The sequence below is a fragment of the Kitasatospora sp. NPDC018619 genome (genome assembly GCF_044391605.1).
GTDB lineage: Bacteria > Actinomycetota > Actinomycetes > Streptomycetales > Streptomycetaceae > Kitasatospora.
The window spans coordinates 112,612-196,635 of record NZ_JBISAI010000016.1 but is presented as its reverse complement, the minus strand read 5'-3'; the positions used below and the strand labels follow the sequence as shown (position 1 = coordinate 196,635).

The following is an 84,024-nucleotide window of genomic DNA, read 5'->3' as shown; positions in this document are numbered from 1 at the left end:
GGGGACCCTGTGGGAGAGTAGGACGCCGCCGAACAATTCTTCAGAAGAGCCCCTGATCCCTTCGGATCAGGGGCTCTTCGCGTTTCCGGGCCGGTCGGCGAATAGCCAGGCGGACGGGGGCCGCCGGCCGGTGCGGTGACGACGGGTGTCGAGGCCTTCCCCTTTTGGTCAAGGGTTCGCTCCCGGGTGGATCCCGTTCGGCAAGGCCACTGGAGCGCCGGGCCGTCCCGCCCTACGGTGGCGGCGTGAGCAATGATGCGGAAGTGCCGGTTGTGCCCGTCAAGGCCTTCGAACCCCCCTACTACGCGGTGGTCTTCACCGCGCTGCGGACGCCGGACCAGAGCGGCTACAGCGAGACCAGCGACCGGATGGAAGAGCTGGTGAAGGACATCCCGGGCTACCTGGGGCTGGACCACGCGCAGACCCCCGGCGGGCTGGGCATCACCGTCGGCTACTTCCGTGATGCCGAGGCCCTCACCGCGTGGCGGACCAACCCCGAGCACGGCGTTGCGCAGCGGCGCGGGCGGGCCGAGTGGTACGAGCGCTACACGCTGCACGTGGCGAAGGTGGAGCGCAGCCACGGGTTCGCGCGGGAGTAGCTCGCGCGGGGCCGGGTGAGGCGGAAGGGCGCCGGACGGAACCGGGTGGGTCCCCGGTGGCGCGGCGGGCACGGAGCAGGAAGCCGGCCCGGCCGACTTCCTGCTCCGCCGCCCCTCACTCCTTCGGCGTGAGGGGCGTCAGGGGCAGGGCAGCCCGGCTCTCCCAGGCCTGCTCCAGCGCGCGGGTGAACGTCTCCGCGGGCTGGGCGCCGGAGACGCCGAGCCGCCGGTCCAGGACGAAGAACGGCACGCCCGTCGCCCCCATCGCGCTCGCGGTGGTCTCGTCCTCGCGGACGGCCTGCGCGTAGGCGTCCGGGTCGGCCAGGACGGCCGCGGCGGTCTCGCCGTCCAGGCCCGCCGCGACGGCCAGCTCGACCAGCCGGCCGGGCTCGAAGGCGGACCGCTCCTCGGCGAAGTGCAGCAGCCGGTGCATGTCGAAGGAGTTGGCCGCGTCGCGCCCCTCGCGCAGGTACGGCAGGCCCTCGGCTCGCGCGTTCTCGGCGATCCGGGCCTCGGCCGCCTCGGCCTGCTCAAGGCTCATCCCGTACTTGGCGGCGAGCAGCGGCAGCACCGGACGGGCCTCCCGCGGGGCCCGCGGGTCCAGCTCGAAGGAGCGGTGGACGACCTCCACCTCCTCGCGGTGCGGGAACGCCGCCAGGGCCTGCTCGAAGCGGGCCTTGCCGATGTAGCACCACGGACAGTTGATGTCGCTCCAGATCTCCACGCGCACGGCGCCGCGCTCCTTCCCTCCGGGCGCGGACCTCCCGCGCCGACCAGTGGAGGGAACCCCTTCGACATCCTGGATATTTCAGGACAAGAAACATCCCGCCTGCGCGGCGGTGCCGGCGGTGGAACGGGCGGTGAGGCCCCGCGCTGGGGTGTCCCGTCCTAGGAAGAGGGCGAGGACGGCTGACCGGACGCGGCCGACGAGCCGGCCGTCGGGTCCCAGAGCCCGGCGGCCTCGCCGCGTGCCAGGTGGTCGGCGTAGACGGCGGCCTTCCAGGCGATCAGCGAGCGGCACTCCTCCAGCTCCCGGATCCGCTCGTCGACGCGCCGCTGGTGGGCGTCGAGCAGCCGCAGCCGTTCGGCCTCGTTGCCCGGGCCCTGCCGGACCAGTTCGGCGAAGCGGCGCAGGTCCGCGAGCGGCATGCCGGACTCGCGCAGCCTGACGCAGATCTCCAGCCACTGCACGTCCGGTGCGGCGTAGCGCCGGCGCCCGCCCGCCGTGCGCCGCACCGGGCCGACCAGCAGTTCCTCCCGCTCGTAGAAGCGCAGGGCGTGCACGCTGAGCCCGGTGCGCTCGGCCACCTCGCCGATGGTGAGTTCCGTCATGGGGCCAGAGCATAGGAGGGGCCCGCGGGGCTTGATCTAGACCGTGCTCCACTTCCTACCGTCGTCGCCATGACCAGCACCGACCAGCAGTACTCGCCGAACCAGCAGCCGACCGGCTCGCCCTTCTCCGCCGCCAGCACCGCCGGGGACGTCCTGGCGGGCCTCGACCTCTCCGGCCGCACCGCCGTCGTGACCGGCGGCTACTCCGGCCTCGGCCTGGAGACCACCCGGGCGCTGACCGCCGCCGGAGCCCGGGTGATCGTGCCGGCCCGGCGTCCGGAGGTGGCCCTCGCCGCGCTCGACGGGACCGGCAGCCTGGTCCTGCCGGCGGACCTCGCCGACCCGGTGAGCGTCCGCGCCGCCGCCGGGCTGATCCGCGAAGCGGTGGCCCGCCTCGACCTGCTGATGCTCGTCGCCGGCGTGATGGCCACCCCGGAGCGGCGCGTCGGGCCGGGCTGGGAGGGGCAGTTCGCCGCCAACCACCTCGGGCACTTCCTGCTCGCCTGCGAGCTCTACCCGCTGCTGGCCGCCGCCCCCGACGGCGCGCGCGTGGTCGTCAACAGCTCCGCCGGGCACGCCCTGAGCGACATCCGCCGGGACGACCCGCACTTCCGCACCGGCTACGACAGGTGGCTGGCGTACGGCCAGTCGAAGACCGCCAACGCGCTGTTCGCCGTCCACCTGGACGCGCTCGGGCGGGCCGACGGCGTCCGGGCGTTCTCGCTCCACCCCGGCAGGATCATCACCGGGCTCCAGCGCGAGATGACCCGGCAGGAGCAGATCGACCGGGGCTGGGTGGACGCCGGGGGCCGGGTGGTCGGCGCGGGCTTCAAGTCCCCCGCGCAGGGGGCCGCCACCGGGCTGTGGGCGGCCACCTCGCCGCTGCTCGACGGCCGTGGCGGCCTCTACCTGGAGGACTGCGAGGTGGCCCGGGTCTGCGGCCCGGACACCCCGATGGACGACGGCGGCGTCCGCCCGTACGCCGTGGACCCGGACGGGGCCGCCCGCCTCTGGGAGCTCTCGCTGGCCGCGACCGGGGCCACCCCGGTGCGCGGCTGACCCGGCCCGCCCAGCGGGAGCGGGAAGCCGGCCCGGCCGACTTCCCGCTCCGGGCCGCGGCGCCGTCAGCAGGAGATGTTGCCGCCGCCGACGTTGGTGCCCAGGACGCCGACGAAGTTCCTGAACAGGTTGATCCGGTCGTCGCGCTGGCCCGGGTTCTTGCCGTCGCACTCCAGCGCGCCGTTGATGGTGCGGATGGTCTCGCCGAAGCCCTTGTTGTTGACGATGGCGTCGTGCGCGGTCATCCGCCCGGCGCCGTTCTGGGTGTTCCAGAACCAGAGCGCCGTCTTCCAGGAGGTGGCCGGGTTCTTCTCGACCTGGTACGGGTCGTGCAGCAGGTCGATGTGCAGGGCGTCGCCGGCCGCCTTGTAGTTGAAGTTCCAGCTCAGCTGGAGCGGCCCGCGGCCGTAGTACGCGGACTTCCCGGCCGGACAGCCGTACGGCTGCGAAGTGTCGCAGTAGTGCGGGTAGTTGGCGGTGTTCTGCTCGACCACGTACCGCAGGCCGCCGGTCTCGTGGCTCACGTTGGCCAGGAAGGCGGCCGCCTCCCGCTTGCGGGTGGCGTCGTCACCGGTGGCGGCGAACTTCGGGTAGGCGCCCAGCGCGTCGGTCAGGCCCTTGTACGTGTAGAAGCCGTTCCGGTTCGGGAACATCTTGTTGAACTGGGACTCGCTGACCACGAAGGAGCCGGCGGCGGAGGCCGGGGCGGTCTGCCCGGCGACGGCGAGGGTGCTCAGGAGGGCGGCGGAGGCCGCCAGGGACAGGGCGCGCGAGAGCTTCATGGGTGTCCTCGATTCCGTTGGCAGGATTGGCACTTCGCCCGCGAAGAACCTCGGCCATCGTGTCGGCGCCCGGGTGACGGCAGAAGCCTTCGGAGGTCTAAACCACCCGTACGGGTCGTATCCGATCCGGGAACTGGACGGAGAAGGCCACGGGGTGACCGGCGGCGCTGTCGGCGGCACCGGATAGCCTCGTGCGCGGCGGAACGGGACAGGGCGAGGCCACCGGGGGAGCAGGGCGCATGAGCGGTCACAGCGGCGACGAGGACGACGGGCGCCTGACGGCCGAGGGGGAGGTCGCGGTCGCCCGGCTGGCGATCGGCTCCGGCGACCTCGCGCACGCCGCCGAGCACCTCGGCGACGCGGCCCTCGCCGACCCGCAGCTGCCCGAACTGCACGAGGCGCTCGCCGAGTTGTGCGCCGCGGCGGGCGGTCCGGCGGCCGCCCGCGAGCTGTTCCCGCTGGACGGCCAGGTGTACCTCGGCACGGCGGTCTGCCGGGCCCACGTGGAGGCGGCCGCCGGTGACTGGGACGCCGCCGTCGGCCTGCTCGCCTCGGCCATCCGCCATGAGCCCGGCCGCCCCTGGGCGCACACCGCCTGGCTCGCCCGCGAGGACCTGCCCGCCCTGGTCGACCCGGACGCCCTCGCCCAGGCGGTGGCCCGCGCGACCGGCTCGCTGCCCGACCCGCTCCCGGCCGGACCGGCCGACGCCGTACGCCCGTTCCACGACTTCGTGCGGGCCGTGCTGGCCCGCCACGACGACCACGTGCTCCTGTCGGCGATGGCCTCCGGGCTGGCCCGCCGGCTCGGCGACACCGCCCTCGCCGTCGAACTCGCCGCGCGGGCCCACCGGTCGGCCCCCGGCTACCTGCCCGCCGTGATGCTGGGCAACGCCCTGCGCTCGGCCGGCCGGCCGGAGGAGGCGCTCGTCGTCTGGGAGGCCGAGCTGGCGCGCTCCGCGCCGGAGCGCGACGACTCCAGCAGTTACCTCGCCGTCGACGTCGCGGAGTTGTACGGCGCCCTCGGCCGCCCCGCCGAGGGCCTGCCCTGGCTGGAGCGGGTGCTCGCCGCCGAGCCCGACCACCCCAAGGCCGGCCCGGCCCGCTACGGGCTGCGCCACGCCCTCGACGGCGACCCGGTCCACCTGCTCGGCCTGGCCGACCACCACCGCGCCCACCCCGAGCACGAGTACGCCCGGGAGCTGCTGGAGCGGCTGTGCCACCGGGAGCCCTGGCTCGGCCTGGTCTCCGGCGCCACCGAGGCCACCGTCAACGTGCTGCACCAGGTGCTGGCCGCGCCCGGCACCGACCGGGACACCGAGATCGACTGCACGGCCTCCACCGTCGAGCCGCCCAGCTCGGTGCTGGCCGTCCGGCTCGCGCTGCCGCGCTCCACCGTGGGGTACCAGGCCGTCGGCGACCCCGACCCCAGGCTGCCGCTGACCGAGCCCACTACCCGGATCTGGGCCTGGGACGGCACCGACCCGCGCCCGGCCGTCGCCCCGCCCGCGCCGCGCAGCGCCGAACTCGTCCGCGCCACCGCCGAGATCTTCTGGCCGACCGTCCCCGCCGCCTACGACCACGCCGTCCGGCTGGCCGGGCTGCCGCTGGACGACCTGCTCGGCGTCCTGGTCCACCCGCCGGCGCCGCGCGAGGACGAGCTCGGCCGCGCCCTGCTCGCCCACCAGCCCGAGCTCTGGGTGCGGGCCGTCCAGGTCTTCGCCTGCCTCGGCATCGCCCACCACCGCACCGACCAGCCCTGGCAGGGCTCCGAGCGCCGCCGGGTGCTGCGCGACCTGCTGCTCGGGCCGGAGGACTGGGTGGTCGAGGCGGCCGGCTTCGCGCTGGTCGCGATCGGCTGGACGGAGCCGGACACCCGGGCCGACGTCGCCGAGCTGCTCCGGCAGCGGCTGCACCACGGCGCCCGGGCCCGCCGCACCCGGGCGGTGACGATCCTGCGCTCGCTGTCCGCGCTGGTGCTCGCCGCGCCCTGGACGTCCGAGGAGGACCGCATGCTCGCCCGGCACCTGACGGCCCGGGAGGACGCCGCCGAGGCGGAGCCGGAGCCCCGGCCGGACACGCGGCAGCGACAGCCGCAGTCGCAGCCGCAGCAGCCGACCGCCCCGGCGCGGGAGCCCCGCACCGCCGGCCGGCTGCGCCGCCTCTTCGGCCGGGGCTGAGCCGCGGGCCGGGGCCGGGGCCGAGGCCAGGGCCCCCGGCGGGTCGGCCCGGGACGGGCCCTACCCCACCCCGGGCAGCGGCTCCTGGTCGACGTCGAACCGTGCCACCCGCTCCGCCGGGTCCCGGCACTCCGGCCCCAGCCGCAGCATCCGCGACTCCGGGTCGTGCAGCGGCCGGTGGCAGCGGCGGCAGGTCACCCGGGGGCGGAGGGTCTGCGCGGTGTCCGTCCCGGGGAGGGGTTCGTGGCCTGGCGGGGTGGTCATGGTGAGACGGTAGCCGCCCGCACCGTCGGGGCCGCCGCCGGTGCGTGAAACGATGGCCCCATGGCCACCGACCGCAGCAGCGCAGGAGACCCGGCACGCACGCTCGCCCTGCTCTGGGGGCTCACCGCCGAGGAGAAGCCCGGCCGCCGCGGGCCCCGGCAGGCGCGTTCGACCGGCGAGATCGCCGCCGCGGCCGTCGCCCTCGCCGACGCCGAGGGCGTGGAGGCCGTCACCATGCGCCGGGTCGCCCAGGAGCTGGGGCTCTCCCCGATGGCGCTCTACACCTACGTCCCGGGCAAGGCCGAGCTGCTCGACCTGATGCTGGACACCGTCTACGCCACGATGCCCCGCAGCACCCCGGCCGACGGGGGCTGGCGCGCCCGGGCCACCGCCGTCGCCGACGACAACCAGGCGCTGCACCGCGCCCACCCGTGGGTCGCCGCCGTCTCCACCAGCCGCCCGCCGCTCGGGCCGGGCCTGATGGCCAAGTACGAGTACGAGCTGCGCGCCCTCGAAGGCACCGGGCTGTCCGACGTCGACTTGGACGCCGCGCTGACCCACCTGCTCGGCTTCGTCCAGACCTGCGCCCGGATGGCCGCCGACGAGCGCGCCGCCCGGCAGGACAGCGCGATGACCGACGAGCAGTGGTGGGCCGCCAACGCCGACCTCCTCGCCCGGGTGTTCGACCCCGAGCGCTACCCGGTGGCCGCCCGGGTCGGGGCCGCGGCCGGGGCGGCGCACGGCGGCGCGTACAGCCCCGACCACGCCTACGCCTTCGGCCTGGCCAGGGTCCTGGACGGGCTCGACGCGCTCATCGCGGGGCGGTAGCCGGCCCTCGGCGGGGTGGCCCGCCGTCAGCGCGGTCCCCGCTCGGCGCGGTGGCCCGCCGCCAACGCCCTCAGCGCGCCGAGCCGGCCCGCCCGTCGTACTCCCGGCGCGCCGACTCGACCTCCGGCACCCGCCGCTCCGACCAGTGCGCCAGCGCCGCGACCAGCTCCGCCGCCTCCCGCCCCAGCGGGGTGAGGCTGTAGTCGACCCGCGGCGGGATCACCGGGTGCGCCTCGCGCCGCACGAAGCCGTCCCGCTCCAGCGTCTGGAGGGTCTGGGCGAGCATCTTCTCGCTGACCCCGGCGACCTTGCGGCGCAGCTCGCTGAAGCGGTAACCGCGCTCCTCCAGCGCGCCCAGCACCAGCACGCCCCAGCGGCTGGTGACGTGCTCCAGCACGCCCCGGGAGGGGCACAACCGGTCGAAGACGTTGGCGGGGGGAAGGTCGGCCACCTGTTCGCTTACCTGCATGTCAGTACCCTACTTCGAAGTGCGTACTTTCGAAAGGTTAGTGCAGTCCCTAGGGTGAGTTCCGAGACCAGGACGGATTCGAAGGAGCATTCCCATGTACGTCGTCACCGGTGCCACCGGCCGGCTCGGCCGGCTCGTCGTCGAGGGCCTGCTGGCCGAGGTCCCCGCGGGCGAGGTGGCCGTGGCCGTCCGTTCCGCCGAGAAGGCCGCCGACCTGGCCGCGCGCGGCGTGGCCGTCCGGGTGGTCGACTACGACCGGCCGCAGACCCTGGCGGGCGCCTTCGCCGAGGGCGACCGGGTGCTGCTGATCTCGGGCAGCGAGGTCGGCCGCCGGATCCCGCAGCACCGCGCCGTGGTGGAGGCGGCCGGGGCCGCCGGGGTCGCGCTGCTCGCCTACACCAGTGCGCCGGGCGCGGCGACCTTCCGGCTGGCCGACGAGCACAAGGCGACGGAGGAGCTGATCCTCGCCTCCGGCCTGCCGTACGCCCTGCTGCGCAACGGCTGGTACACCGAGAACTACCTGGGCGACGCGGCCGGCACGGTGGCGCGCGGCGTGGTGCTCGGCAGCGCCGGGCAGGGGCGGATCGCCACCGCCCCGCGCGGCGACTACGCGGCCGCGGCCGTCGCCGTCCTGCTCGGAGAGGGCCACGCGGGCGCGGTGTACGAGCTGAGCGGCGACACCGCCTGGAGCCTGCCCGAGCTGGCCGCCGAACTGGCGGAGGCCTCCGGCAAGCCGGTCGAGTACCAGGACGTCAGCCCGGCCGAGCACCTGGCGGCGCTGGTCGGCGCGGGCCTGCCGCAGGGCTTCGCCGAGGTCCTGGTGGACGTGGACGCGGGCATCGCGCGCGGCGAGCTGGCCGGCACCCCGGGCGACCTGGCCCGGCTGATCGGCCGCCCGACCGTCCCGCTGGCCGAGTCCGTCCGGGCGGCCCTGGACGCCTGAGGCGCCCGGAGGCCCGACCGGCCCCGGCCCCCGGCGGCCGGTCCGGTCCGGCATCAGCCGATGTCATGACCAAAGTATGGAAACGGATATGACAGCCACCCCTCCCGCCCGCTACCGTCGCCTCGACACAGGCGCGCGGGAGGACGGTCGGCCATGGCGGGAACAGAGCAGCAGGACAACGGCCGGGGCCTCTGGTACGGCGTCGCCGCGTACGGCATCTGGGGCCTGTTCCCCCTGTTCTGGCCGCTGCTCGAACCGGGAGCCGCCGACGACATCCTGGCCAACCGGATGGTCTGGTCCCTGGTCGCGGTCGTCCTGCTGCTGATAGCCCAGCGGCACTGGGCCTGGATACGCCCGCTGCTGCGCCAGCCCCGCCGGCTCGCCATGCTGGCCGGCGCGGCCTCCGTGATCTCGGTCAACTGGGGCGTCTACATCTGGGCCGTCAACGCCGGCCACGTGGTCGAGACCAGCCTCGGCTACTTCATCAACCCGCTGGTCACCATCGCCTTCGGCGTGCTGGTGCTCAAGGAGCGGCTGCGCAGGGCCCAGTGGACGGCCGTGGGCGTCGGCGCCGCCGCCGTCGCCGTGCTGACCGCCGCGTACGGGCGGCTGCCCTGGATCGCGCTCGTCCTGGCGCTCTCCTTCGCCACCTACGGCCTGCTGAAGAAGCAGGTCGGGCTGAGCGGGCTGGAGAGCCTGGCGGCCGAGAGCGCCTTCATGTTCCCGTTCGCCCTCGGCTACCTGGTCTACCTGGAGGTCAGCGGGCGCGGCACCTTCGGCCACACGGTGGCCGGCTCGTACGGCTGGGGCCACTCCGGGCTGCTGATGCTCAGCGGGGTGATCACCGCGATCCCGCTGCTGTTCTTCGGCGCGGCCGCCGTCCGGGTGCCGCTGACCGTCCTCGGCCTGCTCCAGTACCTGGCGCCGGTGTTCCAGTTCCTGATCGGCGTCGCGGTGTTCCACGAGTCCATGCCGCCCGCCCGCTGGGCCGGCTTCGGCCTGGTCTGGGCCGCGCTCGCGCTGCTCACCTGGGACGCGCTGCGCCAGGTGCGGGCCGACCGCGCGGTGCGGGCCGCGGCCGTGCCGCAGCCCGCACCCGCCGAGGCGGCCGTCACGCGCTGATGTCCCGGCTGGTGAAGCGGGACCACGCCGCCGAGCCGAACACGGCCACGTAGGCGGCCTGGAGGCCGAGGTCCTTCAGCACGCCGTCCCAGTACATCGGCGCCCGCAGCAGGTCCGCGAAGCTCAGCCAGTAGTGCGAGAACAGGAACGGGCTGACGGCGTGCAGCTGGGGGAAGGCGTCCAGGATCTGGACGGTGACCACCAGCCCGACGGTGGCGGCCATCGCCGCGATGCCGCTGCCCGTCAGGGTGGAGACGAACAGCCCGATCGCCACCAGCCCGGCCAGCGAGGCCGCGACCACCAGGGCCACCAGCAGCGCGCGCAGCAGCGCGTCGCCGAGGCCGATGGTGTCCCCGGAGATCAGCGTGACCGGGCCGAGCGGGAAGAGCGCGGCGCCCGCGGCCAGGGCCGTCACCGCGACCGCCGCCGTGGCGGCCGCGCAGAACACCAGCCCGGCGGTGAACTTGGCGGCCAGCAGCCTGGTCCGCCCGGCCGGGGCGACCAGCAGGTAGCGCAGCGTCCCGGTGGCGGACTCGCCGGCCACCGAGTCCCCGGCGACCACCCCGACCGTCATCGGCAGGAAGACCGGCAGGGCGACCGCGAGGGCGGTGAAGACCAGGAACAGCCCGTTCTGGGTGGTCTGGGCGATGAAGCTCGGGCCGCCGCCCTCGCGCGGACCGTCCGTGTTGAGCTTGACCACCACCCCGATCAGGACCGGCAGCACCGCCAGGATGCCCAGCAGCACCCTGGTGCGCAGCCGGCGGAAGGTCAGGTGCAGCTCGCTGCGGAACAGGGCCAGGAACCCGGCGGCCGTCCGCGACCGCCGGCCCGCCGCCGGCGCGACCGCCTCAGCCCGCGACATCGAAGCCCTCCCCGGTCAGCGCCACGAAGGCGTCCTCCAACGTGCCGCGCTCCAGCCCGAAGCCGTGCACCCGCACCCCGGCCGCGACCAGCGCCGCGCACAGCGGGGGCAGCGCCTCCTCGTCCAGCACGCCCGGCTCGCCGTCCACCCGGTCCTCGCCCGGCACCAGGGCGGTGACCCGGTGGGCCGCGAGCACCTCCGCGGCCCGTGCCACGTCCGGGGTGCGCACCACCAGCCGGCCCTGAGCCCGGGCGGCCAGCTCGGCGACGGTGCCCTGCACCACCAGCCGGCCCCGGGACATCACCGCGGCGTGGGTGCAGACCTGCTCGATCTCGTCCAGCAGGTGCGAGGAGAGGAACACCGTGGTGCCCTCCGCCGCGACCTCCCGGACCAGCGTCCGGATCTCCCGCATGCCCTGCGGGTCCAGTCCGTTGGTCGGCTCGTCCAGCACCAGCAGCTCGCGCGGCTGGAGCAGGGCCGAGGCCAGGCCCAGGCGCTGCTTCATGCCGAGCGAGTAGGCGCGGGCCTTCTTGCCCGCCGCGGCGCTCAGGCCGACCCGCTCCAGGGCGGCGTCCACGCGCCGGCGGCGGGTGCGCGGGTCGGCGGTCGGGTCGGCGGCGTCGAAGCGCACCAGGTTGTCCCGGCCGGAGAGGAAGCCGTACAGGGCGGGGCCCTCGATCAGCGCGCCCACCCGGGGCAGCACGGTGGCGACGGACTGCGGCATCGGCTCGCCGAGGACGGCGGCCGCGCCCGAGGTGGGCGCGATCAGGCCCATCAGCATCCGGATGGTGGTGGTCTTGCCGGAGCCGTTGGGGCCCAGGAAGCCGAAGACGGAGCCGCGCGGCACGGCGAGGTCCAGGCCGTCCACGGCGAGCTGGCCGCCGCGGAAGCGCTTGGTCAGGCCGCGGGTCCGGATGACGTCGTCGGTGCGCGGGGCGGCCGGGGCGCCGGCCACGGGAGCGGTGGGGGAAGCGGGTGGAACGGGAACGGGGGCCGGGCGCGGCGCGGCGCCCGGACCCCCGGCCGACTCCGTAACGTCCCCCGTTACGGGAGCCTCGGTCATCCGTCAGTTCACCCCGGCGGCGTGCTGGAGGACCGGCAGGGTCACCGCGCCGGCCAGGACCCGGCCGTCGTCGGTGAGCAGGACGTTGAGCACCTTGGTGCTCACCAGGGTGCCGCCGGCCACCGGCTTGCCGAGCGACTTCACCAGCGCCTGCGGGTTCAGCGGCGAGGCCTTCTCCCCGCGGCCGCCGTGCTTGCCGCCCTTGGCGTCGCCCTTCGGGGCGCCGTCCACCGCGGTGGGCAGCGCGGTGGAGACGACCGTCGTCCAGCCCTCGCCGACCACGTTCAGGCCCCCGGGCAGCTCGGTGCCGTGGTGCCCGGCGGCGCCGCCCGGCGCGCCCTGGGCCGCGTCCTGCGCCTTCTGCTCCGTCACCTTGGCCCCCTTCGGGGCGGTGAACTCGAAGGTCCTGGCGTCCGGTGCGGCGAAGGACACCTGGGTGAAGCGGACGTTCAGCACGGTGCTGCCGTCGATCGACTTCACCGCCACCGACAGCGGCACCCCGTTGTCGGCGGCCACGGCGATCCGGACCTCGGCGATCGTCGAGCCGGACTGGGAGGGCTTGACGCTCAGCTGGTAGGCGTTCTGCCCGGCCACCTTGGCCGTCCCGTCGACGGTCACCGAGGTGGTGCCGGCGCTGCCGGCCAGGAACTGCCTGGCGGCCTCCTGCGGGGTGGTCGGCAGCTCGGACAGCGGCGCCCTGGCGTGCTGCTCGCCGGCGGGCCGTCCGGTCAGGTGGACCGCCGAGTTGGACGAGCTGTCCCAGGCCCAGGACTGGTCGCCGTTGCGGACCAGGGTGTAGCCGGCCATGTTCTCCAGCACGTCCACCCGCTGGCGGTCCGGGCCGTCCACCGCGATCCGCAGCGTCTGGTCCCCGCCGAGCAGGCCGAGCAGCTTGGCCTGCGGGTCCGCGGAGGAGCCCTGGGCCCCGCCGCCGTGCCCGCCGACCGCCCCGCCGAGGCCGCCGGCCGCGCCCAGCAGCTGGCCGGGCAGGCCGAGGTCGGTGGAGACGGCGACCGTCCCGGACAGCGCCTGGGTCTCGGAGCCGAGCACCTTGGCGACCAGTTGCTCGGCGCTCAGCGCCGGCAGGTCGGGGGCGCTGTCCGCGGCCAGCGCCGGGACCAGCCCCACCCCCGCGGCGATCGCCGCGACGACCGCCACCGGCACCCCGGCGCGCATCAGGACACGCCGGCGTGAGCGGTACGGCGCACCGCCGTCCAGGTCGTCCCCCGCCGCCTTCTCGTTGGTCATGGCGTCCTCAACTCCTCCGCGAACACGTGTGATTGGCCTTGCCCTCCTATTAGAGGGTGCAGCGCCGCGGCCGTCATCGCCCTGTGGGGCCAGATCAAGGTGACCTTCGTGGGTACGCCGACCCTGAGACGGCATCAGGGTTGCATCCACCCGGGGTACCACGACTGGCGTAGGGTCGCGCCATGGACGGAACCGCCACGGACTCCAGCACCCCGCCGACCGCCAACGCGATGCGCCGCGCCCTGCGCCGCGCCCGGGACGGCGTCGCCCTCGACGTGACCGAGGCGGCCGTCCTGCTCCAGGCCAGAGGCGAGGACCTGCGGGACCTGTGTACGAGCGCCGCGAGGGTCCGCGACGCGGGCCTCGAAGCGGCCGGCCGGCCCGGTGTCATCACCTACTCCAAGAGCGTGTTCATACCGCTGACCCGGCTCTGCCGCGACAAGTGCCACTACTGCACCTTCGCCACCGTCCCCGGCCGGCTGCGCCGGGACGGGCACGGGATGTTCATGTCCCCGGACGAGGTGCTGGAGGTGGCCCGCCGCGGCGCCGAACTCGGCTGCAAGGAAGCCCTGATCACGCTCGGCGACAAGCCCGAGGACCGCTGGCCCGAGGCCCGCGAGTGGCTGGACGCGCACGGCTACGACGACACCATCGCCTACGTGCGGGCGATGTCGATCCGCATCCTGGAGGAGACCGGCCTGCTGCCGCACCTCAACCCCGGGGTCATGGGCTGGACGGACTTCCAGCGGCTCAAGCCGGTCTCCGCCTCGATGGGCATGATGCTGGAGACCACCGCCACCCGGCTGTGGAGCGAGCCCGGCGGCCCGCACTTCGGCTCCCCGGACAAGGAGCCGGCCGTGCGGCTGCGGGTGCTGGAGGACGCCGGACGCAGCTCCGTGCCCTTCACCAGCGGCCTGCTGATCGGCATCGGCGAGACGTACCAGGAGCGCGCCGAGTCGCTGTTCGCGCTGCGGAAGGTCTCCCGGGCCTACCACGGCGTCCAGGAGCTGATCCTGCAGAACTTCCGGGCCAAGCCGGACACCGCGATGCGCGGCATGCCGGACGCCGAACTGGACGAGCTGGTGGCCACGGTGGCCGTCGCCCGGCACCTGATGGGCCCGGCGGCCTGCCTCCAGGCCCCGCCGAACCTGGTGGACGGCGAGTTCGAGCGGCTGATCGCGGCCGGCGTCGACGACTGGGGCGGGGTCTCCCCGCTGACCCCGGACCACGTCAACCCCGAGCGCCCCTGGCCGCAGATCGAGCGGCTGGCCGAACGCTCGGCGGCGGCCGGCTTCGAGCTGCGCGAGCGCCTCGCCGTCTACCCCGAGTACGTGCTGCGCGGCGAGCCCTGGCTGGACCCGCGGGTGCTGCCGCACGTGCGCGCCCTGGCCGACCCGGCGACCGGCCTGGCGAACCCGGACGCGGTGGTCCGCGGCCTGCCCTGGCAGGAGCCCGAGGACCTGCCGGAGTCGTACGGGCGCACCGACCTGCACACCGCCATCGACACCGAGGGCCGCACCGGCGACCGCCGGGCCGACTTCGAGGACGTGTACGGCGACTGGGAGGTGCTGCGCGAGCAGGTGATCGCCCAGGGCGCGCCCGAGCGCCTCGCGGGGGACCTGCGGGAGGCCCTGGCGGTGGCCGCGGACGACCCGACAAGGCTGACCGACGACCAGGCGCTGGCCCTGTTCCACGCGGACGGCCCGGCCCTGGACGCGCTGTGCCGGATCGCCGACGACGTCCGGCGGGAGGCCGTCGGGGACGACGTCACCTACTGCGTCACCCGGAACATCAACTTCACCAACGTCTGCTACACCGGCTGCCGCTTCTGCGCGTTCGCCCAGCGGCGCACCGACGCGGACGCCTACACCCTCTCCCTGGAGCAGGTCGCCGACCGGGCCGCGCAGGCCTGGGAGGTGGGCGCCACCGAGGTCTGCATGCAGGGCGGCATCCACCCGGACCTGCCCGGCACCGCCTACTTCGACATCGCCCGCGCGGTGAAGGAGCGGGTGCCCGGCATCCACGTGCACGCCTTCTCGCCGATGGAGGTGGTCAACGGGGCTACCCGCACCGGGATGTCGGTCCGGGACTGGCTGCAGCGGGCCAGGGAGTCGGGCCTGGACACCATCCCGGGCACGGCCGCCGAGATCCTGGACGACGAGGTCCGCTGGGTGCTCACCAAGGGCAAGCTGCCGGCCGCCACCTGGGTCGAGGTGGTCACCACCGCGCACGAGCTGGGCATCCGCTCCTCGTCCACGATGATGTACGGGCACGTCGACACCCCCGCGCACTGGCTGGGCCACCTGCGGCTGCTCGCGCAGATCCAGCAGCGCACCGGCGGCTTCACCGAGTTCGTCACCCTGCCGTTCGTCCACACCAACGCCCCGGTCTACCTGGCCGGCATCGCGCGGCCCGGCCCGACCGCCCGGGACAACCGCGCGGTGGTCGCGATGGCCCGGCTGCTGCTGCACCCGCACATCCCCAACATCCAGACCAGCTGGGTCAAGCTGGGCGCCGAGGGCGCGGCCGAGATGCTCCGCTCGGGCGCCAACGACCTCGGCGGCACGCTGATGGAGGAGACCATCTCGCGGATGGCCGGCTCGGCCTACGGGAGCTACAAGTCGGTGCGCGACCTCCAGGCGATCGCCGAGGCGGCGGGCCGTCCGCACCGCCAGCGCACCACCACCTACGGCGAGGTCCCGGCCGAGCGCCGGGCCGCGGCGCTGGCCTCGGACGGGCACCTGCCGGCGCTGCTGCCGGTGCTGGACTGAGCCCCGCGCAGCCCCGGCCGCCGGACGGGCGGCGGCCGGGGCAGGGCCGGTGGACCCCGGGGCGGCGAACCCCCGGGGGACGGGAACCGCTTCGATCGGGTCTTCGAATACAGTGCGAGGGCGCGCGCCCGGCCGAGTGTCGCGCGGCCCCCACCCCCCGAGGAAAGGCGCCCCGTCGTGATGCCACTGTGGTCACGCGCCCAGCAGCAGGACTACCGCAGCCGGGTGCGGGGCTGTCTGCTCGGCGGTGCCATCGGCGACGCGCTCGGCGCCGGCGTCGAGTTCGAGTCGCTGGAGAAGATCCGGGACCGGTACGGCCCGCAGGGCGTCACCGGCTACGTCCCCGCGTACGGGCGCACCGGCGCCGTCACCGACGACACCCAGCTCAGCCTGTTCACCGTCGACGGACTGATCCGCGCCCACGTCCGGCGGGACACCGGCAGCTGGCACCCGCCCACCGACCTGCACCTGGCCTACCTGCGCTGGGCCGCCACCCAGCGCGACTGGGGCCCGGACGAGCGCCGCCCCGACCTCGGCTGGCTCGGCCGGGAGGAGTGGCTGTACGCCCAACGCGCCCCCGGCCAGGGCTGCCTGTCCGGTCTCAGCGGCGCCGACGCCGAGCGGCTCGGCACCCTGGAGCACCCCAAGAACCCGCACTCCAAGGCCTGCGGCACGGTGGTGCGGGCGGCGCCCTTCGGGCTGCTCACCACCTGGGAGCCGGGCCTGGTGTTCCAGCTCGCGGTGGAGTGCTCGGTGCTGACCCACGGCCACCCCACCGGCTACCTCGCGGCGGGCGCGCTCGCGGTGATCGTCCAGTCCGTCGCCCGTGGCGGCACCCTGGAGGAGGGCGTCCACCTCGCGCTCGCCCTGCTCTCCGAGCGGCCGGCGCACGAGGAGACCACGGCGGCGCTGCGGGCCGCCCTGGACGCGGTGCGGGCCGGGGAGCCGTCCGCCGAGCGGGTCGAGGCGCTGGGGGAGGGCTGGGTGGCCGAGGAGGCGCTGGCGATCGGGGTCTACTGCGCATTGGTCGCGCACGACGTGCGCTCGGGCCTGCTGCTCGCGGTCAACCACTCCGGGGACAGCGACTCCACCGGCGCGGTCTGCGGCAACCTGCTCGGGGTGCTGCACGGCGACACCGCGCTGCCGCCGGGCCTGCTCGCCGGGCTGGAAGGGCGCGGGGCGATCCTCGAACTCGCCGACGACTTCGTGCTGGAGCTGGTGCACGGCGCCGAACTGCACGACCGGCGGACCCGGGAGGGCGCCGACTGGGCCGAGCGCTACCCGGTGGCGGGCTGACCCGGGGCGGTCCGACCCCGGGCCGCCGTGCCCCGGGTGCCGGTCCGGTCCCCGGGCCGCCGCCGTGGCAGGCGGGCGCCCGCAGCGGGAGCCGCCCGTGGCGCAGGCCGTCGCCGGGGGCGACGACCACTGCCACGGGCGACCGGTCCGAGTGCGGAACCGGGGAGGATCAGCCGGGGAGCCCGCCGAAGGCGCCGTCCGCCGCCGCCGAGGCGAAGGCGTTCCAGGCCTCGGCCGAGAAGCGCAGCTGGGGGCCCCGGGGGTCCTTGGAGTCCCGGACTGCCACCTCCCCGGCACCTGGGACGGCGATCTCCACGCAGGCGCCCTGGCCTCCGCTGTGACTGCTCTTGCGCCAGTGGGTTCCGTACTCGGACGGGGTGATCATTCGTCGAATTCCTTCTCGATGTCGGCTATCAGCGACCGGCTCTCCGCGACACCGAGGGCGGCCGCTCTCAGGTAGTCGTACAGACCGGTATAGCGGCGCACGTCCGCCTCCTTCTCCAGGTAGAGATCGCTCGTCACACCTTCGAAGTAGACAACCGTGGAATCGGCTGACTCGGGGAACTCCAGCAGAGAGAATGTCCCGGTCATGCCGGGATGGGCCCCGTGCGAGAACGGGATCACCTGGATGGTGATGTTCGGGCGCTGGCTGAGCTCCAGCATCTGCCGCAGCTGCCGGGCCATCACCGCCCTGCTGCCGACCTCGCGGCGCAGCACCGCCTCGTCTATGACGGTCCACAGGCTGCCCAGCTGGTTCTCGCCGTGGATGCGCTCCTGGCGCTTCATCCGGACCTGCACCCGGCGCTGCACCGCGACCGCGTCGGTGTCCGGCTGGGTGCCCTCGACCACGGCCTGGGCGTAGTGCTCGGTCTGGAGCAGGCCGGGGACGAAGGAGGACTCGTACGCGCGGATCGAGGAGGCCTCGGCCTCCAGCCCGATGTAGACGCTGTACGGCGTCGGCATGTCGTTGAAGTCGTGCCACCAGCCGCGCTGGCGGGACTCCCTGGCCATCTCCATCAGGCTGGCGCGCAGCTGGTCGTCGGGCACCTTGTAGACGTCGCAGAGGTCGCGCACGTCGCGCTGGCTGATGCTGCGGCGGCCGTTCTCCAGCCGACTGATCTTCGACTGGGAGACCATCAGGCGGCCGGCGACCTCCTCCGCCGTCATGCCCAGGCTCTCGCGGAGCTTGCGCAGCTCCGAACCGAGGCGCCGGCGGCGCACGGTGGGATTGACGTTGGCGGACACTTCGACCTCCGGCCGGACCTCTGGTGCTCGTTGGAACGGCAGTCCTCGGAACACTTCGGACATTGGGACCAACCCCCCTGACGTGGAGCAGCATGTCACCTTGGGCCAGGTCGGCGCCGGGGAATCCTGGCAGCGCGGTAGAACAGATCATCGGAAAAGCCCTTCCGCCGGACAGCGAAAGCCCCCAGGTGGTAATGCGGCTCGGGTGACTCGGACGGGTGCTGCGAGGGCCCTCCCCGGACCGGCCCGCACCTGCCCCCGGCAGGTGCGGGAGCGGGCGGTAGCCGGGCGTCCGGGGACGGCGAAGGGGCGGTCGCCGGGCGACTCGCGTCGCGGGGCGACCGCCCCTCGGTGCTGGTGGTGCTGCCGGCGGTGCGTGCCGGTCGTGCGGGCCGGCGGTGCGGGCCGGTCGTGCGTACGGTGCATCCGGTGCTCGTCGTGCTCCTGGCGCCGGGGGCACCGGTCGTGCGACGGGTCGCTCAGCGCCCCCGTGCGGTGCGGGCCGTGCGGTGCGCGCCGCCGGGTGCGCGGCCGGTGGTGTCGGGCGCCGGGACGGCTGCCCGCCGGGCCGTGCGGACCGCCGTGCTCAGCGCGCGCCGACCCGGGAGGCGGGAACCCGCCCGCCCGAACCCCGGCCCGCGGTGCGGGCGCCGGGGCGGCCGGCAGCGGCCCCGGAGCCCTGGGAAGAACGGTTCTGCTGTGTCGGTAGGCCGTTCTGCACGTCCATCACGGCGTGCGCGACCATCCCGCCCAGCGGGTCGTACCGGATCAGGTCGCGCAGCCGCGAGCGCGAGGAGCGGCCCTCGTTGCCCGGGTACAGGTGCTTGCCCAGTCCGACCGAGTGGGCCAGCGCGGCGAGCGCGGCCGTCCTCGGGTCCGGCGGCACACCGGTGCGGATGGCGGTGTCCAGCCGCTGCTTGATCGCGGCGTTGGTGCAGTCGTCGGACGCCTGGTACCGGGTCGTCGGCAGCACCCCGCACACCTGGCCCGGCACGGCCGTGACCATGCCGCAGCGCTCCAGGTGCGCCAGGTACGTCTGCCGCAGCCCCAGCCGGGGCCCGCCGATCCAGTGCGCCGCGCGGACCGGACTGCCGCGTCGGCGCAGCAGTTCCAGTGCGTGGTCAAGGGTCGGGTCGCCGGTCGGTCGTGCGAGCACGACGGCGATCCGGTCTCCCTCCGGTACGATCCGTCCGGCCAGGGACAGCTCGACGAGCTGCGCCCCGGCGAGTCCGAGGTCGAGGGTCTGCGGCTGCGCCGTGGTACCCGTGGTCGGGTCCAAAGCGAGCAGCAAGAGTTCCTCGGGAACAGTTCTGCGGCTCTTGCCCATCCAAGCCTCCCCGCGTGGATGAGAGACAGGGTGACGCCTCTCACACGGGCTTGTCGAGTACGCCTCCGAATCGTGACCTTGCGGTGAAGGCGCGGAACCGGCGGCGGCCGGGCCTGCGTCTGACCGGTGAACAGACCGCGGTGCGGCCGGGCGAGGACGATAAGCGCCGGTCGGGCGGGGTGTGCGCGGCCGGAACGGCCGCCGGTGGCGGAGACTGTACAGGTACACGGAGCGGGGCGTCGGCTTCCCGAAATCGGGTTCGCCGGTGCCCCGCCGGGCGTTGAGGAGGCTGGGATACGTGGGCGAGTCCCCCGACAGGGTGCTGAGGGACGGCGACGAGCGGCAGCGGGACCGCGAGCGCGAACGGACCGGTACGCCGGCCGGCGCCGCCGAGCCGGCCGAGGGCGGCTCCGCCCCCGCGGCCGACGGGGCGTCGGACGCGGCTGCCGGGAGCTCCTCCGACACCACCGCGGACGGCCCCGCGGAGACCTCCGGCGGGACGGCCCCGGAGGCGTCCGGCGACGCCCCGGTGACGGTGCCCCAGGGGGGCTCCACCGTGCAGCTGCGTGTCCGGGATGTGGACAGCAGGACGACGATGCTGCGGCTGCCGGTGGACAACAGGACCACCGCGCTGCGGCTGCCCGAGGAGCTGGTGAAGGCTGCCGGCAAGGAGAGTTCCGAAGGTCCGGGCGCGAAGGGGGCGCCCGCGCCGGAGGCCGCGGAGCCGGCCGGGGCCGCCGGGCGTCCGGTGGCCGCCGACCCGCGTCTCGCCATGCGGACGGGCGGTGCGGTGGCGGGGCGGTCGGCACAGGGCGCCTCGGAGCGGCCCTCCGGGAGTGCCCCGGAGGGTGCCTCCGAGGGTGGTCCCGAGGGTGGTCCCGAGGGTGGCGGAGGGGCGGTCCGGACGGACGCCGCGAAGGCCGCCGGGAAGGCCGCCGGGAAGACGGCGTCGGCGGAGGAGTCCGCGGCGGTACCGGCCGAGGAGCCGAGCGGGAAGACCGCCGGATCGGACGCCGGGAAGGAGGCTGACGGAGCGGACGCGGATGCCGACGAAGCGGCCGCCGAGGCCGCCGGGGCCCAGCTGGCCGAGGAGAACGGCTCCGAGGACGCTCCCGCCAAGGGCGACATGACCCTCGCGCTGACCAAGACCGGGCAGCCTGGTCAGCGCTCGGGCCGGGCCGAGAAGCCGGAGAAGCCGGTGCCGCTGCGCGCCGCCGCGGCCGCCGCCGTCCCCTCGACCGGCACCGTGCCGGAGCCGAAGCCCGAGCCGAAGCCGAAGCCGGAGCCGCGACCGAAGCCCGAGCCGCGACCGGAGCCCGAGCCGACCCCCGGTCCGGCCCCGCTGCCGAAGCCGACCCCCGAGCCCGCCCCCGTACCGGCCCCGAAGCCGCTGCCGCAGCCGGACCCGCGGCCGGTGCCGCCTGTCCCGCCGCTGCCCAAGCCCGAGCCGCTGCCCTCGCCGGAGCCGCTGCCCTCGCCGGAGAACACCGCCGAGGCGATGCAGGTGCTGGCCTCCCTCAACGCCCGCCCGGTGTCGCCGCTGCGGCGTGCCCTCAAGCGGGTCACCATCTGGACGGTCTTCTTCGCCGTGGTGCTCGGGGCGCTCGCGGTGGCCCAGCTGCTGCGCCCGCTGCCGGACCCCAAGCCGAAGATGACCGCCGCCGGGAGCTACAGCTTCTCCGGCGACGCGCTCGACCTCGCCTGGCCGGCCAAGGGCCAGTCCGCCGCCGAGGTGGTCGGCGTCGGCAGCCTCGGCAGCTCTGGCCAGGAGACGCCGTCCCCGATCGCCAGCGTCACCAAGGTGATGAACGCCTACCTGATCCTCCAGAAGTTCCCCCTGAAGAAGGGGGAGAGCGGCCCGAAGATCACCGTCGACAAGCAGGCCGCCCAGGAGTCCGGCAACGTCGACGAGTCCCGGGTGACGCTCACCGAGGGGCAGGTCATCACCGAGTACCAGGCGCTGGAACTGCTGATGCTGCCTTCGGCCAACAACGTGGCCCGGCTGCTCGCCCGCTTCCACTCCGGCTCCGAGGACGCGTTCGTCAAGCTGATGAACGACACCGCGACCAAGTTCGGCATGGCCAACACCGTCTACGCCGACCCGGCGGGCTTCAGCTCCGACACCAAGTCCACCGCCAAGGACCAGCTGAAGCTGGCCGAGCAGGTCATGCAGGACGAGATCTTCCGACAGATCGTCTCCACCCCGGAGACCAACTTCAACAACGTGAAGATCTCCAACACCAACAACCTGATCAACCCGAAGACCGGCGTCATCGGCGTCAAGACCGGCTCCAGCACCCCGGCCGGCGGCTGCCTGATGTGGGCCGCGTACAAGGAGATCGGCGGCGTGCAGCGGCTGATCCTCGGCGTCACGCTCGGCCAGCAGGCCACCTCGCCCAACCCGGGCGACGGCATCCTGCCGACCGTGCTGAAGGTCAGCGGCAAGCAGATCCAGGCCGCGCAGAACGGCGTGACCGGTCAGACCGTGGTGAAGAAGGGCGACGTCGTCGGCTCGGTCGAGGACGGGCTCGGCGGCAAGGTCCCGCTCGTCGCCACCAGGGACCTGGTGGTGGCGGGCTTCCCCGGCATCTCCGGCACCGTCACCCTGGACACCTCGAAGATCGGCCACAGCGAGCCGGCCGGCAAGGAGGTCGGCATGCTGCGGGTGGGCGCGGGCAGCGACAAGGTGGAGGTCCCGGTGGCCCTCCAGGCGGACCTGAACCCGCCGTCGATCCAGTCCCGGCTGCTGCGCACGCTGTGAGCCGCTGAGGCCTCGGGCGCACGGAGGAGGGAGGGGAGCCGGTCCGCACCGGCTCCCCTCCCTCCTCCGCTTCCGGCCCGCCCGGTCGCCAGGCGTCCGCGGCCGCTAGCGGCCGCTAGGCGTCCCGGTCGAGCAGTGCGAGGGTGAGGCCGCCGAGCGGCGTCACCCGGTCCGGGTCGCCGTAGCGGGCGCGGAGCACCTGCGCCTGGTCCGCGGGCACCGCGCCCAGCGGGTCCTGGGTGTCGCCGAGCACCAGCAGCCATATCCGGGAGGCGCCGCCCAGGCAGTCCGCCGGCTGCGAGCAGGGCGTCGGCGAGAGCTCCTCGGCGTCGTCGGCGCTCTGCGCGACGAAGACCGGGTAGGGCGCGACGTGCGGGGCCAGGTAGTAGCTGACACCCGGCCAGGCCATCGCCCAGGACTGGTCGCCCAGCGGGGCCGCCAGCCCGTCCCCGGAGCGGTAGCCGGCCGATATCTCCCGGGCCGCCGCCTTGAACGGCTCATGGGAGCCGCTGTGCGCGTCGGTGTACCGCACCGCGGACTGCTCCGGCAGCGCCGCCACCGCGGGGACCGCCAGCACGGCGGCGGTCAGCAGCCCGGCCGCCGCGGCCGACCCCCGGGGCGCCCACGCCCGCCGACGGGCCAGGGCCCGCACCGCGCCGTACAGCGCCCCGGCGCCGCCGCCGGCCAGCACAGCCCAGGCGGGCACCGTGAACAGCAGGTACCGCCCGAGGAAGTACGAGGTGTCGCCCAGCCGGGACACCAGCCAGACGCCCACCACCGGGAGTTCCGCGAGCAGCAGCACCTGCCAGGCCCGGCTCCGGCGGCCGGGCAGCACCAGCGCCGGCAGCGCCAGCAGGAGGAAGGAGTAGAACACGAGGTCCGAGCCGAACAGGCGCTCGCCGAAGTAGGCGAGGCCGCGCATCGAGGGGGCCGGGATCCAGCCCAGCTGCCGGTCCGACTGCCGACTGCCCAGCAGGACCACCGGCAGCACCGGCAGTGCCGCCACCGCGACCGCGAGCGGGTACTGCCACAGCAGCCGCCGGTCCGCCGCCGGGCGGGTGCGCCACAGGTGCAGCGCCAGCAGCGCCGCCTGGCCGGCGACCGTGCTGAAGGAGACCAGGTGCCCGGCGCCGGCCAGCGCCATGGCCGCGCAGTACGGCGCCCAGCACCGGAGGGTCGGCCGCTCCAGCGCCCGCAGCAGGAAGTACGAGGCCGCCGCGACGGCGCAGGTCACCAGGGCGTAGGAGCGCGCCTCCTGGGCGTACCGGGAGACCTCCGGGACCACCGCGAGCAGCAGCCCGGCGCTGACCGCCGCGACCCTGCTGCCGAACAGCCGCCGGGCGGTGAGCGCCACCAGCGCCGCCGCCCCGGCCATCGCCAGCACGGAGGGTATTCGCAGCGAGACCGCCGAGTCGCCGAACACCGCCGTCCAGCCGTGCATCAGCAGGTAGTACGCGCCGTTGCTGGCGTCCACGTGCTGGAGCAGTCGCAGCAGGTCGTCCAACGAGCGGGTGGCCACCGTCCAGGTCGCCACCTCGTCCCGCCACAGGTCCGGCGCCCCCAGCCGGTACCCGCCCACCGCCAGCATGACCACCGCGGGCCACAGCCACACCTGCCCCACCAGCCGGCCCACCGGGTGCACAGCAGGTCTCATCGGGTCCTTCGTCTCCTTAACGCGACGGGCCGGGGCGGATCCCGCCCTGCCCGGCAGGCTACTTGACCGGCTCTGACACCCCGTCGGCCGCCCGTACCCCCTCCGTCACCCCGCGCCCCAGCCCCGATCCGGTACGCTGTGAACGGCCTGGTAGCACCCGGGCCGCGCCTCAGTAGCTCAGGGGATAGAGCACGGCTCTCCTAAAGCCGGTGTCGCAGGTTCGATTCCTGTCTGGGGCACAGCGAATGCGCAGGTCACAGGCCCTTCGTCCATACCGGGCGGGGGCCTGTGCCATGTCCCGGCACGGCTCGGCGCCCCGCCCCGGGCCGTGTCAGCGGCTCGTCCGGTCCGTTCTCCGGGGTGTCCCGCGGTGGGGCCGGGAGGTGGCCGGATATTCCGCCGGGTCCGAACCTTCGGTCCGGTAGGCTGCGGCCCAGACGTTTTTGAACTAGTTCAATCGCTGGGGGGCCGGTGTACCGTCACCGTTTCATGATGTCCGCTGCCGTCGTCGCGGCAGTGGTCGGGCTGGTGCCCGTCGCGGCGCAGGCGGCGACGCCGTCGGCTGCGGGTGGGGGCCGGGCCGCGAACGCCACCGCGCCGAGCGCCGGGAACGGGGCCGGGGCCGTGAAGGGGGCCGCGGAGCAGAAGGCGGCCGTCGAGGCCGCGGCCGAGCAGTCCGCGAAGGAGGCCCTGGCGGCGGACACCGCCGCCAAGGCCGAGGCCAGGGCGGAGCCGAGGGCCTCCGCCGCCGACCCGTACTTCAAGGTGTCGAAGGGCGCGGGGCCCACCTCCAACGCGCACGCCATGGCGATGGCGCTCGGTGTGGTCACCGACCTTCCGGACGGCGTCATCGGCTACCGGGTCGACTGGGGCGACGGCGCGGTCGAGACTCCGCACGGCCTGACCAAGGAGGACCTGTTCCTCAAGCACACCTTCAGGAAGGCGGGCTCGCACACGATCACCGTCACGGCGACGGACCTGTTCACGAAGGTGACCGACACCACCACCTTCGACGTGGTGCTGAGCGGCTCCGAGTTCACCCCGGTCGTGCCGACCCGGCTGCTCGACACCCGGGACGGCACCGGGGCTCCGGCCGCGGGCGCGGTCGCCGCGCTCGGCACCACCCGGGTGAAGGTGGGCGGCAACGGCGGGATCCCGGAGGGGGTGTCGGCGGTGGCGTTGAACATCACGGCGACGAACGCGGTGGCGGACGGCCATGTGATCGCGTTCGCGTCCGGTACGGCGCAGCCGTCGACGTCGAACGTGAACTTCGCGGCCGGGCAGACGGTGCCGACGCTGGCGATCGTGCCGGTGGGTGCGGACGGGTACGTGGAGTTGGTCAACCGCAGTGCGGGGACGCTGGATCTGGTCGCCGATGTGACGGGGTACTTCAGCCGGACCGCGGCGAACGGGTACACCTCGGTGAAGCCGGCCCGGATCGCGGACACCCGTGAGGGGCGGGGCACGGTGGCGGGGCAGGTGGCGGGGCAGAGCGGTTTCGAGCTCCAGGTCGCCGGTCAGGGCGGGCTGCCGGCCCAGGGGGTGGCGGCGGTGGCGCTCAATGTGACGGTGACCGACCCGCAGGGCTCCGGGCACCTGACGGTGTCCCCGAGCGGGCAGGTGTCGGCCACGTCGAACCTGAACTTCGTGCCGGGGCAGACGGTGGCCAACGCGGTGATCGTGCCGGTCGGCCCGGACGGCAAGGTGACCGTTCGCAACGGCTCGTGGTCCGGCGCGGACGTGATCGTGGACGTCACCGGCTACTACAGCGCGGACGGCCGGGCCGCCTACATGCCGACGGAGCCCACTCGGAGGTACGACGACCGCGCCTGGGGCGGGAGCCTCGCCGGACAGGACTACTACCGGCACTACGTGCCACTGTTCTTCGAGTCGCTCGACTCCGTCGTCATGAACGTGACGGTGACCAACACCCAGGGCAGCGGGCACCTGTCGGTCGCGCCGGACCCGAACCGGTCGGCCGACTACTCGTCCGGCAAGGCCGTCCGGCCGACGCCGCCGGACTCCTCCGTCCTGAACTGGGAGAAGGGCGCCACGGTGTCCAACCTCGTGCAGGCGAGCCTGAAGGACACCGACACGATCGACGTGTGGAACCGGAGCTGGTCGCCGACCAATCTGATCATCGACGTGTTCGGCACGTACGAGACGAGCTGACGCCGCACCGGACCCGTCGGCCGGCCGTCCGTCCCTCCGGGGGCGGGCGGCCGCGGCGTTCGGGGGCGGGGAGTTCCGGGGCCTGCGGCGTTCCGGGGGCGGGGAGTTCCGGTGCCGGGCCGGTTGCGCGGCCGAGGCCCTCAGGGGCGGCGTACCCCTGCGGGAGGAGGCGGCCGGGGAGACCGTCCGTCCACGGTGTGATCATGAAGCAGACCTCGTGCCGACGGCACGCGGCCGCCCCGCTCCTAGGCTCGTCGAGACCCCTGCCGGAGCACCGATCCGGGCCGGGGCGGACGAGCCGGGGAACCATGACGACGTACCGATACACCGTGGCCGAGCTGCGCGGACAGCTGCGCCAACTGCTCCTGAGCGGCGCCGCGATCGCGCTGGGAGTGGCCTTCCTGATCGCCTCCGTCAGCGGCAGCGGAGCACTGGTCGACTCCTACCGCCAGACCGCGGCCGCCGAGGTCGGACCGGCCGACATCCAGATCACCGGCAAGGCCGCGGCCGGCGGCCTGGACCCGGCCGCCACGGAGCGGGCCCGGCGGACCGCCGGGGTGGCGGCGGTCGCCCCGCGGCTGACCGGCAAGGGCGGGGTGCTGACGGCCGACGGGCGGCCGCTCGACCGCACCGCCGCCGTCAGCGCGGTCGCCGAGGACCCGGCGCTGCGCTGGCAGTTGCTCAGGGACGGCCGCTGGCCCGCCTGCCCCGGCGAGGTGCTGCTCGACACCGGGACCGCGCAGCGGCTGGACGCCGCCGTCGGGGCGGAGGTCCACCTGACGCGGGCCGACGGCAGTGCCGCCACCGCCCGCCTGGTGGGCACCCTGGACGGACGGGGCGCCCCGAGCCTCGCCGGCGCCCCGATCATCGGCGTCCCGGCGGGCGCGGTCGCCGCGTACGCGACCGGTGTCGGCACCGAGCGGCTCGACGTCAGGGCCGCCCCGGACGCCTCCCGGACCGCGACCGTCGAGGCCCTGCGCGCCGCCCTCGGCCCCGACGTCCGGGTGCACACCCGGGAGGCCTCCGTCACCGAGGCGGCCCGGCCGAGCAGCACCCTGTACGGGGTGGTGCTGGTCGCCGCGCTCTCCTTCGTCCTGATCGCCCTCGCGGTGGCCCGGATGGTGGTCGGCAACACCTTCACGGTGGTGCTCGCCCAGCGGACCCGCCAGCTCGCCCTGCTGCGCTGCGTGGGCGCCGACAAGCAGCAGCTGCGCCGGCTGATCCGCCGCCAGGGGCTGCTCCTCGGGCTGGGGGCCTCGGCGACGGGCGTGCTGCTGGGTGTCGCCCTCGGCGCGCTCGGCACGGCCGTGGTCGGCGGGCTCGACCTCGGACCGGTGCACCTGTCGCTGATGCCCTCCCCGCTGACCTGCCTGCCGGCCGGGCTGTTCGGCGTCCTGCTGACCCTGCTGGCCGTCCGCGGCCCGGCGAAGGCCGCCGCGGCCGTACCGGCGGTCGCCGCGCTCGGCGGCACCCCGGCGCCGGCCGGCGGAGCGGCCCGGACGCGGGCCGCGGTGTGGACCTCGGTGCTGCTGGTCGCCGGTACCGCGCTGCTGGCGGCCGGGGTGCTGACCCCACCGCCGCTGTCGCTGCTCGCCGTCACCGTCGGCGCCATCGCCGGCTTCTTCGGGGTGCTGCGGCTCTCCCACCGGGTGCTGCCCGCGGTCGTCGCGGTGCTCGGCCGGCCCGCCCGGCGGCTCGGCGGCACGGCCGGGCGGCTCGCCACCCAGCAGCTGCGGCTCAACCCGGGCCGCACCGGGGCGACCGGCTCGGCGCTGCTGCTCGGCGTGACGGTGATGGTCGGCGCGGTCACCGCGCTGGACATGACCTCGCGGTCGCTGGTGCCCGTGGTGTCCGCGCGTCAGCCCGGGGTCTTCTCGGCGACCGCCACCGGCGGCGGCGCCCTGCCCGCCGGGGCGCTCGACGCAGTGGGCGCACTCGGCGCACTCGGAGCCGGGCAGGGGCTGACCGTGGCCGCCGTCCGGTCCGCCACCGTCGAGGTCGACGGCCGGCCCACCGTGGTCGCCGCCGTCGACCCCGCCCGGCTCAACTCCTCGACGGACGACGTGGACCGGGCCCGCGCGCTCCCCGAGGGCGGCGCACTGAGCGGCCGTGGCGAGAGCGGGGTGCGCCGGGTCGGCGGCGTCGAGCTGCACCTCCAACCCGGGCGCAGCAGCCTGCCGTTCGCCCTCCAGGGCGGCGCCACCCTGCTGGTGACGCCCGCCACCCTGGACCGCCTCGCCCCCGGTGCCCCCGTCACCACGGTCTGGATCAGCCCGGCGGCGGGCGCCGACCGGCCGACCGCCCGTCGCGCCCTGGACCGCGCCCTCGCCGAGCACCCGCAGGTCACCGTCACCGACACGGCTGCCCAGGCGGACACCCTGGGTTCGTTGCTGGACCGGCTGAAGACCGTCAGCATGGTCCTGCTGTCCTTCTCCGTCGCCATCGCCGGCCTCGGCGTCGCCGCCACCCTGATGCTCAGCATCAGCGAACGCTCCCGCGAGATCGGCATGCTGCGCGCGATCGGGATGTCCCGCGAACAGCTGCGCCGGATGCTCACCCTGGAGGCGCTGCTGCTCTCCCTGGCCGGAGCCCTGGTCGGTACCGCCCTCGGCACCGTCTACGGCTGGGCGGCCGCCCGCTCGATCACCTCCACGGTGGGGACGGTCGGCACCCCGCCGGTCCTCCCGGTCCTGGCCGCCCTGGCCCTGACCGTCCTGGTCGGTCTGGCCGCCGCGGTGCTCCCGGCCCGCAGGGTCGGGCGGATGAGCGCGGTGGCGGCGATGCGGTCCGCCTGACCGGCGCCGCCGGGCCCGCCGGTGGGGGCGGGGCTCGCGCTCGGGGGTGCTCCGCAGAACGGCGGGGTCGAGGTCGGCGACGAGGAGTTCGGGTCCGTCCCCGCCCGCCTCGGCGATCAGCCGGCCGTCCGGGCCCCGGAGCGCGCTGCGGCCGCAGACGTGCGGCCGCCGGTGGGGCCGGTGTGGTGGGGGAGCACCGCGCAGAGGGTGCTGTCGAGCGTGGCGGCCGGGGCGTGCCCGGGGAGTCCGGAGTGGCAGCAGAGGCCGAGGCCGAGCCGCCAGCCGTCCCGTTCTGCGGTGCTGCCCCGCCGCTCGGGGCGGTGGTGGCCCCGCCCTCGGCTCCGGCCGGGGCTGCCCGTCGCAGCGGGTGACGAGGGCGCCGTCCGGCCCGAGGGCGACGGCGGAGAGGCGCAGCTGCCCGCCGTCCCGCACGGCGGCGTCGACGGCGGCGGCCGGGCCGGCCCCGCGGCAGGCCTCGGCCACCGGCGCGAGGCACGGATCGCCGGTGGCCGGGCCGGACCGCGTACCTGACGGGGACGGAGCTGATCGGCTCGGGCCCGTAGCCGGAGGGGGACTTCTCCGCGGACGGCACCAGCCGGGAGGTCCCCGGACACGGCCGGGCCCGGACAGGGCCCGGACAGGGCCCGGACGGTGGCGATCCGCAGCGGGCGCGCGGGGCAACCGGTGGGAGCGGCGGGAGCGGCGGGAGCGAGGCCGGCGGTGGGCCGGGACGTGGCCGCCGACCCGGAGCCCGGCGCCGCGGCCCGGCGCCTGCGGCCCGCGGCGGGCTTCAGCGGACGGTCTCGTCCGGGCGTTCCGCAGCGTGGCCCGGGGCTTGCGCCCGGGCGTGGAACGGTTCCTCGCCGTACGGCGGGGCGGCGGCGGTGCGCTGGGGGCGTCCGCCCGACACGAGGACCCGCTGGACCCGGGGCCGGGTACGCCAGTTGACCCTCCGTACGTCCCGGGCCAGCGCGCCGGGGCGCCAGAGCTGGATCACCGCGGTCACGGTGCCCAGCACGGCCCCCGCGGCCAGCCAGCCGGCCAGCACGTCGCTGGGCCAGTGCACGCCGAGTGCAACCCGGGTCCAGCCGACCGTCAGCACCGCCGCCGCGGCCACCGTGCAGGCGGCGGTCCGGCCGCGCCGGCGGACCCGGTACCAGAGCAGGCCGACCAGGACGGCGCAGGTGATCGCCGAGGCCATGGCGTGCCCGGACGGGAAGGGCGCTCCGACGGCGTGCGAGAGCGGATCGGGGAAGGAGGGGCGGTGGCGGCCGAAGGCCAGCTTCAGCGCCCACTGGGCGCCCCAGCCGACCAGGGCCTGGGCGGCCACCCAGCCGGCCAGCACCCGGGCGCCGATCAGCCAGAGCCACCCGGCGGCGATGCCGAGCAGTGTGCGCATCGTGACGGGGCCGCCGATGTCCGAGAGGGTCTGTACCGCGGCCGTCCAGATCCGGTGCTCCCGGCCGGCGGCGTGCAGATCGCCGATCCACTCCTGGTCGAAGTGGACCAACGGGCGCCACTGGCCGGTGACCAGGGCCGCCAGCAGGCCGAACAGCGCGGCACAGCCCAGCGCGAGCACGGCGTCCCGGAGGAGACTGCGGTTACGCGCCGTGAGGGCGGTCGTGCTGTTGGTCAGGTGCATGGCTGACACCTTCCCAGTGTGCTGTGCCGAGCAAGGGCCGGAGTGATAGCGATTCGGCATCGGTTCTGCGGAGGACCTGCGTGCGCCGGGGTGCGGCCCCGCCCGCCGGAGGGCGCGCGCGGGAACGCCGGCGGCCGCTCGCGGGTTCAACGGGGGGACGGCGTCCGCGTGAGGGTCGGGTGAAGAAAACGATCCCGGAACGGTCGCCCGGCGGTACGGGATGTGCCCAACTGGTCACCCACTGTCCAGAACCGGGGTGAAAACCGGCAGGATACTGCATCGCTGGGAAGAATCTGAGCGACTTGGGAATGTTGTCCGGAATCTGTTCGTTGGATCGTTACGTGTGAGCCCGCAGGGGCCCGCACTTCTTGCCCTCACGAGGCAGGCAGGCAGACCTCGGCAACACCAGCAAAGGGAGCAAGCATGGCCACCCGTGCCGTCGTTCGCGACAGGGCCGACCGGAGTCGCGCGGCCCGCCCGACCAACCTGGAGGCCGACCGCGACCTGGTCGGCATGTACCTCGACGAGATCGCCAGGACGCCCCTGCTCGATGCCGCCGAGGAGGTCGAGCTCTCGCTGCGGATCGAGGCCGGCGTGTACGCCCAGCACCTGCTGGACGAGGCCGAACTCCCCGAGGGCGTCACGCGCGAGGAGTTGGAGGCGATAGCCGCCGACGCCGAGCGCGCCAAGGACGTCTTCATCCGCTCCAACCTCCGGCTCGTGGTCGCCGTCGCCCGCCGCTACCCGCGCAGCGGCCTGCCGCTGCTGGACCTCATCCAGGAGGGCAACGCCGGCCTGGTGCGCGCCGTCGAGAAGTTCGACTACGCCAAGGGCTTCAAGTTCTCCACCTACGCGACGTGGTGGATCCGGCAGGCGATCACCCGCTCCATCGCCGACCAGTCCCGCACCATCCGGCTGCCCGTGCACCTGGTGGAGGAGCTGGGGCGGATCCGGCGGGTGCAGCGGGAGAAGTCCAAGGAGCTGGGCCGCGAGGCCGAGCCGGCCGAGATCGCGGCCGAGCTGGACACCACCGAGGCCCGGATCAAGGACGTACTGGACTGGGCGCGCGACCCGGTCAGCCTCAACATGGCGGTGGACGACGAGGGCGAGACCCAGTTCGGCGACCTCGTCGAGGACACCGGGGCCACGTCCCCCGAGGACGCCGTGATGGTCATGCTCCGCCGTGAGGAACTGGACGGCCTGATCGGGCGGTTGGACGACCGCACCGCCTCGATCATCCGCTCCCGCTACGGCATGGAGGACGGCCGCGAGCGCACCCTCACCGAGGTGGGCAAGCAGCACGGCCTCACCCGTGAGCGGATCCGCCAGATCGAGAAGCACGCGCTGGCCGAGCTGAAGAAGATCGCCGACCACGCGGGCTTCGAAGCAGCCTGAGCAGCCGCCTGGCACCGCCTCGTCCGGGCCCTGGTACGGAGCGCTCCGCACCAGGGCCCGAGGCGTGCCCCGGGGCTCTTAGGCTGGAAGGACGGAAGGCGGAACGAGTGGACGGGGTGGACGGAGTGGACGGCGTGAGCGAGCAGGGACGGGAAGAGGGCCGGGAGCAGGGCTCGGCGCAGGAGCCGCGGAAGGACGGGGCCGCCAGGGCCCGGCTGGTCTTCCGGGACCCGCTGGACCAGCAGTCCCGCGACGACACCGACGCCGGTTGGGGCGGGCGCCCCGGCGCGGGGGAGAGCGGTGCACGGGGGCTGGACTGGTACCTGAGCCAGCGCCCGCCGCACCACGGGGACTGAGGGGCGGGACCGGGGGCGGGCGGTGCCCGCCGGTCAGCGCAGCGGCGCGACCAGCGCGTCGCGGATCTGGGTCAGCAGTTCGACCTCCTTGGCCTCGGCCTCGGCCGCCTTCTCGGTGGCGCTCTTGCGGTGCGCGGCCAGCCGGTTCATCGGGACGATCAGGAAGAAGTAGACGACCGCCGCGGTGATCAGGAAACTGAGCGCGGCGCTGAGCACCGATCCCCACAGGATGAGGATCCCGGACGTGACCTCACCGGTCGGGCTGACCTCGCAGGGCCCCTTGAGGCAGGAACTGTAGGACGCGAGGTCCTTGGTCCCGAACACCCCAACGATCGGATTGATCACGCCTTTGACGAAGGCGTTGACGATGTTGGTGAAGGCCGCGCCGATGACGACGGCCACGGCGAGTTCGACGACGTTTCCACGCAGCAGGAATTCCTTGAAGCCCTTCATGCCGCCTCGAACGACGCCGCCGTCCACCGGTTACGGGTGATCTTCCGGAGCCCCGGACTGACAACCCGTCCGGCCCAGCGCGCCGCCCGGGGGCGGCGGCAGCCCGGCCCGCGCGGGCCCCAGTGCGAGCGCCGCCGCCACCGCGAGCAGCACCAGGCCGGGGACGCCGGCCCGCCGCCCCGCGCTGCGCCAGCGGTGCCACCCGCCGCAGCCGCGCCGGATCGGCGGGAAGCTCGGCAGCTCCTGCCGGGGCGGTACGGCGGGAGCGGGCAGCGGCAGGGGGAGGGGGAGGGAGAAGCTCGCGGTCGTCATCGACGGACCTCCGGGTGTCGGCGGACCGGCCCCTCGCGGACCGGATGCCCACACGATGGGCGTTTCCGGCGAACTCGGAAAGCACTTTCCCCAGGCCTGTGGACAACCCGGGCCCTGTGGACAACTTCGTTCGCCCGTCCGGGTGAGGCGGCCCCTCCCGAGCTGACCGAAGGCGCCCCCGCGCGTCCTCCGGGCCGCCCCCGGGGCCGGTTGAGCCCGTCGGGCCGGAAGCGCGGAAAGGCCCGCCGTCCCCGCGTTCGAGCGGGGCCGACGGGCCTTTCCCTGGTCTGCGCGCCGCCGGGCCGGGGCCCGGCGCCGAGGTCAGCTCGCGGCCGGAGCCGGGCTGGACGCTGCCGAGGAGCCGGAGCTCGACGACGAAGACGACGACGACGAAGAAGCGGACGACGAGGAGCCCGTGGACGAGGCGGACGCCGTCGAGGAGGCCGACGCCCCGGCGCCCACCGTGCTGCTGGAGGACGAGCGGCTGTCGGTCCGGTAGAAGCCGGAGCCCTTGAACACGACGCCCACGGCCGAGAAGACCTTGCGGAGCCGTCCCTGGCAGTCGGGGCACGTGGTCAGCGCCTCGTCGGTGAACTTCTGCACCGCCTCCAGGCCGTTGCCGCACTCGGTGCACTGGTACTGGTACGTGGGCACTTGTCTTCCTCCTGGCACTCTCGCCTGATGAGTGCTAACGATGGTCAATGATGCGGCATTCCGCGGGATCAGTCCAGCGACCCCGGTGTGAGATCGGCCCCGCGGCGCCCGTCGACCTCCGTCGGCACAGGCCCGACCCGGCCCCGACCGGCCCCGGCTCAGCGCTCGGCGACGCCGGCCAGCCGCATCGGGCGGTCGCCCTCGGCGGCCCCGGCGCCGGCCCCGGCCCCGGCCCGGGGCGCGACCAGCAGGTGCCGCAGCGAGACCAGCACGACCAGCCCCAGCCCGGCCCCGACCAGCGGCACCAGGAACCCGGTCGAGGGCCCGTGCCCGTCGATCAGCCGCCCGGCCGCCATCGAGCCGACCGCCAGCCCGAGCCCGATGGCGCCGGTCAGCCAGGTGAAGGCCTCCGTCTTGGCGCCGTCCGCGACCAGCGTCTCGACCAGGGTGTAGCCGCTGATCAGGGTCGGCGCGATGGCCAGGCCGCAGACCAGCCCGGCCGCGGTCAGCGCGACGAGGTTGGGCATCGCCCACAGCACCGAGCAGCCCAGCACCAGCAGCGCGTAGCTGATCAGCATCCGCTGCTGCACCGGCCGCCGCCAGGCGATCACGCCGTACAGCACGCCGGCCAGCATCGAGCCGCCCGCGAAGATCCCGTACACCGTGCCGCCGGCGTCGTGCTGCCCGACCGAGTCGGCGAAGGCGTTCACCGAGACCTGCATGCCGCCGAACACCGCGCCGACCCCGAGGATGGTCCCGGCGAGCAGCCGGACGCCGGGGGAGGCGAGCGCCGAGGCGCGCCGGACGCCGGGCTGCGGCACGATCCGGGCGGGGGCGGTGCGCCGCTGGGCGGCGAAGGCCAGCCCGCCGACGAGGGTCAGCGAGGCCTCGGCGACCAGGGCGGTGGCCGGGTTGGCGAGGGCGGCGATGCCGGAGGCCAGGATCGGGCCGATCACGAAGGTGAACTCGTCCGTCACGGACTCGAAGGCGAAGGCGGTGCTCACCCGCGCCGCGGACGCGTCGGTGGCGCCGCCCGCGGTGAAGGTGGAGACCCAGCGGGCCCGGACCATCGCGCCGACCTGTGGCACGCTCGCGCCGGCCGGCACGGCGGCCAGGAACAGGCACCACGCGGGGGCGTGGCCGAGCGCGAGGGCGATCAGCACGCCGACCGAGGCCGCGTGCACGACGACGGTCGGGACGAGCACCGCGGCCTGGCCGTAGCGGTCCGCGAGCCGCCCGGTCTGCGGCCCGATCAGGGCCTGGGCGACGGCGGCGACCGCGGTGACCGTACCGGCGGTGCCGTACGAGCCGTGGGTCTGCGTGACGAGCAGCAGGACGCCCATGCTGAGCATCGCGTACGGCAGTCGGGCCACGAGGGCGGGGGCCAGGAACGTCCAGGCCCCGGGGGTGCGCAGCAGCTCGCCGTACCCGACACGGGCGGGGGCCGGAGCCGCGGGGGCGGCCGCGGGGTGCGCGGCGGTGTCGACCGTTCGGCGCGCCGTCACGGTCGGTCCTTCCTGCTGCCTGGTAGCGCGGCAGGGCATGGTGGGGCCCCGACGGCGCCGAGAGTCGTCCTCTCGCGCGTCGACCGGGGTAGATACCGGGTCGGTCCGGCGTGGTGGCCGGGGGCCGGACCGCGGCCGCCGAGCGGTCGCGCCAACTCTGCGTCAGGCAGATGCTGGGGGTGGTCTAGCGGTGGTCATACGACGTGGTCGAACCAGCATACAGTTACGCGCGTAGACGCCGCCAGCCCGGCCCGGACGCACCCGCCCTGCGCTGACCGCCCGGGCCGGGGCCCCGCGCACCGACCGTCCCGGCCGAGGCCCCCGCAGACCGACCGCCCCGGCCGGGGCCCCGGCGCACCGACGGCCCCGGCCGCAGGCCTCACCGTCCGTTCAGCCACCCCGCGAGCTTGCCGCCCCGGTCCACGGCCCGCAGCCGCCGCTCCGCCGCCTCGCCGACCTCGTCCGTGGTGACCACCAGCAGCTCGTCGCCGCCGCGCAGCACCGTCGCCTTGTCCGGCACGAAGGAGTTCCCCTCGCGCACGACCAGGGTGACGGCCGCCCCCTTGGGCAGCCGCAGCTCGCTGATCTCCACGCCCGACATCCGCGACTGGGGGGAGAGCGCGACCGACAGCAGGTGCCCGTGCAGCTTCTCCAGCGGTGCGGACTCGATGCCGAGGTCCTGGCCCATGGCGCCCTCGTCGATCCGCAGCCGCTTGGCCACCCAGGGCAGGGTCGGCCCCTGGAGCAGGGTGAAGACGACGACCAGGATGAAGACGATGTTGAAGACGTCCTCGGCCCGGTGCGCGCCGGACACCACCGGGATGGTGGCCAGCACGATGGGCACCGCCCCGCGCAGCCCGGCCCAGCTCAGCAGCGCCTGCTCGCGGGCCGGCACCTTGAAGGGGGTCAGCGAGGCGATCACCGACAGCGGCCGGGCGACGAACACCAGCACCCCGCCGATCACCAGCGCCGGTACCACCGCGTCGCCCATGGTCTCGGGCGTGACGAGCAGCCCGAGCAGCACGAACATGCCGATCTGCCCGATCCAGGCCAGCCCGTCGGCGAAGCCGCGGACGGCCGGGCCGTGCGGCAGCTTGGAGTTCCCGAGGATCACCGCGCTGATGTAGACGGCGAGGAAGCCGGAGCCGTGCAGCAGCGCGCCGCCGGCGTACGCGAGCACGGTGAGCGCCATCACGGCGATCGGGTAGAGGCCGGAGGAGGGCAGGGCGACGTGCTTGAGGCCGTAGGCGCCGATCTTGCCGACGGCCAGGCCTATCACCGCGCCGATCGCCAGCTCGGCGGCGATCGTGCCGATCAGGACGTACCACGAGTCCAGCTCGCCGGTGGTGGCGAAGGCGACGACCAGGATGACCACGGGGGCGTCGTTGAAGCCGGACTCCGCCTCCAGCAGGCCGGTGAGCCGGTGCGGCAGCGGGACCATCCTCAGCACCGAGAAGACGGCGGCGGCGTCCGTCGAGGAGACGATGGCGCCCAGCAGCAGCGAGGTGCGCCAGTCCAGGCCGACCAGCCAGTGCGCGCCGGCCGCGGTGGCGAACACGCTGACGCCCACGCCCAGGGTGGCGAGCACGGTGGCGGCCGGCATCACCGGCTTGATCTCGCGCCAGCTGGTCTTGAGGCCGCCCTCGGCGAGGATCACCACGAGGGCCGCGTACCCGAGCACCTGGGTGAGCTCGGCGTTGTTGAACGTGACGCCGATCCCGTTCTGGCCCAGCGCCACGCCGATCCCCAGATAGACCAGCAGGCTGGGCAGCCCTGATCGGGTGGAGAGGCGGACGGCGCCCACCGCGAACAGCAGGATCACGGAGGACTCAAGCAGGAGCTGGTTCAGGTGGGAGACGTTCACGCAGGGGCACCTCGGGCAGGCAGGGGCGGACGGGGTGTCTGGCGGTGCTGTGGGGTTCGACGCGTTAAGAAGTCGTCAATACTCCCCTTGTGGATCGTTACGCAGTCTAACATTTTGCCATATCTTTAGCTTGGTCCCCCGTTCACGGTGCCCGGCCGACTCGGCCTAATGTGGTGCCCTGTCACGGCCGCAGGCCCTGGACACGCCCGCCCGCCCCGAAGTCAGGACCGCAAGGACCCAGATGCCCCGCTCGAAGAAGTTCCGGCGCGCCCGTCTGATCGTGATCGTGCTGGTCGTGCTGCTGGTGGCCGGTGCCGGCTACGGCGGCTACCGCGGGGTCTCCGCGGTCCGCGCCTCCTTCCCGGAGGTCGACGGCAGTGTCAAGGTGGCCGGCCTGAGCGCGCCCGTCGACGTCAAGCGGGACGCCAACGGCATTCCGCAGCTGTACGCCGACACGGACGAGGACCTGTTCCGCGCCCAGGGCTACGTCCAGGCGCAGGACCGTTTCTGGGAGATGGACGTCCGCCGGCACATCACCGCGGGCCGGCTCTCGGAGATGTTCGGCGACAGCCAGGTCGACACCGACGCCTTCATCCGCACCATGGGCTGGCGGCAGGTCGCGCAGAAGGAGTTCGACACCAAGCTGTCGCCGGAGACCAAGAAGTACCTCCAGGCCTACGCGGACGGCGTGAACGCCTGGCTCGCCGAGCACCCCGGCGGCAGCAGGGCCTCGCTGGAGTACGGCCTGCTCGGCGTCGTCAACGGCGACTACCGGCCCGAGCAGTGGTCCCCGGTCGACTCGGTGGCCTGGCTCAAGGCGATGGCCTGGAACCTCTCCGGGAACCTCCAGGAGGAGATCGACCGCTCGCTGCTGGCCCAGGACTTCGGCCCGGACAAGATCGCCGAGCTGTACCCGGACTACCCCTACGCGCGCAACGGCACGATCGTGAAGACCGGCACCGTGGCCGGCGAGGCCTACCGCCCCGCCGACGGCTCGCCGCAGTCCGGCGCGCCCGCCGGCACGGCCGCCACCGCGCAGGGCGCGGCCACCACCAAGGCGATGCTGCAGGGCCTGACCGACCGCATCGACGCGATGCCGCAGCTGCTCGGCCGCCCCGGCCAGGGCATCGGCTCCAACTCCTGGGTGGTCGCGGGCTCGCACACCACCACCGGCAAGCCGCTGCTGGCCAACGACCCGCACCTCGGCCCCGGCCTGCCGTCGGTCTGGTACCAGACGGGCCTGCACTGCCGGACCACCTCCCCGGCCTGCCAGTTCGACGTCTCCGGCTTCACCTTCGCGGGCATGCCCGGAGTGGTCATCGGTCACAACAATGACATCGCCTGGGGCTTCACCAACCTCGGCGCCGACGTCACCGACCTCTTCCTGGAGAAGGTCACCGGCCCGGACACCTACCAGGTCGACGGCAAGGACGTGAAGTTCGACCTCCGCAAGGAGACCATCAAGGTCGCCGGCGGGGAGGACCGCACCATCACCGTCCGCACCACCCAGAGCGGTGCCCCGCTGATCTCCGACCAGAGCAGCGAGCAGCAGAACGTCGGCAAGTACGCCCCCAACGGCACCTCCGCCCCCGACCGCGGCACCGGCGGCTACGGCGTCGCCCTGCAGTGGACGGCGCTCAGCCCCGGCAAGACCATGGACGCCGTCTTCGAGCTGGACAAGGCGAAGAACTGGGACGAGTTCCGTGCCGCCGCGAAGGACTTCACCGTCCCCGCGCAGAACCTGATCTACGCCGACGCCAGGAACATCGGCTACCAGGCGCCCGGCACCATCCCGGTCCGCGGCAAGGGCGACGGCAGCTACCCCGCCCTGGGCTGGGACTCCGCGTACCAGTGGAAGGACCCGATCCCCTTCACCGCGCTGCCCTGGAGCCTCAACCCCTCGGCCGGCTACATCGTCACCGCCAACCAGGCCGTGGTGGACCCGAGCTACAAGTACAACCTGACCAGGGACTGGGAGTACGGCACCCGCGCCAAGGAGATCACCGACCAGATCGAGGGCCTGCTCAGGAACAACGGCAAGATCTCGCCGGACGACATGCAGACCCTCCAGCTGGACAACACCAGCGTGATGGCCAAGACGCTGGTCCCGCTGCTGCTCAAGCAGCCGGTCAGCGACCCGTACGTGCGCGAGGCCCAGGACCTGCTGAAGGACTGGAACTTCCACCAGGACGCCGACTCGGCCGCCGCCGCCTACTACAACGGCGTCTGGCGCCAGCTGCTGATCCTGGCCTTCGGCCAGAAGTTCCCGGCCGACCTGCGGGCCAAGGACAACTGCCTGCTGGTGCGCCAGCAGGACGACCCCACCAAGCCGGACAGCGCCACCAAGATCGTCACCGAGTGCGGCACCCGCGAGCCGGGCAAGGCCCAGCCGGACGGCGGCGACCGCTGGACCGAGGTCGTGCGCCAGCAGCTGGAGAAGCCCGACAGCTCGTGGTGGACGTACATCGACGACCAGCACAAGGAGCAGAAGGGCCTGGACAACCTGCTCCAGGAGGCGATGAAGAACGCCCGCCAGGAGCTGACCTCGCTGCTCAGCAAGGACGTCTCCACCTGGAGCTGGGGCCGTCTGCACAAGCTGGAGCTGCGCGAGCAGACCCTCGGCAAGGACGACTCCTCGATCGCCTCCGGCGCGGTGCACAAGCTGCTCAACCGCGGCCCGTACCGGCTCTCGGGCGGCTCGGCGGCGGTCGACGCGGCGGGTTGGAACGCGGCGGCCGGCTACCAGGTGGACTGGATCCCGTCGATGCGCATGGTCGTCGACCTGAACGACCTCGACTCCTCGCGCTGGATCAACGTCGGCGGCGCCTCCGGCCACGCCTTCCACGACAACTACAACGACCAGACCGACCTCTGGCTCAAGGGCAAGCTGCTGCCCTGGGCCTACACACCGGACGCGGTCGAGAAGGCCACCATGCACAAGCTGGTGCTCACCACCGGCTGACGCCCAGACGGCCCGGCCACCCGCGGCCCCGCTCCCCCGAGGGAGCGGGGCCGCGGCCGTCCCGCCGTCGTCCGCTCACCCCAGCCGGCGCACCCCCGAGGGCAGCACCGCCAGGTCCACCGGCCGGTCGTGCGGCTCGGCGGGCACCCGCTCCAGCAGCTCGTGCTCGTACAGCAGCACCGCCAGCACCGGCCGCGCCCCCGCCCGCGCCAGCCGCTCCAGCACCCGGTCGTAGCTGCCCCCGCCGCGGCCCAGCCGCAGCCCGGAGCGGTCCACCGCCAGGCCCGGCAGCAGCACCAGCGCGGCCCGCGTCACCGCCTGCGGGCCGAGCCGCGGGCCGACCGGCTCCAGCAGCCCGCGCCCGGCCGGGGCCAGCGCGTCGGGCCCCGCGTACACCGCCCAGTCCAGGTCGTTGTCCGGCAGCAGCACCGGCAGCAGCACCCGCACCCCGCGCGCCCGCAGCGCGTTCAGCAGCGGCCGCGTCCCGGGCTCCGCGCCCACCGAGACGTACGCGGCCACCGTGGCGCCCGCGGCGGCCAGCTCCCCGGCGTGCGCGGCCAGCGCGTCGGCCACCGCCGCGCGCTCCCCGACGGCGAGTTCCCGCCGTCGTGCCAGCAGCCGTGTCCTCAGGCCGCTCTTCTCGTTGGGCATCCGATCCTCGTTCATCCCATCCTCCTGGCCTCCGCACCGCCGACGCGCAGAGCCTGACACGCGAAGGGGCACCCCCCATTGACCACCCCGCTGCTGGTCCAGGCCCTGGCCGCACTCAGCCTCCCCGCACTGGCCGGCGCCACCGCCCTCGCACTGCGCGGCCGGCGGGAGCGGGCCGGGGCCGCCGCCGGGGCGCAGCGGCAGCGCGCGCGGATCGCCGAACTGGAGGCGCGCTGCGCCGAACTGGAGCGCACCGCCTCCTGCGACCCGCTCACCGGCGTCTGGAACTACCGCCACCTCCAGCTCACCCTGGACCGGGAGATCGAACGCGCCCGCCGGGCCGAGCACACCGGGCAGTCCGACGGGCCCCGGCCGCTCGCCGTGCTGATGCTGGCCATCAGCGGCTTCGACGCGGTCGTCGCGGAGCACGGCCGGGCCCGGGCCGGCGCGGTGCTGCGCGACCTCGCCCAGCGGCTCGCGATGGAGATCCGCCGGGCCGACACCCTCGGCCGGTACGGCGGCGAGGACTTCCTGGTGGTGCTGCCGGACACCGGCGCCGAGGGCGCCGGGCAGGTCGCCGAACGGCTGGTCTGGTCGGTCCGCCGGCACCTGCTGCTGGACTGGTCCTCCGGCCCGCGCGAGTCCCGCCCCGCGACCGGCAACGGGCTGACCGCCGCCGCCGGCATCGCCGTGCTGCCCGAGGACGGCACCCACGCGGCCGTGCTGCTGCGCGCCGCCGACGCGGCGCTGGCCGAGGCCCGGGCGGCCGGCGGCGACTGCTGGCGGCTCTCGGCCGGGCGCTCCGGCGAGCCCGGCCGGCCCGACGGCGACCGCTCCGTCGAGCCCGGCCGGCCCGGTGGCGACCGCTCCGAGCAGGCCGCGCGCCCGCCCGGGCCCGGCCCGGACGCCGAGGGCGGCCGTCGGGCGGAGGCGGGTGGCGTGGCGGCCCGGGCCGGCCGGGACCCGTCGGTCCAGCCGGTCGCGATCCATCCGCCGGCCACCCTGGCCGCCCCCCGCGACGTGCTGTCCCCGTCGGCGCCCCGGCTGTCCGCCCGCGCCCGGCCGGGCGGAAACGTGCCTGAGTAAGGTAAGCGCATGACGACGAGCAACTCCCGAGTTCCGGTGACCAAGGCCGTGGTACCCGCGGCCGGACTGGGCACCCGCTTCCTCCCGGCGACCAAGGCCACCCCGAAGGAGATGCTCCCGGTCGTCGACAAGCCGGCGATCCAGTACGTCGTCGAGGAGGCCTCCGCCGCGGGGCTGTCGGACATCCTGATGGTCACCGGCCGCAACAAGCGCGCCCTGGAGGACCACTTCGACCGCGCCTACGAGCTGGAGGAGCTGCTGGTCCGCAAGGGCGACGAGCAGCGCCTGGCCCGGGTCCGGGAGTCCGTCGAGCTGGCCAACATGCACTACGTCCGCCAGGGCGACCCGAAGGGCCTCGGCCACGCCGTCTCGGTCGCCGAGCAGCACGTCGCCGGCCAGCCCTTCGCCGTCCTGCTCGGTGACGACCTGATCGACCCGCGGGACCCGCTGCTCTCCCGGATGATCGAGGTGCAGCAGCGGCTCGGCGGCTCCGTCGTCGCCCTGATGGAGGTCGACCCCTCCCAGATCCACCTCTACGGCTGTGCCGCCGTCAAGGCGAACGGCTTCGGCGAGGACGTCTTCCAGGTGACCGACCTGGTCGAGAAGCCCGAGCCCGGCGAGGCCCCGTCGAACTACGCCGTGATCGGCCGCTACGTCCTCGACCCGCTGGTCTTCGAGGTGCTGCGGGAGACCCCGCCCGGCCGCGGCGGCGAGATCCAGCTGACCGACGCCCTGCGCGAGCTGACCGACCGTGAGGCGGCGGACGGCGGCCAGGTGCACGGCGTGCTCTTCAAGGGCCGCCGCTACGACACCGGCGACCGCGCCGACTACCTGCGCGCTATCGTCCGTCTGGCCGCCGAACGCGAGGACCTGGGCCCGGAGTTCCGCTCCTGGCTGCGGGAGTTCGTCGGCTCCGAGATGCAGGCCTGACGCAGGACCGACACGACAGAGAGCGAGCCGCCGATGACCGGGTCCACCGAGCACAGCACCACGCCCAGCGCCTGCTGCGACGCCGGAGCGGACCGGGCCCCGGCGGCCCCCCGCCTCTGGACGGTGGACGAGCACCTCGCCGACGTGCTGGCCGCCGTCGGCCCGCTGCCCGCGATCGAGCTCCAGCTGCTCGACGCCCAGGGCTGCCGGCTCGACGAGGACGTGACCGCGGACGGCGACCTCCCGCCCTTCGACAACAGCTCGATGGACGGCTACGCCGTCCGCACCGCGGACACCGAGGGCGCCACCGACACCTACCCGTCGGTGCTCTCGGTGGTCGGCGACATCGCCGCGGGCGCCGACGAACTGCCGAAGGTCGGCCCCGGTCAGGCGGCCCGGATCATGACCGGTGCCCCGCTGCCGCCCGGCGCCCGGGCCGTCGCCCCGGTCGAGTGGACCGACGGCGGCACCGGCACCGGGGTGGCCGCCGCCGCGATGACGGCGCCCGTCCCGGACGAGGAGGTCCGGGTCCTGCGGCCCGTCCCCGACGGCGCGCACATCCGCCGCCGCGGCAGCGACGTCGCGGCCGGCTCCCGGGTGCTGGAGGCCGGCACCCGGCTCGGCCCCGCGCAGCTCGGCCTGCTCGCCGCCGTCGGCCGGCCCACCGTGAAGGTCCGCCCGCGCCCCCGGGTGGTGGTGCTGTCCACCGGCAGCGAGCTGGTCCAGCCCGGCGAGCCGGTCGGCCCGGGGCAGATCGCCGACTCCAACAGCTTCACCCTCACCGCGGCCGCCCAGGACGCCGGTGCCATCGCCTACCGGGTCGGCGCCGTCCCGGACGACGCCGACCGGCTGCGCGCGGTCCTGGAGGACCAGCTCGGCCGGGCCGACCTGATCGTCACCAGCGGCGGGGTCAGCGTCGGCGCGTACGACGTGGTCAAGGAGGTCTTCGAGTCCTACGGCGGGGTCGACTTCCGGCGGCTGCGGATGCAGCCCGGCAAGCCGCAGGGCTTCGGCCGGATCGGCGGCGCGGCCGGGGTGCCGCTGCTCGCCCTGCCCGGCAACCCGGTGAGCGCCTACATCTCCTTCGAGCTCTTCGTCCGCCCGGTCATCCGCACCATGCTCGGCGCCTCCGAGGTGCACCGCCCGGTCGTCCGCGCGGTCTGCCCGGCGGCGCTGCGCTCCCCGGCCGGGCGCCGGCAGTTCCTGCGCGGCCGCTACTCGGCCTTCGACGGCACGGTCGAGCCGGTGGGCGGCGCCGGATCGCACCTGGTCGGCGCGCTGGCCCGGGCGAACTGCCTGATCACCGTCCCCGAGGAGACCACCGCACTGCCGGCCGGCAGCGAGGTGGACGTGGTGTTGCTGGACTCCTGATCGGCCGCCGGGTCCGGGGAACGGTACGGTAGCGCGGTATTCGACCTGCGCGCCTCTGGAGTTCCCCGTGACGACACCTCCCCCCGGCGACCGCCTCACCCACGTCGACGACCAGGGCGCGGCCCGGATGGTCGACGTCTCCGAGAAGGCCGCCACCGCGCGCACCGCCGTGGCGGCCGGCCGGGTGCGGGTCTCCCCGCGGGTGGTCGAGCTGCTCCGCGGCGAGGGGGTGCCCAAGGGCGACGCCCTCGCGGTGGCCCGGATCGCCGGGATCATGGGTGCCAAGAAGACCCCTGACCTCGTCCCGCTCTGCCACCCGATCGCCGTCTCCGGCGTCGAGGTCGACCTCGCCGTCGCGGACGACGCGGTCGAGATCACCGCCACGGTGCGGACCGCCGACCGCACCGGCGTCGAGATGGAGGCGCTGACCGCCGTCGCGGTGGCCGGGCTGACCGTCGTCGACATGGTCAAGGCGGTGGACAAGGGTGCCACGATCGAGTCGGTCCGGGTGCTGAGCAAGACCGGCGGCAAGAGCGGCGACTGGTTCGCCCCGGAGGTGGCGCGGTGAGGGCCCTGGCGGTGACCGTCTCCAACCGGGCCTCGGCCGGGGTCTACGAGGACCGGGGCGGCCCGCTGCTGGTGGCCGGGCTGACGGCGATGGGCTTCACCGCCGACGGCCCCCGGGTCGTGCCGGACGGCGAGCCGGTGGAGGCGGTGCTGCGCGAGGCCGTCGCGGCCGGCTACGACGTGGTGCTGACCACCGGCGGCACCGGCATCTCGCCGATGGACCTCACCCCCGAGATGACCGCCCGGGTGATCGACCGGGAGGTCCCCGGCATCGCCGAGGCCGTCCGTGCGTACGGCCGGGAGAAGGTGCCCACCTCGGCGCTCTCCCGCGGGCTCGCCGGGCTCGCCGGACGTACCCTGATCGTCAACCTGCCGGGCTCGACCGGCGGCGTCAGGGACGGCCTGGCCGTCCTGGAGCCGCTGCTCGCCCACGCCGTCGACCAGCTCGGCGGCGGGGACCACCCCCGGACCGACGCCCCAGCACCCGGGAGAACGCACTGAACGCCGGCTGGCCGGTAGAACTCCACGAGGGGGAGGTCGTGCTGCGCCCGATCCGGGTCCGCGACCAGCGCGAGTGGCAGGAGGTGAGCCGCCGCAACCGGGACTGGCTGCGCCGCTGGGAGGCCACCGTGCCGCCCGGTCCGGCGGGCCAGGCGGCCGGCGCCCGGCCGACGTACCGGCAGATGGTCCGCTTCCTGCGCGCCGAGGCCTCGGCCGGCCGGATGCTGCCCTTCGTGGTGGTCCACAAGGGCCGGCTGGTCGGCCAGTTGACCGTCGGCGGGATCACCTGGGGGTCGATGTGCTCGGCGAACATCGGGTACTGGGTGGACGAGGCGGTGGCCGGCCGGGGCATCATCCCGACGGCCGTCGCGCTGGCGGTGAACCACTGCTTCCGCACCCTCGGACTGCACCGGATCGAGGTCTGCATCCGCCCGGAGAACGGCCCGAGCCGACGGGTGGTGGAAAAGCTCGGCTTCCGTTCGGAGGGAATCCGCCCGCGCTATCTCCACATCGACGGCGACTGGCGCGACCACCTCGTCTACGCGCTGACCGACGAGGAGGTCCCGGAGGGGATGCTGGAGCGCTGGCGCGCCCTCAGTTCCAGGCGCGAGCCGAGTAATTGAATACATGTTCGAAAGAAATATCGATATGGCATCGGCGGGGCACCGGACCCCCACAAATGACGGCAAAATAGTCGGAGAATCAGCTTGATCACACGACACGCCGTGCCAAATTGCTGCCAGGCCTTCCCCGGCGCCCGTACGGTGTGAATCGTGAGCAGTAGCGGCCTTATCTACGCCGTCATCGTAGGGGCCTGGGCCGCCTATCTGGTGCCGATGTGGCTCCGCAGGCAGGACGAACTCAACGAGGCGCGCCCGACGGAACGCTTCAGCACCGCCATCCGCCTGCTGGCCGGGCGTTCGGGGCTGGAGCGGCGGGCGGCCCGGGCCCTGGGCGACGAACCGCGTGACGACGAGCAGAGCAACGACGGTCCTCCCGAACGGGACGGGACCGCCTCCGACGACCCCGTGCGGGAGCCCGAGCCCCCGGCGCAGCGCCCGGCCGAGCGGCCGGTCCCCGAGCCGAGGGCGGGCACCGAGCGCCGGGCGAGGCTGCTGGCCCGCCGGCGCCGGATGGTCACGGCCCTCTTCCTCTCCTTCGCGCTCGGCGCGGTGGTCGCGGCGGTGGCCGGGCTCGCCTTCCTGTGGGTGCCCGCCGTCCCGGCGGTCCTCCTCACGCTGTACATCGGCCACCTGCGCAAGCTGGAGCGCCAGCGGTACGAGGTGAAGCTCGACCGGGCCCGGGCCGCCCAGGCCGCCGAGCGGCTGCGCAAGCGCGAGCGGCAGCGGGCCGAGGCGCCGGAGTCCGAGGGTGCCCCGGAGGGGGCGCCCGCCGCCGCGGAGCCGGCCCCGGCCGCGCCCGCGGGGGGCCGGGCCGCGCGCCGCCAGCACCTGCGGCTGGCCGCCGACCCCGAGCAGCCGACCGTCTCGGTGCCCTCCGCCTCCGCGGTGGCCGAGGCGACCGAGCACGAGGAGTGGGTCGACGGCATGCGCGAGCGCGGCGCGGCCGGCCCGGACTCCTGGGAGCCGGTGCCCGTCCCGCTGCCGACCTACGTGACCGCCCCGGTGGCCCCCAGGGTCTCCCGCGGGCTCGACCTGTCGGCCCCCGGCACCTGGACCGCCGGCCGCCCCGCGGAGTCCCGCAAGACCCCGCTGTTCGACCAGTACGCCGAGCCCCAGGCGCCCGAGTCGCGCCCCCGCGCGGCCAACGAGTGACGCCCGTGGCCACCCCCGACCAGGGGGTGGTCACGGACCACCTCCGAAAGGTGCTAGAGTTTCTTCTCGTTGGGGCTGTGGCGCAGTCCGGTAGCGCACCTCGTTCGCATCGAGGGGGTCAGGGGTTCGAATCCCCTCAGCTCCACCCAACGGACCGGCTCAGGCCGGCCGACGAAATCCCGCCGGGAGGCAACTCCCGGCGGGATTTCGCGTTTTGGCCTCCGTGGCCGGCTGTCCGGGCGATCCGACGGCCGTTGTGAGTGAGGTCACATCACCCTTCCGGCGCCGTTTCTGACGCGGTTTGGGGCTCAGGGGGGTCGGTTATGGTGGGTTGGCCCAGACGCTGACGACAGAACGATCTGGTCTATCTCAACGGGGTGCCATCGCGGTGCGCGAGTTCGGTCTGAAACGGTGGATGCGGCAGTCCGCTCCGGAGCGGACCGGCGGCGCGGAGGAAACCGGAAGCCCGAATTCCTGGACCCTCCCGGCGGCCTGCGTGGCGGCGGTGTCACTGGCGGTGTTCGCCTGGTTCCGGCACACCCACGGGGCCACCATGGTCGACATGCTGGTCTACCGGGCGGAGGGCCAGGCCGTCGTGAACGGCGAGGACCTCTACGCGATGCGGCTGCCCGGCTGGGACCTGCCGGCCACCTACCCTCCGTTCGCCGCGATGCTCTTCGTACCGAGCACCTGGTTCGACGTGAGCACCCTGCGCGTCCTGGTGATGCTCCTCAACTACGCGCTGCTCGCCGCGGCCGTGCACCTGTCGCTCAGGCTGGCCGGCTGGCCGAGGCAGCACCGCGCGGCCGTGGTGGTCCTGGCGACCGGCCTGGGCGTCTGGCTGGAGCCGGTCTTCACCACCTTCCAGTACGGCCAGGTCAACCTCGGAATCCTCTGCCTGGTCTTGTGGGACCTGACCCGCCCGGACGGCCACCGCCTCAAGGGCGTGGGCATCGGCCTGGCCACCGCCATCAAGATCACCCCGGGGCTGTTCGCCGTCTACCTGCTCCTGACCGGGCGGGTCCGGGCCGCCCTCGTCTCGGCCGGCACCTTCCTGGCGGCGGGCCTGATCGGCTGGGCCGCCCTGCCCGACGCCTCGTACGGGTTCTGGACCACCTACCTCTGGGACCCGAGCCGGGTCGGCGTGACCGTCCTGGTGGACAACCAGTCGCTGCGCGGCGCCGTCTGCCGGCTGCTCGACGTCAACGACCCGGGCCTGGTCGGGCTCGTCGCCTCGGCGGTGGTCGCGGTGGGCGGGCTCGGGGTGGCGGTGCTGGCCGGCCGCTCGGCGCGGGTGCTGCGCCGGGCCGACGCCTGGGGCGCGGTCTGCGCCGCGCTCACCGCGCTGCTGGTCTCGCCGATCAGCTGGACCCACCACTGGGTCTGGTGCGTCCCGCTGCTCGCCCTGCTGGCCGTGGAGGCCCGGACCAGGGCCCGGCAGGTGCTGTTCGGCGCGGCCCTGGTCGTCTTCCTCTCGCACGTGATGTGGCTGGTGCCGCACCGGTGGGGGCGCGGGGTCGCCTGGTACTGGCAGCTGCCCGGGGCGATCTACCCGCCGATCGCGATCGCCGTCCTGGCCGCCCTGGGCGTGCGGCTGTACCGCGCCCGGCAACAGGCGGTGGCGGCGGCCGGCGGTGGGGCGCTGAGCCTGCTGACCGCCCGGCTGGACCGCGACCCCGCGCTGACCCGCCGGACCTGACGGCCCCGGACCCACGGACCCAGACCGGACGGACCAGACCTGACGTGACCACCCAGACCGCACCCCCGCGGCCGGCCGCCGTACCCGCCGCCCGCCGGCTGGCCGCCGCCGCCCTGCTCGGGCCGGCCCGGCGCACCGCGCTGTCGGCCCTCCTCTGCTTCGCGGTGACCTGCGCGATCGGCCTCCAGGGCTGGACGTCCGTCTCGCTCGGCGGCTTCGACCTCGGCATCTTCGACCAGGGCGTGCGCGGCTACGCCCACTTCGGGCTGCCCGTCTCGACGCTGAAGAGCTTCCACCACGAGTTCCCGCCCGGCTTCTCACTGCTCGGCGACCACTTCTCGCCGGTGCTGGCGCTGCTCGCGCCGCTCTACTGGATCTGGGACGACCCGCGCTCGCTGATCATCGGGCAGTCGCTGCTGTTCGCGGCCGGGGTGCCGCTGGTCCGGCGGATCGCCGGGCACGCCTTCGCCGGCGCCGAGCCGCGCACCGCCCGTCGGGCCGCCGACCTGGCCGGGCTGGTGTACGCGCTCGGCTGGCCGCTGCTGGTCGCCGCCCGGGTGGGCTTCCACGAGGTGGCGTTCGCCGTCCCGCTCACCCTGCTGATGCTGGAGCGAGGGCTGGCCCGCCGGTACGGCACGGTGCTGCTCGCCGCCGTGCTGCTGTGCTGCACCAAGGAGGACCTCGGCCTGATGGTCGGGGCGTACGGCCTGGTGCTGCTGCTGCGCACCCGCTGCACCGGGGACCGGGCGGGCCGCCGCACCGGCCTGGGGCTGCTGCTGGGCGGGCCCGCCGCCTCGGCGGCCGCCATCGTGTGGCTGATCCCCGCGATGGGCGGCGAGCCGGGCTACTACTGGAACTACGGCTCGCTGGGCGCGGACGGCGGCGACGCGCTGCGCAACCTGCTGCACGACCCGTTCCTGCTGGTGCAGGCCGCCTTCGACCAGCCGCTCAAGCCGCTGCTGCTGCTCTGGCTGTTCGGCACCACGCTGCTGCTGCCGCTGCGCTCGGCCACCGTGCTGTGCGCGCTGCCGCTGCTGGCCGAGCGGATCCTGTCCAGCAACCCCAACCACTGGTCGATCGCCCGGCACTACGACTCGCTGCTGTGGCCGGTCCTGCTCACCGCCGCCGTCGAGGTGCTGGGGCGGCTGAGCGCCACCGGACGGCCGGAGTGCGCCGTGCGCCGGGCGCGACGGCTGGGCCTCGGCGCGGCGGGCATCGCGCTGGTGGCGGCGGTGCCGATCGGGCTGGTGCCGCTGGTGCTGCCGTCCTCCTGGGCGCCCAAGCCGAGCGAGGCGGCGCTGGTGCGGGCGGCCGCGCTGGTCCCGGACGGGGCGTCCGTCGAGGCGGACAACCAGATCGCGCCGCGGCTGACCGCCCGCGCGGACGTGGTGCTGGTCGACGGCACGCCGCGCGGGCGCGAGTACGTGCTCGTCCGGGGCGACAAGCGGTCCTTCCCGTTCAGGACGGACCGGGAGCAGGCCGAGCGGATCCGGCTGCTGCTGGCGCACGGCTACCGGCAGCTGTGGGCCGAGGACGGGGTCGTGCTGCTGCACCGGGAGGGCACCGAGCCCGTCCCGGGCGAGCACGTGCCGGGGCCGGGCAGCAAGCCCGTCCAGGACGAGGTCCCGAGCGACGTGGGCCACAACCTGTTCCGCGGCTGAGCCGGGCCCCGACGCGCCGGAGGGCCGGCCGGGACGAGGCGTCCGGCCGGCCCTCCGGGGCGGTCAGGGGCGGTCCGCGTAGCTGCCGCTCTGGTGGGCGCCCTGGGGCGGTACGGCGCCGTAGCGGCCCGGCCGGTGGCCGCGCGGGTGGCGGGTCAGCCGGTAGCCGAGGATGCCGGCCAGCGCGGCCAGGAAGCCGCCGCCGATCGTCCAGTACCAGCGGCTGTTCCAGCCGGAGAACCAGCCGGTGTACCAGTGCTCCTCCTGGGCCACCGGGGCGGCCGCCTTGGCGGTACTGGCCCCGCCGCCGGCCGGCGGGACCAGCGGGGCCTTCAGCTCGCCGCCCTCCGGCTGGGCGTTGTCGGCGTCGCCCTTGGCGGCGACGTGCAGCCGGACGGAGGAGGCCAGGCCGAGGTCGGGCTGCGGGACGTCGCTGACCGACAGCCGCACGTAGTACGTGCCGGGCAGCGGGTCGCCGGACCACGGCTCGGCCCAGGTGCGGACCTCGCGCAGGGTGCAGTCCAGCGCCAGGGTGGCGGCGCCCTGCTCGGCGGTGGCGTTCTGGGTGCCGGCCGTGCACGCCTGGCGGCGGCGCAGCCCGTCGAAGACCTCGACGGACCAGGTCTGCGGACCGTGCCGGTCGGCCGTGGGGGCCAGGGTGACGTTCACGCCGACCGTCGGGGTCTGGCCCTCGGAGGCGCCGAACGCCCAGTAGAGGTAGTCGCCGGTGGAGACGGAGACGTCGGCGTCCTGGCCGGGGGAGAGGTTGACCGCGGTCAGGAAGGAGGTGCCGGCCTTGGTGGCCGGGGCCGGGGTGCCGTGGGCGCCGGCCGAGGGGGACGGCGAGGCGGCCGAGGCGGCCGGGGTGCCCAGCGCCAGGGCGGGCAGCAGGGCGAGGGCGGCGAGGGCGCCGCGGATCGTCGTACGCATGGTCAGTTCTCCCGCCAGACGGCGATCCGCCAGCGCGCGATCCAGCCGGAGACCAGCCCGAAGGCAAGACCGGCCAGGGTGAGGGTGAGCAGCAGGATCCAGCCGCGGCCCAGGCCCATCGCGGCGCCCTCCGGGGCGGGCGAGGCGGAGGCCAGGTCGACGGTCAGCTCCAGCGGCATGCCGGGGTCGGCCTGGACGCCGGCCTGCGGGGCCAGGGAGTTGCTGACGACCAGGCAGACGGTGGTCTCGGGCTTCTCCTTGGCGCCCTTGGCGGCGGTGGGGCTCGCGGTCACGTAGCCCTCGGAGTCGTCGGTGGACCAGCGCAGGCCGGTGGAGACCACGTCGGTGCGGCTGCTGCCGGCGTCGGTGCCGCGGACCAGCTCCTGGCCGGTCGCGCTGGTGGCCTGGAGCAGCACCCCGTAGTCCCGGGCCACCGGGCGGTCCAGGGCGACGCTGACCGAGGCGCGCAGCTCCTGGCCGGACTTGACCGGGACCTTGTAGACGCGGTGCTCGGAGAACTTCTCGCGGTCGGTGTAGACGCCCGGGGCGAGCACCGGGGCGTTCTCGCACCGGTCGGTGCCGGTGGTCTTGACCGGGGTCACCGTGTAGGTGTCGTTGGAGCGGTCGACCAGCTGCTTCACCTTGTCGGTGAGCTGCTCCTGGGTGCGGACGTCGGTGTAGGTGCCGCCGGTCGCGTTGGCGATGCAGAGCAGCTGCTGGCGGGTCTTGTCGTCGTGGGCCAGGCCCAGGGTGTCGACGACCAGGTGGATGCCCTGGGAGGCGAGCTCGCGGGCGACGTCGCAGGGGTCGGGCGGGGTGCAGGTGTCCTCGCCGTCGGTGATGAGCACCACGCGGCGGGTGGTCTCGCCCTTGCCGAGGTCCTGGGCGGCGCCGCGCAGGGCCAGCCCGATCGGGGTGAACCCGGTGGGCCGCAGGGTGGCGACGGCGGTCTTGGCCTCGACCTTGTTGGTCTTGCCGACCGGGTAGAGCTGCTTCGTGTCCTGGCAGCCCTGGGCCTTGTCGTTGCCGGGGTAGGTCGCGCCCAGGGTGCGGATGCCGAACTCGGTCTCCGCGGGCAGGGCGTCGATCACCTCGTTCAGCGACTGCTGGGCCACCGCGATGCGGCTCTTGCCCTGGATGTCGGCTTCCCGCATGGAGCCGCTGACGTCCAGGACCAGGTCGACCCGGGGGGCCTCCCTGGTCGCGGGAGCGGCCCCGGCTGATGGTTCGTCGGCGTGGGCGGGCAGGCCGAGGAGCAGCGAGGCGCCCGTTATCGCCACTGCCGCCAGCAGGCTGCCGAGCCTGGTCTGTGGTCGTCGTCCGGTAGTCACCCGGCCGATCCTAGGGATCATCAGTTCGCCGTGGCGAAACGAGTCCGGATCGTGCCTCGACCAGCTCCGGCGCGAACTCCGGCGCGCGGTCGGGGAGTCCGGGCCCTGACGGCGGCCTTACGCGCTCCGGGTAGCCTTCCGTCCACGACGGAGGGGAGCCGGGCGGGATGGAGCTGACGGCGGTCGGCAAGCGGTACGGGCGGCGGGAGCGGTGGGTCCTGCGCGGGGTCGACCTGGCGCTGGGGCCGGGCGGGTTGGTGCGGATCACCGGAGGGAACGGGAGCGGCAAGTCGACGCTGCTGCGGCTGGCCGCCGGGATCGAGCGGCCGACCACGGGGCGGGTGGCGCGGCCCGGCCCGGTGGCGTACGTGCCCGAGCGCTTCCCGCCGGCACTGCCCTTCGACGCCGCCTCCTACCTGCTGCGGGTCGGCCGGGTGCACGGGCTGTCGGCGGAGCGGGCGCGGCGGCGGGCGGGGGAGTGGCTGGAGCGGTTCGGTGTCGCGGACCGGGCGGGCACGCCGCTGAGCCGGCTGTCCAAGGGCACCTGCCAGAAGGTCGCGGTCGCCCAGGCGCTGCTGCCCGAGGCCCGGGTGCTGGTGCTGGACGAGGCGTGGACCGGGCTGGACCCGCAGGCCCGGGCGGTGCTGGACGAGGCCGCCGCCGAGCGGGCGGCGGCGGGCGGCACGGTGCTGTTCGTGGACCACGACCCGGCCCGGCTGGCCGGGCTGACGACGGCCGCGTACCTGGTCGGCGCGGACGGGGCGGTGCGGCCGGTCGAGGACGGGGCGCAGGAGCCGCCGGGGCAGGGCCAGGTGATGGAGGTCGAGGTGGACGTACCGGACGGCGCGCCGCTGCCCGCCGCGCTGCCGGGGGCGCCGGAGGTCACCGCGCTGGAGGGGACGGCGGTGCGGCTGGCGGTGCCGGCCGCGCACTCGGACGCGCTGCTGCGCCGGCTGCTGCTGGGCCGCCCGGCCGTGCGGGTGCTGGCGGTGCGGCGGCGCGGGGAGGGGCGGCGGTGACGGCGCGGCTCGGGGCGACGGCCCGGTACCACCTGGAGCTGCTGCTGCGCTCGCCCGCCTGGCTGCCGCCGTTCCTGGCGTACGCGCTGGTGCTGGTGGTCGGGGTGTCGGCGGGTGATCCGCTGCTGGGGAGCCTCGGCTTCGGCGCCGGGGCGCTGCTGCCGGTGAGCGCCTGGTACGTGCGCGCCGTGCTGGGTGCGGAGCCGCCGGCCTCGCGGGCCTGCCTGGTGGCGGCGGTGGGCCCGGTGCGGGTGCACCTGGGGGCGCTGCTGGCGGCGCTGACGGTCTCGCTGGTGCTGGCGGTCGCCCAGGTGGCGGTGGTCTGGTGGACCAGCGGACCGGTGGCGGACGCGGGGGCGCGGCAGGATCCGGGGGCCGGCCCGGCGGTGCTGGCCGGGCTGGCGGCGTCGGTGGCCTGTGCGCTGCTGGGGGTGCTGGCCGGGGCGGTGGCGAACCGTCCGCTGCTGGTCCGCGCCCAGTACGGCGTCCCGGCGGCACTGGTGCTGGCCGTACTGCTGCTGGCGGTGCCGGTCTCGCCGGCCAACGCGGCGGTGCGCGGGCTGGTCTCGGCGGCCCGGACCGGGCGGGTCGCGGTGCCGTGGGCGAGCCTGGCGGCCGCCGCCGTGCTGCTGGCGGTGGTCGGGGCGGGGGTGGCGGCGCTGGCGGGGCGGCGGGCGCAGTGACGGCCGGACGGGTGGGCGGCGCCGGCGGGCGGGGCGGCTCCGGCAATGGCGGACACACCGCGGCGAAGAGCCGTCCATACGGACAACCCTCGTTAGGGTGACGAATCGGGACACGGGGGCCGCACCGGCGCCCGCCCCGGCCGGCCTGTCCGACACCCTGGAAGGACCCCGCAGTGAGCAACCTCTTCGCGATCGCCTACCCGGACCTCGCCACCGCCCAGGCGGTGCGCGCCGAGGCGATAGGACTCCAGAAGCAGAGGCTGATCGAGCTGGAGGACGCGGTCGTCGTCGAGCGCCGCGAGGACGGCAGGATCAAGCTGCACCAGCAGGTCAGCACGACCGGGGCGGGCGCCGCGAGCGGCGCGCTCTGGGGCGGGGTCATCGGCCTGCTGTTCTTCATGCCCCTGGTGGGCGCCGCGGTCGGCGGCGCGGCGGGGGCGGCGGTCGGCTCCGCCACCGACATCGGGGTGGACGACGACTTCATGCGCCAGGTCGGCGAGCACCTCCGGCCCGGCAGCGCCGCCGTCTTCCTGCTGGTGCGCAAGGCCACCGCGGACAAGGTCGTCCCGGCGCTGGCCCGCTACGGCGGCCAGATCATCCAGACCTCGCTCTCGGCCGCCGCCGAGGCCGAGCTGAAGGCGACCGTCGAGGCCTCCCGGGCCGCCGCCGTCTGACCCTCCCCGCTCGACCGCGACTTCCAGGACGGCCCGTGGCGACACCCTCCGACGTGCCGGGGCCCGCCGGGTCGAGCCGGCCGGTGCCGACCAGGCGCACCACCGAGCTCGTCCTGGTGGTCGGCGCCGTCCTGGCCGCCGTGTTCGGCTACGTCGAGGTCGGCGTCAACCTGGACGGCCATGTCCCGGCGGACGCGGCCCGGTACGGCGCCGCGCTCGGCGTCCTCGCCTTGGCGGCGCACGCCGTGGTCCGGTGGCGGGCCCGGTACGCGGACCCGCTGCTGCTGCCGATTCGCGCGGGTGCGCGGGCTGATGATCGACGTGGTGGAGAACGGCCCCGGCGGCGACGCCCGGATCCCCGGGGCGGTGGTGGGCGGCAAGACCGGGACGGCCCAGCTCGGGGCGGGCACCGGCGGGACGCCGTACGCCTGGTTCATCGGCTGGGCCGTGCCGGTCGGCTCGCAGGCGGTGCCGCCGGTGGCGGTGGCCGTGGTGGTCGCGGACAGTGACGCGGCGGACGTCACGGGGAGCGGGCCGGCGGCGCCGATCGCCCGCTCGGTGATGCGGGCGGTGCTCGGCGGATGACCGGCCGGGCGGCCGGCGCAGGGGCGCCGAGCTGCCGTTCTGGCGCCCGGACGGCGGATGTGCCGTCTACGAAGTGTCCGGTTTGTGCATCGATATATGCCAATCTGGACAATGCGCCGGTTGGGACTGTTCGTTTGCGACACTGGTGCTTTCGCGGGGTACTGTCCCATGTTTGTTCGGTTGGTCCCCGATGACACCCCCTGGAAGCTCGGGTGACCGACTGCCAGGACAACCCTCCCCCCGCTCCGAAGGACCGCAGTTTTGGCCAGCAACACCCTTGGTGCGCGTCTGCTGCGACGCAAGCCCGTCTCGACACTGATCGCCGAGACCGAAGGCAAGGACGCCCTCCCGGCCGGTGCCCCCGAGGAGGGCGGGCGCTCCGGCATCCACCTGCGCCGCTCGATCGGCCTGTGGCAGCTGTCCTCGATCGGCATCGGCGCCACCATCGGCACCGGCATCTTCTTCGTGCTCAACAGCGCGGTGCCCTCGGCCGGTCCGGCCGTCATCCTGTCCTTCGTGATCGCCGCGGTCACCGCCGGGCTCACCGCGCTCTGCTACGCCGAGATGGCCTCCGCGATCCCGGTCTCCGGCTCCTCGTACTCGTACGCCTACGCCACCCTCGGCGAGGGCGTGGCCTTCGGCGTCGGCATCTGCCTGCTGATGGAGTACGGCGTCTCCGCCTCCGCGATCGCGGTCAGCTGGGCCCAGTACCTGAACAAGTTCCTCGACCTGGCCTTCGGGGTGACGATCCCCGAGCAGCTCGCCGGGGCGCCGGACGCCACCCACTGGTTCAACCTGCCGGCGCTGCTGCTGGTCGCCATGGTCTGCTTCCTGCTGATCCGCGGCGTCAGCGAGTCGGTGAAGGTCAACGCGGTCATGGTCGGGATCAAGATCCTCATCCTGATCCTGTTCATCGGCGTCGCGCTCACCGGCTTCCACTCCGGCAACCTGACCCCGTTCATGCCGCTGGGCATCGGCGGCGTGCAGGTCGCCGCGTCCAGCATCTTCTTCTCCTTCATCGGCCTGGACGCCGTGTCCACGGCCGGCGAGGAGGTCAAGAACCCGCGCCGCACCCTGCCGCTGGCGATCATCATCTCGCTGGTCGTGGTGACCCTGCTCTACATCCTGGTCGCGCTGGCCGGCATCGGCGCCCAGCCGTGGCAGAAGTTCGAGGGCCAGGAGGCCGGGCTCGCCCAGATCCTCCAGGACATCACCGGCCAGAGCTGGCCCGCGATGCTCTTCGCGGTCGGCGCGATCATCTCGATCTTCAGCATCACCCTCGTGGTGATCTACGGCCAGACCCGCATCCTGTACTCGATGGGCCGCGACGGCATGCTGCCCAAGCGCTTCGCCGAGCTGTCCCCGCGCAGCGGCACCCCGGTCTGGAACACCGTCGTGGTGGGCCTCGGCGTGGGCGCGCTGGCCGCCTTCATCCCGCTGAACGTCCTCGCCGACATCACCAGCCTGGGGACGCTGATCGCCTTCTCGGTGGTCTCCGTCGGCGTGATCGTGCTGCGCCGCACCCAGCCCGACCTGCCGCGCGGCTTCAAGGTCCCCGGCTACCCGGTCGTCCCGCTGGTCAGCGTCGGCTTCTGCATCTACCTGATCACCGGCCTGCACGCCGACACCTTCCGGGCCGGCGCGATCGCCCTCGTCGTCGCCGTGGTCGTGTACTTCGGCTACAGCATCCGGCACTCCCGGCTGGAGCGGGCGGAGCAGCCGTCCGTGCCGTCGGACAGCACCGCCCGCTGACCCGCAGGCAAACCCCGCGTGAAGGGCCGCCGACCGCCGACGCGTCCGGCGGCCCTTTTCGCGCCATCGCCCGTCCGGTGTCCGACTGCATGGCGACAGGGCCCGGCCTCCCCCCATAACCTTCCACCATGGTGAGCACCCGCACGCCCGGCCACTTCCGCCCGCGCGGCCGCTTCACCGGCCGCCGCAGAACGCCGGCGCACCCCTCCGCGCCCGAGGCGCCGTCCGGCCCCGGACGTCCGCCGCGCGGCTTCTCCACCCGGCCGTTCCCCCGACAGCGTGGCGAGAGCACCTTTCCGCCCACGCCCGATCGGCTGAACCCGGCCGGGCTCGCCCGGCTCGCCTCGATGCGGACCGTCCAGCTGCTCGGCTGCCTGGTCGCGGCCGGCTGGGCGGCGGCCTTCCCGCTCGTCTCCGACCTGGACAACCAGCGGCTGTGGGGCCTGATCGCGGCCCCCGCGTACGCCCTGGCCGGACTGCTCTGCCTGACCCTGCCGCGCCGCTTCGCGGCCCGGGCCGCCGCCTCGGTGGCCCTCGTCGGGGCCGTCCTGGTCCCGCTCGCCGTGCTCGCCCTGCACGGCCGCCACCAGTCCGAGGTGATGGTGGTCGAACGCTCGGCCCGCCTGCTGCTCACCACCGGCACCGCGTACCTGCCGCACCCGGTGGTGGTCACCGACTACAACCCGTACCTGCCGGCGATGTCGCTGTTCGGGATGCCGCGCCAGCTGTTCGGCGACGCGACCGCCTTCGCGAGGGTCGCCGGGGACGCCCGGATCTGGTTCGCGCTGACCTTCTTCGTCTGCCTGCTGGCCGCCTGGCGGCTGCTGCGGCCCGCCCGCCCCGACGGCGGCGACCCGCGCGCGCCGCTGCTGCCGCTGGCCGTCCTCACCGCCTCGCCCCTGATCGCGCTCGCGCTGGCGGTCGGCGGGGTGGACCTGCCGCTGATCGGCGTGTGCTGCCTGGCCATGGCGCTCGCCGAGCGGGACCGCACGGTCGCCGCCGGGCTGGTGCTGGCGCTCGCCTGCACCCTCAAGTGGACGGCCTGGCCCGCGCTGCCGGTGGCCGTCCTGCTGCTCTGGCGGCTGTACGGCCGGCGCCCCGCGGCCCGCACCGCGCTGATCGGCGTCGGGGTGAGCGCGCTGGTGATCCTGCCCTCCGCGCTGACCCAGCCGGACGCGCTGCGCGAGCAGGTGGTGCGCTTCCCGCTCGGGATGACGGCGATCCGCACCCCGGCGGGCAGCCCGCTGCCCGGCAAGGTGCTGGCCGGCTTCGGGCCGACCGGGCACGCGATCTCGCTGGCGCTGATGACCGTGGCCCTGGTCGGGGTGGCGATCTGGCTGCTGGCCCGGCCGCCGGTCTCCGCCATCGCCGCCGCCGACCTGCTGGCCGCCGGGCTCGCGATCGCCTTCACGCTGGCCCCGGCCGGGCGGTTCGGGTACCTGGCGCTGCCGGCGGTGCTGATGATCTGGCCCCGGCTGGCGGCCCGGCGCTGGAGCAGCCGGCGCCCCGTCCCGCCCGGCCGGGTGCGCGGCCGGCCGCTGCCCGCCCTGCCGCGGCGCTGAGCGCCGGGAACGGCGCGGCCCGCCCGGCCCCTCCCGGGAGGGGCCGGGCGGGCCGACGGGCCCGCAGGACTACCGGCCGCCGGCCTTCAGGATGGAGGCGACGGCCGGGCCGGCCGCGTCCACGCCGTGGCCGCCGCCCTGCACCTCGGCGGCCACCGCGAGGTTGCCGCGGTAGGCGGTGAACCAGCTGTTGGTGACGTCGACCCCGGCGACCTCGGCGGAGCCGGTCTTGGCGCCCGCGTTGTCGGTGATGCCGGCCATCACGTCCTTGGCGGTGCCGCCGGTGGCGGTGGCCGCCATCATCGCCTTCAGCTTGGCGTCCACGTCCGGGGAGAGCGGGCGGGCGGCCTTCTGCTGCGGCAGCTCGGCGACCAGGATCGGCTGCTTGAACTCGCCGCTCTGGACGGTGGCGGTGACCGAGGCGATGGCCAGCGGGTTCATCTGGACCTTGCCCTGGCCGATGTAGTTCATGGCCTGCTCGTCCTTGCTGCCCGGGGCCGCGGGCACCTTGCCGTCGGTGTTCGGCAGGCCGGTCTTCCACTCCATGCCGATGCCGAACACGTCCTTGGCCGTGCCGGACAGCGTCTCGGGCTTGAGGCTGGCCAGGCCCTGGTTGATGAAGGCGGTGTTGCAGGACATCATGAAGTCCTGCTGGAGCGTGTTGTTCGGGTAGGCGCCCGGGAACGAGTTCGGGATCGCGTGCGGGTTGCCGCTCTTCTCCGGGCAGGCCACCACGGTGTCCGGGTTGACGCCGTTCTCCAGCAGGGCCGCCGAGGTGACGATCTTCATCGTGGAGCCCGGCGCGAGCAGCCCCAGGAAGGCCCGGTTCTGGCCGGTGGCCGGCGAGTTGGCGAAGGCCAGCACCTGACCGGTGCTCGGCTCGATCGCGACGACGGAGCCGGGCTTGCCGGCCAGGTCGGTCATCGCCTTCTCGGCGGCGGCCTGGAGGGTGTTGTCGATCGTCAGCTTGAACGGCTTGCCGGGCTTCGGCTCGACGATGGTGAACAGCTTGTCCACCGGGCCCTTGCCGGCCGGGTCGGAGATCACCACCGCGCTGCCCGCGTCCTGGTCCTTGGCCGGGTCCGGCGGCAGCAGCTTCGCGGCGTTGTCCTGGAGGGTGGTCAGCAGCGTCGGGGTCAGCGAGGCGGCGCTCACCGGCTTGCCGTTGCGGTCCACCACGGTGGACGGCGGGGCGAAGACCGGCTGGACGGCGATGGTCTCGTTGCCGGACAGGTGGGGGTGGATCACCGACGGCGCCCAGTGCACGGCGGGGGTGTTGTCGCTCATCTTCACGACGCCCAGGAAGCCCTGGTAGTCCCAGGCCCGGCTGGTGCCCGCGAACTCGGCGCGCGCCTTGTAGGACATCAGCGTGCCGGTGGGCCCGGGCGTGGCGGAGGGGGACGGCGCGTCCCCGGCGCCCGGCGTCGCGGAGGCCCCGGCGGACGGCTTGGCGGCCGGGGCGGGGGAGCCGGTGGCGGCGGAGAAGACCTGCTGGGTGGTCGGACCGAAGGGGGTGAGGGTCAGCGCGCTCGGCTTGACCTGGTCCCGGAAGGCGGTCAGGCCGGCGGTGGCCGCGGCCGGGTCGTCGGTCAGCGAGGCCGCCTTGGCGATGTCGCCGGCCGCCCAGGCCGTCAGGAAGTCCTTCAGCCCGGCCGCCGCCTGCTCGGCGGTCGGCGGCTCGGCGACCACGGTGCGCGGCTTCTTGCCGCCGTTGCCGCCGTTCGACTCGTTCACCAGGCTGTAGACGCCGTAGCCGCCGCCCGCGAGGACGGCGATGGACACGCCGGTGATGATGCCGATCTTCGCGCCACTGCGCATGGTGCAGGTCCCCCAGGGGTCTCGCGGCCGGGCGCAACCGGCCGGGGCCGGAAACGCGGTACCCCCCTACCCTAGGCAGGGCGGATCGGTGCGCCGGCGAATCGCCCGGTACTTGTGACGGATCTGGTACGTGCCGTGCACCGCATACGGACGATTCGCGGGAACCCGGTGCGCACCGGGGGCTCCGGCTCAGATCCAGGTGGTGAACCACATCCGGCGGCGCCAGTCCTCCAGCGGGATGGTCTGCCCGGTGAACAGCGGGAAGAAGAAGAGGAAGTTCCAGAGGATCAGCAGGATCAGCAGGCCGGCCCCCGCCGAGCCGATGATCCGGCGGTCCCGGGAGGCGCCGGCCGGTCCGATCAGGGCGCCGACCAGCATCGTCACCGCGAGCACCAGGAACGGGACGAAGACCACCGCGTAGAAGAGGAAGATCGTCCGCTGCTGGTAGGCGAACCAGGGCAGGTAGCCGGCCGCCAGGCCGCACAGCAGCGCGCCGGCCCGCCAGTCCCGCCGGGCCGCCCAGCGCCACAGGCAGTAGGCCAGCGCCACCAGGCCCGTCCACCACAGCAGCGGGGTGCCGATGCCCAGCACCTCGCGGGCGCAGTCGGCGGCGGTGCAGCCGGACTGGCCGTACTTGGGGGACTCGTAGAAGAAGGACACCGGCCGGCCCAGCACCAGCCAGGACCACGGGTTGGACTGGTAGGTGTGCGGGTCGCTCAGGCCGACGTGGAAGTCGTAGACCGTCGAGTGGTAGTGCCACAGGGCGCGCAGGGCCTCGGGTATCCACGGGAAGTCGGTGGAGCGGCCGGCCGCCCAGTCCCGGCCCCAGCCGCCCTGGCCGGGGGCGGTGCTGCTGGCGAACCAGCCCCACCAGGACGCGACGTAGACCGCCGCGGAGACCACCACGACCGACCCGAAGGCGGGCAGCACGTCCCGGGCGAGCACCGCCAGGAACGGGCGCGGGGCGCCGGCCAGGCGGCGCGCGCCGATGTCCCACAGCACCGTCAGCAGGCCGAAGGCCGCCGCCACGTACAGGCCGCTCCACTTGGTGGCGCAGGTCAGGCCGACGCAGACGCCGGCCGCGATCCGGTACGGGCGCCACCCCAGGTGCAGCCGCTGGGCGAGGGCGGCGTTCTCCACCCCGCCCAGCTTCCGCGCCAGCAGGGCCCGGGTGCGGTCGCGGTCCAGCAGCAGGAAGCCGAAGGCGGCGAGCGTCCAGAACATCACCACCAGGTCGAGCAGGGCGGCCCGGCTGAGCACCAGGTGCAGGCCGTCCACCGACAGCAGCAGGCCCGCCACGCAGCCCAGCAGGGTGGAGCGGAACAGCCGGCGGGCGATCCGGGCGATCATCAGCACCGACAGGGTGCCGAGCAGGGCCACCGCGAACCGCCAGCCGAAGGGGTTCATGCCGAACAGCTGCTCGCCCGCGCCGATGATCCACTTGCCGACCGGCGGGTGCACCACGTACGAGGGCGTCGACCGGTACGGGACGGCCGCGCCCGGCGTCATGATCGTGGCGTTGGCGTCCTCCGGCCAGCTGGTCTCGTAGCCGCCGTGCCAGAGCGCGTAGGCGTCCTTGGCGTAGTACGTCTCGTCGAAGATGATCGCGTGCGGCTGCCCGAGGTTCGTGAACCGCAGCAGGCCGGCGAAGACCGCCACCGCGAGCGGGCCCAGCCAGCCGGCCCAGCGGCAGAGGAAGGCCCACAGGCCCTGCGGCAGCGAGAGGCCCGCGCGCAGCAGCAGCGGCGACTGCGGCACGTCCCGGGGCGTCACCCGGGGGCCGTCCGGCATCGGCGGCGCCAGGCGCTCGGTGAGCGTCCCGGCCGGGCGGGCGGCGTAGCCGGACCGGGCGAGCCGCTCGCGCCAGCGGGCCGGCCCGGTCTGCGGGGGGCGGGGTGACGGCAGGCCGGCGCCGTCGTACGCGCAGTGGTCCGTACCAGTGGGCGCCTGGGCCGCCGTGTCGCCGTTCATCCGCCACATCGTAGGGGCGCTCTTCGCACGTGTGTCCGCTCCCTCGGAAGCTGACCGAAACGTCACCAAAAGCCCCGGGCCCCCGGCAGCTGCGAGGATGGGGACCGTGACAGGAGTACTCGTTCTCGCAGGCACCCCCATCGGCGACGTCGCGGACGCCCCGCCCAGGCTGGTCGACGAACTGGCCACGGCGGACGTGATCGCCGCCGAGGACACCCGGCGGCTGCGCCGGCTCACCCAGGCGCTCGGGGTGACCCCCGCCGGGCGGGTGGTCTCCTACTTCGAGGGCAACGAGGTCGGACGCACCCCCGAACTGGTCGAGGCGCTGCTCGGCGGCGCCCGGGTGCTGCTGGTGACCGACGCCGGCATGCCCTCGGTCTCCGACCCCGGGTACCGGCTGGTCGCCGCCGCCGTGGCCGCCGACGTCAAGGTCACCGCGGTGCCCGGGCCCTCGGCGGTGCTCACCGCGCTCGCGCTGTCCGGCCTGCCGGTGGACCGCTTCACCTTCGAGGGCTTCCTGCCGCGCAAGAGCGGCGACCGCTCCCGGCAGCTGGCCACCATCGCGGCCGAACCGCGCACCATGGTGTTCTTCGAGGCGCCGCACCGGATCGCCGAGGCGCTGGCGGCGATGGCCGAGGCGTTCGGGCCGCAGCGCCCGGCCGCCGTCTGCCGGGAGCTCACCAAGACCTACGAGGAGGTCAGGCGCGGGCCGCTCGGCGAGCTGGCGGCCTGGGCGGCCCAGGGCGTCAAGGGCGAGATCACCGTCGTGGTGGCCGGCGCCCCGCCGGCCGCGCCGCAGGAGCTGACCCCGGCCGAGCTGGCCCGGCTGGTGGCCGTCCGGGAGGAGGCCGGGGAGCGCCGCAAGGAGGCCATCGCGGCCGTCGCGGCGGAGCTCTCGCTGCCCAAGCGGGAGGTCTTCGACGCGGTCGTGGCGGCGAAGAAGGAGGCCCTCGGGGGAGCCCCGGGACGGGGGTGAACCACGGGGGTTGCGTTGCTCACGGGGCGTCGTACCGTGGAGAGAAGGCCCCGGTAAACACCCGTCGAGCTGAAGTTTCGACCGCGGATTCCGGCCCCTGCGAGGATTTTCGTATAGGTCTGACCAACGCCCATCCAAGTCTTCACAAGCGGGGCATCGGCCGGGGCGGTCCGGGCATTTCCTGGAACGGAAAGACCCAGCCGGACGAGCGTCCGGCGGGCGCTGGGAGACGGCAATGAGCGAGCGCAGCGAGCGACCCGACACGAGGTGCGCGTTCCGCGAAGCGGCCGGCGAGCGAAGCGAGGTGGGCGCATGAGCGACATCGTCGGCAGCCCCCGCAGTGGCAGCGCACTGAGCACCGCCGGCCTGGCCGGCCGGCCGCACACTCCCGTCGAGACCGTACGGGAGGCCTACTCCTTCGCGTGCCTGCGCTGCGGGTACGGCTGGGAGCAGGCGTACGACATCGAGCACCACGTCTCCAAGGACGGGCACGTCGTGTTCGAGTACCACGCCAACGGTGTCCGGGTACCGTCCCCGCTGCTCAAGCCGACCTGCCCGGGCTGCGGAGGACACACCGTGCGGATCATGCGCGAGGGCCGGGTGGCCTCCGCCGACCAGGCCTGGCAGCACGCCCCCGGCTACCCGGCGCACGCCGAGCCGGCCGGGGCGCCCGCGGTGGCCGAGCCCGCCCGGCCGCGCGGACGCTGGGCCCGGTTCTGGTCGCGGCTGCTGGGCTGACACCGGGGCGAGGAGGGAGCGGCCGCCCCCGACCGGGGACAACTCGGTCGAGGGCGGACCGCGAGCCCGACTAAGCTTTCCGACCATGGCGGCCACTGCAGACCACAGCACCACCGGGGCGAGCGCCTCGACGTACTACGTTTCCACCCCGATCTACTACGTCAACGATCGCCCGCACCTGGGCCACGCGTACACCACCGTGGCGGGCGACGTCCTCACCCGCTGGCACCGCCAGCGCGGCGAGAAGGTGTGGTACCTGACCGGTACCGACGAGCACGGCCAGAAGATCATGCGGACCGCCGAGGCGAACGGCGTCAGCCCCCAGGAGTGGTGCGACAAGCTGGTCGAGGAGGCCTGGAAGCCGCTCTGGCAGCACCTGGAGATCGCCAATGACGACTTCATCCGCACCACCGAGGAGCGGCACACCGCCCGGGTGCAGGAGTTCGTCCAGGACCTGTTCGACAAGGGCGAGATCTACAAGGGCGGCTACTCCGGCCCGTACTGCGTCGGCTGCGAGGAGTTCAAGCTCCCGTCCGAGCTGCTCGACGGCGCGACGGCCGACGAGAAGCTCTGCGCCGTGCACAAGAGGCCGGTCGAGTGGCTGGAGGAGGAGAACTACTTCTTCCGGCTCTCCGCCTACGGCCCGCAGCTGCTGGAGTTCTACGCGGCGAACCCCGACTTCATCCAGCCCGCCTCGGCCCGCAACGAGGTGCTGCGCTTCGTCGAGCAGGACCTCAAGGACCTCTCGATCTCCCGCTCCACCTTCGACTGGGGCGTGCCGCTGCCCTGGGACGAGAAGCACGTCCTCTACGTGTGGGTGGACGCGCTGCAGAACTACATCACCGCGGCCGGCTACGGCAGCGACCCGGAGCGCTTCGCCGAGCTGTGGCCCGCCTCCGTCCACCTGGTCGGCAAGGACATCCTGCGGTTCCACGCCGTCATCTGGCCCGCCATGCTGATGGCCGCCGGGCTGCCGCTGCCCAAGCGGGTCGTGGCCAACGGCTGGCTGATGGTCGGCGGCGAGAAGATGTCCAAGTCCAACCTGACCGGCATCGCGCCCACCGACCTGACCTCGCACTTCGGCGTGGACGCCTACCGCTACTACTTCCTGCGGGCGATCCCGTTCGGCACCGACGGCTCGTTCTCCTGGGAGGACTTCACCGCCCGGTACACCTCGGAGCTGGCCAACGACTTCGGCAACCTGGCCTCCCGGGTCGCCGCGATGGTCGGCAAGTACTTCGACGGGGTGCTGCCCGCCGCCACCGCCGCCGGTGCCGCCGAGCAGGCCGTCGCGGACGGGCTGACCAGGGCCGTCGCCGCGGCCGACCGGAAGATCGGCGAGGAGCTGGACTTCGCCGGCGGCATCGCGGCGATCTTCGAGTTCGTCAAGCAGGTCAACGGCTACCTCACCGAGCAGGAGCCCTGGAAGGTCGCCAAGGACGACTCGGCCGAGGGCCGGGCCCGCCTGGCCACCATCCTCTACACCGCCGCCGAGGCGCTGCGGGCCACCGCCGTGCTGCTCAACCCGGTGATGCCGTCCACCGCCGAGAAGCTGTGGGCCTCGCTGGGCGCCGACGCCGCCGGGCTGGGCGCGCTCGCCGCGCAGACCATCGCCACCACGGCCGACTGGGGCCGGCTGCCCGTCGGCGCCACCGTCACCAAGGGCGAGATCCTCTTCCCCCGCCTCGAAGAGAAGCCGACCGCCTGACATGGCCGCCAAGGACGACGCCCGGTCGACCCCGCCGCCGCTGCCGGAGCCCCTGGCCGTGGCGGTGGCCGACTCGCACACCCACCTGGACATGCAGTCCGGCACCCCGGCCGAGGGCCTGGCCAAGGCCGCCTCGGTCGGGGTCACCACGGTGGTCCAGGTGGGCTGCGACGTGCCCGGCTCGCGCTGGGCCGCCGAACTGGCGGCGCGGTACGAGCAGGTGCACGCGGCCGTCGCCCTGCACCCCAACGAGGCGCCGCGGATCTTCCTCGGGGACGCCGACGGCTGGTCCGGGCAGCAGCGCACGGCCGGCGGGGCCGCCGCGCTGGAGGAGGCGCTCGCCGAGATCGACCGGCTCGCCGCCCTGCCGCAGGTGCGCGCGGTCGGCGAGACCGGCCTGGACTACTTCCGCACCGGCCCGGAGGGCGTGGAGATCCAGAAGGAGTCGTTCCGCCGCCACATCGAGATGGCCAAGCGGCACGGCAAGGCCCTGGTCATCCACGACCGGGACGCCCACGAGGACGTCATCGCCGTCCTGCTGGCGCAGGGCGCGCCGGAGCGGACCGTCTTCCACTGCTACTCCGGCGACGCGGAGATGGCCAGGACCTGCGCCGAGCACGGCTGGTACCTCTCGTTCGCCGGCCCCGTCACCTTCAAGGCCAACCAGCCGCTGCGCGACGCCCTGCTCGCCACCCCGCTGGACCGGATCCTGGTCGAGACCGACGCCCCGTTCCTCACCCCGCACCCCTACCGCGGCCGCCCGAACGCGCCGTACCTGATCCCGGTCACGGTGCGCTCGATGGCCGCCACCCTGGGCCTGGCCGAGGACGAGCTGTCCGCGGCCATCGCGGCCAACACCGCCCGGGCCTTCGACTACTGAACCCGCGGCCGGGGCCCCGTCCGGATCGGCGCGTCCGGACGGCGGCCCCCGCGCCCGTATCCTTGGCGCGTGAGCACCACCGACCCCACCCCTGACAGCCACCTGCTGGGCGCCGCCGACATCCGGGAGCTGGCCGCCGCGTTCGGCGTCAAGCCGACCAAGCAGCGCGGGCAGAACTTCGTCATCGACGGCAACACCGTGCGGCGGATCGTCCGGGCCGCCGACGTGACGGAGCAGGACGCGGTGGTGGAGGTCGGGCCCGGGCTCGGCTCGCTCACGCTGGCGCTGCTGGAGGTCGCGCGGCACGTCACCGCGGTCGAGATCGACCCGGTGCTGGCGCGGCACCTGCCGGACACCGTCGCCGCCCGGATGCCCGGCAAGGCGGACGCCTTCGACCTGGTGCCCAGCGACGCCATGGAGGTCACCGAGCTGCCCGGCCCGGCGCCCACCGCGCTCGTCGCCAACCTCCCGTACAACGTCGCGGTGCCCGTCCTGCTGCACATGCTGGCGACCTTCCCCAGCATCGAGCGGACCCTGGTCATGGTGCAGAGCGAGGTCGCCGACCGGCTCGCCGCCAAGCCGGGCAACAAGGTGTACGGCGTGCCGTCGGTGAAGGCCAACTGGTACGCCGAGGTGAAGCGGGCCGGCGCCATCGGGCGCAACGTGTTCTGGCCCGCCCCCAACGTCGACTCCGGGCTGGTCTCGCTGATCCGCCGCGAACCGCCGAGGACCAGCGCCAGCCGCGAGGAGGTCTTCGCGGTGGTCGACGCCGCGTTCGCCCAGCGGCGCAAGACCCTGCGCGCCGCGCTGGCCGGCTGGGCCGGCTCCGCCGCCGGGGCCGAGCAGGCGCTCGCGGCGGCCGGCATCGACCACAAGCTGCGCGGCGAGATGCTGACCGTGGAGCAGTTCGCCGCGATCGCCGAGCACAGGCCCGGCCACGGACCCGCCGAGGACAGCGAGTGATCACCGTACGGGTACCGGCCAAGGTCAACGTCCAGCTCGGGGTCGGCGGTCTGCGCGCCGACGGCTTCCACGACCTGGCCAACGTCTTCTTCGCCGTCGCCCTCGGCGACGAGGTCACCGCCACCGCGGGCCGGGGCGTGACGCTCAGCTGCTCCGGGCCGGACGCCGCCGTCGTCCCGCTGGACGACAGCAACCTCGCCGCCCGCGCCGCCCGGCTGCTCGCCGCCCACCACGGCATCGCCGACCCCGGCGTGCACCTCCACATCGCCAAGGCCATCCCGGTGGCCGGCGGCATGGCCGGCGGCAGCGCCGACGGCGCCGCCGCACTGGTCGCCTGCGACGCGCTCTGGCAGCTGGACACCCCGCTGCCGGTGCTGCTGGAGCTGGCCGCCGAACTCGGCTCCGACGTGCCGTTCGCCCTGCTCGGCGGCGTCGCCCTCGGCCGTGGCCGGGGCGAGATCCTGGAACCGCTGGCCGTCGAGGGCACCTTCCACTGGGTCTTCGCGGTCGCCGAGGGCGGCCTGTCCACCCCCGCCGTGTTCCGCGAGTGCGACCGGCTGCGCGAGGAGGCCGGCACCGGCTCCAGCGCCACCGACGTCCCCACCCCGGACGCCGACCCGGCGCTGCTCGCCGCCCTGGCCGAGGGCGACGCCGTCGCCCTGGCCGCCGCGCTCGCCAACGACCTCCAGCCCGCGGCGCTCTCGCTGCGCCCCGCGCTCGCGGCGACCCTGCGGGCCGGCACCGAGGCGGGCGCGCTCGGGGCGTTGGTCTCCGGCTCGGGGCCGACCTGCGCCTTCCTGGCCAAGGACGCCGAGGCGGCGGCCGCGGTGGCCTCGGCGCTGCGGGCCTCCGGCACCTGCCGGGCGGCGCACGCCACGTACGGGCCGGTGCCGGGGGCGGGGCTCGTGGGCTGAGGGGGCCGTTCCGGGGGTGCCCTTCGGGTGGTGTCCTTCCGGTGGTCGTCCTTCGGTGGGGGCTTCGCGGGCGGGTGTCCTTCGGTGGGGGCTCGGGCGGACGTCCTCGGGTGGGGGCTGCGCGGGCTCCGGGGGTGGGGGGCTTCGCGGGCTCCGGGGGTGGGGGGCTTCGCGGGCTCCACGGCGGCCGAGGCGGTGAAGCCGCTCCGGCGGGCCCATTAGGCTGGGGAGATCGGGGTGTCCCCGACAGGGGCGCCCGGCCGTCGAGCGGCGGACCGCCCCGAGACCGCCGAACCCAGGAGCGCAGCACACGTGGCCGTCAACCTCGCCACCATCGAGTCCGTCACGAAGGTCTACGGCACCCGCACCCTGCTGGACGCGGTCAGCCTGGGCGTCAGCGAGGGCGACCGGATCGGCGTCGTCGGCCGCAACGGTGACGGCAAGACCACCCTGATCCGGATGCTCGCCAAGCTGGAGGAGCCCGACGGCGGCCGGATCACCTGGAACGGCGGCCTGGAGCCCGCCGTCCTCACCCAGCACGACTCCCTCGACCCGAAGGCCACCATCCGGCACGAGGTCATCGCCGACCGCGCCGACCACGAGTGGCTCGGCGACGCCCGCATCCGCGACATCATCGAGGGCCTCTTCGGCGGCCTCGACCTGCCCGGCTTCGCGGACGGCCTGGACACCGTCATCGGCCCGCTCTCCGGCGGTGAGCGCCGCCGGATCGCCCTCGCCAAGCTGCTGCTCGGCTCGCCCGAACTGATCATCCTGGACGAGCCCACCAACCACCTGGACGTCGAGGGCATCAACTGGCTCGCCCAGCACCTCCAGAAGCGCCGCTCCGCGCTCGTCTGCGTCACCCACGACCGCTGGTTCCTCGACCAGGTCTGCACCCGGATGTGGGACGTCCAGCACGGCGAGGTGCACGAGTACGAGGGCGGCTACTCCGACTACGTCTTCGCCCGCGCCGAGCGCTCCCGGATCGAGGCCGTCGAGGAGCAGAAGCGCCAGAACATGGCCCGCAAGGAGCTGGCCTGGCTGCGCCGCGGTGCCCCGGCCCGCACCTCCAAGCCGCGCTACCGGATCGAGGCCGCCAACGCCCTGATCGCGGACGTGCCGGAGCCGCGGGACAAGTCCGAGCTGATGAAGTTCGCCAACGCCCGGCTCGGGAAGACCGTCTTCGACCTGGAGGGCGTGACCGTCACGGCCGGCCCGAAGCTGCTGCTGGAGAACATCACCTGGCAGCTCGGCCCCGGCGACCGGATCGGCCTGCTCGGCGTCAACGGCGCGGGCAAGACCTCGCTGCTGCGCGCGATGCGCGACGCGTACACCTCCGAGGGCGACGTCCAGCCGGCCTCGGGCGTCATCAAGGTCGGCAAGACCGTGCGGCTCGCCTACCTGTCCCAGGAGGTCGCCGAGCTGGCCCCGGCGACCCGGGTGCTCCAGGCCGTCGAGCAGGTCCGCTCGCGGGTCGACCTCGGCAAGGGCCGGGAGATGAGCGCCGGGCAGCTGTGCGAGCAGTTCGGCTTCGGCAGGGACAAGCAGTGGACGCCGGTCGGCGACCTCTCCGGCGGCGAGCGGCGCCGGCTCCAGCTGCTGCGGCTGCTGATGGACGAGCCCAACGTGCTGTTCCTGGACGAGCCCACCAACGACCTGGACATCGAGACCCTCAACCAGCTGGAGGACCTGCTCGACGGCTGGCCGGGCTCGATGATCGTCATCAGCCACGACCGGTTCTTCGTCGAGCGCACCACGGACACCGTCTACGCGCTGCTCGGCGACAAGAAGATGCGGATGCTGCCGAACGGCGTGGACGAGTACCTGGAGCGCCGGGCGGCGATGGCCGCCGCGGCCGCTGCCGCGGCCTCGGGGGGTTCCGGTGGGGCCGGGGCTTCCGGTGGCTCGGGCGGTGCGGGGGCGTCGGGGGCTTCGGCTGCGTCGGCGGGCGGCGGCGCGGCTCCCGCGCTGTCCGGCGGGGACCTGCGGGCGGCGAAGAAGGAGATGCAGAAGCTGGAGCGGCAGATCGCCAAGCTGGACGACAAGGAGTCCAAGCTGCACGCCCAACTCGCCGAGCACGCCGCCGACTTCTCCAAGGTCGCGGAGCTGGACGCGCAGCTGCGCGCGGTCCGGGACGAGAAGGAGGAGCTGGAGATGAGCTGGCTGGAGCTGGCCGAGCAGGTCTGATCCGGGGGCGCTTCCCGCCGGGCGCTTCCCGCCGGGTGGTTCCCGCCGGGTGGTTCCGGGTGGGGCGGTCCGGGTGGGGCGGTCCGGGCCCGGGGGCCGGGTGCTTCCCTGGTGGGGCGGGCCGGGTGCGGGCGGGCCGGGTGCGGGTGGGGCGGGCCGGCGGGGTCACGCCTGGGGTCGGCCGCGGAGGAGCGTTTCGAGCTCCTCCGCCGCACGGCCCAGCGCGCTGCGGGTCGGGTCGTGCGGGGCGGTCGGCCCGGCCGCCGGGACCGTCGGAGGGCGGTGCGCCCGGGCGGCGGCGGTCAGTTCGTCCAGCGCCCGCCGCACCCGGTCGGCCTCCGCCGGGTCCGGCACCCGGCCGCCGTACCTGATCTGCGCCGCGAAGGCCGCCACCGCGCCGCCCAGCCGCTCCAGCGCCGCCGTCGCCGGCAGCCACCGCTCCGCGAGCCGGCCGGTGGGCGGCGGCTCGGCCAGGCCCTGCCGGACCTCCCGGCGGGCGTCCGCCAGCGACCGGTAGGCCGTACGGCGCAGCCACACCTGGGCGGCGGCGTCGCCGGTGCCGTCGGCCGTACCGGCGACGGCGTCGAGGTACGCCCGCAGGGCCGTCGCCGCGTCCACCAGCCTGGGCTCGATCCGGTGGCGCGGGCGCTCCGGCCACAGCAGGTAGCCGAAGAGCAGGACGATCGCGCTGGCCAGGACGGTGTCCAGGACCCGCGGCCAGAACTCGGCGGCGCTGCTCTGTCCGCCGAGCTGGAGCAGGACCAGCGCCATCGGCGTCATCACCACGGTGTTCAGCCCGTAGTGCGCCGCCGTGGCGTACGGCAGCAAGGCCACGCAGCCGGCGGCCATCGCGGTCAGCGCCCACTCGTCGGTGGCGGCCGTGAGCAGTGCCGCGGTCACCGCCACCCCGAGCACCGTGCCGACCGAGCGGCTCACCGCGCGCAGGAACACCGAGCCGAGGTCCGGCTTGAGCACGAAGGCGATCGTCATGGGCACCCAGTAGCTCTTGCTGAGCGGGTAGTTGGCGGTGACCACCGAGCCGGCCGCGATGCACAGCGCGACCCGCAGCCCGTACCGCACCGACCCCCGGGACAGCAGCCGCGCCCGCAGCCGCCACGGGTCCGGCGGCGGCGCGGGGGCGGTGCCGATCCGGGCCGCACGCCCGGCCACGGTGTCGGCGGCGGCCCGCAGGGCCACGTCCAGCGCCTGCCGCGAGGGGGTGTCGGGCCGCCAGTCGGGGACGGCGACCTCGCCGCCGCCCTGCCGCACGGCGGCCGCCAGCCGGCCCGGCACCTCGGCCACCTCCGGCGGGACCGGCCGGCGGGCCCACAGCAGGCCGGTCGCCGCCTCGGTGGCGGCGAGGGCCGCCTCGTACATCCGGGCCCGGCGGTCCGGGGCGCCGCCGGGGCCCGTCCGGAGGAGGTCCTGGAGCTGGTTCAGCCGGGCCGTCAGCACCTGGCGCGAGGCCGCCGCCCGCGGGCCGCCCAGATCGGCGAGCGTACGGCCCAGCGCGTCGTACGCGGCGGCCAGCGCCCGGTTGCGCGGATCCGCGGCGGGCCGGCTCGGCCCACCCGCCGGCAGCCCGAGCAGCACCACGAACGCGGCCCCGACCGGCAGCATCGGCGCGGCCGCCCACCACGGCTGCGGCAGCGGCATCCCGCTGCCCAGTGCCGCCGACACCAGCAGCAGCATCCCGGCCGCCGAGCCGCGCGGCCCGGTCGCGCTCAGCGCGCCCGACACGAAGGCGGTCAGCGTCAGCACCGCCCCCAGCAGCGGGCCGTCCGCGTCGGCGTGCTGGAGGGCGGTACCGATCAGCATGCCGAGCGTGGAGGCGAGCACCGCCGTCCCGATCCGCGCGGCCCGCAACCTGCCCGGCTCGGCTCGGTCGTTCATCGTCGCGTGCATCGCCCCGAGCCCGGCGAACACCCCCAGGTCCAGCCGGTGCGCCAGCAGCCCCACGGTCAGCGGCACCGCCATGCCCACCGCGGCCCGCACCATGAGCGCGACCGGCACCGGCGGCCGCGCGGGCCGCGCGGCCCGCGCCCACCAGGGGGAGGAGGAGACGTCGGAGGAGCTCACGCGGTCACGTCCGTTCTGCGGCCTCGGGTCGCTGCTGTGCGACATTGCGCGGCAGATGGGGCGTACCGGGCCAGTCTACCCAGGGGCCGCCACGGCGCCCTGCATGTCAAGTTCGTACCGATCGCTTACGGGCGGGCCAAGGTCCCTGCCGGTCCGACAGGGGTGGTGGCTACCATGACGGAGGCGGAATCCGTCCCCGGCGCGGACGGTGTCCGACCAGGACGGTACGTACCAGAAGTTGACGGTGTGTCGCGGCCCGTAGCCGCCCGGGGGGCCCGGGCGCGGCGGACCGTACGGGGGAGAGGTGGACTGCTGTGGCAGGCAATGCAACTAGTTCGGGGACGCCGACCCCTTCGGCCAGTCCGTCGCCCGGTCCCACGCCGGCGCCCTCGGCGAGTCCTTCGCCGAGCCCGTCGCCCAGTCCTTCGCCGAGCCCTTCGCCGAGCCCGGCTCCGAGCCCTTCGGCCAGCCCGTCGCCGAGTCCTTCGCCCTCGCCTTCGGGCAGCCCGGCGCCCGGCGCGTCGGGCGGCGACCCGCAGGGCCAGGCGTCTTCGGCCGACACGGCGCCGTTCATGCTGGACCAGCCGCTTCCGTGGCCGTTCGGCGTGGTCAACATCGCCCCCATCGTCAGCAAGGTGCAGACGAACGTCAGCGCCAGCGACCTGGTGGCGGCCTTCGGCAAGCAGGACGTCCAGGTCGAGCTCGACACGCTCAAGACGTTCGCCGGGAAGGTGGAAGCCCTGCTCGCCGCGATGGAGGGCTCGGCGGCCGCGCCGTACAAGCTCCAGGAGCAGAAGGTCAGCCAGGGCAGCTTCGTCAACGGGGCGGATGCCGGGAAGTTCCCGGAGGCAGTGGCTCTGAACACGGCCTACAGCAAGGTGCACGAGCAGCTCGTCAAGCTCCACAAGGACTTCGTGTCCCAGATCGAGCAGATGACGACGGCGGTGGCCAAGACGGCCAACTCGTACGCGAGCAACGAGGACGAGACGACGGCCGCCCAGAACGCGGTGGCGAAGGACGCGGGCGTCACCTCGCCGTCCACGGGATCGAGCGGAACGGCACCGAAGTCCAAGGACATGAACTTCTGACAGCGGTGCGGGGAGAGACCAACGGGGAGACGGGGAGCAAACTATGGCAGGAACAACAGACTTCGGCGACATCGACCACGCCGTGCTCAAGGGAATGGTCGACGGCGCGAAGCCGGCGGAGGTGCTGAAACGAGCCGGTCAGCTTCAGGATGCCGGTCGCGTCCTGTCGGAGCTCAGCACGGCCCTTCAGGCGCACCTGGGCAAGGTCACCTGGGAAGGGCCGGCGGCCGAGAACTTCAAGACGTGGGTCGGCAACCTGTACAAGTCCGCGGCGATCATTTCCCAGCACGCCACGACCGCCGGCAGCGCGATGAACCAGGCAGGCGAGGCGCTCAGCACCGCCCGGTCCGCGGTGCCGAAGCCGCCGGAGACCGAGATCCAGACGATCAACAGGCACAGCAGCCAGTCGACCCTGCTCAACGTCCCCCAGCTTGCCGTCGGCCAGACCGTCGACGACTACATGAAGACCGTGAACCCCAAGTGGGTGACGACGGCGGAGTTCAATCAGGCCAAGGCGAAGGTCGAGAAGGAGCACCAGGAGGCCATTCTCCAGATGGAGAAGCTGGCCCAGGCGTACAGTGCGGCAACCACGACGCTGAACGGGATCGACGACAACGTGTCGCTGCCGGGGACACCGGGTGCTGACAGCAACAAGGGTGATTCCCCGGACTATCCGGGCAGCGGTGGTGGCAGTGGCGGCTCTGGAGGTGTCGTCCGCACCCCGCGTACGGGCGGCGGAAGTGTCGGTGACAGCTCCCGCCCCTCCGGTGGGGGCGGCTACGGCGGCGGCACGGTCCTGCCCCGCGACCCGGGAGCGGGCGGCCCCGGCCCGGGCAACCCGGGCAACACCCCGCCCCCGCCGCACGGTGGCGGGGGGCAGCTGCCGCCTGCCCCGCAGGACCCGGGGACCCCGTCCCCGCCGTCGTACCCGTCGGAGCCGGTGAACCGCCCGGGCACCGACCTCAACAGCCTGCCGCCCGCGCCGACCCTGCCGACGCAGACCGGCCCGTACGGCCCCGGTGGCGGCCAGCTGCCGACGGACGGACCGACCACCCTGCCCGGCTACCCGGGCGGGCCGGGCGGCTCGAACAACGGACCCGGCATCCCCGGCGGCGGACCGGTCACCGGCATCCCCGGCGGAACGGGCGGCGGCACGGTCCCGGGCAAGGGCGGCGGCAGCGGGTACTTCTCCGGCAAGGGCGGCGGCCAGATCCAGCCGCGCACGAGCCCGTTCGGCGGTGGCCAGGCGCAGGGGAAGGGCGGTTCCCCGGGCCTGCCCAGCGGGACGGTCTTCGGTGCCCGCGAGGCGGGGCCGGCCGGCGGCCGGGTCGGTGGGCCCGGCGCCATGGGCGGCATGCACCCCGGGATGGGCGGCGCCCACGGCGGTGCGGTCGGTGCCGGCGGCGGTTCGCGTGGTCGGGGCCTGACCTCGACACCCGGCGGTACGGTCGGCGGCCGCAAGGGCCCGACGGCCGGCGGGGAGTTCACACCGGGAGGCACCGGCCTGCGCAACCGTGCGGCGGGTGCTGGTGAGACCGGCCCCCAGAGCAGGCAGAACGGCATGATGGCGCCCGGAACGGCGGGTCACGGCAGCCGGAAGGAGCGCGACCGCCGCAAGCGGGCCGACTACCTGCACGAGGACGAGGAGACCTGGACCAGCGGTACGCCGCACAGCAACCCGGACGTGATTGAGTAGGACGGCGACGACTGCCCGGCCACGGGGCAACCCCGGTGGCCGGGCAGTCACGTTCAGGGCACTGGTCTTGCCGACGGGGACATTGACGAGGAGCTGTGATGGGGCGGACGACGTCGGGAGTACGCGGTCGGGGGTTTGCTGCGGCTTTCCTGGCCGGAGGGATCCTGGCAGGTCCAGCGGTACTGCCGGCGGCTGCAGCGGATTCGATCCGTGCGGATCAATGGCATCTGGACGCCATGCACGCGTCTGAGATGTGGCAAGTCTCCAAAGGCCGGGGCATCACGGTTGCGGTAGTCGACGGTGGCTTCAAGCTGGACCACCCGGATCTGGCGGGGCAGTTCCTACCAGGGCAGGACTTCAGCGGGAGCCCGGGTGGGGTCGGGTCCTACGGTGATCCCCACGGCACTCTGATGGCTGGTCTCATCGCGGGCACCGGAAAGGCCAACGGGGGTAAGGGTGCGTACGGGCTGGCACCAGAGGTCAAGATCCTGCCTCTGAAGATCAACAATGGCTCGGCGGGGAGTCTCGTCTCGGCCGACTTCCTGGATCAGGTCGGGAAGGCAGTCACCTATGCTGTCGACCAAGGTGCCAAGGTCATCAGCATCTCCCAAGGAATGAACTCTGTCACCGCCACCCAAGAGAATGTAGCCAAGCTGAATCGCATTCTTGCGTCTGCGCGGGCGAGGGGCTCGTTGGTCTTCGCAGCAGCGGGGAACGAGGCGCAGTCAGGGAACCCGATCGACTATCCCGGGGCTCTCCCCAATGTTGTCGGCGTCGGTGCGGTTGACCGCAATGGAGCCGTGACATCGGAATCCTCTTTCGGGCCTCAGGTGGCGCTTGTCGCTCCCGGGATGGACACGATCGGAGCCTGTACGACCCCGTCCGGGTATTGCAAGGGCCACGGGACATCGGATGCGACGGCATTGGCTTCCGCTTCGGCGGCGTTGATCTGGTCGGTTCATCCGGATTGGTCTCCGAACCAGATTCTGCGGGTCCTCATCAACACGGCGAGCAGGCCGAACGGCGGAACGGTCCGCACGGATGACGCTGGTTGGGGTGCGGTGCGGCCGCGTGTCGCATTGACGGATCCGGGGGATCCGGGTCCGGCGGGCGTGTCGCCGCTTCCGGCTGATGTCGCTGAGCCGTCGGCGGCTCCGCAGCCGTCTGGAAGTGCGGCTGCTCCTGCGTCGGCCGTGCCGGTCCCGGCGGAGAGCCCGACGGAGGTGGCTGCCGGTGGGCCGTCGGCGGAGCCGAAGGCGGAGAAGTCGTCGGGTTCGAGCAGCGCGTTGCCGATCGTGGGTGGTGTGGCGGTCGGGCTGGTGGCGGTGGTCGGTGTGGTGGTCGCCGTGCTGCGGCGGCGGAAGTCGGTCGTGCAGCCGGCGCCGGTTCCGGCGCAGCAGCCGTTCGGGGCGGCGCCGCCCGCCCCGCCGTCGTACCAGCCGCCGGTGCCGCCGGAGGACAACCCGTACGCGAGGTAGTCGACGTTGGCGGGAGAGAGCGGAATGTGGGTCCGTCGGCTTGTGGCGCTTGGGGCGGTGAGCCTGTTTGCCGTGGCGACCACGGTGACGCCGGCTGTTGCCGACGGATCGATCCGTGCGAACCAGTGGCATCTCGATGCCATGCATGCCCCGGAGATGTGGAAAATTTCCAAGGGGGACAACGTCACCGTTGCCGTCATCGATGGCGGCTTCAAACTGGATCACCCGGATCTGGTCGGCCAGTACCTTCAGGGCAAGGATTTCAGCGGAAGCCCGGGCGGGGTCGGGGCCTATGCGAACGGCCACGGTACCCAGATGGCCAGCCTCATCGCGGGCACCGGGAAGTCCGACGGGGGCAAGGGGGCCTACGGTCTTGCCCCTGGCGCCAAGATCCTCCCGCTGAAGATCGCCAACGGATCCGAGCGGGGTGTGGTCACGGCCGAATTCCTGGACCAGATCGGGCAGGCCGTCACCTATGCGGTCGAGCAGGGCGCCAAGGTCATCAACATCTCGCAGGGAACTGCCGCAGTCACGACTTCCTCAGCTGATCTGGAGAAGCTGAACAGGACCCTGGCATGGGCCCGGGCCAAGGGCTCACTGGTGGTCTCCAGCGTCGGAAACTCCGGAAACGACGGGAACATCGTCGAGTACCCGGGAGCCCTGCCCAATGTCGTCGGGGTGGGGGCCTCGGACCGGAACGGTACGGTCACTGCCGAGTCCGAGCGTGGGCCGCAGGTTGCCCTTGTCGCCCCGGGTATGGACATGATCGAGGCCTGCACCGGTCCTACCGGGTACTGCACGAGTCATGGAACGTCGGACGCGACGGCCCTGGTATCGGCATCTGCGGCTCTCGTATGGTCGGTGCACCCGGACTGGACGGCGAATCAGGTCCTGCGCGTCCTCATCAATACGGCAGGGAAGCCGAATGACGGGTCAGGCCGCAACGACATCGTCGGCTACGGAGCAGTACGGCCTCGAGTCGCGCTGACGGATCCGGGGGATCCCGGTCCGGCGGGCGTGTCGCCGCTGCCGGCCGATGCGGTGGCACCGTCGGCGGCTCCGTCGAGTGCGCCGGGTCCCGCGTCGGCCGTGCCGGTCCCGGTGGAGAGCCCGACGGAGGTGGCTGCCGGTGGGCCGTCGGCGGAGCCGAAGGCGGAGAAGTCGTCGGGTTCGAGCAGCACGTTGCCGATCGTGGGTGGTGTGGCGGTCGGGCTGGTGGCGGTGGTCGGTGTGGTGGTCGCCGTGCTGAGGCGGCGGAAGCCGGTCGTGCAGCCCGCGCCGGTTCCGGCGCAGCAGCCGTTCGGGGCGGCGCCGCCCGCCCCGCCGTCGTACCAGCCGCCGGTGCCGCCGGAGGACAACCCGTACGCGAGGTAGTGCGTGCGTCGGCCGAGGTGAGGGCGCCGGGGGAGGACCCCGGCGCCCTCGTGCGTGGTGGGGGCGCGGGGTGGCGGGGGTGCGCCGGAGTCACTCGGGTGGAGGCTGGTGGGGCCGGTGGCCGGGTGGCGAGGGTGGTGGTATGGATGCGGAGGGTGCTTGGCGGGACGGGCAGGACGGGCAGGGCGGCCAGGTCGGGCAGGTGCGGCGGGCGGCGGCCGCGGCGCTGATCGGGACGGCGATCGAGTTCTACGACTTCTTCATCTACGGGACGGCGGCCGCGTTGGTGTTCGGGCCGGTGTTCTTCCCCGGGTTGGGCGCGGTGGGGGCGCTGTTGGCGGCGTTCTCGGTGTACGCGGTGGCGTTCCTGGCCCGGCCGGTGGGGGCGGTGGTGTTCGGGCACTTCGGGGACCGGGTGGGGCGGAAGGTGACGCTGGTGGTGTCGCTGCTGCTGATGGGGTTGGCGACGGCGGCGGTGGGGTTGCTGCCGGGGTACGGGGTGTGGGGGTGGTGGGCGCCGGCGGTGCTGGTGGTGCTGCGGGTGTGTCAGGGCGTCGGGTTGGGCGGGGAGTGGGGCGGGGCGGCGCTGCTGATCGCGGAGAGCGCGCCGGCCGGGCGGCGGGGGCGGTACGGGGGGTTCCTGCAGCTGGGGCCGACGATCGGGTTCGTGCTGGCGAACGGGGTGTTCCTGGCGCTGCAACTCGGCCTGGACGACGGGGCGTTCCGGTCGTGGGGGTGGCGGGTGCCGTTCCTGGGCTCGTTCGTCATGGTCGCGGTGGGGCTGTTCGTGCGGCTGCGGGTCGAGGAGTCGCCGCTGTTCCGGACGGCGGAGCACCGGGAGCGGCTGCCGGTGCTGGAGGTGCTGCGCGGGCACTGGCGTTCGGTGCTGGCGGGCTGCGGGGCGATCACCGTCGGGTACGCGCTGTTCTACCTGACCACGACGTACGCGCTGGCGTACGCGACGACCGGGCTCGGGGTGGCGAGCACGCTGGTGCTGTCGATGCTGCTGGTGGGGGCGGCGGGGATGGCGGCGACGGTGTGGCTGAGTGCCTCGTGCAGTGACCGCTGGGGACGGCGGCGGGTCCTGGGATGGGCGACGGGGTTGGCCGCACTCTGGTCGCTGGTGCTGTTCCCGCTGTTGGAGACGGTGCGCCGGCCGCTGATGTTCCTCGCGCTGGCGGGGGCGATGGTGGTGCTGGGCGCCGTGTTCGGACCGTTGGCGGCGTTCCTGCCGGAGCTGTTCCCGACCAGGGTGCGCTACACGGGTGCGGCGCTGACGTACAACCTGGGCGGGGTGGTCGGCGGGGCGACGACGCCGCTGGTCGCGACCCGGCTGACCGGGGCGTACGGGACGGCCCAGCCGGTGGGCTGGTACCTGGCGCTGCTGGGCGTGCTGGCCCTGGGGTGCCTGCGGGCGCTGCCGGAGAACACCGGTGCGGCGCTCGGCTCGCCGACCGGCCGAACGGACGGCGCAACGGACCGGACGACGGAAGGCGGAGGCCGCCGGCCGCCCCGGCTGGGGACGGATCCGGCGGCCTGAGGCGCGGAGCTCAGCCCGCGAGGGCGGCGCGGCCGGCCAGCAGGACGGCGGTGTGCCGGGCGACGCGCTCGCCGAGGTGTTCGGCGGTGGCGATGTCGGCCTTGTGGACGCCCTCCGGGCCGGCGTCGACCGGGGAGGAGGCGGCGGCGCCGGAGAAGAAGCCGAGCCGGTTGAGGTCGTTCTCGGAGCTGGTGGTGGAGTTCCAGCCGGGCTTGAGGCCGAGGTTGACCCAGGTCATGCCGTGCTGGGCGGCGAGGGTCTGGAAGAAGCCGAGGGTGGCGGCCTTGTCGCCGCTCTTGGAGCCGGAGTTGGTGAAGCCGGCCGCGACCTTGTCCTTCCAGGCGTCGGTGAACCAGCGCTTGCTGGTGGCCTCGGCGAAGGTGTGGAAGGCGCCGGAGGCGGTGCCCATGTAGGTGGGGGAGCCGAAGACGATCGCGTCGGCGGCGTCCAGCCGGGCCCACTGCTCCTCGGTGATGGTGTCGACGGCGATCGTGACGACCTCGGCACCCGCGGCGGCGGCGCCACGGGCGACGGCCTCGGCGAGCACGGCGGTGTGGCCGTAGCCGGAGTGGTAGGCGAGGGCGACGGTGGGACGGACGGCGGTCATGCGGAGCTCCAGGGGACGGGCGCGGGCCGGGGAGGCCGACGGGCAGGCACGGGGACGGGACGGGGCGGGCGCACCGCGGTGGCCGCGCCCCTGTCCCGAGCGGTTTCGAATATAGACCAGGTCTCCATTGGTTACCAAGGGCGCATCGGAGACCGGCCGGGCTACCCTGGATGCATGACGACGGAGCGAGCGGCCGGGGCGGCCCGGAGCGGACGGCCCGCGCAGGCGGGCGCGCAGGACGGGCGCGCCGCCCTGGACGTGCGGGAAGGCGGCCGGGACGGGCAGGCGTACGACGTGTTCGCGCGGCTCTGCCCCAGCCGGGAGCTGTTCGCCGAGCTGGCGGACAAGTGGTCGATGCTGATCCTGACGAGCCTGCACCTCTCCGGACCGCAGCGCTTCTCCGAGCTCCAGCGCGGGGTCGGCGGGGTCAGCCGCAAGATGCTCACCCAGTCGCTGCGCGGCCTGGAGCGCAGCGGACTGGTGCTGCGGACGGTCTTCCCGGAGACACCGCCGCGGGTGGTCTACGACCTGCTGCCGCTCGGCCGCGAGCTGGCCGGGCTGCTCGAACCGGTCGGCCGGTGGACGGAGCGCCGGGCCGGGCGGATGCTGGCGGCCCGGGAGGAGTTCGACGCCGCACAGGGCGCCCCCGCGACCCCCGCGGCCCCCGCCGCGCGGGCCGCGGACGACGCGCACACCGCGCACGACGAGGGCTGAAGCCCGATTTCCCTTCCGGCCCCGGAGCCGTGTAATGTCTTCCTTGTTCGAGCGGCCGGGAGAAACACCGGCAAGCGAGCAAGCCCCTATAGCTCAGTCGGTAGAGCGTCTCCATGGTAAGGAGAAGGTCTGCGGTTCGATTCCGCATGGGGGCTCCACTGATGGACCCTCGCCTCGCGGCGGGGGTCTTTCGCGTTTGCGGGGCCCTTCGCGTTTGCGGGGCCTCTCGCGTCCCCCGGCCGGTTCCGCGCCCCGGCACGCCACGGCCTAGCGGGTCGGGTACGGAATGCGCTGTGATGGTGCGTCATCGGCCGCCCGCCCGAGGGGTGCGGGCGCGAGCCGGACCCCGACGGGGAGGATGTCATGGGTGTTCGGCTCGTCGTGGTGGACGACCACCGGCTGCTGGCCGAGGCGCTGGCCACCGCGCTCCAGCTGCGCGGACACCGGGTGCTCGCGGTCGGTTCCCCGGCGGGCGTCGCCGCCGACCTGGTGGTCGGCCGGCGCCCCGAGGTGTGCCTGCTGGGGGTGGCCGCGCCGGGGGATCCGGGTGCTTTCGACGGGCTGCGCCGGATCCGCCGGGAGCGCCCCGAGGTGGCCGTGATCGTGCTCGGACCGGTGGGTGAACTCCGGGGTGTGGCAGGGGCGTTCGCAGCCGGAGCGGCGGGGTACGTGCCCAGCGACGAGCGGATCGAGGTGGTCGAGCGGGCCATCGGACGGGCACGCGCGGGCGAGGCCGCGGTGGCGGTGGACATCCTGCGCGGGGCCTTCGACCAACTGCTGCGCCCGGCGGCCGAACCGGACGACGAGGCGGTGCGGCTGCTGCGGCTGCTGACCCGTCGTGAGGTGCAGGTGCTGGCCAGGATCGCGGACGGCGAGGACACCGCGGCGATCGCGGCCGGGATGCGGATCGCGGCCAGCACCGCCCGGACGCACGTCCAGCGGGTGCTGATGAAGCTCGGCGCGCGGACCAGGCTGGAGGCGGCCGCGGTGGCGGCGCGCACCGGCCTGCTGGAGCGGATGGCCGGCGGCTGAGGAGTCGGTGGGAAGGCGGTGGGCGGCCCCGCGCATGGTGCGGAGCACTCGGCCGGGGTTGGGAGAATGGCCCCCGGTCGTACGCATTCCGTCGACGGCTTCCGCCCGACCGGGCGGACCGTCGTTCGCTGGAGGTCGCAAACATGAGTAAGTACCTGGTCACCGGTGGCGCCGGCTACGTCGGCAGCGTGGTCGCCGCCCACCTCCTGGAGGCGGGGCACCGGGTGACCGTCCTGGACGACCTCTCCACCGGCTTCCGCGAGGGCGTCCCGGCCGGTGCCGACTTCGTCGAGGGCCGGATCCAGGAGGCCGACAAGGTGCTGGACGGCTCCTTCGACGGCGTGCTGCACTTCGCCGCCTCCTCGCAGGTCGGCGAGTCGGTCGCGGACCCGGAGAAGTACTGGCGCAACAACGTGGCCGGCTCGCTGGAGCTGATCAGTGCGATGCGCGCGGCGGGCGTGCGCACGCTGGTGTTCTCCTCCACCGCCGCGACCTACGGCGAGCCGGAGGCGGTGCCGATCGCCGAGACGGCCCGTACCGCGCCGACCAACACCTACGGTGCCACCAAGCTCGCCGTGGACCACCTGATCACCAGTGAGGCCGTCGCCCACGGCCTGGCCGCCGTCTCGCTGCGCTACTTCAACGTGGCCGGGGCGTACGGCTCCTACGGCGAGCGGCACGACCCCGAGTCGCACCTGATCCCGCTGGTCTTCCAGGCCGCGCTGGGCCGGCGCCCGCACATCGCCGTGTACGGCGACGACTACCCGACGCCGGACGGCACCTGCATCCGCGACTACATCCACGTCGCCGACCTGGCCGAGGCGCACCTGCTGGCGCTGGACGCGGCGAAGCCGGGCGAGCACCTGATCTGCAACCTGGGCAACGGCAGCGGCTTCTCGGTGCGCGAGGTGATCGAGTCGGTCAAGCGCGTCACCGGCCGGGAGATCCCGGTGCAGGTCGCGGGCCGCCGGGCGGGCGATCCGGCGGTGCTGGTGGCCTCGGCCGCCCGTGCCCACGAGGCGCTGGGCTGGACCCCGCGCCGTCCGAACCTGGACGAGATCGTCGCCGACGCCTGGACGTTCACCCTGGCGAAGAACGGTCGGTGAACGGGGGGCCGACCGCCCAAGTCCGGCCACTCGAGCACCTCCTGACGAAACTTCACCGAATCGCCACGAGCGCGTTTCCCGCCCCGTAGGCTGAGTGCGGTACCGGTGGGGGCCGGCGCCCATTCGGCCTCACCGGCCGCCGGTGGGCGGGCGGAACGGCGGGTCCGCAACGCGGATGCCGGGCCGGTCCCCGCTCCCGGGCTCGGGCGGCGTGAGCAGGGGGAGGGACGATGGCGCGGATTCGCGTCCTGGTGGTCGACGACCACCGGATCTTCGCCGAGGCACTGGCCGCGGCGCTGGCCGCCGAGCCGGACGTGGAGGTGGGTGCGGCCGGCAGTGCGGCCGCCGCCGAACGGGCCTTGGAGCGTGCGGCCGGCGAGGGCCGGGCCTACGACGTGGCGCTGATCGACGCCGATCTCGGCGTCGAAGGGGCGGCGGCGGCCGGACCGCCCGGCGGACCGGGAGC

At 74.3% G+C, this 84,024-nt stretch carries 70 protein-coding genes and 3 tRNA genes (1 of these 73 only partly in view); 48 read left to right on the top strand and 25 right to left on the bottom strand.

Annotation, left to right across the window (positions count from 1 at the left end; all coding sequences use genetic code 11):
- The first annotated feature begins 263 nt into the window (after positions 1–263).
- The gene (locus ACH5AR_RS25265) at positions 264–599 is read left to right on the top strand and encodes an antibiotic biosynthesis monooxygenase family protein (RefSeq protein WP_396303776.1); all 336 of its coding nucleotides are present in this window, start codon (positions 264–266) and stop codon (positions 597–599) included.
- 115 nt (positions 600–714) lie between these two features.
- On the opposite strand, the gene ACH5AR_RS25260 is transcribed toward ACH5AR_RS25265, so the two are convergent.
- Together ACH5AR_RS25260 and ACH5AR_RS25255 are read right to left on the bottom strand one after the other, a co-directional pair.
- Positions 715–1,329 carry a DsbA family oxidoreductase gene (locus ACH5AR_RS25260; protein ID WP_396303775.1) on the bottom strand — a complete coding sequence of 205 codons (615 nt, stop codon included), beginning with the start codon at positions 1,327–1,329 and terminating at the stop codon, positions 715–717.
- A 158-nt stretch (positions 1,330–1,487) separates the two neighbouring features.
- On the bottom strand, positions 1,488–1,931 hold the full coding sequence (locus ACH5AR_RS25255) for a MerR family transcriptional regulator (RefSeq protein ID WP_396303774.1): 444 nt from the start codon (positions 1,929–1,931) through the stop codon (positions 1,488–1,490).
- 69 nt (positions 1,932–2,000) lie between these two features.
- Between ACH5AR_RS25255 and ACH5AR_RS25250 the strand changes: the two genes are divergently transcribed.
- Positions 2,001–2,990 carry an oxidoreductase gene (locus tag ACH5AR_RS25250; protein WP_396303773.1) on the top strand — a complete coding sequence of 330 codons (990 nt, stop codon included), beginning with the start codon at positions 2,001–2,003 and terminating at the stop codon, positions 2,988–2,990.
- 65 nt (positions 2,991–3,055) lie between these two features.
- Here ACH5AR_RS25250 and ACH5AR_RS25245 read toward each other — a convergent pair whose 3' ends face one another.
- Entirely contained in the window at positions 3,056–3,772 is a 717-nt protein-coding gene (locus tag ACH5AR_RS25245; RefSeq protein ID WP_396303772.1) for a chitinase, read from the bottom strand.
- A gap of 239 nt (positions 3,773–4,011) precedes the next feature.
- On the opposite strand from ACH5AR_RS25245, the gene ACH5AR_RS25240 reads away from it, so the two are divergent.
- Positions 4,012–5,949 carry a tetratricopeptide repeat protein gene (locus ACH5AR_RS25240; protein ID WP_396303771.1) on the top strand — a complete coding sequence of 646 codons (1,938 nt, stop codon included), beginning with the start codon at positions 4,012–4,014 and terminating at the stop codon, positions 5,947–5,949.
- A gap of 60 nt (positions 5,950–6,009) precedes the next feature.
- Here the strand turns inward: ACH5AR_RS25240 and ACH5AR_RS25235 are convergent, their stop codons facing one another.
- Positions 6,010–6,213, bottom strand: coding sequence for a DUF6011 domain-containing protein (locus ACH5AR_RS25235; RefSeq protein WP_396303770.1), 204 nt, complete (start codon positions 6,211–6,213; stop codon positions 6,010–6,012).
- A gap of 60 nt (positions 6,214–6,273) precedes the next feature.
- Between ACH5AR_RS25235 and ACH5AR_RS25230 the strand changes: the two genes are divergently transcribed.
- A complete protein-coding gene (locus ACH5AR_RS25230) occupies positions 6,274–7,041 on the top strand; it encodes a TetR/AcrR family transcriptional regulator C-terminal domain-containing protein (RefSeq protein ID WP_396303769.1) in 768 nt (255 codons plus the stop codon).
- A 70-nt stretch (positions 7,042–7,111) separates the two neighbouring features.
- On the opposite strand, the gene ACH5AR_RS25225 is transcribed toward ACH5AR_RS25230, so the two are convergent.
- Entirely contained in the window at positions 7,112–7,510 is a 399-nt protein-coding gene (locus ACH5AR_RS25225) for a winged helix-turn-helix transcriptional regulator (protein ID WP_396303768.1), read from the bottom strand.
- Between the two features lie 94 nt (positions 7,511–7,604).
- On the opposite strand from ACH5AR_RS25225, the gene ACH5AR_RS25220 reads away from it, so the two are divergent.
- Together ACH5AR_RS25220 and rarD are read left to right on the top strand one after the other, a co-directional pair.
- The gene (locus tag ACH5AR_RS25220; RefSeq protein ID WP_396303767.1) at positions 7,605–8,453 is read left to right on the top strand and encodes an SDR family oxidoreductase; all 849 of its coding nucleotides are present in this window, start codon (positions 7,605–7,607) and stop codon (positions 8,451–8,453) included.
- A gap of 153 nt (positions 8,454–8,606) precedes the next feature.
- Complete coding sequence (gene rarD, locus ACH5AR_RS25215) at positions 8,607–9,575, top strand: EamA family transporter RarD (protein ID WP_396303766.1); 969 nt, start codon at positions 8,607–8,609, stop codon at positions 9,573–9,575.
- Here rarD and ACH5AR_RS25210 read toward each other — a convergent pair.
- Genes ACH5AR_RS25210 through ACH5AR_RS25200 form a run of 3 tightly spaced genes read right to left on the bottom strand, consistent with a single transcriptional unit; the run spans position 9,565 to position 12,748 of the window.
- Positions 9,565–10,437 (bottom strand): ABC transporter permease, encoded by an 873-nt coding sequence (locus ACH5AR_RS25210; protein WP_396303765.1) that lies wholly within the window; start codon positions 10,435–10,437, stop codon positions 9,565–9,567. The genes rarD and ACH5AR_RS25210 overlap by 11 nt on opposite strands.
- A complete protein-coding gene (locus ACH5AR_RS25205; RefSeq protein ID WP_396303764.1) occupies positions 10,424–11,500 on the bottom strand; it encodes an ABC transporter ATP-binding protein in 1,077 nt (358 codons plus the stop codon). The genes ACH5AR_RS25210 and ACH5AR_RS25205 overlap by 14 nt, the downstream gene beginning before the upstream one ends.
- Before the next feature lie 3 nt (positions 11,501–11,503).
- The gene (locus ACH5AR_RS25200) at positions 11,504–12,748 is read right to left on the bottom strand and encodes an outer membrane lipoprotein carrier protein LolA (RefSeq protein WP_396303763.1); all 1,245 of its coding nucleotides are present in this window, start codon (positions 12,746–12,748) and stop codon (positions 11,504–11,506) included.
- A 182-nt stretch (positions 12,749–12,930) separates the two neighbouring features.
- Between ACH5AR_RS25200 and ACH5AR_RS25195 the strand changes: the two genes are divergently transcribed.
- Together ACH5AR_RS25195 and ACH5AR_RS25190 are read left to right on the top strand one after the other, a co-directional pair.
- Positions 12,931–15,519: a bifunctional FO biosynthesis protein CofGH gene (locus ACH5AR_RS25195; protein WP_396303762.1), complete on the top strand. Its 2,589-nt coding sequence runs from the start codon at positions 12,931–12,933 to the stop codon at positions 15,517–15,519.
- A gap of 180 nt (positions 15,520–15,699) precedes the next feature.
- A complete protein-coding gene (locus ACH5AR_RS25190; protein WP_396303761.1) occupies positions 15,700–16,815 on the top strand; it encodes an ADP-ribosylglycohydrolase family protein in 1,116 nt (371 codons plus the stop codon).
- A 169-nt stretch (positions 16,816–16,984) separates the two neighbouring features.
- On the opposite strand, the gene ACH5AR_RS25185 is transcribed toward ACH5AR_RS25190, so the two are convergent.
- The 3 genes from ACH5AR_RS25185 to ACH5AR_RS25175 form a co-directional block, all read right to left on the bottom strand.
- A complete protein-coding gene (locus ACH5AR_RS25185) occupies positions 16,985–17,200 on the bottom strand; it encodes a DUF397 domain-containing protein (protein WP_396303760.1) in 216 nt (71 codons plus the stop codon).
- On the bottom strand, positions 17,197–18,060 hold the full coding sequence (locus tag ACH5AR_RS25180; protein ID WP_396303759.1) for a helix-turn-helix domain-containing protein: 864 nt from the start codon (positions 18,058–18,060) through the stop codon (positions 17,197–17,199). Before ACH5AR_RS25180 ends, ACH5AR_RS25185 begins: the two co-directional genes overlap by 4 nt.
- Before the next feature lie 586 nt (positions 18,061–18,646).
- Positions 18,647–19,387 (bottom strand): GPP34 family phosphoprotein, encoded by a 741-nt coding sequence (locus ACH5AR_RS25175; RefSeq protein ID WP_396303758.1) that lies wholly within the window; start codon positions 19,385–19,387, stop codon positions 18,647–18,649.
- A 298-nt stretch (positions 19,388–19,685) separates the two neighbouring features.
- On the opposite strand from ACH5AR_RS25175, the gene ACH5AR_RS25170 reads away from it, so the two are divergent.
- Positions 19,686–22,148 (top strand): D-alanyl-D-alanine carboxypeptidase family protein, encoded by a 2,463-nt coding sequence (locus ACH5AR_RS25170; protein ID WP_396303757.1) that lies wholly within the window; start codon positions 19,686–19,688, stop codon positions 22,146–22,148.
- Positions 22,149–22,263: 115 nt separating this feature from the next.
- Here the strand turns inward: ACH5AR_RS25170 and ACH5AR_RS25165 are convergent, their stop codons facing one another.
- Positions 22,264–23,802, bottom strand: a complete 1,539-nt coding sequence (locus tag ACH5AR_RS25165) for a glycosyltransferase family 39 protein (protein WP_396303756.1) — start codon at positions 23,800–23,802, stop codon at positions 22,264–22,266.
- Positions 23,803–23,968: 166 nt separating this feature from the next.
- Between ACH5AR_RS25165 and ACH5AR_RS25160 the strand changes: the two genes are divergently transcribed.
- The 3 genes from ACH5AR_RS25160 to ACH5AR_RS25150 all read left to right on the top strand — a co-directional run bounded on the left by ACH5AR_RS25160 (position 23,969) and on the right by ACH5AR_RS25150 (position 28,769).
- Positions 23,969–24,041, top strand: a tRNA-Arg gene (locus ACH5AR_RS25160).
- A 253-nt stretch (positions 24,042–24,294) separates the two neighbouring features.
- Entirely contained in the window at positions 24,295–25,974 is a 1,680-nt protein-coding gene (locus ACH5AR_RS25155) for a PKD domain-containing protein (RefSeq protein WP_396303755.1), read from the top strand.
- Positions 25,975–26,282: 308 nt separating this feature from the next.
- Entirely contained in the window at positions 26,283–28,769 is a 2,487-nt protein-coding gene (locus ACH5AR_RS25150; RefSeq protein WP_396303754.1) for an ABC transporter permease, read from the top strand.
- A 790-nt stretch (positions 28,770–29,559) separates the two neighbouring features.
- Here ACH5AR_RS25150 and ACH5AR_RS25145 read toward each other — a convergent pair.
- A complete protein-coding gene (locus ACH5AR_RS25145) occupies positions 29,560–30,411 on the bottom strand; it encodes a phosphatase PAP2 family protein (RefSeq protein WP_396303753.1) in 852 nt (283 codons plus the stop codon).
- Between the two features lie 423 nt (positions 30,412–30,834).
- Between ACH5AR_RS25145 and ACH5AR_RS25140 the strand changes: the two genes are divergently transcribed.
- Together ACH5AR_RS25140 and ACH5AR_RS25135 are read left to right on the top strand one after the other, a co-directional pair.
- Positions 30,835–31,806 carry a sigma-70 family RNA polymerase sigma factor gene (locus tag ACH5AR_RS25140; RefSeq protein WP_396303752.1) on the top strand — a complete coding sequence of 324 codons (972 nt, stop codon included), beginning with the start codon at positions 30,835–30,837 and terminating at the stop codon, positions 31,804–31,806.
- Positions 31,807–31,940: 134 nt separating this feature from the next.
- On the top strand, positions 31,941–32,162 hold the full coding sequence (locus ACH5AR_RS25135) for a hypothetical protein (protein ID WP_396303751.1): 222 nt from the start codon (positions 31,941–31,943) through the stop codon (positions 32,160–32,162).
- Between the two features lie 33 nt (positions 32,163–32,195).
- On the opposite strand, the gene mscL is transcribed toward ACH5AR_RS25135, so the two are convergent.
- The 5 genes from mscL to ACH5AR_RS25110 form a co-directional block, all read right to left on the bottom strand.
- Entirely contained in the window at positions 32,196–32,615 is a 420-nt protein-coding gene (gene mscL, locus ACH5AR_RS25130) for a large conductance mechanosensitive channel protein MscL (protein WP_396303780.1), read from the bottom strand.
- A gap of 30 nt (positions 32,616–32,645) precedes the next feature.
- The gene (locus tag ACH5AR_RS25125; protein ID WP_396303750.1) at positions 32,646–32,927 is read right to left on the bottom strand and encodes a hypothetical protein; all 282 of its coding nucleotides are present in this window, start codon (positions 32,925–32,927) and stop codon (positions 32,646–32,648) included.
- Positions 32,928–33,248: 321 nt separating this feature from the next.
- Positions 33,249–33,581: an FmdB family zinc ribbon protein gene (locus ACH5AR_RS25120; protein WP_396303749.1), complete on the bottom strand. Its 333-nt coding sequence runs from the start codon at positions 33,579–33,581 to the stop codon at positions 33,249–33,251.
- Between the two features lie 158 nt (positions 33,582–33,739).
- Positions 33,740–35,086, bottom strand: a complete 1,347-nt coding sequence (locus ACH5AR_RS25115) for an MFS transporter (RefSeq protein ID WP_396303748.1) — start codon at positions 35,084–35,086, stop codon at positions 33,740–33,742.
- A 379-nt stretch (positions 35,087–35,465) separates the two neighbouring features.
- Positions 35,466–36,950 carry a potassium/proton antiporter gene (locus tag ACH5AR_RS25110; protein ID WP_396303747.1) on the bottom strand — a complete coding sequence of 495 codons (1,485 nt, stop codon included), beginning with the start codon at positions 36,948–36,950 and terminating at the stop codon, positions 35,466–35,468.
- A 241-nt stretch (positions 36,951–37,191) separates the two neighbouring features.
- Here ACH5AR_RS25110 and ACH5AR_RS25105 point away from each other — a divergent pair, with 241 nt between their 5' ends.
- Positions 37,192–39,912 carry a penicillin acylase family protein gene (locus tag ACH5AR_RS25105; protein WP_396303746.1) on the top strand — a complete coding sequence of 907 codons (2,721 nt, stop codon included), beginning with the start codon at positions 37,192–37,194 and terminating at the stop codon, positions 39,910–39,912.
- A 75-nt stretch (positions 39,913–39,987) separates the two neighbouring features.
- On the opposite strand, the gene ACH5AR_RS25100 is transcribed toward ACH5AR_RS25105, so the two are convergent.
- Positions 39,988–40,578: a 5-formyltetrahydrofolate cyclo-ligase gene (locus ACH5AR_RS25100; protein ID WP_396303745.1), complete on the bottom strand. Its 591-nt coding sequence runs from the start codon at positions 40,576–40,578 to the stop codon at positions 39,988–39,990.
- Between the two features lie 63 nt (positions 40,579–40,641).
- Here ACH5AR_RS25100 and ACH5AR_RS25095 point away from each other — a divergent pair, with 63 nt between their 5' ends.
- The 10 genes from ACH5AR_RS25095 to ACH5AR_RS25050 all read left to right on the top strand — a co-directional run bounded on the left by ACH5AR_RS25095 (position 40,642) and on the right by ACH5AR_RS25050 (position 50,153).
- Positions 40,642–41,649, top strand: coding sequence for a GGDEF domain-containing protein (locus ACH5AR_RS25095; RefSeq protein ID WP_396303744.1), 1,008 nt, complete (start codon positions 40,642–40,644; stop codon positions 41,647–41,649).
- A gap of 9 nt (positions 41,650–41,658) precedes the next feature.
- Positions 41,659–42,579, top strand: coding sequence for a UTP--glucose-1-phosphate uridylyltransferase GalU (gene galU, locus ACH5AR_RS25090; protein WP_396303743.1), 921 nt, complete (start codon positions 41,659–41,661; stop codon positions 42,577–42,579).
- A gap of 33 nt (positions 42,580–42,612) precedes the next feature.
- On the top strand, positions 42,613–43,950 hold the full coding sequence (gene glp, locus ACH5AR_RS25085) for a gephyrin-like molybdotransferase Glp (RefSeq protein WP_396303742.1): 1,338 nt from the start codon (positions 42,613–42,615) through the stop codon (positions 43,948–43,950).
- A gap of 127 nt (positions 43,951–44,077) precedes the next feature.
- Positions 44,078–44,518, top strand: coding sequence for a cyclic pyranopterin monophosphate synthase MoaC (gene moaC, locus ACH5AR_RS25080; protein ID WP_396303779.1), 441 nt, complete (start codon positions 44,078–44,080; stop codon positions 44,516–44,518).
- Complete coding sequence (locus ACH5AR_RS25075) at positions 44,515–45,018, top strand: molybdenum cofactor biosynthesis protein B (RefSeq protein ID WP_396303741.1); 504 nt, start codon at positions 44,515–44,517, stop codon at positions 45,016–45,018. Before moaC ends, ACH5AR_RS25075 begins: the two co-directional genes overlap by 4 nt.
- A gap of 38 nt (positions 45,019–45,056) precedes the next feature.
- Positions 45,057–45,641 (top strand): GNAT family N-acetyltransferase, encoded by a 585-nt coding sequence (locus ACH5AR_RS25070; protein WP_396303740.1) that lies wholly within the window; start codon positions 45,057–45,059, stop codon positions 45,639–45,641.
- Between the two features lie 150 nt (positions 45,642–45,791).
- Positions 45,792–46,793, top strand: coding sequence for a hypothetical protein (locus ACH5AR_RS25065; RefSeq protein ID WP_396303739.1), 1,002 nt, complete (start codon positions 45,792–45,794; stop codon positions 46,791–46,793).
- A 71-nt stretch (positions 46,794–46,864) separates the two neighbouring features.
- Positions 46,865–46,938, top strand: a tRNA-Ala gene (locus ACH5AR_RS25060).
- Between the two features lie 351 nt (positions 46,939–47,289).
- Entirely contained in the window at positions 47,290–48,492 is a 1,203-nt protein-coding gene (locus ACH5AR_RS25055) for a glycosyltransferase 87 family protein (RefSeq protein ID WP_396303738.1), read from the top strand.
- A gap of 44 nt (positions 48,493–48,536) precedes the next feature.
- On the top strand, positions 48,537–50,153 hold the full coding sequence (locus tag ACH5AR_RS25050) for a DUF2079 domain-containing protein (protein WP_396303737.1): 1,617 nt from the start codon (positions 48,537–48,539) through the stop codon (positions 50,151–50,153).
- Positions 50,154–50,216: 63 nt separating this feature from the next.
- Here ACH5AR_RS25050 and ACH5AR_RS25045 read toward each other — a convergent pair whose 3' ends face one another.
- Positions 50,217–51,083, bottom strand: a complete 867-nt coding sequence (locus ACH5AR_RS25045; RefSeq protein WP_396303736.1) for a peptidase — start codon at positions 51,081–51,083, stop codon at positions 50,217–50,219.
- Positions 51,084–51,085: 2 nt separating this feature from the next.
- Entirely contained in the window at positions 51,086–52,414 is a 1,329-nt protein-coding gene (locus ACH5AR_RS25040; RefSeq protein ID WP_396303735.1) for a VWA domain-containing protein, read from the bottom strand.
- A gap of 167 nt (positions 52,415–52,581) precedes the next feature.
- On the opposite strand from ACH5AR_RS25040, the gene ACH5AR_RS25035 reads away from it, so the two are divergent.
- The 6 genes from ACH5AR_RS25035 to ACH5AR_RS25010 all read left to right on the top strand — a co-directional run bounded on the left by ACH5AR_RS25035 (position 52,582) and on the right by ACH5AR_RS25010 (position 58,689).
- Positions 52,582–53,433, top strand: coding sequence for an ATP-binding cassette domain-containing protein (locus ACH5AR_RS25035; protein ID WP_396303734.1), 852 nt, complete (start codon positions 52,582–52,584; stop codon positions 53,431–53,433).
- On the top strand, positions 53,430–54,116 hold the full coding sequence (locus ACH5AR_RS25030) for an ABC transporter (protein WP_396303733.1): 687 nt from the start codon (positions 53,430–53,432) through the stop codon (positions 54,114–54,116). Before ACH5AR_RS25035 ends, ACH5AR_RS25030 begins: the two co-directional genes overlap by 4 nt.
- 173 nt (positions 54,117–54,289) lie before the next feature.
- Positions 54,290–54,790, top strand: coding sequence for a DUF1269 domain-containing protein (locus tag ACH5AR_RS25025; RefSeq protein ID WP_396303732.1), 501 nt, complete (start codon positions 54,290–54,292; stop codon positions 54,788–54,790).
- 180 nt (positions 54,791–54,970) lie between these two features.
- Positions 54,971–55,375 carry a penicillin-binding transpeptidase domain-containing protein gene (locus ACH5AR_RS25020; protein ID WP_396303731.1) on the top strand — a complete coding sequence of 135 codons (405 nt, stop codon included), beginning with the start codon at positions 54,971–54,973 and terminating at the stop codon, positions 55,373–55,375.
- Positions 55,376–55,636: 261 nt separating this feature from the next.
- Positions 55,637–57,127: an amino acid permease gene (locus tag ACH5AR_RS25015; RefSeq protein ID WP_396303730.1), complete on the top strand. Its 1,491-nt coding sequence runs from the start codon at positions 55,637–55,639 to the stop codon at positions 57,125–57,127.
- Positions 57,128–57,255: 128 nt separating this feature from the next.
- Positions 57,256–58,689: a glycosyltransferase 87 family protein gene (locus ACH5AR_RS25010; RefSeq protein ID WP_396303729.1), complete on the top strand. Its 1,434-nt coding sequence runs from the start codon at positions 57,256–57,258 to the stop codon at positions 58,687–58,689.
- Positions 58,690–58,758: 69 nt separating this feature from the next.
- On the opposite strand, the gene ACH5AR_RS25005 is transcribed toward ACH5AR_RS25010, so the two are convergent.
- The gene (locus ACH5AR_RS25005; protein WP_396303728.1) at positions 58,759–60,507 is read right to left on the bottom strand and encodes a penicillin-binding transpeptidase domain-containing protein; all 1,749 of its coding nucleotides are present in this window, start codon (positions 60,505–60,507) and stop codon (positions 58,759–58,761) included.
- A gap of 189 nt (positions 60,508–60,696) precedes the next feature.
- Complete coding sequence (locus ACH5AR_RS25000) at positions 60,697–62,478, bottom strand: phospholipid carrier-dependent glycosyltransferase (RefSeq protein WP_396303727.1); 1,782 nt, start codon at positions 62,476–62,478, stop codon at positions 60,697–60,699.
- Between the two features lie 106 nt (positions 62,479–62,584).
- Here ACH5AR_RS25000 and rsmI point away from each other — a divergent pair, with 106 nt between their 5' ends.
- The 7 genes from rsmI to ACH5AR_RS24965 all read left to right on the top strand — a co-directional run bounded on the left by rsmI (position 62,585) and on the right by ACH5AR_RS24965 (position 70,844).
- On the top strand, positions 62,585–63,454 hold the full coding sequence (gene rsmI, locus ACH5AR_RS24995; protein WP_396303726.1) for a 16S rRNA (cytidine(1402)-2'-O)-methyltransferase: 870 nt from the start codon (positions 62,585–62,587) through the stop codon (positions 63,452–63,454).
- Positions 63,455–63,766: 312 nt separating this feature from the next.
- Positions 63,767–64,192 (top strand): hypothetical protein, encoded by a 426-nt coding sequence (locus tag ACH5AR_RS24990; RefSeq protein ID WP_396303725.1) that lies wholly within the window; start codon positions 63,767–63,769, stop codon positions 64,190–64,192.
- Positions 64,193–64,277: 85 nt separating this feature from the next.
- Complete coding sequence (metG, locus tag ACH5AR_RS24985) at positions 64,278–65,900, top strand: methionine--tRNA ligase (protein WP_396303724.1); 1,623 nt, start codon at positions 64,278–64,280, stop codon at positions 65,898–65,900.
- A gap of 1 nt (position 65,901) precedes the next feature.
- Positions 65,902–66,780 carry a TatD family hydrolase gene (locus tag ACH5AR_RS24980; RefSeq protein ID WP_396303723.1) on the top strand — a complete coding sequence of 293 codons (879 nt, stop codon included), beginning with the start codon at positions 65,902–65,904 and terminating at the stop codon, positions 66,778–66,780.
- 69 nt (positions 66,781–66,849) lie between these two features.
- Positions 66,850–67,743, top strand: a complete 894-nt coding sequence (gene rsmA / locus ACH5AR_RS24975) for a 16S rRNA (adenine(1518)-N(6)/adenine(1519)-N(6))-dimethyltransferase RsmA (protein ID WP_396303722.1) — start codon at positions 66,850–66,852, stop codon at positions 67,741–67,743.
- Entirely contained in the window at positions 67,740–68,657 is a 918-nt protein-coding gene (locus tag ACH5AR_RS24970) for a 4-(cytidine 5'-diphospho)-2-C-methyl-D-erythritol kinase (RefSeq protein ID WP_396303721.1), read from the top strand. Before rsmA ends, ACH5AR_RS24970 begins: the two co-directional genes overlap by 4 nt.
- A 312-nt stretch (positions 68,658–68,969) precedes the next feature.
- Positions 68,970–70,844, top strand: a complete 1,875-nt coding sequence (locus ACH5AR_RS24965) for an ABC-F family ATP-binding cassette domain-containing protein (RefSeq protein WP_396303720.1) — start codon at positions 68,970–68,972, stop codon at positions 70,842–70,844.
- 165 nt (positions 70,845–71,009) lie between these two features.
- On the opposite strand, the gene ACH5AR_RS24960 is transcribed toward ACH5AR_RS24965, so the two are convergent.
- Positions 71,010–72,923 carry an FUSC family protein gene (locus ACH5AR_RS24960; RefSeq protein WP_396303719.1) on the bottom strand — a complete coding sequence of 638 codons (1,914 nt, stop codon included), beginning with the start codon at positions 72,921–72,923 and terminating at the stop codon, positions 71,010–71,012.
- Between the two features lie 572 nt (positions 72,924–73,495).
- Between ACH5AR_RS24960 and ACH5AR_RS24955 the strand changes: the two genes are divergently transcribed.
- The 5 genes from ACH5AR_RS24955 (at position 73,496) to ACH5AR_RS24935 (ending at position 80,099) form a co-directional block, all read left to right on the top strand.
- Positions 73,496–74,011, top strand: coding sequence for a hypothetical protein (locus ACH5AR_RS24955; RefSeq protein WP_396303718.1), 516 nt, complete (start codon positions 73,496–73,498; stop codon positions 74,009–74,011).
- Between the two features lie 43 nt (positions 74,012–74,054).
- Complete coding sequence (locus tag ACH5AR_RS24950; protein ID WP_396303717.1) at positions 74,055–75,707, top strand: WXG100 family type VII secretion target; 1,653 nt, start codon at positions 74,055–74,057, stop codon at positions 75,705–75,707.
- A 98-nt stretch (positions 75,708–75,805) separates the two neighbouring features.
- On the top strand, positions 75,806–77,185 hold the full coding sequence (locus tag ACH5AR_RS24945; RefSeq protein ID WP_396303716.1) for a S8 family serine peptidase: 1,380 nt from the start codon (positions 75,806–75,808) through the stop codon (positions 77,183–77,185).
- Between the two features lie 72 nt (positions 77,186–77,257).
- Complete coding sequence (gene mycP / locus ACH5AR_RS24940) at positions 77,258–78,559, top strand: type VII secretion-associated serine protease mycosin (protein ID WP_396303715.1); 1,302 nt, start codon at positions 77,258–77,260, stop codon at positions 78,557–78,559.
- 142 nt (positions 78,560–78,701) lie between these two features.
- Entirely contained in the window at positions 78,702–80,099 is a 1,398-nt protein-coding gene (locus ACH5AR_RS24935) for an MFS transporter (RefSeq protein WP_396303714.1), read from the top strand.
- Positions 80,100–80,109: 10 nt separating this feature from the next.
- Here ACH5AR_RS24935 and ACH5AR_RS24930 read toward each other — a convergent pair whose 3' ends face one another.
- Positions 80,110–80,706 carry a flavodoxin family protein gene (locus tag ACH5AR_RS24930; protein ID WP_396303713.1) on the bottom strand — a complete coding sequence of 199 codons (597 nt, stop codon included), beginning with the start codon at positions 80,704–80,706 and terminating at the stop codon, positions 80,110–80,112.
- Between the two features lie 174 nt (positions 80,707–80,880).
- Here ACH5AR_RS24930 and ACH5AR_RS24925 point away from each other — a divergent pair, with 174 nt between their 5' ends.
- The 5 genes from ACH5AR_RS24925 to ACH5AR_RS24905 all read left to right on the top strand — a co-directional run.
- Positions 80,881–81,420 carry a winged helix-turn-helix transcriptional regulator gene (locus tag ACH5AR_RS24925; RefSeq protein WP_396303712.1) on the top strand — a complete coding sequence of 180 codons (540 nt, stop codon included), beginning with the start codon at positions 80,881–80,883 and terminating at the stop codon, positions 81,418–81,420.
- Positions 81,421–81,502: 82 nt separating this feature from the next.
- A tRNA-Thr gene (locus tag ACH5AR_RS24920) sits at positions 81,503–81,578 on the top strand.
- Positions 81,579–81,783: 205 nt separating this feature from the next.
- Positions 81,784–82,452, top strand: coding sequence for a LuxR C-terminal-related transcriptional regulator (locus tag ACH5AR_RS24915; protein ID WP_396303711.1), 669 nt, complete (start codon positions 81,784–81,786; stop codon positions 82,450–82,452).
- Positions 82,453–82,595: 143 nt separating this feature from the next.
- Positions 82,596–83,558, top strand: coding sequence for a UDP-glucose 4-epimerase GalE (galE, locus tag ACH5AR_RS24910; protein ID WP_396303710.1), 963 nt, complete (start codon positions 82,596–82,598; stop codon positions 83,556–83,558).
- Positions 83,559–83,788: 230 nt separating this feature from the next.
- On the top strand, positions 83,789–84,024 hold the 5' portion of the coding sequence (locus ACH5AR_RS24905) for a LuxR C-terminal-related transcriptional regulator (RefSeq protein WP_396303709.1). The gene runs 727 nt beyond the window's last position; 236 of the gene's 963 nt are visible here — the first part of the coding sequence; its start codon is at positions 83,789–83,791; its stop codon lies off the right edge, out of view.

Bases quoted from the DNA above. Each gene is read 5' to 3' on its own strand.
- ACH5AR_RS25185 (WP_396303760.1), bottom strand. From the start codon at position 17,200: ATGATCACCCCGTCCGAGTACGGAACCCACTGGCGCAAGAGCAGTCAC.
- glp (WP_396303742.1), top strand. From the start codon at position 42,613: ATGACCGGGTCCACCGAGCACAGCACCACGCCCAGCGCCTGCTGCGAC.
- ACH5AR_RS25125 (WP_396303750.1), bottom strand. From the start codon at position 32,927: ATGACGACCGCGAGCTTCTCCCTCCCCCTCCCCCTGCCGCTGCCCGCT.
- ACH5AR_RS24990 (WP_396303725.1), top strand. From the start codon at position 63,767: ATGAGCGACATCGTCGGCAGCCCCCGCAGTGGCAGCGCACTGAGCACC.
- ACH5AR_RS24980 (WP_396303723.1), top strand. From the start codon at position 65,902: ATGGCCGCCAAGGACGACGCCCGGTCGACCCCGCCGCCGCTGCCGGAG.
- ACH5AR_RS25005 (WP_396303728.1), bottom strand. From the start codon at position 60,507: ATGCGCAGTGGCGCGAAGATCGGCATCATCACCGGCGTGTCCATCGCC.
- ACH5AR_RS25220 (WP_396303767.1), top strand. From the start codon at position 7,605: ATGTACGTCGTCACCGGTGCCACCGGCCGGCTCGGCCGGCTCGTCGTC.
- ACH5AR_RS25165 (WP_396303756.1), bottom strand. From the start codon at position 23,802: ATGAGACCTGCTGTGCACCCGGTGGGCCGGCTGGTGGGGCAGGTGTGG.
- ACH5AR_RS25200 (WP_396303763.1), bottom strand. From the start codon at position 12,748: ATGACCAACGAGAAGGCGGCGGGGGACGACCTGGACGGCGGTGCGCCG.
- ACH5AR_RS25100 (WP_396303745.1), bottom strand. From the start codon at position 40,578: ATGAACGAGGATCGGATGCCCAACGAGAAGAGCGGCCTGAGGACACGG.
- ACH5AR_RS25150 (WP_396303754.1), top strand. From the start codon at position 26,283: ATGACGACGTACCGATACACCGTGGCCGAGCTGCGCGGACAGCTGCGC.
- ACH5AR_RS25230 (WP_396303769.1), top strand. From the start codon at position 6,274: ATGGCCACCGACCGCAGCAGCGCAGGAGACCCGGCACGCACGCTCGCC.
- ACH5AR_RS25140 (WP_396303752.1), top strand. From the start codon at position 30,835: ATGGCCACCCGTGCCGTCGTTCGCGACAGGGCCGACCGGAGTCGCGCG.
- rarD (WP_396303766.1), top strand. From the start codon at position 8,607: ATGGCGGGAACAGAGCAGCAGGACAACGGCCGGGGCCTCTGGTACGGC.
- ACH5AR_RS24955 (WP_396303718.1), top strand. From the start codon at position 73,496: ATGCTGGACCAGCCGCTTCCGTGGCCGTTCGGCGTGGTCAACATCGCC.
- ACH5AR_RS25190 (WP_396303761.1), top strand. From the start codon at position 15,700: ATGCCACTGTGGTCACGCGCCCAGCAGCAGGACTACCGCAGCCGGGTG.
- ACH5AR_RS24950 (WP_396303717.1), top strand. From the start codon at position 74,055: ATGGCAGGAACAACAGACTTCGGCGACATCGACCACGCCGTGCTCAAG.
- mscL (WP_396303780.1), bottom strand. From the start codon at position 32,615: ATGAAGGGCTTCAAGGAATTCCTGCTGCGTGGAAACGTCGTCGAACTC.
- ACH5AR_RS24945 (WP_396303716.1), top strand. From the start codon at position 75,806: ATGGGGCGGACGACGTCGGGAGTACGCGGTCGGGGGTTTGCTGCGGCT.
- ACH5AR_RS25245 (WP_396303772.1), bottom strand. From the start codon at position 3,772: ATGAAGCTCTCGCGCGCCCTGTCCCTGGCGGCCTCCGCCGCCCTCCTG.
- ACH5AR_RS25210 (WP_396303765.1), bottom strand. From the start codon at position 10,437: ATGTCGCGGGCTGAGGCGGTCGCGCCGGCGGCGGGCCGGCGGTCGCGG.
- ACH5AR_RS24925 (WP_396303712.1), top strand. From the start codon at position 80,881: ATGACGACGGAGCGAGCGGCCGGGGCGGCCCGGAGCGGACGGCCCGCG.
- ACH5AR_RS25155 (WP_396303755.1), top strand. From the start codon at position 24,295: ATGTCCGCTGCCGTCGTCGCGGCAGTGGTCGGGCTGGTGCCCGTCGCG.
- ACH5AR_RS25105 (WP_396303746.1), top strand. From the start codon at position 37,192: ATGCCCCGCTCGAAGAAGTTCCGGCGCGCCCGTCTGATCGTGATCGTG.
- ACH5AR_RS25045 (WP_396303736.1), bottom strand. From the start codon at position 51,083: ATGCGTACGACGATCCGCGGCGCCCTCGCCGCCCTCGCCCTGCTGCCC.
- ACH5AR_RS25235 (WP_396303770.1), bottom strand. From the start codon at position 6,213: ATGACCACCCCGCCAGGCCACGAACCCCTCCCCGGGACGGACACCGCG.
- ACH5AR_RS24915 (WP_396303711.1), top strand. From the start codon at position 81,784: ATGGGTGTTCGGCTCGTCGTGGTGGACGACCACCGGCTGCTGGCCGAG.
- ACH5AR_RS25250 (WP_396303773.1), top strand. From the start codon at position 2,001: ATGACCAGCACCGACCAGCAGTACTCGCCGAACCAGCAGCCGACCGGC.
- ACH5AR_RS24935 (WP_396303714.1), top strand. From the start codon at position 78,702: ATGGATGCGGAGGGTGCTTGGCGGGACGGGCAGGACGGGCAGGGCGGC.
- ACH5AR_RS25205 (WP_396303764.1), bottom strand. From the start codon at position 11,500: ATGACCGAGGCTCCCGTAACGGGGGACGTTACGGAGTCGGCCGGGGGT.
- moaC (WP_396303779.1), top strand. From the start codon at position 44,078: ATGGTCGACGTCTCCGAGAAGGCCGCCACCGCGCGCACCGCCGTGGCG.
- ACH5AR_RS25010 (WP_396303729.1), top strand. From the start codon at position 57,256: ATGGTGAGCACCCGCACGCCCGGCCACTTCCGCCCGCGCGGCCGCTTC.
- ACH5AR_RS25225 (WP_396303768.1), bottom strand. From the start codon at position 7,510: ATGCAGGTAAGCGAACAGGTGGCCGACCTTCCCCCCGCCAACGTCTTC.
- ACH5AR_RS25195 (WP_396303762.1), top strand. From the start codon at position 12,931: ATGGACGGAACCGCCACGGACTCCAGCACCCCGCCGACCGCCAACGCG.
- ACH5AR_RS25020 (WP_396303731.1), top strand. From the start codon at position 54,971: ATGTCCCGGCGGACGCGGCCCGGTACGGCGCCGCGCTCGGCGTCCTCG.
- ACH5AR_RS24930 (WP_396303713.1), bottom strand. From the start codon at position 80,706: ATGACCGCCGTCCGTCCCACCGTCGCCCTCGCCTACCACTCCGGCTAC.
- metG (WP_396303724.1), top strand. From the start codon at position 64,278: ATGGCGGCCACTGCAGACCACAGCACCACCGGGGCGAGCGCCTCGACG.
- galE (WP_396303710.1), top strand. From the start codon at position 82,596: ATGAGTAAGTACCTGGTCACCGGTGGCGCCGGCTACGTCGGCAGCGTG.
- ACH5AR_RS25240 (WP_396303771.1), top strand. From the start codon at position 4,012: ATGAGCGGTCACAGCGGCGACGAGGACGACGGGCGCCTGACGGCCGAG.
- ACH5AR_RS25175 (WP_396303758.1), bottom strand. From the start codon at position 19,387: ATGGGCAAGAGCCGCAGAACTGTTCCCGAGGAACTCTTGCTGCTCGCT.
- ACH5AR_RS25035 (WP_396303734.1), top strand. From the start codon at position 52,582: ATGGAGCTGACGGCGGTCGGCAAGCGGTACGGGCGGCGGGAGCGGTGG.
- ACH5AR_RS25255 (WP_396303774.1), bottom strand. From the start codon at position 1,931: ATGACGGAACTCACCATCGGCGAGGTGGCCGAGCGCACCGGGCTCAGC.
- ACH5AR_RS25145 (WP_396303753.1), bottom strand. From the start codon at position 30,411: ATGCACCTGACCAACAGCACGACCGCCCTCACGGCGCGTAACCGCAGT.
- ACH5AR_RS25000 (WP_396303727.1), bottom strand. From the start codon at position 62,478: ATGAACGGCGACACGGCGGCCCAGGCGCCCACTGGTACGGACCACTGC.
- galU (WP_396303743.1), top strand. From the start codon at position 41,659: ATGACGACGAGCAACTCCCGAGTTCCGGTGACCAAGGCCGTGGTACCC.